This is a genomic window from Microbacterium sp. S308A+ (genome assembly GCF_049800815.1).
GTDB lineage: Bacteria > Actinomycetota > Actinomycetes > Actinomycetales > Microbacteriaceae > Microbacterium.
Genome location: NZ_JBNAFT010000003.1, coordinates 225,181 through 335,239, shown reverse-complemented (window position 1 = coordinate 335,239; position 110,059 = coordinate 225,181). Strand labels below are relative to the sequence as shown.

Sequence of the window (110,059 nt, the reverse complement as noted above, 5' to 3'; positions counted from 1 at the left end):
CTACCCCCGGCCGGCGCCGGCGGGGCGCGCCCCGCGCCCCCCCCCCCCCCCCCCCCCCCCGGCGCGGTGAGCAGAGTGCCGGGGAGGCCGCAGCCACTTTTAGGCACGCCGAAAAAAGGGTAGGTTTTCGGCATGCCTAAAAATCTCGGACGCGACCGGACACTGTTCCTCCTCGGCCCCGCGCTCGTCGCCGGTATCGCCTATCTCGACCCCGGCAACGTCGCCAGCAACATGACCGCGGGCGCGCAGTACGGCTACCTCCTCGTGTGGGTCGTGGTCGCCGGCAATGCGATGGCCTGGCTCGTCCAGTACCTCTCGGCGAAGCTGGGCGTGGTGACGGGACGCAGCCTTCCCGAGGTCCTCGGCGAGCGGATCCGGAGCCGGTGGGCGCGGCGCGGGTACTGGCTGCAAGCCGAGCTCGTGGCGATGGCGACCGACATCGCGGAGGTCATCGGCGGCGCGATCGCCCTGCAGCTCCTCTTCGGCGTTCCGCTCCTCCTCGGCGGGGCGATCACCGGCGTCGTCTCGATCGTCCTGCTCGTCGTGCAGTCGCGGCGCGGGGCGCGGCCGTTCGAGCTCGTGATCGTCGGGCTCATGGTCGTCATCGTGCTGGGGTTCACGGCCGGGCTGTTCGTCGCGCCGCCCGACCCGGCAGGCGTCGCCTCCGGCCTCCTCCCCCGCTTCGCCGACACCGGATCCGTGCTCCTCGCCGCCTCGATCCTGGGGGCGACGATCATGCCGCACGCGATCTACGCCCACTCGGCGCTCGCGCGCGACCGCCACGTCCCGCCGGGGACCGCCGTCGGCACCGGGACCGTGGGCTCGACCGCGCCGGAGACCGCCGCGGTGCGCATCGCGGGGGCGACGCCCCAGGCGGCAGGGCCGGAGCGCGGCGATCCGCTCCCCTCCGGCGCCGGCCATGTCGCGCTCGCGGCCGCTCCCACCGCGGGCACCGCTCCCGGCGCTGCGGGAGACGCCTCTCGCGTCCGCACGCTCCTCCGGGCGACGCGGTGGGACGTCTCGGTCGCGATGGTCGTCGCCGGCGCGGTGAACCTCGGCATCCTGCTGCTGGCGGCGGCGAACCTCGCCGGCGTCGAAGGCACGGACTCGCTGGAGGGCGCCCACGCCGCGCTCGCGCAGGGCCTCGGCCCGGTCGTCGCCACGCTCTTCGCGGTCGGCCTGCTCGCCTCGGGCCTGGCCTCGACCGCGGTCGGAGCCTACGCCGGCGCCGAGATCATGCACGGCCTGCTGCACGTCCGGGTGCCGATCCTCGCTCGCCGGCTCGTGACTCTCATCCCGGCGCTGGCACTGCTCGGCTTCGGCGTCGATCCGACCTTCGCGCTCGTCCTGAGCCAGGTGGTGCTGTCGTTCGGCATCCCGTTCGCCCTCATCCCCCTGGTGGCGTTCACCGCGCAACGACGGACGCTGGGACGCCACGCGAACCGCGCGGTGACCACCGCGCTCGGCATCCTCACCTCCGTGCTGCTGATCGCGCTCAACGCCGCCCTCCTGTGGCTCGTCTTCACCGGGGCCGCCTGATGCGCCGCCGGAGGCGAGACCCCACGGCGCATCGGCGAGCGCGGGTAGGCTCGTGTCATGGCCGATTCCTCCTCCCGCCGCGCGTCCGGCGGAGCCGCCGCCAGACGGGAGGCCGAGGAGTCGGCGCGACGCGCCGTGCGCATCTGCACCTGGGCAGCGCTGGCGACCGCCGCACTCGGCGTCCTGCTGATCGCTGTCCCGAAGCTCCTGCCCGTGGGCGGCCCGTGGGTGCAGCTGGCCCTCGGCGCGATCACCCTGATCCTCGCCTTCCGGGCTCGCGCGATCGGCATGCGCGGGATCGAGGGCTTCGACGGGCGCCTGTCGTTGCTCGCTGCGATCGCGGCGTTCGTGGTGCTCTTCTTCTCCGGCCAGGTCGCCTTCGGCGTGCTGACCTCCCTCGGCTCCTGAGCTGCACGCGGCTCCCGCTTCTTGCAGGACCTAGTGAACCCTGTCGGTCCCGACAGCTTCGGCGACCCGATATTCCTGCAACGTACCGACATCCGACCCTCACGCCTCCGGCCACCGTGCCCGGAGCACGGTGGCCGGAGGCCCGGAATCGCGCCGATAGGGTGGTGAGGTGGCATCCCCCGCAGCCGATGACTACCTGAAGACGGTGTACGCCCACACCGAGTGGCAGGACGCTCCGATCACGCCGTCTCAGCTCGCAGGAAAGCTCGGGATCGCGCCGTCGAGCGTCACCGAGATGGTCAAGAAGCTCGCGATGGCCGGGCTCGCCTCGCACGTCCCCTACGGCGCCGTCCGGCTCACGGCCGACGGCGAGCGTCGTGCTCTCGCGATGCTCCGGAGGCATCGGCTCATCGAGACGTGGCTCGTGCGGGAGTTCGGCTACGCCTGGGACGAAGTGCACGACGAGGCCGAGGTGCTCGAGCACACGATCAGCGACCGACTGCTGGAAGGCATCGACCAGCGCCTGGGACGACCGCGCTTCGACCCGCACGGCGATGCCATCCCCGACGCGGAAGGACGCGTCGTCCGAGAGCCGTTCGTGCTCCTCGCCGACGCCGCGCCAGGGCACTGCGGCCGTGTGCTGCGCGTCGACGACCGCGATCCTGAGCTGTTGCGGGTGCTCGACGGTCTGGGGCTGCGCATCGGGCTCGACGCCACCGTGACCCCGGGCGGACTGCGCATCGACGGCTTCGACATCCCGCTCCCCGCGGGGTCGGGGCAGGCCGTCTGGCTGGCGGCCTGACGAGGTTCGATCAGGCCGGGATCGGGATCGGAACCGTGCCGGTACGAGTGTCGATCGTCGCCCTCGCCCCCACGGGAGTGGCCGGGATCGGCTCCGACGACCGCCGGACGCGCGACGCGGCGAGAAGGGCGCGCAGGATCGCGGGCGCGGGTGATCCCGCGCCCACCGAAGGGACGCCGCCGGCACGGACCAGGGGAACCTCGGCCACACGCAGCCCTGCCCGCTCGGCGCCGTGGAGCAGTTCGACGACCGCGCTCTCGTCGGACGCGAGAGGGATCGCGTGCACGCGACGCAGCGCATCGGTGCGAGAAGCACGGACGCCGCTCAGCACATCGCGGACGTCGGTGCCGATGAGCCGGCGGAGCAGAGCGTTCGCGAGTCTCGTGGGCCCCCATCCTCTGCGGCATCGGCCGGAGCGCGCCGCCCCACGGTCGCCCACCACCAGGTCCGCATCCTCGAGCGCGTCGAGCAGATCGGGCAGAAGGTGCGCACAGGCCGCCCCCGCGTCCCAGCGGATCACCGCGTCGTGTCCGTGGCCGAGCGCCCAGACGACCCCTTCGCGCTCGGTCGCGGTCAGGATCACCTCGGCGTCCGGAAGCCAGATCCCGATCTCCTCCCGCAGGGAACGGGCATCCTCCCGGCACGAGTCGGCCGGGACGATGACGAGCGTGCGCATGCCGTGACCTCGTTTCGGATCGAGAGGCGGACGATCCGCCCCGCGGGGCACCACGATAGGCGGGTTTTCTAAGGGAGCTGTAAGCGCCGGCCACGTCGCAGGAGCGTCCGTGAGGGGCGGAGCCGAGCGCCCTCACCTCGTCGTGGCTGTTTCCTCCCGTCTTGCCGCCGAACGCCAAATGCCCCTGCCCGACCCGTGTCTCCCAGGGAGGACAAGTCTGCTTACCCGAGAGGATCCGACATGGATACGGAGTTCCCCGTACTTCCCCGGCGCACCGTCGTCAAGGGGGCCGCATGGTCGCTTCCGGTGATCGCCACGGCGATCGCCGTCCCCGCTGCGAGCGCCTCCGTCGCCTGCCAGCCGGGGAGCGCGGTCGTCACCGCGACCGGCACCGCGCCGGTGGAGCGGATCGTCGTCGTCCCCGCCGCGGCGAGGACCATCACCTTCCGTGTCCAGGGCGGCGCCGGCGGCGGTCCCCAGGCCGGAGGGGCCGGGGCCGTGGTCACGGGGCAGATCACCCCGACCGGAGCCGACATGCCACTGCTACTCGTTGCCGGAGGCCGCGGCCACAGCCGCACGGAGGCGCAGCAGATGTCGTTCGGCTTCGGCGGCGGTGGCATGGCGGGCAACGTCGCTGGCCGCAACGGCACCGGCGGCGGTGCCGGGTCCGCGATCCTGCGCGGCGGAATGCCCCTCGTCGTCGCCGGAGGCGGAGGCGGCGCCGGCGCGACCATCGACCAGGGGAAGAGCATGACCTTCTCCGGTGTCGGCGGCGCCGGCGGCGCCGCCCCGACCTCGGGCCAGGGGAACTCCTGGACCACGGCCGGACTGGCGGCGGTGGGCACCAGGCCCGGCACCGGCGGTGTCGGGAAGATCCCGCCCCTGGGTGCGTCGACCGGCGTCGCGGGCGGCGGGTACGGCAGCGGCCAGCCCGGCACCTCCGGCGGCGGGCGCAACGGCGGAGGTGTCGGCGGCAACGGCACGGCAGGCATGGGCGGTGGCGGCGGTGGCGGTCTCGCCGGTGGCGGCGGCGGCGCGTCCGCCGGCTGGGTCTACATGGACACCCGTCCCGCGCAGAACAACGCGAGCGGCGGCGGTGCCGGCTCCAGCCTCATCGCGATCCGCGCGGGCGTCGCCGGCACCGTCACCACGGGCCCCGTCCCGAGCTTCACGGAGCAGCCGGGCAGCGTCACCGTCAGCTGGACCTGCTGACCGGCGACTCCGACATCGCCGGCCAGCGGCCGGAGGAGGGGCCGGGTCGGGAATTCCGACCCGGCCCCTCCTCATCGGCGCATCAAAACGGTCGCGAAGAGCGTGCTTCAGGAGCGCCGCGCGGGAAACCTCACCTCGTCGTGGCCGTTTCCTCCCGTCTTGCCCTCGAACGTCAAATGACCTCCTTGGTCCGGTGTCTCAATGAAAGACACAAGCCTCCTTACCCGAAAGGACCCGACATGGACACGGAGTCTCCCGAGCTCCCCCGACGCACCGTCGTCAAGGGCGCCGCATGGTCGCTCCCGGTGATCGCCGCCGCGGTCGCCGTGCCCACCGCGAGCGCCTCCGTCACCTGCCAGCCGGGCAGCGTGACCGTGACCGCCACCAACTGGGGACAGGCGGAGCAGACCGTCATCGTCCCCGCCGCGGCGAAGACCATCACCTACCGCGTCCAGGGCGGCGCCGGCGGCGGCCCCCAGTCCGGAGGAGCCGGAGCTCTGATCACGGGGCAGATCACCCCGACCGGCGCCGACATGACCCTGTTCCTCGTCGCCGGAGGCCGCGGCCACAGCCGCACCGACCCGCAGCTGACGTCACACGGTTACGGCCGCGGCGGGAACGCGGGCAACATCTCCGGACGCAACGGCACCGGCGGCGGCGCCGGGTCCGCGATCATGCGCGGCGGGGTCCCCCTCGTCGTCGCCGGAGGCGGCGGCGGCGCGGGAGGGACCAACGACCAGGGAGCCAGCGTGAACTTCGCCGGCATCGGCGGATCCGCGGGCGCCACCGCGACGGCGGGACAGGGCAACTCCTGGGCCATGGGCGGCGGAGCGGCCTTCGGCGCCTCACCCGGCGCCGGAGGGGTCGGCACGATGCCGGCCCTGGGATCGGGCACCGGAGTCGCGGGCGGAGGGTACGGCAGCGGCATCACCGGCACCGCCAACGGCGGACGCAACGGCGGCGGCATCGGCGGCAACGGCACCGCGGGCCTCGGCGGCGGCGGGGGCGGCGGCTACGCCGGCGGCGGCGGGGGCGCGTCCTCCGGCTGGTCCTACATGGACACCCGTCCCCCGCAGCGCCAGACCGGGGGCGGCGGGGGCGGCTCCAGCTACATCGCGCCGGGAGTCGCCGGCACCATCACGACCGGCCCCGTCCCGAGCGTCACCGAGCAGCCGGGCAGCGTCACCGTCAGCTGGAGCTGCTGATCGTCTCACCCTGCATCGCCGGGAGAGGCCGACGGGAGGCTTGCTGTCCGTGGGGATTCCGACAGCGGGCCTCCCGCCTGCGTCACGGACGGCGAAGCACCGCCGGCAGGGTGCCGGGCGCGGCGAGCCACTGCCGCAGCGCGAGATTGAACACGGCGGGTCTCTGCACGGGCCAGGAGTGCCCCGCACCCGGCACGTGCGCCCAGGATCCCGCAGGGAGACGCCCTGCCAGATCACGGGCCGAGCGCCGAGCATGCCCCGACTCAAGAGCCCCGGCGAGAACGAGGACAGGGGACGCCACGGCACCGATGTCCGACACATCGGCGCCGCGCAGGATCTGACCGCTGATCCGCCGGTAGTCGTCCACACGCACCGGCGCGGTCGTCTCCAAATGCCGCCGCCGCGCGTTCGCGTCCAGTCGCATCGCGCGGGTGAGCGCTCTGTGCGCGAGAGGGGTGGCGAGCAGCGGCCAGGTGACCGTGTCGAGCACGAGCTCGGCCCGCGGCACCGCGAAGGTGCTCACACCGGTGAGCAGGGCGGTGTCCACGAGCTCCGGATGCCGGGCGAGCATCCGTATCCCGACGTCGCCCCCGAGCGAGAAGCCGACGAGGTGCACCGGACCGCCGACCCGGTCCGCGACCACCGCGGCCACCCTGTCGGCGACGTCGTCGAGCGTCGTCCATGGCGTGCTCCTGCTCGCCCCGTGCCCCGGCAGGTCCACGGCGATGCAGGGGCGCTCATGGCGGAACTCCGCGATCTGCCGATGCCAGGAGATCCCGGCCCACCCGGCTCCGTGGACGAAGAGGATGGGCCTGCGCCGGCGGCCGCTCCCCGACGACGGAGCGGCCTCGGTGTACGCCAGTCCGTCCATGTCCGCCTCCGATCCGCAGGACGCGAGCCTATCCGTCGTTCTGATGCGCAGGCTTCGTGCCGCCGCCGGGCCTGTGCCCTGAGGCGTCCGCTTATGCTGCGCATAGGCCGACCGCCTACCGTGCGCCTATGCGCCGTGCCTTCTTCTCGACCGTGCCGCTGGTGCTGCTCGTCTTCGCCGCCGTGCTCTACCTGGGCGTGCCCTATGAGGCCGTGGCCGGCTATCCCCTCGATCCGTCTCGGTCCTACCTGTCTGAGCTCGCCGCGGCGGATCAGCCGCTCGCCCCGCTGTTCCGCTTCCTCGACGGATCGGCGGGGGCGCTCGTCGCGATCGCCGCCACGCTGCTGCTCTTCGCCTCCCCCCGGTGGCCGTTGCGCGTGCCGATCGTCGGGCTCGGCGTCTTCGGCCTGGGCACGCTCGCCGACGTGGTCTTCCCCATGGCGTGCGCCTCTTCGTTGAGCGCGGCCTGCGCGCGGGCCGACGCGGCGGGAACGCTGGGGATCGCGCATCAGGTCCACACCGTCACCAGCGTGGTCGCGCTGCTCGGCGCTGTCGTCGCCGCCCTGTCCCTCGTCCTGCTCGCGCAGTGGACGGGCATCCGTCCGGTCCGTGCGCGGATCCTCGCCACGGTGGGCGCCACCCTGCTGATCGGCGTGACGATCGCGATCAGCGTGATCGCCCTCGCCAGCACCGCCGACGGAGCGCTGCCCCCGGGAGCCGGGTACGTGCAACGCGTGCAGACGGTCCTCCTCTCGGTGTTCCTGGCCTCCTTCGTGCCGCTCGTCCGCGCCGTGCTGAAGGCGTCCGACGCCCCGCGACGCCGATCCGCACGCAGGAACGGCACGCATCGTCCTCCGGCCGCCCGGTCCTCGCTCGAGTTCGCCGACGCCCCGAACGCCGACGCGTCGAACGCCCCCGTGCCCGCGGCCCGCATCGCGCGCATGTCCAGGCGGGACCGGGGCAGGGCATCGACATGACCCGGCTGCTCGGCCTCGACCTGTTCCGGGCGGTCGCCGTGTTCGGCATGCTCGTCGCGCACGTCGGCCCGAACGCCTGGGCGCCGGGGGACGGCGGCGGCACCGTCCTCTGGCAGTGGGAGGTCTTCCACTCCCGCATGCCCGCGATGTTCGCGTTCGCCGCGGGTCTCTCGCTGACCCTCGGCAGCCGCCCGAGCACCGCCGGCGCACGCGCCCCGATCGCGCCGATGCTGGTGCGAGCGGCGCTGCTGGCTCTCATCGGCGGGCTCCTCACCGCGCTCGGCACCCCGGCGGTCGTGATCCTCGCCTCCTTCGCGGTCTGGTTCGTGCTCGTCATCCCGTTCCTCCGGATGGGTCTGCGCGGTCTGCTGATCACGGCGGCCACCTGGGCCGTGGGAGGGCCCCTGCTCTCCTTCGTGCTGCGCCGCGCGTTCCCCGAGGCGGGAGGGCTCGTGTGGACGGGGCTCGTCGGCGGCGACTACCCGACGCTCACCTGGATGCCGTTCGTGCTCGCAGGCCTCGCGGTCGGCCGGCTCGACCTCTCGTCGCCCCGGGTGCGGATCCGGCTCGCGGCAGTGGGGGCAGGGATCGCCGCCCTCGCCTACGGCGGATCAGCCCTCTTCCTCGCCCTCGGCGGACGCGAGCTCCTGCTGCGGGCGGTCACCCCGAGCGGCGGCCGGGACGCGGTCCAGGAGGCCGCCCGGATCTTCTTCCGCGAGTCCGGCGTGACCGACACCGGATCCTGGCTCTGGCTCCTCGTCCCCGGGCCCCACTCGGGCAGCTGGACGGACGTGTTCGGCTGTCTCGGCGTCTCCGCCCTCCTGCTCGCCGTCCTGCTGCCGCTCGGGGACTGGGCCGCACGGCGCACGGGAAGAGCTCAAGAGCTCCTGCGCGTGCCGGTGCGCGCCGTCGCCACGATGGGCGCGATGGTGCTCTCGGTCTACGCGGCCCACATCGTGGGCATGGCGGCGATCACCGCGCTCACCGGGCACAGCTTCCGGCCGGGACAGAGCGAAGGGATGCTGTTCGGATTCACCGCCGCGCTGCTGCTGTTCTCCGTCGTCTGGCTCCGGTCGTTCCGGCGCGGCCCCCTTGAGGAGCTGCTGGCCAGGGCGAGCGCGCTCACCGCACGAACGGGAAGGCGAGCGTCTGGCGGATCGTCCCGCCGGTGAGGGACATCACGATCCGGTCCACGCCCAGACCGATCCCCCCAGTCGGCGGCATCCCGTACTCCAACGCGCGGAGGAAGTCCTCGTCCACCTCCATCGCCTCGGGATCGCCGAGCGCCGCCTGGAGGGACTGCGCGACGAGCCGGCGACGCTGCTCCACCGGGTCGTTCAGCTCGGAGTAGGCGGTGCCCAGCTCCATCCCGAAGGCGACCAGATCCCACCGTTCCGAGAGGCCGTCGACGGTACGGTGCGGACGGGCCAGCGGCGAGGAGTCGGAGGGGAAGTCGAGGTAGAAGGTGGGCAGGGTCGTCTCCGGCTCGACCAGCTCCTCGTACAGGGCCTCGATGATCTGCCCCGCGGTGTCGGCCGCCGCCACCGACACGCCGTAGGCCTTGGCGAGGGCGGCGAGGTCCTCGGCACCGAGGTCGATGGCGACTCGTGTGCCGATGCGCTCGGTGAGCGCGTCGCAGACGGTGACCGCACGCCAGGGCGCCGAGACGTCGACGCTGCTCCCGTCGGGAGTGATCATGCGCTCCCCTCCGGTGACGGCGACGGCCATCCGCTTGATCAGTCCTTCGGCGAGCACCCTCATGTCCTGATAGTCCGCGTATGCCCGGTATGCCTCCATCGCGGTGAACTCCGGGTTGTGCGAGGCGTCCACGCCCTCGTTGCGGAAGTTCCTCCCGATCTCGAAGACCTGGCCGAACCCCGCCACGATCAGTCTCTTGAGCGCCAGCTCCGGCGCGATGCGCAGGCTCAGGTCGCGGTCATAGGCGTTGATGTACGTGGCGAAGGGACGTGCGTTCGCTCCGCCGTGCACACGTTGGAGGATCGGGGTCTCGACCTCGAGGTAGCCGTCGGCGAGGAGTCCGTCACGGAGCGCGCGCACCGCGGCGGAGCGGGCACGCAAGAGACTCGCCGCCTCGGCGGACGTGGCAAGGTGCACATGCCGCAGCCGGACCTGCGCCTCCGGGTCCCGCAGCCCCACCCGCTTGCCCGGAGGCTGCTGCAGCGACTTGGCTGCCAGGACCCACGACGTCGCGAGGATGCTCGGCTCGCCCGCCCTGCTCCTTCCCGGCATCCCGGTGACCGACACGATGTCGCCGATCTGCAGATCGCGGAGAAGGCCGAAGCCCTGCGTCCCGTCCGCGGTCGCGACGGCCTGGATGCGGGCATGCTCCTCGTCGAGGTCGACGAAGACGATCCCGCCATGGTCGCGGCGGGCGACGACCCGGCCTGCCACCGACCGGGGCTCGGCCGGGAGACCATGGCCGGCCTCGATGTCGGCACGGGTCTGCGCGATCGTGTGGCTACGGGGCACCTGGGGCGGATAGAGCGCAAGCCCCTCCGCATCGAGCCGAGCCGCCTTCGTCGCACGCGCGCTCGGCCGAGACCCCTGCGCGACGCGCGCGGCACCCGCCGAGGCCTCGGCCTCCACCTCGGCGACCATCCCGGGATAGGACGCCGGGCGAGGGGACGCGATCGGCTGACGGGTGCGCGGCCAGCCGCCGACGAAGCGCTCCGCGCGGGCCGCCGCGAGCATCACCGTCGCCAGCGAGGTGCGGCGGTCGCGCATGAGGTACCGCTGGCGCCACGCCGGCGCATACTTCTCGTTCGCGCGACGGAGCGAGTCCAGCTGCCACTTCCGGGAGAGCAGGAGCAGCAGGGAGCGCCGGAAGCGGAGGAAGGGGCCCGCGCCCACCCGCGCCCCGCGGACGAACACGTCGCGGAACACGGCGAAGTTCAGCGAGACGCGTCGAACGCCGAACGCCCTCGCCTCGGAGACGAGAGTGGTCACCATGTGCTCGACGATGCCGTTGAGGGCGTCGTGGCTGCGCCGCATCACGTCCAGCGAGAGCCCGTCCGCGTTCCACGGCACGAAGACGAGCAGGGCGATGGCGACACCGTCGCGATCATGCGCGGTGACGACGAGCGACGAGGGATCGGCCGCGTCGCCGGTGCGCGAGAGCGCCATCGAGAAGCCGCGTTCCTCTCCGCCCATCCGCCACCGGTCGGCGAGGGTCTCGATCTCGCGCCGTTCGTCCTCGTGGAGGTCGCGCTGGCGGCGGATCCGGACGCTCACCCCTTCCCGGTGCGCCCGGCGCCGGATCGCCGCGACCTGCGGGCTCCGCACCAGCCGACGCGCGTCGGCCTCCTCCACCGCGAGGATCGCCTCGTCGCCCAGCTGCATGCCGCGCATCCCGTGTCGCACGTAATGCTCCGCGCCCTGCTCGGTCGCGGCCAGGACCGCGGGCCGCCAGCCATGCGTGCGGACGAGTTCGAACCACGCCCGCGTGGCCCCGCCCCACGCACCCTCCGGCCCGATCGGATCGCCGCTCGCGAGCGCCACGCCGCCGACGACACGATAGGAGACCGCCGCGTGGCCGTCGGGCGAGAACACCACGGACTTGTCGCGCCGCGTGGCGAAGTACGCGAGGGAGTCCTCGGTGCGGCTCCCCGCGAGGATCCGCCGCACGTGCAGCTCGTCCGCCGCGCTCAGCAGACGACGGGCGCGGGCGCTGCGGAGGATCATCCCCAGCGCGATGAGGAGCGAGACCGCCGCGATCGAGGTGACCAGGAGCGCGATCCCCGGACGCAGCACACCCTCCACCTCCTCGCCCGTCAGCAGTTCGTAGGGATACACCCCGATCGCGGCCGCCAGGGACAGGAGCCAGCTGTCGCCCGGGGCGCTCCCTCGCGCCGGGCGCAGGCCGCCCAGCACCCCGCCGACGACGACGGCCAGAGCGATCCCGCCCAGCAGCACGCTGCCCGCCCGGACGTACGAGCCGCCCTCCAGGCGGGCGGAGAACTCCTTCCGCGCGACGATCAGCAGCACGGCGGCCGCTGTCGCGATCGTGGCGGCGATCGCGTCGACGATCGCGACGTCGACATAGGTCTCTCCGTCGAAGATGAGAGCCGTGCCGGTGATCAGGCTCACCAGCGACTGCAGGATGGTCGGAACCTGGAAGAGGACAAGGAAGATCATCGCCCCGCGGATCCTCCGCTTCGCCGCGGACCCGGCGATGAACAACAGCACGGCGTTGAAGACGAACGGCTGCGGGGTGAGGCCGAACAGGGCGAAGTAGGACCGGGCCCAGTACACGCCGTCCGGCAGTGCCGCGTCCCAGATCACGCTGAGCACGAGCGAGATCGCGACCAGCTGCACGATCCGTCCCGTCCACAGCGGGACGCCGGACAGGAAGCGCCGCGCCCATCCTCCCTCCTCGGGGGCGCCATGGCCGCGGCGGAGGGCGGGCTCACGGTCGCCACGGCGCCGCGACGCGTCCGTGTGCCCGGCGGCGCGCTCCTGGCGGTCGGCCGGCGGCTGCGCGGTGGCTGTCATCCGGATGCTCCTCTCGACGCCCGCGGCATCGGCGCCTCGGCCCCTCCGAACGAGCGACGGCGTCGACGGCGGCGGGGACCCTTCGATGGTGCAGAGCATTCCTAAGCGCCAGTTATGACTCCGTCCGGAATCCCCGTCTCCGCTCGCACGCCCTCTTACGCTGGAGCACGGCCCGGCGATCGTGCTCCACGCGTCGGGTGCGCGGCCGGGGCAGAGGAAGGAACGGCATATGGACCCCGACGGCCCGATCGAGCTGCCGCCGCAGATCTCCCAGGATCCGGGCACCGATCTGCTCTCCACATACTGGCCGGCCGCGATCGTTCTCGTCCTCGCGCTCTTCGGCGTCCTGCTGATCGTCCGCGCCGCGCGGAGGACAGGACGCACGGGCCCGCGGAGCCGACGCCGTCGCGGCTGGACCGTGACCGCCTGGTCGATCCCCACCGCCCTGCTGGTCGTGGTCTCGCTCGCGCTCGGCGTCAACGCCTGGGTCGGCTACTTCCCGTCCACCGGCGCGCTCGTCCGCTGGGTGGACGACAAGGTGCGAAAGCCCGTCGCCACCAACGACAAGGTCGCGATCGACGGTGAGAAGGCGAGCAGGAACGGCGCCTCCGCCCCGCCGAAGGAGCGCGTGACCTCGGCGGACAGAGGCTACGCCTACCTCACCAGCGTCCCCTCCACCACACGGGGCGTCAGCACCCGCGGCGCCTGGGTCTATCTCCCGCCGGACTACGACAAGCCGGGCAACATCGAGCGCTATCCCGTGATCTACACGCTGCACGGGGCGCCGGGGAGCGCCGCGGACTGGTTCGCCGGCGGGCGTCTGGACTACTACCTCGACGTGCTCATCACGCAGAAGAAGATCCCTCCGGTGATCGTCGTCTCCCCCGACCTCAACCCCGGGTCGGAGCGTCTGGACAGCGAGCCGCTCGACCTCCCCGGCGGACCGCAGCTCGAGTCCTTCGTGACCGAGGACGTGGTCGGCTGGGCCGACGCCTCGCTGCGCACCCGCCCCGAGGCCAGGGACCGCATCACGGCAGGCATGTCGGCGGGCGGGCTCGGCGCGCTCGTCTACGCCCTGCACAGCCCGGACGTCTTCGGCGGGACGGTGGCGATCATGCCGTATGCGACGCCCTACACGAAGGAGGTCGTCGGCGATCCGGAGGCCCTCCGGCGCAACACGCCCCTCGACGCCATCGCCGCTCGCGGCGGTCCCTCCGGCCAGAAGTTCTTCCTCGGCCAGGGCGACCAGGAGACCACCGCCGAGTCGACGCCGATCCGCGACGCCCTGCGCGCGCAGGGTGACGTCACGACCCTCCGCGTCCTGCCCGGACTCGCCCACAACTGGACGACGGCCCGCACGGTCATGCCCTACGGGCTGGTGTGGATCTCACAGCAGCTCGGATGGGAGCTCCCCGCCGGCTGAGCCGGGCGCGGCTCCCTGCGGACAGCGGACGAGCCCGGAGGGAAGACCCTCCGGGCTCGTCGCGTCGTGTCGACAGGCGGCTTATGCCCGCCGCTCCGCGGTGACCTTCTTGAGGTCGTCGCTGTTGAGGAGACGGAACAGCAGAGCCGCGATGGCCGCGCCGACCAGCGGGGCCACGACATACAGCCACAGGCTGGACCAGCCGAACTGCCCGCTGATCGCCAGGCCGAGAGCCACCGCAGGGTTGAAGCCGCCGCCGGAGATCCCGCCGACTGCCACCGCGCCCACGAACACCGTGCTCCCGATCGCGAGACCGTAGAACGAGTTGTTCGGGTGGTCCTTCGACGTCGCCACGTTCAGCACCACCCACACCAGCACGAGGGTGACGACCGCCTCGACGATGAACGCCGGAAGGACCTTGATCTCCTTCGCCGCCGCCGCATGCGGCCAGATCACCGAACTCGCCAGCGCCGCCAGCGCGCCGCCCACGAACTGCGCGACCACGTAGGCGCCGAAGTCGGCCACACCCATCCGGCCCCGCAGCAGAACACCCAACGACACGGCAGGGTTCAGATGCCCGCCCGAGATGTGGCCCGACGCGTAGACGAGGACCATCAGCGCGAACCCGATGGCAAGAGCCGACAAGGCCACACCACTGTTGACGATCCCGATGATGAAGAACACGAAGAGGAACGTCGAGATCGCCTCCGTGAGCGCATTACGCGCAATGCCGGTCATTTCAAAGCCTTCCTATGGGCCGGAGGCAGACCCTCCGGCGTCGATCGTTCGACCACACCGTAGCGAATCGGCCCCGCCACCGCCATCATCGGCACACCGGCGTCTGCACGACGCCGCGTCCCCGCCGGGCTCGCATGTCCGTGACATGACGTTCCGAACACGATCCGCCGAACGCCGACGCCGCGTCTCAGGAAGCCGTCGGATGGGGGATCCGCAGGGTGAAGCACGATCCCTGGCTGCCGGTGTCGACCGTCACCTGGTACCCCGAGGCGTCGGCGAGCGCGCGGACGATCGCGAGCCCGAGCCCCACCGTGGTGCGCTCCCGTGTGCCGTGCTCGGTCGTGTCCTCCACCTGGGTGAAACGGTCGAAGAGCGTCGGCAGCGCGGCGTCCGGGATTCCGGGCCCGTCGTCGGTGACGGAGATCTCCACCGCATGGCGCGTCTGCGCGAGAGCCACAACCACCTCTGTCCCCGGCGGGGTGTGATGCCCTGCGTTGGCAATGAGGTTCAGCAGCATCTGCCGGATCGCGTCCTCGTCGCCGAGGAGATCGGCCGGCTCCTCCGGCAGGGTCAGGCGCCAGACGTGGTGCGGGTACGCGAAACGGGCATCCGCGATCACCTCGACCACGACCCGGGCGAGCTCGACCTCCTCGCGGCGCACCCGAGGGTCGGCGTCGAGCTTGGCCAGCAGCAGGAGATCATCGACGAGGGTGCTCATGCGCGTCGCCTCGGCCCCGATCCGGCCGAGCGCGCCGGCGGTCTCTCCCGCGTCCGCGCCCGGCTGGGCGTAGAAGTCGGCGTAGCCTCGGATCACCGCCAGCGGGTTGCGCAGCTCGTGGCTCGCCTCCGCGACGAACCGGCGCATCGACTCCTCGGTCCGGTGCCGGGTGTTGAGCGACGTCTCCACATGGTCGAGCAGCCGGTTGAGCGCCTCCGCGACACGATCGGCCTCGGATCCGATGTGGCGTCCGTCCCGCGGCACCCGCACCTGCCGGTCGACCTCGCCGGAGTCCAGCGGCGTCTGAGAGACGTGGTCTGCCACCGCCGCGACCCGTTCCAGGGGGCGCATCGCGGAGCGGACGACGCGGAGCCCGACGAGCGCGCCGATGGCGGCCACCCCCGCCCCGATCACGACGACCCAGAGCGCGTAGGCGCCCACGATGTCGTTCACCTCGTTCAGCCCGACGCCGATCACCAGCGTGCGCGGAGTGGAGCCGTCCTCGAGAGGACGGAGCGCGACGAGGAAGTCGCCGATCGCGTCGACGGAGACCTCCCCTCCGTACTCGGCCTCGCTGAACACGGCACGGAGCTGGACGATCTCGGCCGGGGTCAGCTCGCGGTAGTCGTAGTCGCGGCTGAGGTAGGCGGACGTCACCGTGCCCGCGCTGTCGAGGACGAGGTAGAACGTGTCCGCGGACAGCATCGGGCCGACCTCCTCGCCGAAGGCGGGCACCCGTCCCTGGATGTCTATCTCGTCCTGGATGTGGGTCTGGGCGTACAGGGCGAGCGTGTTCAGGGTGTTCTCGCTCTGCAGGACGAGGCTCTGCCGGAGGATCGCGAACGACACCCAGCCGAAGACCGCGAGTGCGACGAGCAGCAGTCCGGACACGACGAGGACGAGGCGTGTGCGCAGCGTGCGGGGCTGCACGCGATGGCGCAGCGTCGCCGCGCGCCGACGCCAGACGGTCATGGCGCTCCGGCACCGACCTCTGAGGCCGCGCGCATCACGTAGCCGACGCGACGGATCGTGTGGATCATCGGCTCGCGCCCATGGTCGATCTTCTTGCGGAGGTAGGAGATGTACAGCTCCACGATGTTGGACTCACGCCCGAAATCGTAGTTCCACACCCGGTCGAGGATCTGGTCCTTGCTCAGCACCCGATCGGCGTTGAGCATGAGGAACCGGAGCAGCGCGAACTCGGTCGCGGTGAGCGTGATGTCCTCGCCCCCGCGGGTGACGCGGTGGCTGTCCTCGTTGAGGACGAGGTCGCCGACCTCGAGGAGCGGCGTGGGCGCGGCGGCGGCGAGCATGGGGCTCCGCCGCAGGAGCCCTCGCAGCCGGACGACGACTTCCTCGATGCTGAAGGGCTTCGCGACGTAGTCGTCGCCGCCGGCCGAGATCCCGGTGATGCGCCCGGCGACCGTGCCGTTGGCGGTGAGGAACAGCACCATGGTGTCGGGCAGATCGGTGCGGATCGTCCGCAGCACCTGGATGCCGTCGATGTCAGGGAGCACGATGTCGAGCACGATGAGGTGCGGCCTCAGGCGCAGGGCCGCGTCGATCGCCGCCTGACCGGTCCCGGCCGTCTCGACTGCCCAACCCTGGCGGGTCAGCACCGCCGCCAGAAGGTGCCTCAGATTGGGCTCGTCATCGACGATCAGCACTCGGATGGGGCTCTCGCCGCGCACGGTCCCGTCGCTCATAGGTACACTCTGCTGACGTTTCCTGTGCGCAGGATAAGCAGAATGCACCGGGTCGGACCGCGCATCGGGCATCCCTCGCGCGCGGTCGCCCTCGATTTCACGCCGCCATTGTCAGGAAAACACGGCCTTCGACACTACCCTCCGTGGTTTACTGCCACCAGGTGGTACGACTAACCTGGTTTACTACCCTGGTTAGATTGAAGGGTCGATCGTGGGAGAGACGACAGCGGGGGCGGTCGACCCGCAGGACGCCCTCGAGAACGTGGAGTCAGTCATCGACGACTGCTTCCACGCCGAGTGGCAGCGCGGCGGCGGGTTCACGGAGTTCGATCGCGTCTGGAAGGCCGCGTGGCGACTGTCGAGCGGCGGCAGGATGCCACGTTCGCGTCTGCTCCTGGCCGCGCACGATGCATTCGCGGAGTCGCCCCCCTCGGACGAGGTCATCAGAGGCGCGGCGGCTCTCGAGCTGCTGCACCTGGGCTTCTTCCTCCACGACGATGTGATCGATCGCGCACTCGTCCGGCGGGGCGAGACGAACCTCATCGCCCGCATGCGAGACGAGGCGCGTGACCGCGGGATCGCCGAGGAAGAGGCCCTGCATTACGGACGCAGCTGCGCCGTCCTCGTCGGCGATCTCCTCATCGCCTCCGCACACCGCCTGGTCGGCGAGCTCGACGTCTCGTCCGAGCGCCGTCGCATGATGCTCGGAGTGCTGGGAGAGGCGGCGAGCGCTGCGGCCGCAGGGGAGCATTCCGGTGCTCTCACCCGTCTCCTCACGGACGCCGACGAGGACACGATCCTGCGCACCCTGGAACAACGGAGCACGCAGCACTCGTTCGGCGCCCCGCTGCGGATGGGCGCCGTGCTCGGCGGAGCCGATGCCGGCACAGCCGTGGCGCTCGACGTCATCGGCAAGACGATCGGCGTCGCCGTGCAGGCACGCGATGACGTCGCCGGCGTCTTCGGGGGTCAGGACCAGGCGGACGGCTCCGCCCTCTCCGACCTCCGGGACGGGAAGCTCACCCTGCTCATCGTCTACGCGCGGAGGGATCCCGCGTGGCCGCATGTCGCGCATCTGTTCGGTCGCCCAGACCTGCGTGAGAGGGACGCCGAGCGCCTCCGCGAGGTCATCATCGGGAGCGGCGCGCTCGACCGGGTCGAGTACGCGATCACCAGCCTCGCCGACGCCGCTCGCTCCTCGCTCCGGCGAGCGAGCCTGCCCCTCCCCCTCGTCGAGCGCCTGGAGGACACGATCGCGCAGACGACGGCCCGCTCCCGCTGAGCGTCGTCTGCCCTTTTCCTCCGCTCTGCGCTCGTCCGCCTAGGCTGAGGGCATGGTCGAACGCACCGAGATCGAATGCTGGCTCACCGACATGGACGGGGTGCTGGTCCACGAGAACGACGCTCTGCCCGGCGCCGCCGATCTGCTCGCCGGCTGGGAGCGCGAGGGCGTGCCCTATCTCGTGCTCACCAACAACTCCATCTTCACCGCGCGCGACCTGAGCGCCCGGCTCCGCGCCAGCGGCCTGATCGTGCCGGAGGAGCGGATCTGGACCTCCGCGCTCGCCACCGCGGACTTCCTCCGTCAGCAGGTGCCCGGCGGCTCGGCCTTCGTGATCGGTGAGGCGGGGATCCTCACGGCTCTCCACGAGGCGGGCTTCATCATGACCGAGACCGCACCGGACTTCGTGGTGGTGGGCGAGACCCGCAACTACTCCTTCGAGGCGATCACCAAGGCGATCCGCCTCATCGAGGGTGGCGCGCGCTTCATCGTCACCAACCCCGACGCCACCGGCCCCAGCGCCGACGGTCCGCTCCCGGCGACCGGGGCCATCGCCGCGCTCATCACCAAGGCGACGGGGCGTGAGCCCTACGTCGTCGGAAAGCCCAATCCGATGATGTTCCGCTCGGCGCTGAACAAGATCGGCGCGCACTCCGAGAAGACCGGGATGATCGGCGACCGGATGGACACCGACATCGTCGCCGGCATCGAGGCGGGTCTGCACACGGTCCTCGTGATGACGGGGATCAGCGACCGCGCCGAGATCGAGAAGTACCCGTTCCGCCCGGACGAGATCGTCGGCGGCGTGATCGATCTGCTCCCGCCGCAGGACGCCGCGGCTCGCTCGGAGGGATGACGTGGGAGTTCTCGACGACGGCGAGCGCATCGCTGCGGCGGATGCGGCGGCCTGGCGCGCCTGGCTCGAGGACAACCACGCCGCCACGTCCGGGGTCTGGCTGCTGAGCGTCCGCGGGAACGCGAGCACGGGCGTCGGCTACGAGGACGCGGTGCGCCAGGCGCTGTGCTTCGGCTGGATCGACGGCCCGGTACGCACCTTCGACGACCGGACGGTGGGACAGTGGTTCTCCCCTCGGCGCCCCGGGAGCGGCTGGGCCGCCACGAACAAGGCCCGCGTCGCGGAGCTGGAGGCGGCGGGACTGCTCGCCCCGGCGGGCGTCCGGGCGATCGAGGCCGCGAAGGCCAACGGCACCTGGACGGTCCTCGACGGCCCGGAGGCGGGGATCGAGCCGGCGGATCTGACCGAGGCCCTCGACGCGGATCCGGCCGCACGGGCCGCATGGGACACGTTTCCGCCCTCGGCGAGAAAGCTGGGCCTCACGAACATCGCGATGGCCCGACGCCCGGAGACCAGGGCGAAGCGGATCGCGACGATCGTCGCGAATGCGGCGGAAGGACGACGACCATGAGTCAAGGCACGGTGCTCCTGTGGGTGATGCTCGTGATCGGCCTGGCCACGCTGGCCGTGTGGATCGTGCAGTTCGTGCGCTCCCGCCGCGGCTCGGACTCGTCAGACGGTCGCGCGGGCTGGTGGGAGGGCCCGTGGGAGGAGGACGACTCGAAGCGCTGAGCCGTGGCGAGCCGACACGGTGCCCGAGGCGTGCGCCGGGAAGAGCGCGGCGCACGCCTCGGGCCGTCAGGCCTCGACGCGAAGGGTGAGCCCGTCGATGCGGGCGACCGGATCGGGAAGACGCAGGGGTCCGGCTCCGGGTGTGATGGTGCCGAGGACGCGAGCCTCCCCGGCACCGATCGCCTGGGGGACCACGGCAGGGACGCCGTGCAGCGTGCACCAGCCGAGCAGAGCGAAGAGGATCGCCTCCTTCGCGTCGGCGGGGGCGCCGAGCTCGTCGGCGAGGACGATCTCGGTCTCCGCGAGCGCCTCCCGCAGGCCCGCCATCAGGAGGGGATTGCGGCACCCTCCGCCCGAGACCGCGAGATAGCCGACGCCCGCGGCGCGGACGTCCTGGGCGACCGTGCGGACCGTCAGCTCCGTGAGGGTGCGCACGACGTCGGGAACCGCCACGTCCCGTCCCGCGAGATGCGCACGGACGTACTCGAGGTGGAAGTGCTCCTTGCCGGTGCTCTTCGGCGCGGGGCGGCCGTAGTACGGATCGGCGAGGAGGGCGTCGAGGAGCGCCGCGTCCACCCGGCCGGACGCGGCGATGCACGCGTCCTGGTCGTAGCCGAGGTCGTTCAGCCCCTCCGCGACGATCACGGCGTCGATCAGCGCGTTGGCAGGGCCGATGTCGTAGCCGATCACATTCGCGCCCGTCACGACCGAGACGTTGGCGATCCCGCCGAGGTTCAGGGCCGCCGAGGTCCCCGGCCGGCCGTGCAGGAGGAGCGCGTCGAGGAAAGGGACGAGCGGCGCTCCCTGTCCGCCGGCGGCGATGTCGCGGATCCGGACGTCGGAGACGACGGGCGCCCCCGTGCGCTCGGCGATCCATGCCGGCTGCCCGATCTGCAGCGTCCCCCGCGCGCGGCCGCCGTCGACCCAGTGGTACACCGTCTGTCCGTGTGAGCAGATGGCGTCGACGCCGCCCACGGCAGCGGCGGCGCGCGCGGCAGCGTCCGCGAAGGCCTGACCGATCAGGGTGTCGAGCTCGCAGACCTCTTCGAACGTGGTCCGCGCCGGCGGGAGCGCCGCGATCAGACGCGCGCGGAGGGCGGGGTCGTAGGGGGTCTCGTCTCTGTGCAGCACCCGTCCACGCAGCTGCGCGCCGTCGAGCGCGAACTCGACGACCGCCGTGTCGATCCCGTCATGAGACGTGCCGGACTGTACCCCGAGAACCCGCATGACCGTGTCCTTTCCGTTCGTATGGCCCCGATGACGTGACGTCGGCAGACGTGTGCTCAGCGCAGCACGAGCGCGGCGGCGCCGATCAGCGGGCCCTCGTCGCCGAGCCCCGAACGGACCACCCTGGTGTGCTGGGAGTACTCGTGCGCGGCCGCGTCGAGAAGAGCCCGCTGCACGAGATCGATGTAGTCGTCGGCGACGCGCGAGAAGCCGCCGCCGATCGCCACAACCTCGAGGTCGACGAGCGTCGAGGCATCGGCGAGCGCCGCTCCGACCGCGCGCGCGGAGCGCTCGATCGCCGCACGCGCCACACGGTCGCCGGAGGCGGCGTCACGAGCGAGGTCCTCTCCTCGCTCCCCCGCCCATCCCTGCGCCTGAGCCCAGGCGACGCTGGCAGGCCCCGACGCGACCTGCTCGAGCGTGAGCGCGCCCTCAGCGTGCACCTGGCCGAGGTGCCCGGCGTTCCCGCTCGCGCCGGGGAGATAGCGACCGTCGACCACGAACCCACCGCCGACCCCGGTGGAGACGACGATCGAGAGCGACGTCGACGCCCCCTGGGTCGCGCCGAGCCAGGACTCGGCGAGCGCGAGACAGCCGCCGTCGTGCGCGAGCGTGGTCGGAACGGGCGCGTCGACCGCCGCGGCCGCGCTCTCGGCGACCGCCGATCGCAGATCGAACCCTCGGGCGCCCGGCATGTTGACCGGATGGATGAGCCCGCGGTCGCGGTCGATCGGTCCGGCGCTCCCGATGCCGGCGCCGACGAGCTCGGCGCGCGGCCCCCGGGCGTCGACGGCGTACGCCACGGCCTCGTCCACGGCGGCCCGCAACGAGTCCGGAGTCGTGTCGGGGCCGGTCGGGCGCCGGATGCGCGAGGCGGCGAGGACCGTCCCGCCGGCCGAGACAAGCGCCGCCTCGAGCTTGGTCCCGCCCACGTCGACGGCGAGGGCGAGGGGAAGAGAGGGGCGATCCTCGATCGCGGCGGCGGTCACTGCGGCTCGAGCCCGAGATCGTCGAGGTCGACCGCGGCGCGCCATTCCAGCCCCGCCTGCTCGATCGCGGCCTGCGCCCCCGTCTTGCGGTCGACGATCACCGCGACCGCGACGACGTCCGCGCCTTCCCGGCGCAGGGCCTCGACCGCCTTGAGCGCCGACTGCCCCGTCGTGGACGTGTCCTCCAGGACGACGACGCGTCGCCCCGCGACGTCTGCGCCCTCGATCTGCCGCCCGCGCCCGTGGTCCTTCGGCTCCTTGCGGACGACGAAGGCGTCGAGCGGACGATCCGTGCCGGCCGAGGCGTGCATGACGGCGTTGGCGATCGGGTCGGCGCCGAGCGTGAGACCGCCGACCGCGACCGCGTCGAGGTCGCGGACCAGGTCGAGCATGATCCGGCCGATCGCGGGAGCCGCGCGGTGGTCGAGGGTGAGACGGCGCATGTCCACGTAGTAGGTGGCCTTCTTGCCGCTGGAGAGCGTGAAGTCGCCGTGGAACACCGCCTCGTCGGCGATCAGCGCGATGAGGGCCTGGCGGTCGGCTTCGAGTTCGGGGGTGCTGAGCGTCACACCGCCAGTCTAGGGACGCCGGCCTCTCGGCACGGCGCGGAGACACGGAGCGGGGACACGGACACGAGGCAGAGGGCGCAGACAAGGGGGTGTCCCGAGGCCCGCGGCGATGCGAGGATGGCGGCATCCCACTCGTTCCGACCGAGGAGGCCGTCATGCTCGACGTCGATCCCTATTCCGCGCTGTCCCGCCTGCGCACCTTTCCGGCGCTGGAGCTGAGGAGCGCCGACTTCACGGACGGAGGGGCGCTCCCCGTGTCGGCCTGGTCGTCGTCCCGCGGCGGGGCGGATCGCTCCCCGGAGCTGTCGTGGGGCGACCCGCCGGCCGAGACGAAGAGCTTCGCGGTGTCCTGCTACGACCCCGACGCACCGACCGGATCGGGGTATTGGCACTGGGCGGTCTCGGATCTCCCGGCCGGCATCCGCTCCCTCGCCGCGGGAGCCGGGGACGGTGAGCCGGGCTCCCTCCCCGCAGGCGCCCTCACGCTCCCGAACGAGGTCCGCCTGCCGCGATACCTCGGCGCCGCCCCGCCGGCGGGCACCGGCGTGCACCGGTACGTCTTCGTCGTCGACGCGCTGGACGTGGAGTCGCTCGGGCTGAACGGCGACGAGACGCCGGCGATCCTGGGCTTCCACCGGCACTTCCACACCCTGGCGCGCGGAATCCTCACCGGCACCGCGGATCCGTCCGATCGCTGACCGGACCGGCCACAGCCGATCCGAACGCTTCGGCCCTCCTTCCGGATGGCTGGCGATCCGGGCGCTCCGGTCCTCCGTCCGGATGGCTGGCGATCCGACAGATGCATGACCATCGTCCACCGAATCCTCCGCCATCCGGAGGATCGTCATGCGTCTGAGGGTGCGCGGCGGGCTGAGCGTTCGACGGGACGGGCCTCATGGCCGGCAACGGACCACGGCTCCTCGCCCGAGGACTGCGCGACCTCGGCGTAGACCGCGCGCCAGACGCGGTCGAACGCGTCCTCCCGGATGATGCCGGAAAGGAGGGCGGACCCGGCGCCCTGGATCGCGGCGGCCAGCACCTCGAGCCGCTCGGAGCAGGCCAGGTCCTCCGCGTCGGGACGCAGCGCGGAGCAGCAGGACGAGATCGCCACGGCCCTGCGCCGCACGGGCGCGGCCTTCACGGCGAGGAAGATCGCGACGGGCACGGCCACCAGCAGCACGGCGAGCGCGGCGAGCTCCGGCGTCGCCCCCAGGCCGCACAGGGCAGCCCACGCCAGCACGCCGCCGATGACCGCCAGAGGGGTGAACCGGTGCGAGAGGTCGGCGAAGAGACGCCGCCCCTCGGGCGCATCGGGAGGGTAGACGACGAGCCGCGACGACACGATGCCGTAGCGGCCCGCGGTCCGGGACACGTAGCCCCATCGCGGGGCCAGCCGTTCGTTTGCCATGGCAGCAGCCTGCGCCGCGGCGGCGCCCGAGACGCGGATCCCTACGGAACGCATGCGCCGGGGCCCGCATCCGCCGCGGATCCTCACGGATTCCTCGCGCCCGCCCGACCCACCCGATCGGCGTGCCGTGCCGCCCCCCCTCCCGTCGCACCGGGACGTCGGCGGGCGACCGTAGGCTGGGACCATGCGCTTGGCCACCTGGAACGTCAACTCCATCCGCACCCGCGTCGCCCGTACCGTCGAGTTCGCCGTCCGCGAGAACGTCGACGTCCTGGCCATGCAGGAGATCAAGTGCACGCCGGAGCAGTTCCCCTACGCCCCGTTCGAGGAGGCCGGCTACCACGTCGAGGTACACGGCCTGAACCAGTGGAACGGCGTGGCGATCGCCAGCCGCGAGCCGATGACCGACGTGTCCACGGCCTTCGCGGGCATGCCCGGCTTCGCGAAGGGGCACGAGGGTCCCGACGCCCCGCACGAGGCCCGCGCCCTCGGGGCGACCATCGGCGGCGTGCGGGTGTGGAGCCTGTACGTGCCGAACGGCCGGTCGCTCGACGACCCCCACCTCGCCTACAAGCTGCGCTGGCTCGACGCCCTGCGCACGTCGACGGCGGCCGAGCTCGCCGCGAACCCCTCGCTGCCCCTCGCCCTCGTCGGCGACTTCAACATCATCCCGTTCGACCACGACAACGGCGACCCCGACATCGTGCTGGGCCGCTCGACCCACGTCTCGCCCGAGGAGCGCGCCGCGTTCTTCGCGCTCGAGTCCGCGGGCGTCAGCGACGTCGTGCGCCCCCTCCTCCCCCAGGGGTACACCTACTGGGACTACCAGCGGCTGAAGTTCCCCCGCAACGAGGGGATCCGGATCGACTTCATCCTCGGCTCCCGCGCCTTCGCCGACGGGGTGACCGGCGCCTCGATCCACCGCGACGAACGCAAGGGCGAGCAGCCGAGCGATCACGTGCCGGTCGTCGTGGACCTCGACCTCGCCGGCGTCGCTGACGACGACGACCTGCCGATGATCTTCTCCTGACGGCCGGCCCCTGACCATGCGGCGCCCCCGGCTGATCGCGACCGACCTCGACCACACGCTCCTCGCCTCCGATGGCGGCGTCTCGCCGCGCACGCGAGCGGCGCTCGACGCGGCGCGAGCGTCCGGGGTCCACGTCGTCCCCGTGACCGCACGCCAGCCCATCGGCCTCCGCGAGGTGGCGGCCGGGGCGGCGTTCACGGAATGGGCGCTGTGCGGCAACGGCTCGTTCGGCATCCACCTCACCCGTGGCGACCTGCTGTTCACTCAGGAGATCCCCGCAGCCGTGCAACGAGAGCTTGTCGATGCGCTCACGGCAGCCCTCCCCGGCGTGCTCTTCGCGAGTGTGCGCGAGGCGGGCGAGCGCTTCGTCGCGCAGGACGGCTACGCCGCGCTGGCACGTCTCAGCGACCACAAGCGCGACCCCAGGACCATGGGCGGGGTGCCGCTGTCGGACGTGGTGGCCGAGCCCAGCCTGAAGATCGTCATCCGGCACCCGGAGGTCCCCCTCGCCGAGATCTTCGTCACGCTGCAGGGGCTCGGTCTGCGCGGCTTCGAGGCGACGATGTCCGGGGCGCCCTTCGTCGAGGTGATGGCGGAAGGTGTGACCAAGGCCAGCGGGCTCGCGCAGCTGTGCACGCACCTCGGCGTCGACCGCACGGAGGTCGTCGCGTTCGGCGACGGTCTCAACGACCTGGAGATGGTGCGGTGGGCAGGGCACGGCGTCGCGGTCGCGAACGCGATCGACCCGCTGCGCGACGCGGCCGACGAGATCTCCCCCTCGAACGACGACGACGGCGTGGCCATCACGATCGAGCGCCTCCTGGCCTGACGCACCACGCGACGCCGCGGACGAGACGGCAGCCGAGTCAGGCGACAGCAGCGATGCGGAAGGCCTGGGCGAACCGGTCGAGAGTCGCCTCCTCGCCATGGACCACCGCGACGAGATCCTGCGCGATCGCCTCCGCAGGGGTCACCTCGCCGGCGATCAGCCGGCGGATCCGCGGCCCGGCGACGATCACCGCCTCCGGCTCCCCCTCGGGCACCGCTCCGCCCACGGGCGGCGCCGGCGGAGCGATCCGGATGACCTCCAGCGCGCCGTCTCGGATCTGCACCCGCGACGCGATGTCACCGACGTGGAGCTCGACGTCGAGGTCGTCCGCTCGTGCCGGCTGGAAGGAGGCGCGCAACATCATCGTCAGCGAGTCGGGGGTCACGACGTCCCCCTCCGTCGGATCGCCCATGGCCTGGAGGCCCCAGCGTCCCAGCGCCAGCAGGATCGGCTCCAGCGCGCGACCGTACGGGGTGAGCTCATAGACGAGACCGCCGTTGCGCAGCGGAACCCGGCGGATCACGCCGCCCGCCTGAAGCTCCTTCAGGCGGGCGGCGTGGATGTTGGGGGGATACGCGGCAGTCCCTGCTTGAGGTCGGCGTCAAGGGAGCAACCCGAGCCGGCAGAAAGCCGGGTTCCGTCGCGCGGGGGATGCCTCGGTCCGCCAGGAGTCCTACGGTAGGAGGATGCCGCCCCTCGCGCCCTTCACGCGCACGCCGACCGAGAGCGACCTGCGCGGGGATCTGTGGCTGGCGATGATCCTGTTCGGCGGCGGCATCCTCAGCGCCGCCCTGACCTCGATCGCGCAGATCTACGGCGACGAGCAGGCGCCGCTGTGGACGGCGCTGGTCCTGGCCCTCTTCACGACCCTGCCGCTCGCCGTCCGGCGACGATGGCCGGGGTTCGCCGCCGTCGTGGTGTCGCTCGCCTACTTCGTGGGTGTGACGTTCAAGGTTCCCGAGCTCTACATCGGCAACATCGCCGTGTTCATCGGCCTCTACACGATCGGGGCCTGGATGTCCGACCGACGTCGGGCGCTCCTGGTGCGCGTCGCGATCATCGTCGGGATGGCGTTCTGGCTCGTCACCGTGATGTACCGGAGCGCGATCGAGCAGGCGGCGGAGGAGAAGATCGTCGCCGGGGCGCTCTCGCCCTACCTGGCCTACATGATGCTGCAGCTGCTGCTGAACGCGCTCTATTTCGGCGGGGCCTACTACTTCGGCGAGCGCTCCTGGAACGCCGCGGGGCAGCGCTCGGCCCTCGAACAGCGCACGGCGGAGCTCGAACGGGAACGCGAGGTGAACGCGGCGCAGGCGGTGGCGCTGGACCGGGTGCGGATCGCCAGGGAGCTGCACGACGTCGTCGCCCACCATGTCTCAGTCATGGGCGTGCAGGCCGGGGCGGCCCGGCTGACGGTGGACAGGGACCCCGCTGCCGCGAAGCGGATCCTCGTCGACGTCGAGGCGGCCTCTCGCGAGGCGATCCATGACTTCCGCCAGCTCCTGGAGACGCTGCGCACACCGGGGAACGAAGAGGACGAGCCCTCCTCCACCGTGACGATGGCGGACATCGGCACCCTTGCCGCCGCCTCGTCCTCGGCGGGGCTCCCCACCGAGTACACGGTCATCGGCCAGCCTACGTCGGTGCCCGCCCTGATCACCGTGAACCTCTATCGCATCGCGCAGGAATCCCTCACCAACGCACGCCGTCATGCCGGGCCGGACGCCGTCGCGGACGTCCGCGTGCGCTACACCGGCGGAACGGTCGAGCTCGAGGTCGTGAACACCGGCCGCGTGGTGACCGGCCTGCGCCCCGGCCTCGGACAGCTGGGGATGCGGGAGCGCGCCCTGGCCTCGGGCGGGACGATCGAGCTCACCCCGCGCCCCGCCGGCGGGTTCCGTGTGCGCGCCACCGTTCCCCTCGCCCCGCAGGATGACACGGCAGAGCGGGCGCGCCCGGATCCGCGCGACCGCTCCGCCACGGAAGGGACCCGATGACCGACCCGATCCGCGTTCTCCTCGTCGACGATCACGCGATGCTGCGCGCCGGGTTCCGCACGGTGCTCGATCTGCAGGACGGGATCGAGGTCGTCGGCGAGGCGGCCACCGGCGCCGAGGCCGTGGCGCTCGCCGCCTCGCTGGCGCCCGACGTGATCACCATGGACGTGCAGATGCCGGATATGGACGGCCTGGAGGCGACTCGCCTGCTCGTCGCCGATCCGTCGGTGGACGCCTCGATCGCGATCGTCACCACCTTCGACCGCGACGACTACCTCTTCGAGGCGCTGGACGCGGGGGCGAGCGGTTTCCTGCTCAAGAACACCGGGCCGGAGGAGCTGATCGCCGCCGTGCGCGCCCTCGGCGCAGGGGACGCGATGCTGTCCCCTGAGGTCACCAGGAGAGTCCTGCACCGCTTCGCCATGAAGCCGGACCCCGCGCCGTCGCCTCCTTACCCGGCGGCAGGCGTCGTCGGCCCCGGCATGGTGCTGGCCGAGCCGCTCACCGAGCGTGAGGCGGAGGTGCTGCGCCTCCTCGCCGAGGCGTGGAGCAACGCCGAGATCGCCGGGGAGCTGTACATCGGCGAGGCCACCGTGAAGACCCACGTCTCCCGCATCCTGCAGAAGCTCGGGGCCCGCGACCGTGTGCAGGCGGTGGTGCTCGCCCACCGCCACGGTCTCACCGCCCGCCGCTGACCGCAGGCCGGACGACGCCCGCGGCCGGCGACCCGCGGCCGGCGACCCGAGGAGAATCCGACAGCGCGAGCCGCCTATCCGCCTCACGGGGGATGTGGCGCCGCCGCCCGTCCTCCTAGCGTGAGGAGCATGACCACAGGCCTTCTCGACCTCTCCGGCATCGTCAAGAGCTATGGCTCGCGGCGTGTGCTCGACGACGTCTCCTTCCGCGTCTCCCCCGGCCGGCTCACCGGCTTCGTCGGGGGCAACGGCGCAGGCAAGACCACCACCATGCGGATCATCCTCGGCGTGCTCGCCGCCGACGACGGCACGGTCGTCCTGGACGGGCGGCCCGTGACCTCCGGCGACCGTCAGCGCTTCGGGTACATGCCCGAGGAGCGCGGTCTCTACCCCAAGATGAAGGTGCTCGAGCAGATCGTGTACCTCGCGCGGCTGCACGGCTTCGCCCGCGCGGACGCGACGGCACGGGCGACGTCGCTGCTCACCGAGCTCGGCCTCGGCGAACGCCTGGAGGACAAGATCGAATCACTCTCCCTCGGCAATCAGCAGCGCGCGCAGATCGCTGCCGCCCTCGTCCACGACCCGGAGGTGCTGATCCTCGACGAGCCGTTCTCGGGCCTCGATCCGATCGCCGTCGACGTCGTCGCGGGAGTCCTGCAGAGCAAGGCGGCCCAGGGAACGTCGATCCTCTTCTCCTCTCATCAGCTGGACGTCGTGGAACGCCTCTGCGACGACCTCGTGATCATCGCCGGCGGCACCGTCCGCGCGTCGGGCTCCCGTGAGGAGCTGCGCGCCCGGCACTCCACCCTCCGGTACGAGCTGAGCACGACGGGGGATGCGGGCTGGCTCCGCGCCGAGCCCGGCGTCACCGTCGTCGATTTCGAACGAGGGAGCGCGGTGTTCGACGTCGACGGCTCCGAGACGGCGCAGCGGATCCTCCGCAGCGCCGTCGAGCGCGGCGAGGTCACCTCCTTCGCGCCCCAGCATCCCACTCTCGCCCAGATCTTCAAGGAGGTCATCCAGTGACCGTCTCGACCAGCACGCGCACGCAGAGCACCGGCGGAACGAGCGCCGGCAGCGCCATCTGGCTCGTCGCCGAGCGGGAGATCTCCTCCAAGCTGCGCAGCAAGGCGTTCCTCATCTCGACGGGGATCCTTCTGCTGATCGCCCTCGCCGGCGTCCTCATCGGCGGGTTCACGAGCAAGGCGCCCTCGCAGACCGCCGTCGCGGTCACGAGTGAGACCGCGGCCGCCGTCCAGGCCGACAAGGGCGTCAAGGTCACCGAGGCGTCCGACGCCACGGAAGCCGAGAGGCTGGTCAGGGATGGCACCGTGGAGGCCGCGCTCGTCCCGAGCGACGATCCGACGTTCGGCTACAGGGTCATCGTGCTCGAGAAGACCCCGGAGTCGCTCGTGATGTCGCTCGCGAAGACGCCGGAGGTGCAGGTCCTCGAACCGGCGACGACGAACCCGCTCCTGCGCTACTTCATCGCCATCGGCTTCGGCGTCGTGTTCCTCATGGCGGCGTCCACGTTCGGCGGCACGATCGCGCAGAGCGTGGTGGAGGAGAAGCAGACTCGCGTGGTCGAGCTCCTCATCTCGGCGATCCCGACCAGGGCCCTGCTCGCCGGGAAGGTGATCGGCAACACGATCCTCGCGATGGCGCAGATCCTCGCCCTCGCCGCGATCGCGGTGATCGGCCTCATGGTCACCGGCCAGAACGCGGTGCTCAGCGGCATCGGCGCACCGATCCTGTGGTTCGCGATCTTCTTCCTGTTCGGCTTCATCCTGCTCGCCGCGCTCTTCGCGGCCGCGGCGGCGATGGTCTCGCGGCAGGAGGACATCGGCTCGACGACCATGCCCATCACGATGCTCGTGATGGCCCCATACATCCTCGTGATCCTCTTCAACGACAACCCGCTCGTGATGACGATCATGTCGTATGTGCCCTTCTCGGCACCGGTCGGGATGCCGCTGCGGCTGTTCCTGGGCGACGCCCAGTGGTGGGAGCCCCTGCTCTCGCTCGTGATCCTCATCGCCTCATGCGTCGCAGCGATCCTGGTCGCCGCGAAGATCTACGAGAACTCCCTGCTGCGGATGGGCGCGCGGGTGACGCTGGCGGAGGCGCTGCGCGGCTGAGCCGCCCAGGCCGATCGGCGCAGACAGCAAGGGTCCCGGTGCGACGCCGGGACCCTTCGTCGTTCCTGGACGGCGGTCGCGGACGGGGCTACCCTGCGGCGGCCGGCCCGCCGTCGTGCGACCGTGAGCGACGCCGGCGCAGCCCCCAGCGACCGAGCAGAAGGACCACGACGAGCCCGACGACGCACATCGCCACGGTCCCGTCGCTCACCTCCAGGAATCGGGTGAGGAACGGATGCGCGGCCTGCGTCGCCGCGTCGAACTCCCAGTACACGTCCGAGCCGCGCACCGCCGCCCCCGGGGCGCGCCGCATACCGCCGAGGGCGTGGCCGATGGCCGGACGGACCACGCCGTTCAGGAGGACGCCGACCGCCAGCGGTCCGACGAGACAGGCGAAGAAGCCGACCTCCGACCGGTCGACACGGAGGGCTCTCCCCCACCACGAGGCCACCTGGGAGACCGTCGGCGAGCCTGCAGCGCGCTCGGGCATCGTCCGCGCCTCCTCCGCCACACGCCGTCGGGCCGGATCGGCCTCGAAGGCCCATCGAACCACGCCGGCCCGGCGATCGCGCAATCCGCCGGGCAGAGATGCCTTCGGGAATATGCATGCGCATACATAGGTTAGAGGTGAGGACGCGGACAATGGGGTCCGGAAGACGAAACGATCCGAAAGGCCAGCACGCCCATGAGCACCCCCGTCCTCGATCGCACCGCCCCCACGGAGCACCCCCTCCTGGAGGTCCTCGCCGATCGATGGAGCCCCCGCGCCTTCGACCCGTCCGCCCCGATCGACGAGGCCAGGCTCGCCTCCGCGCTCGAGGCGGCCCGCTGGTCGCCCTCCGCCAACAACTCGCAGCCCTGGCGCTTCATCGTGGCCCGTCGCGGCACATCCCTGCACGAGGGCATCCAGTCGGCGCTCATGGGCTTCAACCAGACCTGGGCCGGGAACGCGGCCGTGCTGATCGTCGCGGTCGCCGAGACCGCGACCGCCGACGGCACGCCCTACACCCACGCCCTCTACGACCTCGGGCAGGCCGTCGCACACCTCTCGGTGCAGGCCCACCACGACGGCCTCGTCGTCCACCAGATGAGCGGCTTCGTCCCGGAGCGGATCCGCGAGCTCGTCGACCTCGACGAGCGGTTCGCCCCGACCACGGTCATCGCCGTCGGGGAGCTGGGCGACCCCGCCACCCTCCTCCCCGAGGCCCTGCAGGAGCGCGAGTCCGCGCCTCGCGTCCGCCGCGCCCTCGACGAGACGATCGTCGCCAGCGCCTGACGCCCTCTTCGAGCCCCGGCCCGCTCTCCCTCGCGGCCGGGGCTCGATGCCTGCGCGGACGTCGCCGAGCCCCCGGTCCCCTCCTCTCCATCCGCCCGGCACAGGTCGCGATCCCGCGAACACAGTGACCTCCTGCGGCCGTGTATGCCATCGGATCCCCGGCCACGCAGGGGGATTGCTGTCCCCGACGCACGACGTCCCCCTAGGATCAGGGCCCATGGGCATGCCTCGGAGGGTGAAGAGCGTCGAGCAGTCGATCGCCGAGACGCAGGACGAACGTCGGTCGCTCCGACGCGCGCTCGGCGTGGGCGACCTGGCCGTGATGGGCGTGGCGGTCGCGGTAGGGGCCGGGATCTTCTCGGTCGGCGCAGAGGCCTCCGCGCACCGTGCAGGACCCGCCGTGATCGTCTCCTTCCTCATCGCCGCGCTCGTCTGCGGGCTCGCGATCCTCTGCTACGCCGAGTTCGCCTCCTCGATCCCGGTCGCGGGCTCCGCCTACACGTTCACCTACTCGACGCTGGGCGAGTTCCTCGCCTGGATCATCGGCTGGGACCTCATCCTCGAGATGCTCATGGCCGCGGCCGTGATCGCGAAGTACTGGGGCGTGTACCTCGGCAACGCGGTCGCGCTCTTCGACCTGGACATCCCGATGACCATCCCGATCGGCCCCCTGTCCTTCGACTGGGGACCCGTGGTCATCGTGGCGATCTTCACGCTGCTGCTCGCGCTCGGCACGCGCCTGTCGAGCCGGGTGAACGCGGTGTTCACGATCATCAAGGTCGGGATCGTGCTGTTCGTGATCGTCGTCGGCTTCTTCTTCGTGAACCCGGCGAACTTCACCCCGTTCGTCCCGCCCGCCCAGCCCGGGCCAGCCGCCGACAGCGTATGGACCCAGTCGCTGTTCTCGTTCATGACAGGCGCGGATCCGTCCGTGTACGGCGTCTTCGGGATCCTCAGCGGCGCCGCGCTGGTGTTCTTCGCGTTCATCGGCTTCGACGTCGTGGCCACCAGCGCCGAGGAGGCCAAGGACCCCAAGCGCACCGTGCCCCGCGGGATCATGCTGGGGCTCCTGATCGTGACCGTCCTCTACGTCCTCGTCACCATCGTCATCACCGGGATGGTCTCCTACGCCGACCTCGCCAAGCTCGACGCGCCGTCGCTGTCGAGCGCGTTCGAGCTCGTCGGGGCCACCTGGGCCGCGAAGGTCATCTCGATCGGCAGCCTCGTCGGGCTCACGACGGTGGTCATGGTTCTGCTGCTCGGACTCGCCCGGGTCGTGTTCGCGATGAGCCGCGACGGCCTGCTCCCCCGCGGCCTCAGCGTGACCGACCCGAAGCGCGGGACGCCGGTGCGCATCCAGCTCGTGGTCGGCGCGATCATCGCGATCATCGCCGGCTTCACCGACGTGCAGGTGCTCGGCGACATGATCAACATCGGCACCCTCTCCGCCTTCGTGCTGGTGTGCATCGGCGTGCCGATCCTGCGTCGCACCCGCCCGGACCTGAAGCGCCCGTTCACCGTGCCGTTCTCGCCGTGGCTCCCCTGGATCGCCGCGATCGCCTGCCTCTGGCTCATGCTGAACCTCAGCACGGAGACCTGGATCCGGTTCGCGGTCTGGCTCGCGGCCGGCATGATCATCTACTTCGGCTACTCCCGACGGCATTCGGTGCTCGGTCAGGAGCTGGCCGCCGACCTCAAATCCGGTGCTCGTTCGATCGGCGGCGCCGGGCGGTAGAAGAGCGGCGGCAGAGCGGTCGCGCAGGAGAAACGACGCCGGCGACATCTCGCAGAAGGCCGAGGCCCCGGAGCCGGGCAGCGCCGCGTCACCCCGCGCCACATCTTTGCTAGTGTGATCACACTAGTGTGATAGCGAGGATGCATGAACGGACGAACGACGCGGCGGCGCCCCGGCCACCGAGCCCTCGTGGGGCTCACCCTGGCGGCGAGCACGGCGCTGGGAGCGATGACCACGGCCGGCCCGGCCCTGGCCGCAGATGAGACGACCGGAGGGGTACGCCCTTCACCCGACGCCACGACGACGTGCCCGTACGAGGCCGGCCGGCAGCACCAGACCGGAGACCAGTTCGCGGGAGAGCTTCCGAGGGTCTTCTATCGGGTCGACACCCGTCCGCCGGAGGTCGTCTTCCGGGACGGCTTCTCTGCCTGGGGCAGCAACATGGACCTCGTCCGGCACACGATCAACACGCGAGACCGCTCCTCGGGCTTCGTCGCGCTCACCGACGATCTGGGGGCGGCCAACCAGATCGCCAACGACTACCTGTCCGATCTCGACGAGGCGGGAAACCGACGATACGAGAGGGTGTGGGTCTACCGCGTCGCCCCCGGCGGCGACGTGCACAACGTGAACCGCAGCCTGGAGCGGATCGAGGAACTCGTCCAGCAGCGGGTCGAGCTGGGAGAGCAGCAGGTGCGGGGCATGTGCGGCGGCGAGGAGCGCTATCGGCTGCAGACCGAGATCATGGCCTGGGGGACGTACCTGGCCTTCACCCGGTTGTCCGCCGAGCGCCACGCGGCGCAGCGGGAATGGGTGAGCACCGGCGTCGTCCTCGGCGAGAGGGTCGAGGCGGGGGCTCCTCTCACCCGTCCGAACGAGATCTCCCAGCGGGGAGAGCGCCTGTGGGACGAGGCGGCGATCCGCCATGAGGACTTCGACGGAACCCTCATGAACGTCCCGCCCAGTCGCGAGCTCCTCACCGGGGTCCCCGCGGACCGCGCGGCGCTCGAGGACAGCGTGAAGAGGATCCGGAAGGCCTTCCGGGAGGCCGGTGTCGGCCCGAGCGGCAGCAGGCCCTGACCGGGGCGAGCGGGGAGGGGATCGGCCGCCCGGCGGCTCAGCCGGTCGCCGCGTCCACGTACGCCGACACGGCCGCGAGGACGTCCGGCTCCCCCAACGCTCCGCCGTGCCCGATCAGGTCGGCGACGATATGCTGGGCCTTCGACCCCAGCCGATCCGCCACCTGGTCCGCCCACTCCCGCGGGGTGGACGGATCGAGCCGGTTGCTCAGGAGCAGGATCGGGCGATCGGTCGTCGGAGCGAACGGCGCCCCGGCCCCGGGGCTGGGGGCGATGCCGGTGGCGCAGGTGGACAGGTAGCCCATCGACTCGGGAGCGACCTGCACGTCCGGTGCGACCGCGCCGGTCTGCGCCAGGAGAGCTCGCATGTCCTCGGCCGACGAGATGCGCAGGTCGAAGTCGGAGCAGACGATACGGTCGGGGAAGAACCACAGGGTGGGCGCATCGTCCTCGGTCGCTCCCTCGTCGAACCCGCCGGGCTCCTCGTCGGAGATGCTGGCGAGGAGCGCCACCCCCGCGACGTAGTCCCCGGAGCCGATCGCGCCCTCGACCACCTGGACCACGGCGGCGGGCTCCCACGGGCGACCGGACGAGCTCATCCCGGGGATCCGGCCCCCCTCAACGTTTCCGATCGCCCGCCGGAGCGCCCCGGCGGCGTCGTTGCCCAGCGGAGCGCACTCCTCCTCGGCGGAGCACCAGTCCGCGAAGGCGTCGAAGATCTCCTGGGTGCCCCGGGCGGCGACGGTCTCGAACTCGATCGCCGACTGCTGCGGGTTGAGCACGCCCTCCAGCACCGTCGCCGTCACCCGCGACCCGAAGAGCTCGGCGTACCGCGCCCCGAGCAGGGAGCCGTAGGAGAAGCCGTAGACCCCGACGCGGTCGATGCCGAGAGCGCTGCGGAAGGCATCGGCGTCGCGTGCGTTGCTGTAGGCGTCGAGGTGGGCCTGCAGGCTGGCGGGACGCGTCGAGCAGCTCGCCGCGAAGCGCGCGCTCGTCGCCGCGAATCCGGCGAACGGGCTCTCCTCCGCCGGGGGGACGAGCGGCAGCCGCAGCGTCTCCCGCAGATCGCACAGGAGGAGCCCGTCACCGGACACGCCACGCGGGTCGATGCCGATCAGGTCATAGCCCGGCGCGAACTCCGCGATCGCGTCGAAGCCGGTGTCGGCGGTCGAGCCTGGACCGCCGGGGAAGTTCAGGAACGTCCCCCGGGAAGGGCCGGCCGCCTTCTTCCGGTAGACGGTGGTCGTGAACCTCTCGCCATCGGGGTCCGCCCAGTCGACGGGCAGCGTCATGGACCCGCACTCCACCCCTGGATCGAGCCCCAGGGGGCCACGGGCGCATTGCCCCCATGCGATCGTGTACGGGGACCGGGGATCGCCCGCCGGAGCCCTCTCGGGCTGTCGCACCGGAGAGGCGGGGTCGCCGCACCCCGCCAGGAGGAGCACACCGGCCACGGCGGCCATCGCACCGAGAAGACGTCCTCCTCGCGCCACTGTCGCCACCTCCTCAGAACACCGATTTCAGGACACCGGAGACTCTAGGACATCGGGGCCGAACAGACGCTGTCCGCCCTCCGCCACCCCGGCAGCAGGAGAGCCGCGCGGAGCGGAGGACGACCCGGCCATGGCGACGAGCGCCACGGCCGGGTCGTCCTTCTGCGGGCGGGGTCAGTCGAGAAGCTCGGCCTCGACCACGTCCTCCGCCTCGGGAGCGGGCCCGGCGCTCGTGAGCACGAGACCCGTCCCGTCCGCGGAGACGTCCACCCGGACGACGTCTCCGTCGTGCACGTTGCCGGAGAGCAGCGCGGTGGCAAGCCGGTTCTGCACCTCGGTCTGGATGAGCCGGCGCAGCGGACGGGCGCCGAACACCGGGTCGTACCCGCGCTCGGCCAGCCATGCCCGGGCGTCCGGCGTGACCGCGAGGGTCAGGCGCCGATCCCGCAGCCGTGTCTGGAGCTGGTCGACCGCGAGCTCCACGATCTGCGCCAGGTCGTCCTCGCTCAGGGCCTGGAACATCACGATGTCGTCGAGACGGTTGAGGAACTCGGGACGGAACGCCTGCCGCACGAGGGTCATCACCGCCTCGCGCCTGCCCTCGAAAGTCATCGTCGGGTCGATGAGGATCGGCGACCCGATGTTGCTGGTGAGGATGAGGATGACGTTGGAGAAGTCGACGGTCCGCCCTTGCCCGTCGGTCAGCCGCCCGTCGTCGAGCACCTGGAGCAGCATGTCGAACACCTCGGGATGCGCCTTCTCCACCTCGTCCAGGAGGACGACGCCGTAGGGGCGACGCCGCACGGCCTCGGTGAGCTGGCCGCCCTGCTCATAGCCGACGTACCCCGGGGGCGCCCCGACGAGCCGGGAGACGGAGTGCTTCTCGCCGTACTCCGACATGTCGATACGCACCATGGCGTGCTCGTCGTCGAAGAGGAACGCGGCGAGCGCCTTCGCCAGCTCGGTCTTGCCCACCCCGGTGGGGCCGAGGAACAGGAAGGAGCCGGTGGGGCGGCCAGGGTCGCTGATCCCGGCCCTGGAGCGTCGCACCGCGTCGGACACGGCCTTCACGGCGTCCTTCTGCCCGATCAGGCGCTTGCCCAGCTCGCTCTCCAGGTGCAGCAGCTTCTCGGTCTCGCCCTGCATGAGGCGGCCGATGGGGATGCCGGTCCATGCCGAGATGACGCTCGCGATGTCCTCCTCCGTGACCTGGTCGCCGACCATGCGCTCGTCGGTGTCCTCCGCGCGCTCGGCATCGTGCAGCTCGCGTTCGAGGCCGGGGATCTCGGCGTACAGGAGCCGCGACGCCTTCTCCAGGTTGCCCTCCCGCTGGGCCCGCTCGGCCTCGCCGCGCGCCGCGTCCAGGCGCGTCTTCAGGTCTCCGACGCGGTTCAGGGTCGAGCGCTCACGCTCCCACCGGGCCTGCAGGTCGTCGAGCCTCGCCTGCTCGGCGGCGAGGTCGTCGCGGAGCTTGGCCAGGCGCTCTTTGGACGCCGGGTCCTTCTCCTTCTTCAGCGCCAGCTCTTCGAGCTTCAGGCGGTCCACGTGCCGGCGCAGCTCGTCGATCTCGAGCGGGGCGGAGTCGATCTCCATCCGCAGGCGCGAGGCGGCCTCGTCGATCAGGTCGATCGCCTTGTCGGGCAGCTGCCGGCTGGGGAGGTACCGGTTCGAGAGCGCCGCCGAGGCCACGAGCGCCCCGTCGGAGATGGCGACCTTGTGGTGCGCCTCGTAGCGCTCCTTGAGACCGCGGAGGATCGCGATCGTGTCCTCGACGGTCGGCTCGCCCACGTAGACCTGCTGGAACCGTCGTTCGAGCGCGGCGTCCTTCTCGATGAACTCGCGGTACTCGTTGAGAGTCGTCGCGCCGATGAGACGCAGCTCGCCGCGGGCGAGCATGGGCTTGAGCATGTTCGAGGCGGCGACCGACCCCTCGCCGCCACCTGCCCCCATAAGCACGTGCAGCTCGTCGATGAAGGTGATGATCTGACCCTCGGACTCGGTGATCTCCTTGAGCACGCTCTTGAGCCGCTCCTCGAACTGCCCGCGGTACATCGCGCCGGCCACGAGCGCCGAGATGTCGAGGGCGACGAGCTCCTTGCCCTTGAGTGACTCCGCCACGTCTCCCGCCACGATGCGCTGCGCAAGCCCCTCGACGACGGCCGTCTTGCCGACGCCCGGCTCGCCGATCAGCACAGGGTTGTTCTTCGTCCGTCGGGTGAGCACCTGGCTCACCCGACGGATCTCACTGTCCCGCCCGATGACCGGGTCGAGCTTTCCCTGCCGGGCACGGTCGGTCAGGTTGATGCCGAACTGTTCCAGGGCGCTCTGCTGCTCGCCGTTCGCGGTCGCACTGTTCGCGGGGGTGGCCATTCGTCCTCCTGGGGTCTCCTTCGCCTGTCTCTCGTCGCACGGACCATCGTTCGATCCAAACTTGAGTTAGTTTGACTCAAGTTTAGCAAGAGGGCGTGGAGAACGCCAGGAGCTCTCACTCACCGGCGGCATAGGCCGCCAGGAAGAGGTCGACAGCGCCTACGTCGTCGGCGTCGCCACCGGATCCGGCCAGCATCCGCGCGTTCAGGGGGGCGCCGATGACCAGCCAGGTGAACTGCTCGGCAGCGACATGAGGGTCCTCGATCCGCAGACGCCCCTCCGCCGCGACCGATCGCAGCGCCGCCGCCAGCGCACGGATGTTGGCGCCCCAGCTCTCCTCCAGGTAGGTCCGCGCGACCTCGGGCTGATCCGCCGCCTCCGCCGTGACCAGCCGACGCATCGCCAGCACCGGGGGGCTCAGGATTCCCGCGCGCATGGTCGCAGCGAGGGCGAGCAGTCCCGCACGCACGTCGGCAGAGTCCCGCAGGAGCTCGAGCGCCGGGCGCATGGCATCGCGCCCGGCGGAAGCCCAGTGCCGCACGACCGCGGCATACAGCGCTCCCTTGGAGGCGTGCTCGCGGTAGAGGGTCGCCTTCGAGACCCTGGCCCTCCTCGCGACCTCGTCCATCGACGCACCGCGGAACCCCCGCTCCAGGAACACGTCTCGCGCCACGGCGATGAGGTCGTCTCCGGTGAGCCCGGCGGGTCGGCCACGCGAGACCGGAACGGATGCCATGTCGACATTTTAGTACTTGACAGTTCCGAAAGGGGCTCGTACATTAAGTACTCATCAGTACTAAAGGAGTGGATCATGATGGTTCTCGGCATCGCACTCGCGACGATCGCCTCGTTCGTCGCCAGCGCTGCACTGTACGCCCTCCCCCCGGTGTCCGCCCTCGTCATGCGGACGAGCACGCCACGGCCAGGGCTCTCCCGCGCCGTCCAGATGGCGTCGGTCGCCACCCGGAGCCTTCTCGCCTCCTGCCTCCTCGCGGGCCTGATGCTGGCCGCCGGCTGGCATGGCGCGCTCGCCGGCGCCCTCCTCGGCACCGCGCTGTCGATCCTCCCTCTCGTCCTGCTCATGGGCGGCGTCGTCCACGAGAACACCGACCTGCGCGCGGCAGGGATCCATCTGATCGACTGGATCGTCAAGCTCGCCCTCATCGGCGCCATCACAGGACTCTTCGTCTGAAAGACCGGAAACGGAAGAAGGAACCATGGACCACACGCCCCTTGACATCGTCTTCACCGCCACGCTCGGCAAGGTCCGCGCCGGTGACACCTGGACCTGCGTCCAACTCCCCGACTCCGCGACGATCTTCGGGACGCGCGGACTCGTGAAGGTCGAGGGGACCGTCGACGGCGAGCCGTTCCGGGGCGCCTTCATGGCGCTCGGCGACGGAACGCACAAGCTCCCCGTCGCCGCCGCGATACGGAAGCGGATCGGGAAGACGGACGGCGACGACGTCACCGTCCACCTCACCGCGCGCCTGAACTGATCCGGAGCCGGCGGGACAGCGGTCCGGCCGATCGCAGTCAGGCCCGGATGCACGGCTGAAGAGCGGATGCACGGCTGAAGAGCGGTCTCGCCGTTCCGACATCGGTACGCGACGTCGGGGCATCGCAACCCTGACGGCCCGGGATCTCATTCAGGCCGACAGAGCCGCGAAGCTCCGACAAACGACGCGTCACACGGTTCGACGGCGAAGAGCGACGACGGCGTCCCACAGAGCCCCCGCCACCGTGCGCTTGGACCCCGCGGCCGTGGCCACCACCGCGCCGCCGGCGCCGATGAGCTCGATCGCGTTGTCGTCGCGCTCGAACCCGTGCTCGGCGTCGGCGAGATTCACCGCGAGGAGATCCACCCCCTTGCGCTCACGCTTGCGACGGGCGCGTCCCCGACGAGCCTCGGGATCGGCCAGGGTCTCCGCGGCGAACCCCACGAGCACCTGCCCGCCCGGCGCGGCCCCCCGCGCGCGGGCGGCGGCGAGGCCGGCGAGCACGTCCTCGTTCTCGACCAGCTCGATCCGCTCCAGGCGGCCGTTCTCCTTGGTCAGCTTCTGTTCCGACGCCTGCGCGGGCCGGTAGTCGGCGACCGCGGCGGCCATCACCGCGACATCCGCGCCCCGCGCCACGGTGGCCATCGCCGCCCCGAGCTCGGAGGCCGTGGCCACCGGCTCCACACGGATCCGCGCGTGCGAGGCCTCGGCGAGCACGTCGACGCCGACGTTGGCTGCCAAGAGCACGACCTCGGCGCCTCGCTCCGCAGCGGCACGGGCGATCGCGACGCCCTGCCGGCCGCTCGATCGGTTGCCCAGGTAGCGGACCGGATCGATCGGCTCACGCGTGCCGCCCGCCGACACCGCCACCATGAGACCGGCGAGATCCTGCGGCGCGACCGCGTCGAGCGCGACCGCGACGATCTCCTCCGGCTCGCTCATCCGGCCGGGGCCGCTGTCCCCGCCGGCGAGCTCTCCGTCGGCCGGCCCCACGATCCGCACCCCGCGCGCGCGGAGCGTGCGGATGTTGGTCTGCGTGGCAGGATGGCGCCACATCTCGGCATGCATGGCGGGGGCGATCACCACGGGCGCCTCGGTGGCCAGCAGCGTCGTACCGAGGAGGTTGTCGGCGATCCCCGCCGCCATCCGCGCGATGGTGTTGGCCGTCGCAGGGGCGACGATCACCAGGTCCGCGGCCTGACCGAGCGCCACGTGGCGGACTCTGGCCACGTCGTCGTGCACGCTCGTGGTGACCGGGTTCCGGCTCAGCGCCTCCCAGGTCGGCGCGCCGACGAAACGCAGGGCGTCCTCGGTCGGGACGACGGTGACGTCGTGCCCCGCCTTGGTCAGCAGCCGGACGACCTGCACCGTCTTGTATGCGGCGATGCCGCCCGAGACGCCTACGACGATGTCCACCCCTCGATTCTGCCCGACGCCGGCCGCAGCCGGGCCGCCGACTCAGGGAAGGACACGCCTCGGCACGCGACTGCGGCGGCTCAGCGGTCCCAGCGGCCGGGATGCGGGAGCTTCTCGTCGCGCAGCACCACTCCGTCAGGCGATACGAGGGCGACGCAGTAGAGCAGCGACTGGGTCGGATATCCGTGCGGCCGGTTGTCGCGGATGATCGCGCGGTCGTCCTCGGGGTCCAGCCTCGCAGTCTCTGCGAGGAGGTCGACCCATCCCTCGGGCCAGTCCAGTCCTTGGGAGGCCCGGTCCCGGAAGACGGGGAGCCAGCGGGCGATCCGGGCGGTCGCCGGGTCGTCCAGGTCGTCGTGCGCGATCATGTGCACGCCCGGCGGCACCGGCGTCTCCCGAAGAAGCACCCCGTCCCAGGAGAGCACCCGCGCGCCCGAGGGCGAGACCTCCAGCAGGTTGAACCCGTGGTGCGGCAGCGAACCGTCGGCCGCAGAGGGCGCCCTGCCCGCGACCGCGTCGAGCACGAGGGCGCCCCGGGACACCGTTCGGTCCTCGGGGAGGCCGCGCACGTCCGCGCGGTTGAGCAGGACGGCCAGACGCCGGCGCCCGGGATCGGCGGCGAGCCACGCCCCGCCGGCCCGCCGGTCGCGGATCCCGATGACACCGGGATGACCGTCCTGCCACCAGGGGCCGAGCGCATCCCACTCCCGCTGCGGGTCCTCGTCACGCACCGCGAGCACCCGCGCCACGCCCTCTGCGGCGATCTCGATCACGACCGTGCACACGCCGCCAGTCTAGGAGCCGGCGGACGATGTGGACTCCGCCCGACCGGGCCGGGCGGAGTCGGGCTTGGCACGCCGTGCGCTACGACGCTACAGTGAGCCTGTGGCAGAGATATATCTCTGCATAGAGTCGCTATAGAGAGGTTCCACCATGCCCGCACTCGACATCCCCGAGCCGGTCTCATCCTTCATCGCCGCCGTGAACCGCCACGACGAGCAGGCCTTCCTCGACGCCTTCACCGAGGACGGCGCCGTGGACGACTGGGGACGCACGTTCCCCGGCCGTCAGGAGATCAAGCGCTGGAGCGACAAGGAGTTCATCGGCTCGGCCGGAATCCTCACGCCCGAAGAGGTGCACGTCGACGGCACGGCGGTGACCGTCGTCGGCGACTGGCGCAGCAACTACGCCAACGGGCGGTCGCGATTCGTGTTCGACGTGCGCGGAGACCTGCTGGCGAAGATGACCATCCGCGAAGGCTGACCCGCGACGAGCAGGGCCGCCCGCACACAGAGCGCTGCGACGGTGGACGGCCCTCGCCGCTGCCCGGACGCGCCCGACACCGGCGGGAGCGATGAGAGCACAGGAAAGCCATGCCACTCCGAGAAGACACCGCCTTCGCGCACCTGTTCCGCCACGCGATCGAGACGCAGGGCGTCTCCCTCTCTCAGCTGCGCCGACGCCTGGCCGCGCAGGCGATCCCGATCTCGCTGGCGACCCTGAGCTACTGGCGCTCAGGGGCGCGTCGACCGGAGGGCGAGCAGTCCCGCGCCGTCGTCCACGCCCTGGAAGAGATCCTCGGGCTCGATCCCGGCGCACTCGTCGACGCCCTAGGCCCCTCCCGCAGGCCTGGCCAGTCTCCTGCTCCCGGCACGGTGTTCGCCGACGAGCACGAGCGCTGGACCACGGAGACCCTCGCAGCGATCGACGCAGACCCGTCGGAGCGCATCCGCGAGATCTCCTCGACCACCGTGGCCACCGTCGGCCCCGATGGCGCTCTGAAGAGCCTCCGAACCCGCTCGCTCCACCAGGCGACCACGGGCAAGGGAGTGCGGTCTCTTGCGATGGTCATCCCCGTCGATCCCGATACTCCTTCACGCCCTCGGATCCTCACGGTCCGGGGCGCTGACGTGGCCTTCGAGTTCACCCACCCGAGCAACGCGATGATCGGTGCGCGGATCGTGCTCGAAACGGAGCTGCGGGCGCCCGAGACCGCCATCGTTGAGTACGGCTTCGATCTGCCCCCCGATTATCCGCCACAGTACGCCGCGGCCCACGGTACCCTCCGCCGAACGCGCGAGCTCGCCATCTGGGTGCAGTTCGACCCCGCAGCGGTGCCCGCGTGGGTCCAGGAGACAGAGGAGAACGGCGAGGGCGAGCGGGTGCATCCGCGCCACCCGGTCCAAGGCACCACGGCGCATGCGATCCGGCGCAGCTTCGGCCCCGGCTGGCTCAGCATTGAGTGGGGCTGAGCCAGCCGCTTTCACACCCCCCCGGTGGCACGTCAAGGCGCCCGTCAAGAATCGTCTTCGCGACGGCACTCGGCTCCGTGGCGAACCATCGCCACGCCGACGAACGAGGAAGAGCAGATGACCGGCTCAGGTCTTACCCGAGGCGACGAAACCCAGATGAGGGAACGAAGATCCAAGACGCATCGGCCGCTGATGTCGACGCTGACGCTACTCACCCACGCGGCCGGGACGCTGCCCTCCCCCCGGGTCGCGAACGTGCTCGCCGAGTTCGCTCACGGCGATGCGGCGGCGCTGCGAGAGCTGACAGCGCATCTCCGGCCTCGGCAACTGCAAGGCGAGGAATCGCTTCCCTCCACGCTCCCCTTCGTGCCGGCGATGACCGAGGAGGTCACCCTCGCGGGTTACACGCCCGCCGAGCGCCGCGTCCTGCTCCGCGCGGCTCTGGACCTGACCGGGGACGCGTCGGTGATCCTGGACGCCGCGGCGGTCGATGCGGGCGTTCTTCTGCTGGGACCTGTGCAGGCGTGCCTGTCGATCGAGAACGGCCGCACGGTGTTCCAGGACGGCCGACTGCGTTCGCTCCTCGTGAGCGACGCGACCGTGCCGGAGCGACTGGAGGCCCACGCGGACCTCGCCCGAGCGACGCGTCGCATGGGACTGGAGGCCGCCGCGCTCCTGCATCAGCAGCGCGGCGGGCTGGGCGAGGCCAGGACGGTCGCGCAGGGCCTGGTCCGCGCGGCCGGGGAGCAGCTGCGCCGGGGGTTCACCGAGAACGCGGCCACCCTCGCACGAGGGGCGATCGAGCTCACCGAGCCGACGACCCTCGCCTCGGCCCGCTCGATTCTCGGCCGCGCCGCGTTCTGGAACGGTGCCTTGGAGGAGGCGAAGGAACACCTCGATCCCGTCCGTGACGCCGCTCTGCACGATCTGATCGACGCGATCCGCATCGGACCCTCCGAAGACCTGCCCCCGACCAGACGCGCCCAGGCGGTGACCCGGATGCTGGAACAGGTCGCCGAGACGGACGCCGATCAGCGCACCCTCGCTCTCATCGGGCGCATCGGGGACCACTGGCACGCCGGCGAGGCAGAGGACGCGGACTCGCTGTGCGCCCGCTTGTTCCTCTCCGCCCACGCCGGACAGGACGCCACCGGGTGGAGGCCGGGCAGCGAACGGCTCACCCCGCTGACCCTCGCCCAGGTGCGCAGCATGGAGGTCGGGCTTCAGATCCATGCCGGAGACCTCACCGGCGCCGCACACACCCTCGCCTACGCCATCAGGACCTGCCCTATGGAGCATGCCGCGGCCGGAGTCGTCCCCCGCTACATCGCCCTGTTCGCGGCGAAGGACATCCCCTTCGAGACCGACCTCTCCCTCCACTACGACCGACTCCTGCGGCAGCGCGACTCCACCCCTTACGAGGCGGACGGCGCCGTGACCGGCGAACGATCCCTCGCGGCCATCCGCACCCATCGCACCCATGCCCCCGCCACGCATATATGGCACACCACGGATTTCTCGCCCCGGCAGCGCGACGTCGCCCGTCTTCTTCTCCAAGGGCTCACCAATCGCGAGATCGGGGCAACCCTCGGAATATCCGAGCGCACCGTCGAAGTGCATCTTCATCTTGTCTATCGAAAGGCCGGCGTCCGCACCCGCGCCGAATACCTCAGCCAAGCGATGCGCACGGGCCCACGCTAAGCAGAAGAGAGGATGCGCACACGAAAGAGTTGGCTCCCGAGAAGTGGGACAACACCTCTCGGGAGCCAACTCCGGATATCACACGCGATTCAGTCCGCCGCGCGCCAGAGATACCAGTTGTTCCCCTCCCTGGCGATCTCCACGACGCCGTCGCATTGCTGCCTGTCCGTCTGGGGGAGTTTCTGCGGCCATCCGTCGTCACTGATCGCCGGCTCCAGCTGCGCGACGTCAGCGCCGACCGCCGAGCACCCTTCAAGAACAGGGATGCGGGTGGGCGAGACGAAGCGAACCATATACCCCGGGCCGTCGGTCCTGTTCGTGATCCGGATGTCCGTCGCATCCTCTGGGACCCACCGGGGACGATCGACGGGGGCGTCGTTGTCCCGGTGCATGTCCTCCGCGCTCTTGTATTCCACGGTCTGTCGGTGGGTGATGAGATCGACCGGGATGGAGCATCCGGACAGCGAGATCGTTCCGACGGTGACGATCATTGCGGCTGAGAAGACCAGGCACGATTTTGTGATGTGTCGCATGCAATAAGCCTAGAAAAGCGGCCGGCTGCACTCGTCATCCCAGAGGATGACTTCCTGTTCCATGGGAGGGACATGACATGAGCGGTCACCGGAACACATGCCAGCATCGCTCCTTGATGAGCCGCCGCCTCCCATTCAGCGAGCCTCAGTACCTCGTCACACGACGACGGCGCAGGTGTCCCAGTACGTCGCCGCGATCGACGAAGCCAGACCACCAGCAGAACCTAGATGGGCACCGTTCCCGCCGATCGCCGCTTGAGGCTCTGATCACTGCTGCACATCCTGCAGCAGTGCCGCCGAGCTCTGACGTCGACCGGGCACGGCTACGCCCCGATGACGGCGATGACGAACATCGTCAGCGCCAGAGTGCGCGACGATCGGCCGACGCTACTCCGCCCCGACGCTCGATGTGTCTTCCTTGCGAGCGACCTCCTCATCTCCGCCCCGTACCCGCGCCGGATCTTCACTGCCGTAGGAACCACGCCTCACGAGGCGATCAAGGTCGAGGTCGAGGCACCATGATCATCCATAATGGTCACGGAATCGCGATGAACGCCGACGCCTTCGACTCCGCCGACGGGCCTTCCACGAAGGAATGATGCATGTCATCCATGCGAATGACATGCATCCCTCTATATGCGACGCGAGAAGGATTCGGCGTCCCGACATGGCGCATACCGTGGTCCCGATGAGCAATGACTCGAAAGCCGTCAGACGGCAGAACACCCGCGGCCACCTCACTCCCGATGCTGTGCCCCGGCAACGCTGGGCCTTCCTCGACACGCTCCGAGGGTTCGCTCTGGCCGGCATCCTGCTGGTGAACTCCCTGGACATCTCCCGGCTCGGCTACGAGAACACCACCCTCGAGCCCGACCCGACCCGGGAGATCCTCTACCTCACGGTGCAGACGCGCTTCGTACCGATCTTCGTCGTTCTCTTTGGCATGAGCCTCTTCCTGATTCTCCGGGGCGCTCGAGAACGAGCACCCCGGCCGTGGCTGCCGCTCGTGCGCCGGCTGGTCACGCTCGCTGCGATCGGCGGACTGCTGATGCTCGTCTATCCCGGAAACATCCTCGTCGAGTACGGCACGGTCGGCCTCGCCATCCTCCCCGCCGTCCTCTTCGCCCCTCGGTGGCTCGTCCTAGCCTTGGGCATGGTCGGCACGTCTCTCGCGTACGCGCTCCTCGGTGGCGGCTTCGCCGCAACCCCGGGGCTCATGCTGCTCGGAGCCGCAGCAGCCGCCTACGGAGTACCTGCGATCCTCGAAGCCGGTGGAAGAGGAGTTGCCATCGTCGCTTTGGCCACGGCCGCCCTCGCCATCCCCGCCATCATCTGGCAGCTCACTGAGCCAGGCGACCCCCGCTTCACTCTCGCCGGAGGCGTGGCCGGGCTCGTCCTCGCCGTCGCATACACCATGCTCCTCTCCGCACTGTGGCGAACTCCGGCCCGCCGCACCCTCTCCGCCGTCTTCGACTCGCTCGGGCGCATGGCGCTGACGAACTACGTCACCGGCGCGTTGCTCGTCGCCGCCACAGCGGCGGTCGTCGACTTCACCCGCATGCCCTCCGCCTGGCCTGCCGTCGCCATGAGCCTCGTCATCATCGCCGTGCAGTCGCTCGCGAGCCGCGCCTGGCTCAGCCGGTTCTCCTACGGCCCCGTCGAATGGCTCCTGCGGATAGCCACCTGGGGCCGACCGGTCTCTCTTCGACGAGACCGCTCGTCGATAAGGGGAACCGCGTAGCCTAGTCGGGTCGCAGGAACGACACTCGGTATCGTCGGCGTCAAGAGCCTGCCACCTGGAGGATCCATGACGTTGACCACACGCCCGAATACCCCGGCATCGGTGAAGGTGGCCTTCTGGGTGCTCCTCGTCTCCATCGTCCTCGACCTCCTCACCGTGGTCCTCACGCTGCTGAGCGTCACGGTGCTCGCCGTCGCAGACCGGTCGCTTGAGGTCGACGGAGAGACCCTGTCCGGCCCTCTCCTGTTCATGACTCCCACGCTTCGCCTGATGATCGCGATCGTGCAGTTGACGCTTCTCGGAAAGCTCAGGCGCGGGGACAGCCGCGTCCGGATCTTCTTCACCGCCCTTGAGGGCATCAGCCTTCTCGGCCTGACCACACACCACGACACCTTTGACATCGCCGCCGCCACCGTCGGAGTCGTCGCGATCGCGCTGCTCTGGCTGCCGGCTTCGAACGCGTTCTTCCGTCGGCGCTGACCTCGCTCACGACCGCACCGGGCTCATACCCCGCACACTGGTGAATTCTGCCGGAGCACGGCAGCAGCTGGTCCCGAACCCGCTCTCCTCCGCGATCCGCTCGACCCCGAGATCCATCCGCTCCAGCAGACGCCGGGCATGGAGCACGCGCTGCCGCGTGAGCCAGACCGCCGGGGTCATGCCGTGCTCCGCCTTACCCCCCCCGCCCCGATCGCACGGGTCAGCTCCCGAGCACTCGCTCGTAGACCGCGATCATGGCCGCGGTCCGAGAGGACTGGCGGAACTGCGTGGCGACCTCCGGATCCGGTGTCGGCGCCGCGCCCGCCGCGATGTCCGCGACCGCGACGCGCAGCGTACGGGCCAGGGCGGCGACCCTTGTCCGCTCATCCGCTCCGCCCTCCGGCACCGTCCACTGCCCGCCACGCAGCTCGCCCGCGATGTCGGGATCGCTGACGATCGTCGGGGTGCCGAGGGTCGCCGCCTCGAACGGGGTCATCCCCTGGGTCTCGAAGCCGATCGAGGTCTGCACGACCGCGTCGGCCGCGGCCATGCGCGCGAGCACCTCGGGATAGGACAGGCGGCCGAGGAAGCGGATCCTCGGCCGCCCGGCGCGCGCCGCGATCCGCTCCGCCGCCTTCCGCTGCGCCCCGCCGCCGACGATCTCGACCTCGGCCTCGACGTCGGAGGCCACGACGGCCTCGAGAAACGGCAGCAGCCGCTTCTCCGGGCTCATCCGCCCGAGCCAGACGAGCCGCGGCGGTCCCGGCTCCCGCGCGGCGGGCACAGCGGCCAGTACCTCGGACAGCACCTCGTCGTCGATCCCGTTCCAGACCACGTCCACGGACGGGAAGACGCCGTGCTCCTCCAGCCGGCGCGCGAAGTGCCCCGAGGGCGCGGTCACCGCGCGCGACTCGGCGGCGACGCCGCGCAGGTACGACCACCCGTCCCTCCCCGAGGGCTGGTCGCCGATCCCGCGCAAGGCGCTCCGGCGCCAGGCGTTGAGGGCCGTCAGTACCGGACGATGCATCGGCGTGACCGCCTGGATGCCGACATCGACGCGGTTGTGCATCGTGTGCACGGCCGGGACACCGTGCCGGTGCGCGAAACGGTGCCCGATGAAGGCGCCCCAGAAGTCGGCCTGCACGTGCACGAGATCCACCGGCGGACGGGAGGCGAGCGCGCGGTCGAGGATCCGGTCGGTGCGCCGTCCCGGCCAGGTCATGGCGTACTCCCGGTCGGCCGTGATCGGGAACGAGGGCAGGTCGAGGTACGAGGGATCGACGGCGCCCGACCGGCGGCGCTCCGCGGCCCTGTGCCCGTGCAGCTCCGGCGCGACGACCGAGACGGTGTGCCCCGCACGCTCCAGGTACTTCCGCTGAAGCCGCATCGACACCTGTGCGCCGCCGAGCGACTCGAGGTGCTGATCGCCGAAGAGGACGACGTGCACGGCTACTCCGGCAGGGGTTCGCCGCGGTACAACGCCTCGAACGTGTCGAGGGTGCGCGTGATGTCATGCACGATCACGCCGTCGAGGGAGGCGCGCTGCATCCGCTCGTACTCGGCGGGATCCGCGGTCAGCACACGGGTGAGACGGTCGGCGAGGGCGCCGACGTCACCGGGCGGGAACAGGTAGCCGTTCTCGCCGTCGTGCACGAGATGCGGAAGCGCGACGGCATCGGCGGCGACCACCGGCAGCGCCGAGGCCATCGCCTCCATCGTGGCGATGGACTGCAGCTCGGCGATCGACGCGATCGCGAACACCGAGGCACGCGAGTACAGGGCGCGCAGCTGCACGTCCGAGATCCGCCCGTGGAAGACGACCCGGTCGCCGAGGCCGAGCTCACGGGTCAGGTTCTCCAGGCTCTTGCGCTGGTCGCCGCCGCCGACGATGTCGAACGACACGTCCAGCCCCGGGTCGAGCGTGGTGATCGCACGGAGGATCACGTCGATCTGCTTCTCGGCCGTGAGCCGGCCGACGAAGATGATCCGGTTCTTCTCGCGCGGCGCGATCATCGGCTCGTACTGCGAACGGTCGATGCCGCAGCTGACCGGGATCACCTCGCCGACGTCGATCGTGCGTTCGAGGAAGTCGGCGGCCTTGCGCGTCGGCGTCGTGATCGCCCTGGTGAGGCGGAGGGTGCGCTGCGCGTCGCCCCAGGCGAGCCGGACGAAGAGGCGGTTGAGGAACTCCGGCAGCGTGGTGTGGTCGAGGATGTTCTCGGCCATCACGTGGTTCGTGGCGATCACCGGGATGCCACGCCGATGCGCGATGCGCGACAGACCACGCCCGATCACGATGTGCGATTGGATGTGCACGACGTCGGGCCTGACCTCGTCGAGCACCTTGCGTGCGTAGTGCTTGGAGCGCCAGGGCCAGACGAACCGCAGCCAGTCGTGCGGAGGCCAGCGCACCGACGGCAGGCGATGCAGCGTCATCGCCTCGCCCTCGATCACCTCGGTGCGGGCACGGGCGGTGCGGTAGGCCTGATTCGGCGCGACGACGTGCACGTCGTGGCCGCGCTGGACGAGGCCGGCGGCGAGCCGTTCTGCGAAGCGCGCGGCGCCGTTGATGTCGGGGGCGAACGTGTCGCAGCCGAGGAGGATGGTCAGCGGCGCTGCGGCGGAGACGGCCTGGGGCTCGGGATCGGCCGAGGTCGAGCGGTCGTCGGGAGGAGTCACGTGTGCTGCCTTTTCTGGGCCTCGGTCAGGGAAACGTTGCCGGGGTCGGGCGGAGGCCACTCTACCTGAGGCGCCCTCGGCCGCCCCGGCACCGCTCCGGAGCACGTCGGATCCCGGCCGCGTCCTGTCGCTTCGCACGACAGCGATCGTCGGCGCATTCCCATGATCCGCCGCTACCGTGAGGGCATGCGCCTGACCGCCGACGCCGACCCCGACCTCTGGCTCCCTGTGACCGGCTCCCTGGGCTTCCGCGGCCGCCGGCACCGCAAGGCCGCGATCCGGATGCTCCTGGGGCAGGCCAACACGGCGGCGGGCGCGGCCGCTCGTCCTGGCTCGGGCTTCGCCGCCTGGGCCGTGAGCCAGGCGACGCCGTTCCTGATGCGCAAGGCCGATGGGCGTGTCCTGGTGTGGACGTGGCGGGCGGAACCCGAGCTCATCGTCGCGATGGCATCCGCGCAGGAGCTGACCCCGCAGGTGCGCGCCGCCCGCGCGATGATGCCGATGGAGTACGACGACACCGAGGACTTCCGCACCCCGTATCTCGGGGCAGGAGAGAAGCTCGTCGTCCCGATCCCGCCCTCCCCGCAGTCGCCCCCGTTCGCCACCTACACCTGGGACACCGGGACGCATCTCGTCACGCTCCAGGCGGTGTGCGGAGACCGCGAGCGGTTCGGCACGGTGATCGGCGCCGTGGACGACCTCGCCCGGACGCTGCGCACGGCCGGCGACATGACGATCGGCGAGTCCGGTCCCGTCCTTCGCCTGCCTCCGGCCTGACCCCTCGGGAGTCCCTCTCCCGGTCTCTCCGTTCTGCGTCACCGTCTCCTGCACCGCCTCGCGGCGTCACAGGCTGTCCACAGATCCCACCGGGAGGGCCCCCACGACGGTCGTCCCGGCCATGCTCGAAGGAGTCGAGACCGGAGGACGACATGGACGAACGCCAGAGCTGGACCCTCATCGGCGTGTTCGCCGCGGCCGTGCTCGGCGGGATGGCTCTCGTCACCGCACAGTTCAACCGCGTGATCCGTGCCGAGCTGAGCGGGACCCGCGGCGAGATGCACGGCATGCTCGGCGAGGTCCACACCCGGATCGATGCCGTGGACATGCGTCTCGCGCGCATGGAGGACAAGGCCGACGACCTCGACAGGGAGATGACGAACCTGGCGGTCCGTATCTGGCGTTCGCCCTGAGCCCGCGACCTCAGGCCAGCGCCCGGACAGGTCCCCGCAGCACGACACGGTCGATCGCGAACGCCCCCGCGCCGGTGAACACGAGGGCGAGGGAGGCGCCACCGAGGAGCGCCACGAACTCGTATCCGCCGTTGCTCACCCAGAGCCCGGCGGGAAGGTGGACCAGGACGATCGCCCCGACCATGTCCACGGCAAGCAACAGCGCGACGGGCCGCGTGAGGAGCCCGACGACGAGCAGCAGCCCGCCGATCAGCTCCAGGAAGGCGATGAAGGGGCCGACGACCTCGGGCAGCGGTGCCCCCATCCCCGCGAACGCCTGGACGGTGCCGGGGATGGTGAACTCGAAGACCTTCTGAGCACCGTGAGCGACGAAGATCGCGCCGACGACGACGCGCAGGATCAACAGTCCGAACGACGCAGACGGACGGCCGGTGGTGGTGGTCGACATGAGGAAAGGGCTCCTTCGTTGCAGGACACCGCGTCGGGCGCGGGCGCGGGAGCGAGAGCCCCCGGGGCGTCCACCGTACGGAAAAGAACTTATGTCCTGTCTGAACAGCGTCCAAATATGACGCGGGCGGCGCACCCGTCGTCAGACCATGCCGCGCGGACATTCCTTTCCGAAACCGCTCGCGCATAACCGAGCACTGTCGCGATCATTTTGCGAACAATCCCTGGATCAGGCCGACTCCCGTACCGCGAACCCTGATAATTTCCTGATCATGCCGGCCTCGAAAGCGTCGCATGCGCTGAGTCGAAGAAGATTTCTCGCGGTCGCCGGACTGACCGGGGGCATGATCACGGTCGGCTGTCTCGAGGCCGAGCCGGCCAACGCCTTCGGTGCACGGACCGTCACCGCGTCGGTGGCTCCCCCCGCGACGCTTCCGCCGTCGGCCATCGTGAAGTCGGCTGTTCCCGCGCTCGACGGCAAGCGGGTCATACAGTCGATCTCCTTCTACACGCCCATCTGGTCGGACGCCGACGCGGTCTACGTCGCCGATTCCCTGCCCGTCACCGATCTCGACGCGATGAGCGTGGTCATCCGCTATCCGAAGAGCGGCACTCCTGCCGACGGAACGGTGACCCAGCTGGGCGTGTTCCCCCACGCCCACGACAACCAAGGCCATGCGAGCGGGAGCGTGACGGTGACGGATCGGGGCACGGTTCTCGCGACGGCGGCGACCCACCCGCTTCCCAGCATCTCGACCGGCATCAAGCTGTTCGCCTCGGACGCGAAGCACGACGTCTCCTCCTTCACCCTCCTCCCCTCGCTGACGGGACAGGGGGACTCGAGCTCGTATCGTCGTTTCTTCCGCGACCCGCATTCGGGCGCGACGTACCTTCTCGCCCGCGGCAGTCAGTGGCAGGCGATCCTGTACCGCTGGGATGAGGATCGGCAGATCTTCCGACGGGTCGACCGCCCCGGCACGCTCCCCCTCGGAGACGGCCTCGGCGACGGTCTCAACGACCGCTCCACGGGCGGCTACGGCCATGAGATCGCGTTCTCCGCGCCGGCGGGCGCCGACCAGCCCCCGACCATGTGGTGCGCTCCGGAGTTCGTCATCAGCGGGACCCAGCAGGGCGTTCCGAACATCCGCACCGGGTCGCCCCGTCGCGACATCTCATTGATGCGTTCCGACGACGGAGGGCACACCTGGCGTAACCCCGTGACGAACGCCGTCGTCGAGGAGCTGTTCCGGCCGACGGGCCCCGCGGGGCCAGGAAACGTCAACGTGGTCTTCCCCGCGCCGCCCTATGACCAGACCAAAGACGACTATTACTACAACTACAACGCGACGCTCTCCCGGGTCGGGGTCGCGGCCAACGGGCACCCGGTGGTCGTCGCCGCGTGGGCGAATCCCGACGAGTTCCCCGGCCTCAACGAGAACGTCAGGATGCACCGCTCCCTGTGGGCCGCGACGCTCGACCCTCAGACCGGCGTGCTGACGAGGACCAAGCTGCTCCAGAACACCGAGATGCCGAACGACGCCGTCTCCCGATGGAACAACGTCGGCGATCCGACGCTCGCCTATACCAAGTCCGGAACGATCGTCGTCGTCGCCTGCGCCACACACGGCGGCGGCAACACGCCGGCGGGATTCAGCAAGACATATCTCTTCACCAGCGAGGACGGATATGCCTGGCGATCCTACGTCATCGAGAGCTCCCCCGCGTTCCCTCGCCCCGGCATCACCGGCGCCTACATCGACCCCGAAGGGCTCGAGCGCGACGGCGTCGTCCGCCTCTACCCCACCTACTCGGCCGGCACGCAGGATGCGGAGGTCTGGGAGGTCACGATCCCGGAGGTCTCCTCTCTCGCTCGACGCCCGAAGGCTCCCGAGGCGCCGCTGCTGTCCGCCCGTGGGTTCGACGGGCGCATCGATCTCAGCTGGATCACTCGTTCCGACGGCGGCTCGCCGATCACCGGCTTCTCCCTCTATCGCTCCGCCACTCACTCCGACCCTGCGCGCGGCGGGACGGGCATGGGACAACGCTCCTACATCCGGGGCGGCATCGACCTCCTGCGCCCCAACGGGACCGACTACTGGTACTGGATCTACGCCAAGACCGCCCATGGCGCATCGATCGCATCGAACGTGGTGAAGGTCAGCGCCACGGCGGCGACGCGCGCACTTCCCACCCCGACCTCCACCACACCGACGCAGTGGTTCCGAACGGATGACTTCGCAGGGCGCACAGCGCTCGACTCCATCGGCACGTGGACCTCGTCGATCGCCGATCCGACCGGCGTCAGACAGGCCGCGATCGCGTTCCAGGCGCCGACGAGCAACGGCTGGTTCAACGGCACCGACTCCCGCCCCCGGCTCATCGCCGACGGACCCAACGGATCACCGGCGCTTCGCTTCAGCAGAGCGGACGTGTCCCGACTCGTGGTTCCCTCGGCCGCCGGGACCTCGGCGAAGGGACTCACCGTGCTGACCGTGGCCCGGATGACCGATCACAGCGCATCCGCGTTCATCGCGAACGCCGACGCCTCCGGCGCCATGGTCGGATACGGGCCGTACTCGCGCGTGAGCCATCAGGGTCTGGACATCCGCTTCGCGGATCCCGCCGGCGACGCCGGCCGTGACTCCGCGCTCCGCGGCCGCACCGTCCACACGACGATCGGCGTCGGCCCGTGGAAGGTCTTCGTCACACAATGGCGCACTCCGTTCAATCGGCGCTTCGCCTCCGGGCAGATCAATCGTTGCCTCGGCGGCGATCCGGTCGAGACCCCCTACAACGAGCTCCTCTACGACCCCGCTTCGGAGGCGCCTCTGGTCACCGCGAGCGCGCCGCTCGAGTCCGCCCCGTGGATGACCATCGGTGCCGTTCAGGACACGACGGGCGAGACGCTGACCTCTGCCGTCGACATCGCCGAGGTCCTTCGCTTCGACACGGTGCTCACGAGACCGCAGATCCGTCAGTGGGTCGAATACCTCCTGGCCGTGCACGGCCTCCCCATGACCAACGCCATCCCCCTCGACACCGGCGAGCCCTGGGACCCGATGACCGATCCTCGTCCGTGTCTGCCTGAGCCGAACAGGTCGCTCGATCCGCACTCCCGCTGCACGAGCATCCCGCTGGCGTGACGGCGCCCGGGGTCGCATCGGCACGCAGAGACGGCCTACTCCCCCAGCCCGTCTGCCGATGCGGCTGCGGTCTCGCCCGTCCGCCCACTCCAGAGCGCCGGCGACGGTCAGCGGTCGGTGTCGTCGGGATCGCCGGCGGGGGCGATCCGCGGATGCCACAGCACCACCTCGGTGGATCGGCGGATCCGGCGCCCGGACGGGACCGTGACCACCTGGCCGGTCGTCCCCGCGGCGAAGATGCGCACCCCGGGACGGCTCGCGCGCTCGACGCGCAGCGCCTCTTCGAGCTCCGCCACCCGGCGACGCAGGCGACGGGTCTCGTCCTCGAGATCGAGCAGCCGCGCGATCGCGGGCAGGCTCATGCCCTCGCTCGAGAGCTGGGCGACCTCACGCAGCTGCTCGATGTTGCGAGTCGAGTACCGGCGCGAGCCGCCCCGCGTACGACCGGGCACGACGAGGCCGATGCGGTCGTACTGGCGCAGAGTCTGCGGATGCATGCCGGCGAGCTCCGCCGCGACGGCGATGGCAAACACCGGGGTGTCGGCGTCCATCCGCCCCTCGTTCACGTCGTCACCTCCGATGTCATCGCAGAGCCTGCCCGGACGGACGCATCGCGATCAGCCCCGCGCCTGGGAAAGGAGGTCGGCCCGCGGGTTCTCCGCGGGCTCGAGCTCGTGGAAACGCGCGAGCGCCTCCTTCGCCGCCTCGTCGAGATGCGTCGGGACGGCGACCTCGAGCTGGGCGAGCAGATCCCCGGTCCCCTTGGCACTCGTCACGCCGCGCCCCTTCACACGCAGCACCCGACCGGACGGCGTTCCTGGCGCGACCCTGAGCTTGACGGTCTCGCCGCCCAGTGTCGGCACCTCGATCGTCGCGCCGAGCACGGCCTCGGTGAAGGTCACCGGGACCGTCATGCGCAGGTTGAGCCCGTCACGGGTGAACACGGGGTGCGCACGCACGGTCACCGAGATGACGATGTCGCCGCTCTCGCCGCCGTCCGGCGACGGACGACCACGACCGCGCAGCCGGATCTTCTGCCCGTCGGCCACTCCCGCAGGGATCTTCACCTTGAACGGCTTGCCGTCCTCGCCCTGGAGCGTGATCGTGTCGCCCTTCACGGCGGTGCGGAAGTCCAGCGTGGTGCGCGCAGTGACATCGGCGCCGCGCTGCGGTCCGCCGAAGCCTCGGAACCCGCCCGAGGGCTGCCCGAACCGACCGGAGCCGAAGGAGCCGCCCCCGCCGCCCTGGTTGAACATCGCGAAGATGTCCTCGAAGTCGGCGTTCTGACCGCGGCCCCGGTTGAAGCCGCTGAACACGTCCTCGAAACCGCCGTTGCCTCCGCCGCTCGCCGTGAAGCGGGCGCCGCCGGCACCCATCGCCCGGATCTGGTCGTACTCCGCGCGCTGCTCCTTGTCGCTCAGCACGGCATAGGCCTCGCTGATCTCCTTGAACCTCGCCTCTGCGGCGCTGTCGCCGGGGTTCGAATCGGGGTGGTACTTTCGCGCGAGCTTGCGGTAGGTCTTCTTCAGATCGCCGTCGGAGACGTCCTTGGAGACACCGAGGACCTTGTAGAAGTCCTTGTCGAGCCAGTCCTGGCTAGCCATCGATCACCTCGCTCCTCTGCACCCTCATCCGGTCCTGCGCCGTCACTCGGCGGGGACGGCGACGACGACCTTGGCCGGTCGCAGCTCGACCTCGCCCAGGCGATAGCCGACCTCGACGACCTCGAGGATCGTCGTCTTCTCGACGCCGGGGGTGGGCTGCTGGAAGATGGCCTCGTGCTGCTGCGGGTCGAACTCGTCACCCGCCGCACCGTAGGCGACCACGCCGAGCCGCTCGACCACGCCGCGGACCTTCTCGGCGATCACGGCGAACGGGGTCCCCTCCGTGAGGTCGCCGTGCTGCTCGGCGCGCGCCAGGTCGTCGAGCACGGGGAGAAGGCCCTTCGCGGCCTCACCCCTCGCCCGCTCGACCTCGACGACGCGCTGTTCCTCGGTGCGCCGGCGATAGTTGGCGTACTCCGCCTGCAGGCGCTTGAGGTCGCCGAGGAGCGCGTTCTCGGCGTCGACGATCGCGTCGTCGCCCGCTGCGGCATCCGCGCTCTGGGCGGCGTTCAGGATGTCGTCCACCGTGAGCTCCTCGCCCTCGGTCACGTCGTTCACCGTGGCGTCCTCCGCGCCGGGCCCCTGCGGCGCGGGGCCGGAGGCCTGAGCCTCCGACCCCTCGCCCTGGCCCTCAGCGGGAACGCTGTCGTTCTCGTCGAAGTCCTTGGCCGTCATTACTTCTTCTTCTCGTCCTCGTCCTCGACGACCTCGGCGTCGACCACGTCCTCCTCGGGGGCGGACGAGCCGCCCTCGGGAGCGCCGTCGCCAGCCGGGGTGCCCTGTGCGGCGTCGGCCTGGGACTGGGCGTAGATCGCCTCGCCGAGCTTGGTCTGCGACTGGTTGAGCTTGTCGAACGCGGCCTTGACAGCCTCGTCGTCCTCGCCCGCCAGCGCGGTCTTGAGCGCGTCGACATCGGCCTTGACCTCGGTCTTCACGTCCTCGGGGAGCTTGTCCTCGTTCTCCGAGATGAGCTTCTCGATCGAGTACGACAGGGTCTCGGCCTGGTTGCGGACCTCGGCCGACTCACGGCGCTTCTTGTCCTCGGCCGCGTGCTCCTCGGCCTCACGCACCATCCGGTCGATGTCGTCCTTGCTGAGCGACGAGCCGCCGGTGATGGTCATCGACTGCTCCTTGCCCGTGCCCTTGTCCTTCGCGGACACGTGCACGATGCCGTTCGCGTCGATGTCGAAGGTGACCTCGATCTGCGGGATGCCACGAGGAGCAGGGGCGATGCCGGTGAGCTCGAAGGTGCCCAGCGGCTTGTTGTCGCGCGTGAACTCGCGCTCGCCCTGGAAGACCTGGATCGCGACCGACGGCTGGTTGTCGTCGGCGGTGGTGAAGGTCTCGCTGCGCTTGGTCGGGATGGCCGTGTTGCGCTCGATGAGCTTGGTCATCATGCCGCCCTTGGTCTCGATGCCGAGACTCAGCGGGGTGACGTCGATGAGGAGGACGTCCTTGCGCTCGCCCTTCAGGACGCCGGCCTGGAGGGCCGCGCCGACCGCGACGACCTCGTCCGGGTTCACACCCTTGTTGGCCTCCTTGCCGGTCTCGCGCTTGACGAGATCGGCGACGGCGGGCATACGGGTCGATCCGCCGACGAGCACGATGTGCGCGATGTCGCCGACCTTGATGCCGGCCTCGCGGATCACATCCTCGAACGGCTTCTTGGTGCGGTCGAGGAGGTCCTTGGTGAGGTCCTCGAACTTCGCGCGGGTGATCGTCTCGGACAGCGACACCGGGCCGTTCTCGGTGAGCGAGAGGTAGGGCAGGTTGACGCTGGTCGAGGTCGAGGAGGACAGCTCCTTCTTGGCCTGCTCCGCGGCCTCCTTCAGACGCTGCAGGGCGATCTTGTCACCGGAGACGTCGACGCCGGTCGAGTCCTTGAACTGCTTGATGAGGTAGTCGACGAGACGCTGGTCCCAGTCGTCGCCGCCGAGACGGTTGTCTCCGGCCGTGGCGCGCACCTGGATCGTGGAGAAGTCGTCGTCCTTGCCCACCTCGAGGAGGGAGACGTCGAAGGTCCCGCCGCCGAGGTCGAAGACGAGGATCAGCTCGTCCTCCTTGCCCTTGTCGAGACCGTAGGCGAGAGCCGCAGCGGTGGGCTCGTTGATGATGCGCAGGACGTTGAGGCCCGCGATCTCGCCGGCCTCCTTGGTGGCCTGGCGCTCGGCGTCGTTGAAGTAGGCGGGGACGGTGATGACCGCGTCGGTCACCGTGTCTCCCAGGTAGGCCTCGGCGTCGCGCTTGAGCTTCATGAGGATGCGCGCGGAGATCTCCTGCGGCGTCCACTTCTTGCCGTCGACGTCGAAGGACCAGTCGGTTCCCATGTGGCGCTTGACCGAGGCGATCGTGCGGTCGACGTTGGTGACGGCCTGGCGCTTGGCGGTCTCGCCGACGAGCACCTCCCCGTCCTTGGTGAAGGCGACCACCGAGGGGGTGGTGCGGAAGCCCTCGGCATTGGCGATGACCTTGGGCTCGCCGCCCTCGAGGACGCTGACGACCGAGTTGGTCGTACCGAGGTCGATACCGACAGCACGTGCCATGTGTTTCTCCTTCGTGAGGCTGTTCGTGGGTTCTGGAAAGTCTGCGGACGACCCGGGGTCCCTGCCCCTCCGGAAACCTGAGTCGCGATGACTCAAGGATAGGGCAGCCTGGCGGAGCTGTCAAGAAAGTTGAGGCGCCTGGACTCAACTTCGGAGGGGCGTGAGCGTCAACGACCCCCGGGCGGGCCGATGAGGAGCAGCACTACGAAGAGCAGGACGACCGCGAGGAGGATCAGCAGCGCCAGCACCCACGGCCGCCTCAGGAACCACCGCATCGTGCGGTCGTACCACGTGCGGTCGCGCGGATCGTCGGTCTCGGCGAGCCGCCATGCCCCGTCGAGGCGGCCGGTGCGGTGCAGCCAGACCTCCACCGGGATCGTGGCGTAGGGGACGATCGCACTCGCCACCGCGAGCACCGCGACCCCGGGATGCCACCTCTGGTGGAACGCGAGCAGCACGGCCATCGCACCGTAGGAGAGGAAGACGAAGCCGTGGATCCCGCCCGCGATCGTGACGAGGACCGGGACGCCTCCGGCCGCACGGGCGATCAGCGCGCCGATCAGCAGGGTCCAGGTGATCGCCTCCGCGATCGCGAGGACGCGGAACAGGCGGGCGGGCGTCGTGAACACAGGCTCTCCTCGGATCGACACAGTCAGCGTATGGTTCCCGCCTATGACTCTGCCCTCTCTCGCGCCCCGGCGCGAGCCGAGCGGCCGCGGCACGGCGAGGACGCGGTCCCGCCGACCGGTCGACAGCCCGCCGGATGGCGCATAGAATCGGCGGACACCGGGAAGCGCCCCGGGATCCGAGGAAGGAGCGAACGATGAACACCGTCTTTGTCGCGCCCTTCGCCGATCCCCTTCTCTGACGAGGCCGCTCCGCACGCACGAGCGGCCTCCGCACTCCCGGAGCCCTTCTCGTGACATCCTCCTTCGCGTCGTCCGACGCCTTCTCCCCTCTCCCGTCCTCTCCGTCGTCTTCCGCGTCCGAGCCACACCCGGACGCGGAGGGCCTGGCCTTCGCCGACGTCGAGCTCGCCGACGGCCAGCGCTGGTCCACTTGGCCCGCCTCGACCCCGACCGAACGCGGCCCCGAGCCACGGCCGCCCTGGGTCGTGACCTCGGCCGGCGCCGTCGACACCGAGCTCGGCATCCTCAAGACCGGCAAGGAGGCGGACGTCTTCCTCCTCGAACGCGCAGTTCCCGGGGAACCGGCGCAGCGCTCGCTCCTGGCAGCCAAGCGGTACCGCGGCACGGAGCACCGCGACTTCCACCGTTCGGCGGTCTACTCCGAAGGACGACGCACCCGGAACTCCCGCGACGCTCGCGCGCTGGCACGGAAGTCCACGCATGGACGAGACGTCGCGGCCGCGCAGTGGTCCTTCGCGGAGTTCGAGGCGCTTCGCCGGATGTGGGAGCTCGGCGCGCCCGTCCCCTACCCCGTCCAGGTCAGCGGAACCGAGGTTCTCATGGAGTTCATCGGCGCGGACGGGATCGCCGCACCACGACTCGCCCAGGCCCGGCACGACCGGACAGATCTCGCCGATTCCTTCGCGCAGGTCGTCGAGATCATGCGCGTCTTCGCTCGGGCCGGGCTCGCGCACGGCGACCTCTCGCCGTACAACCTGCTCGTGCATCACGGGCGCGTGATCGTGATCGACCTGCCGCAGATCATCGACACCGTCGCCAATCCGCAGGGTCTCGATCTGCTGCACCGCGACTGCGTGAACGTGTGCGCCTGGTTCAGCCGGCAGCGGATCGCGTGCGACCCGGAGGACCTCTTCGCGGAGCTCGTGGCGGAGTCCTTCGGCTGAGGCCTGCGCGGGAGCGGGGCCGCGGCGGGTCAGCGGTCGAGGGCGTCGAGCAGGCGCGCGAGCGGCGGAGGGATCCGGGCGGGCGGGAGCGCGGCGATCACGTCGGCCGCGAAGCGGGCCTTGCGCCCGGCCGCGGTCCCGGCGAAACGGTGCAGCTGCGCCTCCACCGGACGCCCGCGCTGCGCGGGCTGCCCCTGGAAGACGCGGAAGAGGTCGAGCTCCGCCCTGGCCTCCAGCGTCGCCAGCACGGTCTCGGCGCCGGCGGCGCGGATCGCCTCGTCCTCCAGATCGCGGTCGCACCCGAAGCAGCCGAGGGCCTCCAGCACGGCGTCGTCCGCGGCCCCGGGCGCGCCGCCCGCGGAACCGCCTCCGCCCGCGGGACCGCCGCCGAAACGGGGACCGCCGCCGGAGCCGGGACCGCCGGCCGAGCCGTCGTGGCCCGGCACGGTCGCCGGGGCCGCGGCCGAGACCGCGGCAGGGGCGGGCGGCAGGGACAGAGCCGGAGGCGGGGACAGAGCCGGAGGCGGGGACAGAGCCGGAGGCGGGGACAGAGCCGGAGCCGAGGCCGGGACCGGCGGCAGCGTCCCGGCCTCGGCGAGCGCCCCTGCGACGTAACGGCGCTCGGCGACGTCGTAGAGCACGAAGACCCGTCGTTCCGCGAGCTCCGGCGAGACGAGCGCGGCACGGAGGTTGGTGATGCCGCCGAGCACGATGCGCTCCGCGGCAACGGTCGCTCCGCGCACGCGCGCAGCCGCCTCGAAGGCGAGGCGATCACTCTCGCCCTCGAACAGCACGGCCTCGGGCATGCCCGACGCTACCGGATCGCCGGCCGTCCTCCGGCGCGCCGCCACCTGTCGTTCACCCGGCACGGCCAGACTTCGGGCATGAGCACGCCAGAGCGTCCGGGCTCCCCTGCCGGCGATCCGCACCCGTCAGCGACGGCCACGAGCGGCGCGGTCGCCGTCGTCGGGCTCGACCTGCGCGGCGAGGAGCCGGCGACCAGGAAGCAGATCTACTCCTGGGCGCTCTGGGACTGGGCCACGCAGCCGTTCAACACCGTCATCCTCACCTTCGTCTTCACCGCCCTCTACCTCACGACCGATGCCTTCCTCCCCGCCTCGGTCGCCGCCCTCGATGACGGGGACCCCGCGAAGGTCGCCGCGATCGCGGACCTCACCAGCGGGCTCGGGCTCGGCTCGACCATCGCCGGGATCGCGATCCTGCTCATCGCCCCCGTGCTCGGTCAGCGTGCGGACGCGGCGGGGCGGCAGCGCCTCTGGCTGGGGATCGGCACCGGCGCACTGATCCTCTGCATGCTCGGGCTGTGGTTCGTGGAGCCGTCGCCCCCGCTGTTCTGGCTGGGCGTCGCCCTCATCTCGGCGGGGGCGGTCTTCGGCGAGATCGCGGCGGTGAACTCCAACGCCATGCTCATCGGCATCGCGACGCCACGGACCGTGGGCAAGATCTCCGGCCTCGGCTGGGGCTTCGGCTACATCGGCGGGATCGTCGCGCTCGTCCTCGTGATCGTCTTCTATACGTCGGGGTGGTTCGGGCTGTCCGCCGAAGGCGGGCTGCCGTTCCGGCTCATCGCGCTCGGCTGCGCGCTGTGGGCGATCGTCTTCTCGATCCCGATCTTCCTGAACGTCCCCGAGCCCTCGCTCGGCCGGCCCGAGCGCAAGGTCGGCTTCTTCGCGTCCTACGTCGTCCTGGTCCGGGACGTCGTGGGCCTCGCCCGCGAGCCGCGCACGCGGCCGACGTTCTGGTTCCTCCTCGCCAGCGCGGTGTTCCGCGACGGGCTCGCCGGCGTGTTCGCATTCGGCGCCGTCATCGCCAAGACCGTGTTCCACTTCGAGTTCCTGGAGCTCATGATCTTCGGCGTCGCGGCCAACCTCATCGCGGGGGTCTCGACGATCATCGCGGGCCATTTCGACGACCGCTTCGGCCCCAAGCGCGTCATCCTCACCTCGCTCGCCGCGATGGTGCTGTCGGGCGTCGCGGTGTTCCTGCTGGTGGACGCGGGCAAGACGGTCTTCTGGATCGGCGGGCTGATCCTCTGCGCGTTCGTGGGGCCCGCCCAGGCCGCGTCACGTTCCTTCCTCGCCCGCGTCACCCCCGCCGGCCGGGAAGGGGAGATCTTCGGGCTCTACGCGACGACCGGACGCGCCGCGAGCTGGATGGCATCGAGCGCATGGACCGTCCTCATCGTCGCCACGAGCGCGACGGCCTTCGGGATCCTCGGGATCGTCCTGGTGCTGCTCCTCGGCTTCCTGCTGCTGCTCCCGGTGCGCGAGCGGATCTCCTGATCGCTCGGCCAGCCCCCCCGGTCGAGACCTCTGCCGAGGCAATCTCGTGCCGTCGGGCCGATTCACGTCTGTCGGCTCGGAGGCCCGAATCGGCCCGACGAACTTAATCCGACCGACAAAAGCGAGGCAGAGGGAGTGAGCCGAGCGGGAGAGCTCAGGCAGGCCAGTTGTCGGCGAGCTTGGTGAGGAGCCGGGCGAGCTCGGTCCGCTCCTGCGCCGAGAACACCTCGAGCGCCTGCCCCAGAAGCTCTCTCCGCTGACCGCGGACGCCGCGGACCAGCTTCCCCCCCTCGTCCGTCAGGGCGATCCGGGTGCGACGGGCATCGTCCGGATCCGCTTCCCTGCGCACCCATCCGTGCTCGACCCCCTGCTGCACGAGGCGGGACGCACGCGGCTGATCGACGCCGATCGCCTCGCCCAGGGCGCTGACGCTGAGGTCCTCCTTCGCGAGCGCCTCGAGCATACGGAACACCGCCGGTGCGCCGTGCCGCCCGGCGGGATCTCCCCCCCACGGACTCCGCCAGCCACCCCGCCCCACCCGTGGCCCATCACCGCGGTCGCGACCAGGCACCTCATGCAGACCGCCGTGAGCACCCGCGTGCGAACCGTGCGAGCCCCCCCGTCGGCCGCCGTGTCTTCCCGGCGCCTCGTGCGGGAGATCGTGGCCATGCGGTCCGGGACCGTGGGGACCGCGGCCGCGGCCGCGCAAACGGCCCAGGGCCGCCGCGATCGCCTCCACCGGATCGGGTTCCCCGCCCGCCAGGGCGTCATGGTTCGCAGAGGTCATGAGGCGATTTTACATGTTGCTTGACATGAGAACTATTTACATGTCAGACTGCATTCACATGCAATATGACAAGCAAAGGATCACCTCATGACCACCGAGAACACCGCCTCTGAGAACACCCCCGACGGCGTCGCTCCCGAGAACGCCCCTTCCCACGGCGCCGAGCGGCCGTTCGGCTTCTGGATCACCGCCGTCGACCGCCTCCTGCGCGCCGAGTTCGCCACCGCGTTCGAGCGCGAAGGGATCACCCGCCGCGACTGGCGGCTCCTGAACCTCGTCGACGGCACCGTGCCGGCCGGCCGGCCGCTCCGGGCGGAGAAGCTCCGCCGCCTCGTGGAGCTCGGCTGGGTCTCCCCCGACGACCACGGCTGGACCCCGACCGACGAGGGCCGTGCGGCGAAGGATCGGCTGGGCTCGATCGTCGACGACATCCGCGCCCGCGTCGCCGCCGCCGTCGAGCCCGAGGAGTTCGCCGTCATGACCTCCTCGCTCGAGAAGGTCGCCCGTGAGCTCGGCTGGCACGAGGGCATGCGCCTTCCTCGCACCGGCCGCGATCGCCGCGACTTCGGAGGGTTCGCCCGCCACGAGCACCACCATGGCGGACACCGGCTCGGCGCCGACAGCACCCGTCAGCACGGCCACGCGCACGACCACGGCGATGCCCGTCACACCGGCAGCGGCGAACGCTGCGGCCACCGCGCGCATCACGGCCGCCACGGCATGCCCGGTCACGGCCTCGGACCGCACGACGGCCGGGCCCGGCACCTCCACATCCACCTTCACGACTGATCACGGGACGCGTGTGCCCCGCCCGAACCGGGCCTCGACGGAATAGCCGACGCGAGGCCCGGTTCGTCCTCTCATGAGCTCGACCGCCGCCCTCGCGCCCTCCCCGCCTCCGCGCGGGAGCGGACAGCAGAAGCGGTCGAGCGGCTCCTCGCGTCCGTCGACGTCCATATCCGTCACCAGATCCGGCTCACCGCCCAGGGCGACGAGATCGTCCCCGAGTTCGTCGGATCGATGCACTTCTGTCGGGCCGATCTCACCGCTAGAGCCGACCGCATTGAGCCGACCCGAGAAAATTGAGCCGACCCGGCCTTTCCTCCCGCCCCGACCGAACGACGGTCGAGCCGCGGCGACGGGAGCGGCAACAGGGACGGGGGCGGTCGTGGTCATGTCTCCACCCTCGCCCCGGCGGCGATCCCGCACCCGGACCAGCGTCCGCCGGATCGTCCGCGGTTCGGATGAAGGACCGGTGACCGCGGCGACCGGCGTCCGACGCTCGTCGGCGACTACCCCCGGCGGCCGGATCGCTTCCTGGCGAGGAGGACGAGGAAGGTCCCACCCCCGGCGACGACGAGGGCGCCGAGGATCGCCGGCCAGGGCACGCCCCCGCCCGTGACGGCAAGGTCGGGCCTCGTCGCCGCGCGCGTCCCGGAGGCGCTGCGGGAGGCCGACGGCGTCGGTGCGATCGTCGGGTTCAGCGTCGGCTCCGGAGCAGGCGTCGGGTCCGGAGCGGGCGTCGGGTCCGGCGCAGGCGTCGGGGCGGGAACCGCGCCGGTGAGCGCGCATCCCGTTCGGCCCAGCTCGAGCCGCGATCCCGTGACGAAGCACTGACCGATCCCGAACGTCTGCGTGCCGTAGCCCCGCCCGGCGATGGCCGTCACGCTCCCGTCGGGACGGACCTCGCACGGGTTGTCCTCCGCGCAGAGCGCGCCATCCCGGTTGCTGGTGCTGTTGATGCCGACGACGGTCAGCCCGTCTCCGGCGACGAGCGCCGAGCCCGACGTGCCGGGATAGGTCTCACAGGCCGTGCTTCTGGCATAGCGAAGAGCGTCCTTCACCTCGTACCCGGCCTCACGCAGCGTCGGGACGATGGCCTCGACCGTGCAGGCCATCGGCGCGCCTCCGGTGTTCATGAGCATCACCGCGGCGCCTGCCAGAGCGGGGGTCGCGACAAGACGGAGGACCTTCGCCCCTTCGGCCGTCAGCTGCGCATAGGACTTGCCCAACCGGAAGACGGCGATGTCCGTGCCGGTCATGGTCGCGTACATCAGCCGGTCGACCGGTGCACTCGTCATCCGGTACCCCTTCTCGTCCGTGATCGCCACGGAGGTGCCGGGGAGGGCGCGATCCACGATCGCCGCACCCGGTGCCGGGCGCCCGATGCTCCTGTCCACCGCCGCCACGCAGTGCCCGTTGGTGAGGAGGAGAGCGGGGTCGTCGTCCTCCGAGGACTCGGTGCGCACGATCGATGAGGAGCAGTCACGCAGGGCGGGATAGCCTCTCATCCCGTTGTCGATCGGATCATCCGGGATGCTCTCGAAATCACGCATGGTGTCCGAGACCCAGGCTCGATATCGCGTGACATCGGTGTAGAGGCCGGCGATCCCCTCAGCCCCTTCCTCGGGACCGGAAAGGACGCCGGCGAGGCGCCATTCGCCGCCCTCTCGAACGACGAGAGGGCCTCCGGAGTCCGCGTTCCCCGCCTTTCCCCTCGGGCCGCCGTCAGCCGTGCCGACGCACAGCTCGCCCTCGCCGCCGCTCGGGCAATCGGACAACGGCCTCAGGACCGTGTCCGCCTCCTGCAGCCGGGTGGGATAGGCGGGGCCACACGACCTGTCGCCCTCCGCGCAGGTGTCGCCCCAGCCGAGGATACGGCCCGGCGTCCCCGCGGCCGGCGACGTCGACGCAAGCGGGATGGGCTTCGCCTGCACGGGAGTGCGCAACCGGAGCATCATCATGTCCCTGCCGAAGAAGCCCTCCTTGTTGCTCGCCAGACGGAAGAATCTCTCGACCTCGACGGTCTCCCCGCCCGAGGTCACGTCGGACGAGCCGACCTGCACCGTCCATCCCACCGGGCTCCCGGCCTTGGCATCGTTGTTCTTCATGCAGTGCGAGGCCGTCAGCGCCCACTGCGGTGCCAGCAGCGAGACCCCGCACCCGTTGCCGCCCGGCCCCGGCGGCACAGGCTGGTCCGGCTTGTACGCCCCCATGAACGAGTACGGTTCTGTCGAGTCCCTGCCCCCCGAGATCGCCTGCGCCGGAACGGCGCTGAGAAGGACCAACACCACAGCCAGGAACCCGGCCGTCCACAACCCTCGTCGTCTCATACGGCCACGGTAGGACCGACGACATATCGTCAGCGTATGGCGGCTCGACCGCAGAGCTCCTGGCGACGAGGAGCCCCGGGCCGAGAGAGCGCGGCCACGGAAGACAGCTAGCCGCCGATCGCGCCGCTGTCGGTCACGCCGACGTCGGTGCGGTGGAAGCCCTGGAACGAGCGCGAGGCGGTCGGTCCGCGCTGACCCTGATACCGATTGCCGTAGGGACCGGATCCGTACGGGTTCTCCGCCGGAGAGGTGAGGCGGAAGAAGCACAGCTGGCCGATCTTCATCCCCGGCCAGAGCTTGATCGGCAGGGTCGCGACGTTGGCGAGCTCGAGGGTGACGTGGCCGGTGAAACCGGGATCGATGAACCCTGCGGTCGAATGCGTGATCAGGCCCAGACGCCCGAGCGAGGACTTCCCCTCCAGACGCGCGGCGATGTCGTCGGAAAGGGTGACCCGCTCGAACGTCGCGCCGAGGGCGAACTCCCCCGGATGCAGGATGAACGGCTCGTCCGGCGCGACCTCGATGAGGCGGGTCAGCTCGGGCTGGTCCTCAGACGGATCGATGAAGGGGTACTTGTGGTTGTCGAACAGCCGGAAGTAGCGGTCCAGGCGCACATCGATGCTCGAAGGCTGGATCATCGAGGGTTCGAACGGGTCGAGCCCGATCCTTCCCTCATCGAGCCCGGCACGGATATCCCGATCGGAGAGCAGCACGGACACCAGCCTAACCGCGGGCACGGCGGATGCCGAGGCCTCTCCTCCACGCCTCTCTCCGGTTCTCCTCAGAGAAGGCCTGGTAGAACGTGATCAGTCCCCCAAATCGCGCATTGCGACCGCCGCTGCGCGAGAGGGGGCCGAGGTGGATCACGAGGACAGCGAGCTTCTCGGGCATTTCGAGGAGACATCCGACAAGCCTGCGGCATTCGTCCTTCGCTGCAGGGGCATCGTCATCCGGCGAATGGTCTGGACGGAACCCGCCCGCTGGGCGTGGCCGGGCGCGGCCGGGACGCTGTCGGCGGCGTACGGGCTGGCCGAACCGGTCGCCGTCGTGTTCCCGGAGAACGCCGGCGTACTCCTCGGCAGGGAGGAGGCCGCCGCCTCACCCGCTCCGTTCTTCCTGCAGCGAGGGAGACCCGAGCGCGTCACCTGGGACGACGCGGGGTCGTGCCTCGTGCTCTGGGCCGAACGGAGCGCCCTCCAGGCGGCCGCAGAGAACAGCGCCGCCCTTCCGCGACGGGTCTCAGAGACGGTCCTCACCCGCTCGCTGCGCGGGCTGCTCACCGCGACCGCGGACGGCCTCCGGACCGGCCCGCCTCCGACGGCCGCCGCCCAGTACGTCCTCGAACACCTCCTGATCGAGGGAGCGAGAGGGATGATCGTCGAGGCGTCAGGCACCGACGAACGGAAGCGGGGCGAAGGGGTCTATGAGCGCGCACAGGCGCTGATCCGGGTCAAGGCTTCCGACCAGGAGTACAGCGTCGCGGCCCTCGCCGCCGATCTGGGCCTTTCCGAGCGGCATCTTCAACGGGCGTTCGCGGAGCACGACCGCTCACCCCGCGGCACCCTCCGTCGCACCCGGGTGGATCTCGCGCTGGAGATGCTGAACGATCCCGACGCCGACGGGCTCACCCTGGACGAGATCGCCCTGCGCTCCGGCTTCGCCGACTCCACCGCCATGCGTGCCTGCTTCGCCCGGGAGTCCCTGGACACCCCGCGCCGCCTTCGCCGCAATCGGGATCGTAGGCGCCTCGAGAGCCATGACCGGGTCGGGGAGGACCCGCGCTGAGTCTCGGCCGATCTCTGCCGGTCTCCGCCGACGCCAGCCTCCGCCGTCGCGACGCCCGCCGCCGCGTTCGCGTCACCCGCCCGCGGACACGGGTGCGGAGGGAAGGGCCGAGGCAGCGGCAGGCGTGAACACCGACGTGGCTGCCGACGGGTCGATCCGGCTGCGGCCGATCGGGTTCTCCAGGCTGCCGGCGTAGATGAGCGAGGCCGACTGGTTCGCGATGTCCACCATCCGGAGCGTGTTGCGCAGCTGCAGCCGGTTCAGGCACGAGTGGGCGAAGGCGTCGGCCCGCAGGTCGACGAGGGAGTCGAGATCGGGGTGCTCCGCCGCGTGCCGGTCGATCGTCTCGGCCACGAGCCGCCAGAACTCCGTCTCCGGCAGCGTCCCGTCCAGATGCAGGATCCCCGCAAGGTGCCGCAGCACGCCGTCGAAGACGTCGGTGAAGATCGCGAGCGCCTTCTCCTCGTCGTCCACGGGCGAGATGATCCGGCGGATCTCCTCGGGCACGGCGCGGTCGGCGAGCAGCATGACCTCCTCGCCGATGTCCTTCATGAACACCCCCGTCGGCACATGCTCGTCGAGGATCAGGATGAGGTTCTCCCCGTGCGGCATGAATGCGAGGTCGTGGGCGAGCAGGCAGTGCACGATCGGACGCAGATACGCGTGCAGACAGGCGCCCACCCATTCGGCGGCCGGCAGCCCCGACGCGCGGACGAGCGCCGTCGCCACGGACGCCCCCGCGGCGTCACGGTGCAGGAGCGAGGCCATGGTCGCCAGCCGCTGCGATCCGGACACGAGAGGAACCGGGCTCTCCCGCCAGAGGGCGGCGAGCATCTTGCGATGAGCCGACGGCTCGGGCGTGCGGTGGTAGACGTCGCCGACGTATCCGATCGAGGCCCGTTCGCGCAGCAGGCGGAAGCCGGCGTCCCGCAGCGTGGAGTCGCCCGCGACGAGATCGGCGGCCCAGTCGTTGATCGCCGGCGTCACCCGCATGTACGCAGGAGAGAGCCCACGGAGGAACCCCATGTTCTGCACCGCGAGCGCGGTCTTCACGTAATGCCGTTCCGGGTGGGAGGCGTTGAACATCGTGCGCACCGACTGCTGCGCCCGGTACTCGTCCTCGCTCTCACCGATCAGGACGAGGTCGCGTCGGGCGAGGTCGGGGGCGAAGGTGATCGTCACCCGGTTCTCCCACTGCCAGGGATGCACCGGCAGCAGGTGGAAGTCCGCAGGATCCTCGCCCAGGTCCCGGAGGCGAGAGGCGAAGCGGGCCCGCTCGGCGCTGTCCAGCTCACCACGGAGGAGCGTCTCCGCGTCCAGCCCGGCGCCGAGAGCCAGGTGGGAGACCGATCGTCGGGCGGCGAGCCAGACCATGCGGAACGGGCGGCCGGACTCCGGGGCGAACGCGGCGTGGTCGGACACCCCGAAGCCGATGCGGCCGTTGTTGGCGACGAACACGGGGTGTCCCTCGGTCATCGCCGTCTCAACGGTCTGGAAGTCGGCGTCCGCGAGGGCCTGCGCCGTCGGGCCTCCCCTGGCGATCTTGAACATCGCCCCGGCGAGCGTGGAGGCGAGCTCCTCCAGATAGATCGGCAGGAGCTCGTCCGAGAGCCCGAGCAGCGGCTGGAGCTCCAGGATCAGTTCCTGGACGTCCGGCGCCGCGTCGTGCCCGTCGACGATCCGGCGGATGCTGTCCTCATCGACGACCCAGTGTTCGAGCGTCAGGCGTGCCGCCGCGAAGCGGTACTCGACGTCTCCGGCCGGCACCAGGAGCCGCCAGCCGTCGTCGCACGGCTCAGGGGTGATGAGGCGCTCATGGCTGAACTCGGCGACGGCCTTCGCCACGAGATGGCGCTGCGCCCGATCGAGCGCGCCGGGGGTCAGATGCGCAGCAGTCTCCGGAGGCGTGGCGGTGCGCGGCGACGGGGCGGTCATGCTCGTCCTCCTTCGCGGCGGATCAGGCAGCTGAGCTCGGACGCCGCGAACGACGCCCGCGTGCACACCGACAGCATGGCCGTCTTGGCGTGCCCGCCGTCGGCGACCGTCACCTCACGGAGCTCGGCGAAACCGGCTCGCGCGTTCTTGCGGCGGATGCGTCCGTTGCGGACGTCCGGCTCGACCACCACGCGCTCGGCCTCGAGGGCGGAGAAGCACCATGCCATCACGGTGGCGAAGACGGCGTCGGTGAGGCCGTGCCGCGGCTCGCCCGCGGGGGGCGAGATCAGCACGTGCATGCCGAGGTCGCCCTGCGCGAGGTCGCGGACGCCTGCGAGCAGCACCCGCAGCGGGTCGTAGGTCTCGGCGTAGAACGTCGGAGCGCCGTCGACCAGGCCGAGCCACGCCTGCTGCGCGGGGTGGGCCAGGACACCGTCGAGATAGTCCACGATCGCGGCCCGGTCGAGCCCCCCCATGCCCCAGAAGGCCGCGTGCGGATCGGACAGCCAGGCGTGCAGCACCGCGGCGTCGCGCCGAGGGTAGGCCGCGACGAGGGCGATGTCGAGGTCGGCGACGCTCATCGGGCCGTCTCCGTGGCGTGCCGGGACGAGCGGCGAGAGGACTGCGGGATGCCGAACTCCTGAAAGGCGATGCGCCGCTCGATCGGATAGACCTCGCGCCCGGTGATCGAGGCGAGGATCGAGGAGTTCCGCCAGGCGCCGAAGCCGAGGTCGGGGGCGGTGAGGCCGTGCGTGTGCTCCTCGCCGTTCTGCACGAAGACGCGGCCCCGGCCCCCGTCGACGCTGTAGTCGCGGGCGACGTCGAGCCGGCCGAGCAGGTCCCGGTCCAGCCGGTCGGCGATCCCGGAGAGGAACGGCGGCGTCTCGGCCGCGTAGCCCGTGGCAAGGACCAGAGACGCGGTCCGGTGCTCGTGACGCTGGTCGAGCTGACCGTGCCGGAGGCTCAGCCGGAAGCCGCCGCCATCCCAGTCGGCCGCGGTCACCTCGGTGTCGGTGAGCAGCGTCGTCGGCACGGGGCCGTCGGCGCTCAGCCGGTAGAGGGTGTCGTAGATGTCGTCGATGAGATCGGCGGAGATGCCCTTGTACAGGCTCCGCTGCTCCCGCCCGAGGCGCTGACGCAGGCTGAGCGGCAGGCGGTGGAAGTGGTCGGTGTACTCCGGCGACGTCATCTCCAGGGTGAGCTTGGTGTATTCCATCGGGAAGAACCGGGGCGATCGGGTGATCCAGTCCAGCCGGTAGCCGTCGGCACGGGCGCCGTCGAGCAGATCGCGATAGATCTCGGCCGCCGACTGCCCGCTGCCCACGATCGTGATCGAGCCGGAGGCCCGCAACGCGTCCCGGTTCTCCAGGTACTCCGCGCTGTGCACCGCGCGTCCGGCGACGTCGCGCAGCCCCACCGGGACGTGGGGCTGCGTGCCGACACCGACCACGACGTGCCTGGCCCGGATCGTGCGCTCCTCGCCGGTGTCGGTGCGCATGGCGTGGACCATGTACAGATCGCCGGCGGGCTCGTAGGCGATCCCGACCACCTCGTGGTCCCACAGGAGGTTCGGCAGCCGGCTCGCGGCCCACCGGCAGTAGGCGTCGTACTCGGTGCGGAGGGCGTAGAAGCTCTCGCGGATGTAGAAGGGGTAGAGCCGCCCGGTGTGCTTCAGCCAGTTCAGGAACGAGAACTCCGAGGCGGGGTCCGCCATCGTCACCAGATCGGCGAGAAAGGGGACCTGGATCGTCGCGCCCTCGATCATCATGCCGTGATGCCAGCGGAAGCCGTCCGCGCGATCGAGGAACACCGCGTCCAGCCCGGTCGGCTGCGCGAGGCACGCGAGCCCGAGGTTGAAGGGACCGATGCCGACGCCGACGAGGTCGTGCACCCGCTCGCTCACGCGTCCGCCCCGATCAGGTCGACGCGACCGCCGATGCCGGCGAGCGCCGTGGCCGTCTCCTTCACCAGACCCAGGATCGCCCGCACGTCGTCGAGCGCGGTCTCGGGATTGAGCAGCGTGAGCTTGAGGCACGGGCGACCGTCGATCACGGTCTTCGCGACGATGGCGAGCCCCGACTCGAACAGCACCCGGCGCACGGGGGCGACGAGCGCGTCCTGAGCCGGCGGCTCCGCGCCCTCCGGCCGGACGTGGAACAGCACGGTGCTGAGCTGGGTGCGTCCCACGAGCTCCAGCTCCGGATCGGCCTCGACGATCCCCCCGACCTCGTCGGCGAGATCGATCACCGCGTCGAACATCTCGCCGATGCGATCGGCGCCGATCGCACGCAGCGTCACCCACAGCTTCAGGGCGTCGAAGCGACGAGTGGTCTGCAACGACTTGTCGACCTGGTTCGGCTCCTCGTTCTCCAGCGGGTTGAGGTAGTCGGCGTGCCAGGCGCCCGCGGCGAGATCGCGGGGATCGCGCACGATGATCGCGCTGGAGGAGACCGGCTGGAAGAAGCTCTTGTGGAAGTCGACCGTCACCGAGCGGGCGCGCTCGATGCCGGTGAGCAGGTGACGCCGACGGCGGGACACGAGGAGCCCGCAGCCATACGCGGCGTCGACGTGGAGCCAGACGTCGCGCCGGTCGCACACCTCGGCGACCGGCAGGAGCGGGTCGATCACGCCGCGGTCGGTAGTTCCGGCGGTCGCGACGACGGCCATCGGCAGCCGCCCGGCGCTCGTCGCCACGGCGATCGCGGCGTCCAGGGCCTCCGGCCGCATGCGCCCCTCGCCGTCCGCGGCCACCTCGATCACCGCGTCCTCGGCGAGGCCGAGCAGCAGCGCGGACTTCCCCACGCTGAAGTGGCTGGAGGCGGTGGCGAAGACGACCAGCCGAGGAAGGACGGGGGTGCGCGGGCCCCTGGCCTTCGCGATCGCCGCCTCCCGGGCGAGGAACAGACCGTGCAGGTTCGACTGCGTGCCGCCGGACGCGAAGACGCCGTCACCCGCGTCGAACCCGATCCAGCCGGCGACCACGTCGATCAGCCGGCGCTCCATGAGGGTGCCGACCCTGGACTGGTCGTACGTGTCGACGGAGGGGTTCACCGCGGCGAGCACGCTCTCCGCGGCCACGGCGGGGAGAGCGACGGGACAGTTCAGGTGCGCGGCGTAGGCCGGATGGTGGAACCAGACCGCGTGGGCGAGGAAGAGCTCGTCGATCTCTCGGATCGCCGAGGGACCGCCCACTCCGGAGCCTGCGAGGTCGACGGCGTCGACGAGCCGCTGCAGCTCGTCGCGCGAGGCGCACGAGCTGGGCTGCGCCGTGTCGGCGAACCGAGCAGCGACGCGAGAGGCGGTCTGCGCGACGAGGGAGCGGTAGAGACCTGCCGTGGACGAGGTGAGCAGCTCATGCACCAGTTCGACTCCTTAGGGTTTGCCCGTTTCCGGACTGCTGATCGGCATCTCGGTCAGGAATCGCCGTCGTTCCCCAACTGATAGTACTAGACATTCTAGGTATCTCAATCTTCCCTCGCCCACGCCGGACCACCGGCAGCCAAGGAGAGGCTGTCCTTACTTAGACTCCGTACAAGAATCCGAATCTACTCCGCTCGGAGCGTTCGCGCGTCCTCCGTTCGGGGGACAAATCGAGACCGGGACAGCGCGACGACCACCGGCGTTTGGCGATCCCCCGCCGAGCGGGTAGGCTGGCCGCACCCTGTTCTGCCGCGTGTTTTCGCGGCCGAACCGGTCTGGGGCTGTAGTTCAATGGCAGAACTTCTGCTTCCCAAGCAGACAGCGCGGGTTCGATTCCCGTCAGCCCCTCCACTCAGGAACCTCCTGCGCGAGGCCCCGCGGCCCGTCCGGACGAACGGCGCCTCGCGCGGTCACCATACGTCCGGACCCATGAGTGCGGCGCCCCCGCGCGTCCACCGTCTCAGCAGAAGCTCCCCGCCCCTCTCCATTCGGATGAGGCGGGGAGCTCACGGCGTCCGGCGAGGGAGAGCGTTCAGTCCGCGTCGCTGGGCTCTTCCTGCTCGACGGCCGTTGCCGGCGGCTCTCGTTTGTCCCTGGCCCGTTGGACGGTATCGGTGAGGACGAAGGTCGCCACCGCGACCAGCAGGAACCCAGGAACCATCCACGAGAAGCGTGTCGAGAACGCGATCGCCAGGCAGGCGAACGCCGACAGAGTGAGCAGATTCGCGACGACGTGCACCCATCGTGTTCCTCAGGCGACGTTGATCCCCACCCCGATCGCAAAGAGCAGGGTGAGCGTGTAGGCGCCGAAGTCGGTTGATACGAACTCAGCCATTTCCTGGCTCCGGGACCCCTCGGCGTGCCTTCATCTAGACCTTCCTCCGTTCGTCACCGACGGGGCCATATGCTCCCGCCGAGCTTTGGAGGTTACCCAGCGGGCGGAACGATGTCTGTCGGCCAGTTGGAGGACGAACGACCCCCGCCCACTTCGTCGAGAGGGTGCGGGGTCGTTCGCGTCCGTCAGACCGTCCGGACGCGATGGGCGGGCGATTCCTCCAGCGGCCAAGGCGTGACGGACGACGGGTGTCGACTCACGCCGCGCCGCCGTTGACGTAGAGCACCTGACCGTTGACCCAGCGGCCAGAGCCCGCGAGGAACGACACCATCTCCGCGATGTCGTCCGGGGTGCCGAGGCGCCCCATGGGGTTCGCGGCGGCGATGCCGCCGACCTGCTCGGGGGTCTTCCCCTCGAAGAACAGCGGCGTCGCCGTGGGGCCGGGCGAGACGGTGTTGACGGTGATGTCGCGTCCGCGCAGCTCGCGCGCCAGGATCAGGCCGATCGCCTCGACCGCGCCTTTCGAGGCCGCATAGGCGCCGTATCCCGGGGTCTGCAGGCGGGTGACGGAGGTGGAGAAGTTCACGATCGCGCCGCCCTCGCGCATCCGCTGGGCCGCGAGCTGGTTGACCACGAAGGTGCCACGCACGTTCGTCCGCAGCACGCGGTCGAACGCGTCGAGGTCGAGCTGTGCGATCGGCGCCAGCGGCATGATCCCCGCGGTGTGCACGAGCACGTCGACGCCGCCGAACTCCTGCTCCGCGGCCTCGAACAGCGTCGCCATGGCGCTCTCGTCGGCCACGTCCCCGCCCACGGCGATCGCACGCCCGCCCCGCGAGACGATCTCCGAGACCGCCTCCGACGCCCGCGCCTCGTTGCCCGCGTAGTGCACCACGACGGCCATGCCGTCCGCCGCGAGGCGCTCGGCGCTCGCACGCCCGATGCCGCCGGAGCCGCCTGTGACGATGGCGACGCGATCCGTCTTCGTGGTCATGATCTCTCCTCGAGGTAGGATGTGGACGATAAGTTCATAAATGACGATAGCATCGTAATGAACGAAGCGTCCACAAAGGAACGGTCCGCAAAGGAACGAAGATGTCTGGCTCCCCTCCCCCGCGGCGAGGCCGCGGTCGCCGCCCCGCCGCCGAGGTCCGCGCCGAGGTCCTGGCCGCCGCCGGCCGCCTCCTCATCGAGGAAGGGATCCAGGCGATCACCTTCGAACGGATCGCCAAGGAGTCCGGGGCAAGCAAGACCACGCTCTACAAGTGGTGGACGTCTCCGGGAGCGCTGGCCGCCGAGGCGTACTTCCTCAAGAGCGAGCCCGAACTGGAGTTCCCCGACACCGGTGACCTCCACGCCGACCTCGTCACGCAGATCACGTCGTTCATCGGGCTCCTCACGCGCGCCGGGAAGCCGATCTCGGAGCTCATCGGCGCGGCCCAGATCGAGCCCGGCCTCGGCGAGGCCTGGTCCTCCGCGTACGCCCTCCCGCGACGGGAGCTGGCGCGCGAACGACTGCGCGCCGCGCAACGCCACGGCGAGCTCTCCCCGGACGCCGACCTCGACATCATCGTCGACCAGCTCTGGGGAGCCTGCTACCACCGGCTGCTCATCCTCAAGGTCTCCCTCGCCGACCTCGACGTCGAGCGCCTCGTCGCCTCGGCGCTCCGGGGAGCGGGCTGAACGGGCACGAGCCGGCGCCGTGAAGCGGCTCGGATCGGACGACCGCACGCCTCAGCTGTAGGTGATGACGATCCAGCCCGGGCCCGCCGGCGTGCGCGCGGCCCCCTTTCCGTTGTTGTCCGCGTGGTCGGTCGTGGTCATGGTCGCGTAGGCGGGGTTGACGTAGGAGCCGCCACCGCCACCCCCTCCACCGATGAACATACGGAGGAGCTGGCCCGACGAGTCGTTCTGCGCGTATATGCTGATGCCGCCGCTGCCGCCGCCTCCGTATCCGGACCCGCCACCGCCGGACATCGCCGAGAACTCGTTCAGGGCGGCCAACACTCCGCTGCCGCCGGACTCAGGGCCGCCCTCCCACCCGTTCTGCGTCGTTCCCGCACCTCCCGCGCCGCCGACCCTGCCCGCGCCAGGTTGCCCTCCCTGCGCGGAGACGTCGGCGACGCTGTTCCGCACTATCGAGGTGCCTCCGGGCTGCCCGGCATCGCCGCCCGGTCCCGCAAGCGCCACCGGGTTCTGATCGGGGTATCGATAAGCGATCGACGTGCCTGCGCCGCCTCCGGCACCTGCTACGACGAGAGGGACGGAGCCGATGCCGATGCCAGAGGCCCCGCCGCCCGCCGCGGCGGCGAGGTTGACGGGACGGCCAGGCAAGCCGCCGCTGTGGCCGCCCCGTCCAGGGCCGTACCCCGAACCTCCGAGCGCCTGTTTTGTGGTGGAAGAGGATTCGCCCGGGTTGCCGGGGATGAGGTGCAGGGTCTGTCCGGCCACGCCCGTCAGCGTTCCGGTCAGCAACGCGCCTCGGCCTCCGTCCGCCTCCCGGTCCGGCCCCGGTGCGTTACCGGTATAGCCACCGCCGGCGCCGGCGATCTCGTAGGTGACGATCGTCGCGCAGGGAGGGATCTCCAGGTCTCTGGCCTGGCCGTACCCGGTGACCCGGACCGTTCCGGAGCAGCCGCCGGTCGAGGCCGCCGCCTGCGGGACGGCGGTGGCCGTGGCGATGATCGGGATGGACCATGCGGCGCCTTTGACGATCGTGCGTCGTCCGATCACTCGTTCTTCGGACAGGGAGGATTCGCTGTTCTCCACGATGAGAAGACCTTCCATGGGGGATGGATAGCGGACGCGATCGGGGCGCACGCCGCCATCGACCTTCCTATCCGAGCGCCACGACGACCACACGACGTTCGCACGATCAAAGGGAGAATCCCACCCGGATCGCGAGAGGTTCGAGCCTCCGTCGGCTCTTCGGCGCCGCGGTCACCGTCCGCCTGCACGGCGCGGGCGTCCCCGGTCGAGACGACGTGGACATCCACGGTCTCGACCGGAGACACGATGCGGGGCCCACCGACTCTGGAGCTCCGCAGCCCTCGCCCCGCCGCGCGTCAGGCCCGCCGGGCGCGGAACAGGATCAGCGTGAGCACCGCGCCGAGCAGGGCGATCGCGCCCGCGACGACGAAGGCCGCGGAATAGCCGCCGGTCAGCGCCACTGGGTCGCCCAGCGCGCCCGCGCCGAAGCCTGCAGCGACCGCCGAGACGACCGCGAGACCGATCGCGGAGCCGACCTGGTAGCTCGTGTTGACGATGCCGGAGGCCAGGCCGCCCTCCTCCGGCGGTGCCGCCGAGATCGCGGTCTGCAGCGAGGGGATGAAGGCCAGCGCCTGCCCGAACGCGACGACGAGCGACGGCCCGAACGCATCGGTCCAGTAGCCGCCATCGGGCCGGATGAACGCCATCCATCCCAGGCCGGCGGCGAGGATGAGCAGGCCGGCGACGATCGGGACCTTGGGTCCGAAAGCGGCGATGATCCGCGGGGCGAGCACGATCATCCCGATCATGATCAGGACCGTCATCGGCAGGAGCGCCGCCCCGGCCGGGAAGGCCGTGAACCCGAGGACCTGCTGCAGGTAGAGGTTGAGGAAGAACCACATCGGCACCCAGGCCGCCCCGAGGAGCACCTGGGCGAGGTTGGCGGCGCCGAGGTTCGGGGAGCGGAAGATCGACAGCCGCATCAACGGCGTGCGCGTGACGCGCTGCACGATCACGAAGACCGCCAGCAGCACGACACCGGCCGAGATCGCGATCCACGTCTCGGCCGCCGCCCATCCGACGGCCTCGGTGCGGACGATGCCGTAGACGAGCGCGGCGATGCCCGCCGTCACGGTGAGCGCGCCGATCACGTCGACGGAGCCGCGCGCCCCGACGTCGCCCGCGGGGAGCGCCCGCCACATGAGCAGCAGCACCAGCACGGCGATCGGCACGTTGATGAGGAAGACCCACGGCCACGAGGCGAACTCGGTGATGACACCGCCGAGGAACACCCCCGCGGTGCCGCCGGCGGGTGCTGCCGCCCCGTAGAACGCCATCGCCTTGGTGAGCTCCCTCGGCTGGGCGCCGAAGAGCATCATGAGGAGCGTCAACGCAGCGGGGGCGATGAGAGCGGATCCCGCGCCCTGCAGCACCCGGCCGACGAGCTCGACGACGACACCGTCGGCGAGACCGGCGACGAGGGATCCGGCTGCGAGGATCACCCACCCCGTCGCGAACATCCTGCGCGGCCCGAACAGGTCGGACAGGCGGCCGCCGAGGAGCAGCAGCCCACCGAGCGCGATGACGTAGGCGTTGAACACCCAGGAGAGCGTGTTCGGAGTGAAACCCAGATCAGCCTGCATGCGAGGCAGGGCGACGCCGATGATCGACGCGTCCATGATGACCATGAACTGTGCCAGCGCGATGAGGACCAGACCCCACCATCGTGTGCGGGACGCAGGGGCCGACGAGGGCACGGAGAGTGACGAGGACACGGGACGACTCCATTCGGGAGGGGGGAATCACCGGCGGCACCGGATGATTATACCCTAGGGGGGTACTGTATTCAGAGCAAACCCACCACCATGCACCGGCATTCCCGCGGACGGCGGCACAGAGAAAGGAGACGTCCCGCTCTCGATCAGACGAGAACGGGACGTCTCCGCACGCGGTCACACGGATCGCGGGCCCCTCACCCCGGGATTTCCGTCGACGCGACGCCTCAGCGGGCTGCACCGCCCGCGGGAACAGGCTCCGAGCGCTCGAGCTCGTGCGCGAGAGAGTCGAGCTCGGCACCGCCTGCCATCATGCTCGTGAGCTCCGCGAGCGTGATCTCGCTCTTCGGGAAGTCGCCGAGGCTCGTCCCACGGTTGAGGAGCAGGAACCGGTCGCCGACCGGATAGGCGTGGTGCGGGTTGTGCGTGATGAACACCACGCCGAGACCGCGGTCGCGGGCACGGGCGATGTACTTCAGCACCACGCCCGACTGCTTCACTCCGAGGGCGGCGGTGGGCTCGTCGAGGATGAGCACCCTCGCGCCGAAGTACACGGCGCGAGCGATCGCGACGCACTGGCGCTCCCCGCCCGAGAGCGTCCCGATCGGCTGGTCCACGTCGCGCAGGTCGATACCCATGTTGAGGAGCTCGGTGATCGTGATCTCGCGCATCGCCTTCACGTCGAGGCGACGGAAGGGCCCCTTCCCCCGGGTCAGCTCGCTGCCGAGGAAGAAGTTGCGCCACACGGGCATGAGCGGCACGACGGCGAGGTCCTGGTACACCGTCGCGATCCCCGCGTCGAGGGCGGCGCGCGGTGACTCGAACGCGACCGGCTTCCCGTCGATCAGCAGCTCGCCCTCGGTCGGCTTGTGCACGCCGGCCAGCGTCTTGATGAAGGTGGACTTCCCCGCGCCGTTGTCGCCGAGCACGCAGGTCACCGTCCCCGCGGAGACCTGCGTGGAGATGCCGTACAACGCGTTGACCGGTCCGTAGCTCTTGCCGACGCCCTTGACCTCGATGATCGGAGCGCTCATGATCGACCTCCGCCCTTGAGGCGCACGTAGTGGTTGAGCAGCACAGCGAACAGGAGCATCACGCCGAGCACGGTGCGCAGCCAGTTCGTGTCCCACTGGGCGAACGTGATGCCCTGGAACACCATGCCGTAGATGAGGGCACCCAGCGCCGCGCCGATCGCCGAGCCGAAGCCCCCGGTCATGAGGCAGCCGCCGACGACGGCGCAGATGATGTAGATGAACTCCTGACCCACTCCGGTGTTCGCCTGCACCGTCGAGGTGCGGAACAGCGAGATCATGCCCACGAGCCAGGCGGCGCCGGCGGTGGTCATGAAAAGGCCGATCTTGGTCCGCATGACCGGCACCCCCACCTGGCGCGCCGAGGTGACCTGCCCGCCGACCGCGAAGATCCAGTTGCCCGGCCGTGTGCGCAGCAGCACCCAGGTGGCGAGCACCGTGACGAGGAGCCACCAGAGCACGGAGATGTAGAACGTGCCGCCGCCGATCGTGACCGAGGAGCCGAACAGCGGCTGGATCGTGTCGTACATCGGCACGTTCGTCATTCCCTGGATCGCGACCTGTCCCGTGACGAGCTTGGTCACGGCGAGGTCGATCCCCGCGAGGATGAAGAACGTGCCGAGGGTGACGATGAAGCTGGGCAGGCCCGTCTTCATCACCATGTAGCCGTTGAGCGCCCCGATCGCCAGCGCGAGCGCGAGCGACAGGAGGGCGGCGACCCAGATGTTCAGGCCCCACTGCGTGGTGACGATGCCGACCACGAGCGCCGTGAACCCGGTCATGACGCCCGCCGAGAGGTCGAACTCCCCGCCGATCATGAGCATCGCGACGGCCACGGCCATGATCCCGAAGGTCGATGCCGACTCGAGCCAGACGCCCGCGCCCGCGAGCGTCATGAAGTTGCCGGTGTAGAAGGTGAAGAAGAGCATCACGGCCAGCGCGGCGACGAGCGCGCCGATCTCCGGGCGGGACAGCAGCGAGCGCACGACGTTGCGCTCCATCCGCGGTCTGCTGGCGACCGTGACGATGTCGGTGGTCGTCATCAGCGGGTGCCGTTCTTCGCGAACTCCGCCACCTGCGCCGCGTTGTCCTCGGTCACGAACGCCGGCCCCGAGTACACCGGCTGCCCGCCGCCGATCGTGTTGCCGTTGATCGTGTTGAGATAGAGCGCGGAGACGCCGAGGAAGCCCTGCACATAGGGCTGCTGGTCGACGGCGAAGACGATCTTCCCCGCCTCGATCTGCGTGATGACGTCGCTGGAGAGGTCGAACGTGGCGACCTTCGCCGCGCTCCCGGACTCCGTGGCGGCCCCGACCGCGTCGATCGCGTACTGTCCGCCGAGCGTGAGCACGCCGTCGACCGACGGGTCGGACTGGAGCTTGGCGCGGAGGGTGTTCTTCACCTCGGCGTCGTTCGTGCCGTCCACCTGGATGTTCTCCATCGTGCCGCCGAACGCCCCCTTCGCGGAGGAGCACCGGTCCTCGAGGCCGACGTTGCCCGCCTCGTGGATCACGCACAGCACGTTCTTGAGTCCATCGTCGCCCAGCCGCTTGCCGACGGCGGCGCCCGCGACGGTCTCGCTCTGGCCGATGTGGGTGATCGCGCCGAACTCCTGGGACCTCTCCATGCCGGAGTTGATCGTGACCACGGGGATCCCGGCCTTCACCGCGCGCTCGACGCTGTCCTTGAGGCCGTCCGGATTGGCCATCGAGACGACGATGCCGTCCACCTTCTGCGCCACCGCGTTGTCGATCAGCTGCGACTGCTTGGCGGGGTCGGGATCGCCGTTGTAGAGGATGCTGGCGCGGTAGTCCGCACCGGCCTGCTCCGCGCCCGACTTGACGCGGTCCCAGAACGCGTCGCCGGGGGCGGAGTGGGTGACGACCGCGTAGCTGTGCTCGGTCGTTCCCGCCGCGCCGCCCCCGCCGGCAGCGCCGGTCTGGGCGGGCTGGCCGGTGCCCGAGCATCCGGCGAGGACGAGGGCGGCGGCAGCGAGGCCGATCCCTGCGAGGAGTGACTTCTTCATCGAGGTTCCCTTCGGGTGCGGTCCGCTCGACGACGAACGGGCCAGAACGGCGGGTGTCGGTCGATTCTGTGCCGCACCCGTAGACTTTGTCAAGACATATTATCTAACTGTCGCCCAGGAGCGGGCGTTGCGCCACGACCCGCCGCTCGTACTCCGCGCGGGCACGTCGCGTCGTCTCCCGCGCCGAGACCTCCGCCACCGGCACATCCCACCAGCCTTCGCCGTCCGGGGCATAGACGAGCGGATCGGCGTCGACGTGGATGAACGTCGCCCGCGGCGAGGCCTTCGCCTGCCGCACCGCGGCGGAGAGATCGCGCACGGCGTCGGGTCCCGGCGCGACCTCGATCACGTCGATCCCGTAGCTGCGGGCGTTCATCGCGAGGTCCACCGGCAGCAGCTGCTCGCCCTGGAAGTTCCGGGACTGCGGGTCGTACGCACGGTACTTCGTCCCGAACCGCTCGGAGCCGACCGTCTCGGACAGATGCCCGATCGAGGCGTACCCATGGTTCTGCACGAGCACGACGATGATCTTGATCCCCTCCGCGACCGCCGTCGCCAACTCGCTGGAGAGCATGAGGTAGGAGCCGTCACCGACCATGACGATCACGTCCCTGTCGTCACCGAGGTCGACGAGGCCGCGCTTCGCGCCCATGCCGCCGGCGATCTCGTACCCCATGCACGAGAAGGCGTACTCGACGTGGTACCCCAGCGGATCCCGCACCCGCCAGAGCTTGTGCAGATCGCCGGGGAGAGAGCCCGCGGCCTGCACGATGACGTCCTCGGGTGCGCTGGCGGCGTGCACCGCGCCGATGATCTCCGGCTGGCCGGGAAGGGCGGCCCCGGTCGGCGCCAGCGCCGTGTCGACGATCGCGTCCCAGCTGCGCTTCTCGCGGGCGATCCGCTCGGCGAGCGCCGGCGCGACCGCGTGGCCGGCGAGCGCGTCCGTCATCCGCACAAGCGTCTCGGCGGCGTCGGCGACGACCGGCACCGTGGTCCCGTGCTTGTACGCGTCGAAGGCGGCGATGTTGACGTTCACGAACGCGACGCCGGGGTGTCGGAACGCCGTGCGCGACGCGGTGGTGAAGTCGCTGTACCGCGTCCCGATCCCGATCACGAGGTCGGCCTCCGCAGCCAGGCGGTTCGCGGCCGTGGTGCCGGTCGCGCCGACGCCGCCGAGGTACTGCGGGTGGTCCCAGGGCAGCGCGCCCCCTCCCGCCTGCGTGGTCGCGACCGGGATCCCCGTGGCCTCGACCAGAGCCCGCAGCGCCTCCTCGGCGCCCGAGTAGATCACACCGCCCCCGGCCACGATGAGCGGTCGCTCGGCCGCGCGGATCAGCTCGACCGCCCGCGCGAGCGCCCAGTGCTCCGGGAGCGGACGGCGAATCACCCACTCGCGCTCCCGGAGGAACTCGTCGGGGACGTCGAGCGCTTCGGCCTGCACGTCCTCGGGGAGCGCGATCGTGACCGCGCCGGTCTCGGCGGGGTCGGTGAGGACGCGCATCGCGGCGAGCGCGATCGAGAAGAGCTGCTCGGGGCGCTGGACGCGATCGAAGAAGCGGGAGAGCGGCCGGAACGCGTCGTTCACCGTGAGGCCGATGTCGTGCGGCTGCTCCAGCTGCTGCAGGACCGGATCGGCGACCCTCGTCGCGAAGGTGTCGCTGGGCAGCAGCAGCACGGGGAGCCGGTTGGTCGTGGCCAGCGCCGCCCCGGTGAGCATGTTCGTCGCGCCGGGGCCGACCGACGCGGCGGCGGCGTAGGTGGCGCGACGACGGTGCATGCGGGCGTAGCCCACCGCCTGGTGCACCATCGCCTGCTCGTTGCGCGCCTGGTGGTACGGCATCAGGGCCGGCTCCTGCGCGTTGAGCTGCTGCAGGGCCTGGCCGAGCCCCGCGACGTTCCCATGCCCGAAGATCCCGAACACTCCGGGGATGGTCCGCTCCCTGATGTCGCCGTCGACCGTGTACTGGTTCGCCAGGAACGCGATGAGAGCCTGGCCCACCGTCATCCGCGTCGTCGCCATCTCAGTCCTCCTCGCCGCCGAAAGGCAGGCGCTCGTCGATCCGCTGCCCCGCCCAGGTCTCCCGCACCCAGGCATGGGCGGGGTCGTCGCTGATGAGCCAGGCCCGCTCCGGGCCCGGTCCTGCCATCACGTTCAGGTAGTAAAGGTCATAGCCGGGTGCGGCGGCGGCAGGCCCGTGATAGCCGTGGGGCACGAGCACCACGTCACCGGTGCGCACCATCGCGTTGACGTCGAGCGATCCGGCCGGGGAGGAGTAGGCCGAGAACGTGCCGAACGCCGCCTCGGCGGTCCCCCGCCCTCGCTCCGCGGGCGCCGCCTCGAAGTAGTAGATCTCCTCCAGCCGGGACTCGGCCCCCGGCACGTCCTCGTCGTGCTTGTGCGGCGGGTACGACGACCAGTTCTCGGCCGGGGTGATGACCTCGCACACGATCAGCCGGTCGGCGTCGAGCGCCGGCGGGGTGCCGAAGTTGTGCACCTGGCGGCTCGACGCCCCCGCGCCGCGCAGCTCGACGGGGGTGTCCGCCGCCGGGATCCGCACGGTCGGACGCACCCGTGCGGTCGGCGACGTCACCACGGCGACACGACCGTCCCCAGTGACCGTGGCGGTCGCGGCGGTGGACAGGTAGAGCACGTCGGTGGGGCCGGCGAAGACGCCGGGGCGCCCGTCGAGATCGATCGTCCGCGTCCCCTCGCCCTCGTCGACCGTGACGCGGAAGGACCCGGAGAGGGGCACGACGATCTTCTCCGTCCCCGGAAGAAGGGGAGGTGCTGCGGTGCCGGCGAGCTCGGCGACGAGGAGGCCCGTGTGCTCCCATCCGTTCAGGGCGCCGTCCACCGCCGTCTCCCAGCCGTCCCTGGTCAGCGACCCTCGGGGATGCACCCACCGCTGTCCGCTCATCGCCGCTCTCCCTTCATCGCCCGCGCTCCCCTCATCGCCACTCCCGTCCTCGCCACTCCCGTCCTCGCCCGCTCTCCCCTCCGCGAGATTGCTTCTCCGTCACGAGACCTAGTAACAAATCCTCGGTCTCGTGACGGAGATGCAGTCTCGCGGTCCATGGTGGCCCGTTCAGTCGTTCTGCGGGAATCCGAGGTTGATGCCGCCGTGCTTCGCCGGGTCCAGCCAGCGGCTGGTGATCGCCTTCTCTCTGGTGAAGAAGCCGAAGCCGTGCGTGCCGTAGGCCTTGGCGTCGCCGAAGAGCGAGGCCTTCCAGCCACCGAACGAGTGGTAGGCGACGGGGACCGGGATCGGCACGTTGATCCCGATCATGCCGACCTGCACCTCGTGCTGGAACCGACGCGCCGCGCCACCGTCGTTCGTGAAGATCGCGGTGCCGTTGCCGAACCGGCCCGAGTTGATGAGATCGACGCCCTCCTGGAAGGTGCGCACGCGCACGACCGAGAGCACGGGCCCGAAGATCTCCTCCGTATAGGCCCGTGACGTGGTCGGCACCCCGTCGAGCAGCGTGGGACCGAAGAAGAAGCCCTCCTCGTGCCCCTCGACCACCACATCGCGACCGTCCACCACGACCACCGCGCCGTCCGACTCCGCGATGTCGACGTACCCCGCCACCTTGTCACGGTGCTCGCGGGAGATGAGCGGGCCCATATCGGGCTCACGGCCCTCGGACCCCGCACCGTCACCGATGCGCAGCGCGGCGATCCGCTCGCCGATCTTCGCGATCAGCTCGTCCGCCACCGGCTCCACGGCCAGGACGACCGAGATCGCCATGCACCGCTCCCCCGCCGCGCCATACCCGGCGTTCACCGCCTGGTCGGCGACGAGGTCGAGGTCCGCGTCGGGGAGCACGAGCATATGGTTCTTCGCTCCGCCCAGGGCCTGGACGCGCTTTCCGTTGCGCGAGGCGCCCTCGTAGATGTACTGCGCGATCGGCGTGGACCCCACGAACGAGATCGCCTGCACGATCGGGCTCTCGATGAGCCCGTCCACGGCCAGCTTGTCACCCTGGAGGACGGTGAAGACGCCATCCGGGAGCCCCGCCTCCTTCCACAGCGCGGCCATCCAGAGCGCGGCCGAGGGGTCCTTCTCGCTGGGCTTGAGGACCACGGCGTTGCCGGCGGCGATCGCGATCGGGAAGAACCACATCGGCACCATCGCCGGGAAGTTGAAGGGGCTGACGATGCCGACCACGCCGAGCGGCTGCGTGAGCGAGTAGACGTCGATGCCGGTCGAGGCATTCTCGCTGTATCCGCCCTTGAGCAGGTGCGGGAAGCCGCAGGCGAGCTCGACGACCTCCTGTCCGCGCAGGATCTCGCCCATCGCGTCGCTGAGCACCTTGCCGTGCTCCGCCGTGATGATCGCCGCCAACTCGTCCCGACGCGCGTTCAGGAGCTCCCGGAAGGCGAACATCACCGTCTGGCGCTTGGCGATCGAATAGCCCGCCCAGACCTCCGCCCCACGCTCGGCCGACGCGATCGCCGCATCGATCTCGGTCTGATCAGCCAGCGCCACGGCCGCGGTCTGCGCGCCGGTCGCCGGATTGTGGACGGGAGCGGTGCGCCCACTGCGCGAGACGCGCGGGGCGCCGTCGATCCAGTGGCCGATCACGGGGAGGTCGGTGCTCATCGGTCTTCCTTCGGTCTCGGTTTTCTCATTCGGCGGTCGCGCTCGCGCCGCTCAGGACTGGGGGGCCGGCGTCGGGGCATGCACGAGGCGGGCCGCGGTCGCGACGGCGCCCTCCACGTCGCCGTCCGGCGGGTACAGAAGGGTGCGGCCGACGGTGAGCCCCCGGACGCCCGGCAGCGCCAGCGCCCCCTCCCACGCCGCGAAGGTCTCCTCCGGATCCGCGCCGGAGTCACCGCCGAGCAGGAGCGTCGGCAAGGTCGTCGCCGCCATGACCCGTTCCATCTCGGGCACGACGGGAAGCTTCATCCAGGTCTGCGCGCTCGAGGCTCCGAGCCCCTGCGCGATGGCGATCGAGAGGATCACCGCGTCGGGACTGAGGTCGTTCACGATCCGGCCATCACGCCGCGTGGACAGGAAGGGCTCCAGCATGATGGGGAGCCCGGCGTCGGCCGCCTGCGTCACGGCCCGCGCGGTGGACTCCAGGGTCGCCGCGGTGCCGGAGTCGGCGTGGTCGATCCGGATCAGGGCCTTGGCCACGTCGATCCCCCGTGCGGCCATGGTCGGCACGTCGTAGCCGGTATAGCGGTCGTCCATCTCGAAGGCGGCTCCCCTGAGCCCGCCGCGGTTCATCGACCCGACGACGATCTTGTCGTCGAGCAGCCCGAGCGCCGCCAGGTCGTCGATGACGTCCGGGGTCCCGAGAACGCCGTCCACCCCGGGGTGCGCGAGCGCGACGGCGAGCCGGTCCAGCAGGGAGTAGCGGTCGGCCATGGCGATCGGATCCGCGCCGACCGCCAGCGCACCGCGGGCGGGATGGTCGGCGGCGACGATGAACAGCCTTCCGTCGCCGCGGAGCAGATCGCGCCGGCGACGCGACGCGAGCGCGCGGTCGATCGCCGCGGGGTCCGTGGCGCGCAGGTCACGCAGCCGGGCGAAGTCGCTCTCCGAGACCATCTCAGGCCGCCTTCCGGTCGAGGATCTGCTCCACCTCGTCGCTGGTCGGCATTGCGGTCGAGCACTCCAGGCGGCCGGCGACGATCGCGCCGGCGACGTTCGCGAAGCGGAGGGTCCGCTCCAGACCCCACCCGGCGAGGAGCCCGTGGCAGAGCGCACCGCCGAACGCGTCACCCGCGCCGAGGCCGTTGACGACCTCGACCGGGTGTGGCGGGACCTCGACGCGCTCGTCGCGGGACTTGGCCAGCACCCCCCTGGGCCCCTGCTTCACGATCGCGAGCTCCACGCCCCGGTCCAGCAGCGCGTCGGCAGCCCGGTCGGGCTCGGTCTCGCCCACCGCCACCTCGCATTCCTCGCGGTTGCCCACCGCGACCGTCACGTGCTCGAGAACGGCCGACACCTGGGCGGTGGCCGTGGCCGGCGACTCCCAGAACATCGGCCGGTAGTCGAGATCGAGGACCGTGTGCCGACGGCGCGCACGCCGGCGCAACGCCTCGGCGTGCGCGGCACGGCTGGGCTCGACGGAGAGCCCGGTCGCCGTGATCCAGAACACCCCTGCCTCCTCGATCGCCGTCAGGGGGAGCTCCCCTGGCTCGACGTTCAGGTCGGGAGCCTTGGGCTCCCGGTAGAAGTAGAGCGGAAAGTCGTCCGGCGGGAAGATCTCGCAGAACGTGATCGGCGTCTTCAGCCTCGGGTCCGTCCGCACGGCGGCCGCGTCGACGCCGAGCCGGCCGAGCTCGGCCCGCAGATAGCGCCCGAACGGATCGTCGCCGACGCGGGAGATCAGCCCGGCCCTGCGCCCGTGACGAGCGGCGGCCACCGCGACGTTCGCCGCGCTCCCGCCGAGGAACTTGCCGAAGGTCTCGACCTCGTCGAGACCCACGCCGCTCTGCAACGGGTAGAGGTCGACGCCGAGCCGGCCGAACGTGAGCACCTCGGGACTGCTGGCCATCTGCTCCTGCTCCCTGTCGCCATCCGCCGTGTCGCGGTCCGGGGCCGGACCCGCAAACTTTGTCCTTACATATGATCATTGTCCGGGATATGCTGTCAAGCGCGACGACGAGCGTCGGGGCGCGAAGACGCGAGAGGAGCGCGGATGGGCGAGCACGAGATGCTGGGCGTGGGACTGGTCTCGGTCGGCTGGATGGGGCGCCTGCACTCCCGCGCCTATCTCGCGGCCCCGCAGCACTATCCCGATCTTCCCGCTCGCGCGAGGCTGATCGCCGCCGCGGACCCGGACGAGGGAGGACGCGCCCACGCGACCGGCGCGCTGGGCTATCGCGAGGCCGTCGACGACTACCGCAAGGTGCTCGCCCACCCCGACGTCGACGTCGTCTCGATCTGCTCGCCGAACTTCCTCCACCACGAGATCGCGCTCGCCGCGATCGCCGCGGGCAAGCCGTTCTGGATCGAGAAGCCGATGGGACGCTCTGCCACGGAGTCCGAGGCCATCGCCCGCGGCGCCGCCGACGCCGGCCTCGTCACCTCCGTCGGGTTCAACTACCGCCACGCGCCGGCCGTCGCCCGGGCGCGCGAGCTCGTCCGCGACGGAGCGCTGGGGGAGGTCACCCACGTGCGCGTGTCACTCCTGGCCGACTACTCCGCCGACCCCGCCGGCGCGCTCACCTGGCGCTTCCTGCGAGCCAGGTCCGGCTCGGGCGTGCTCGGCGACCTTCTCTCACACGGCGCCGACCTCGCGCAGTACGTCGTCGGCCGGATCACGTCGCTCACGGGCCAGACGCGTACCTTCCTCACCGAGCGGCCCCTGCCCACGGCAGGGGCCGCGAGCCACTTCAGCCGCGGCGCCGAGGGCGGTCCGACCGGAGAGGTCGAGAACGAGGACTACGCATCGGCGCTGGTCCGGTTCGACTCGGGCGCCGTCGGGACGCTCGAGTCCAGTCGCATCGCGATCGGCCCGCGCGCCGAGTACGCACTCGAGGTGTACGGCACCCGCGGCTCGCTGCGCTGGGACTTCCAGCGGCTGAACGAGCTCCAGCTCGCCGACTCTCCCGCCGGCTATCGCACCGTGATGGCGGGGCCGGACTTCCCGGGGTTCTCCGCGTTCCAGCCCGGGGCGGGCACCGGCATGGGGTTCGACGACCTGAAGACGATCGAGGCCGCGCTCTTCCTCCGCTCGGTCGCCACGGGACGACAGCTCGCCCCGTCGGCGGCGGACGCCTGGTCCGCGGCCGAGATCGTCGACGCGATCGAGCGCTCCGCCGCGTCCGGCTCCTGGGCCGAGGTGCCCGCCGTCCAGGGAGAGACCACCGTCGACCGCTGAGGCCATCGAGCAAGCCCCTGACCCGCGGGCTCACCTTCCGCCGCCACGAAAGACGGCAGCCTTGCACCGGCTTGCCCACTCGACCAGGCGTGTCCGGAGTTCTCGTGCCCAGAGCCGCACGATCCGCGTGACCGAGCGCGCCGCGGAGATCTAGCCCGGGTCCTGCGACGCGACGGCGTCGTTGACCGCGGAGGCATATGCGACCAACGCGTCTCGGCCGCCCGCGGCGATGTCCGAGGGGTCCTCGACGGTGTTGAGTGCGGTGGCGTACAGGCCGGTCACAGCCCATGCGAGAGCGATCTGCTCGGTGGCGCCGGCCTGCGGGAAAGAAAGGCTCGGACCTGCCTTCGCCGCCGCGTCCACGAGGCTCCGCAGATCCGTGATCGTCCTCTCGGTCGTGTTCTGCAGCGCCGCGGCCATATCGGTGAGCGCTGCAGCAGCCTTGTCGATGGCGTCGCTCGCTGCACGGTTCGCTGCGGCGGTCTTGCCCGTCGGGGTGGTCGCGGCCTCCTTCGGAGTGGTGGCCGTGAGGAGCTTCTTCAGTTCGTCGCCGTCCGCCACGAGGGCGGTGAGCGCACCCGCCGAGTCGATCATCGCCGGGGTCACGACCGCGAGTACCTCGTCGACCGCGACGTGAACGTCGACGGCCACCTTCCGGTGCGCACGGTAGTCCTCGGCCGCCGCGGCGAGGGTCTCCTTCGTGTCCTCAAACTGCTCGCGGGAGTGAGCCAGCTCGGCGGCCTGCGTGCTCTGCACCACGGCCGGGACGGCGATCGCGGTGCCGGCGACGACGATGGCGGCGACGGCGACAGCCGGGACCCGCCTCGAGCGTGCACGCGACGTCGCTGTCGCCTCCGCGCCGGAGGTGGTCTCGCTCATGTGTACCTCCCGGCGGCCATGCAATCATCGTAGGCGACTCGGCGGAGAGGAGACGGAAGGGCTGCGGCCGCGAGCGCTCTGGCCTGACCGGCTGCAGCGCGCACTCGCCGTCCTCGATGAGGAGGAGCGCTCCTCAGGCGAGCGTGACCGAGACGACCGTGCGCTCCGCGGCCGAGCGCGTCGCCGCGTCAGCGAGGAGGAGGGCGCTGCGGCCGTCCTCGTAGGTCGCCGCGGCCGACGCGCCGCCGCGGACCAGCGCGACGAAGTCCGCCAGCTCGTCCGCGTAGGCGCGCGCGTAGCGATCGAGGAAGAAGTCCTGATACGGCGGCTTCGCCTCCACCGCGTCGGCCGTGGAGAGGCTGACCAGGCTCGTCGGGGCGTTCGCGACCTGGAGCACTCCCTGCGCGCCGAACGCCTCCAGCCGCTGGTCGTAACCGGTCGCGCTGTGTCGGGAGTTGACGATCGTGACGACCGCACCGGAGGACGCGCGCAGCGTCACCACGGCGGTGTCGTAGTCGCCGACGGCCCGCGCGCCGTCGTCGAAGAGCGCCGAGCCGGTCGCGTGCACCTCGACGATGTCGGGAAGGAAGAAGCGGGCCATGTCGAGGTCGTGGATCGTCATGTCGCGGAAGATCCCGCCCGAGACGGCGACGTAGGAGGCCGGCGCCGGCGCCGGGTCGCGGCTGACGATGACGAGCTGCTCCAGAGCGCCGATCTCGCCTGCGACGACTCGCGCGCGCACCTCCCGGAACGCCGGGTCGAACCGCCGATTGAACCCGAGCGCCACCGGCACGCCGCTCGCGGCCACCGTCTCGCGCAGCGCGTCCACCCGGGAGATGTCGAGGTCGATCGGCTTCTCGCACAGCACCGGCAGCCCCAGAGCCACCGCCCGCGCGATGAGGTCGACGTGGGTCGCCGTCGGCGACGCGACGAGCACCGCGTCCAGATCGCCCGCGTGCAGCAGCTCCTCGGCGGAGTCGGTGGCGACGCCGCCGTATGCCGTGACGGTCTCGCGCGCACCGTCCACGAACGGGTCGGCGACCCGGGCGAGCACGGTGTCGGCGCTCGCGGCGATGTTGGCGGCGTGGAGGCGGCCGATGCGGCCGGTGCCGATGAGGCCGAAGCGGAGGGGCGCGGTCATGTCTCTCGATCCTTTGTCGTGTCGTGTCGTGCCGTGACGCGTTCAGACCCAGCGGGCCAGCGCCTCGCGGTTGGTGCGCTGATCGGCGGCGCGCTGGGAGCGGAAGGCGTCGAGAGCGAGGCCCGGCCCGTTGAGCACGTCCTGCTCCACCACGACCCAGCCGTCGAAGCCGCGCGCGTCGATCGCGCCCATCACTCCGTCGAGGTCCACGTCGCCCGCTCCGAATGAGACGAAGGCCCCGCCGGACCAGACCTCGGGCATGCCGCCGCCTCCGGCGAGCACGCGGCGGAGGGCGGCGAGGTCGACGTCCTTGACGTGCAGATGGTTGATCCGGCCACCCCAGCGACGGACCGCGTCCACCGGATCGCCCCCGGCGATGAAGAGGTGTCCCGTGTCGAGGGTGAGGTCGAGATCCACCTCCCGGAGGAAGCGGTCGATCTCATCCGGATCCTCCACGAAGGTCCCAGCATGGTGGTGGAAGGTCGGCTCGAAGCCCGCCTCCCGCACGATCGCGGCGGCCGTGCCGGCGTTGCGCACGAGACGCCCCCAGGCCGCGTCGTCCAGCGGATCGACCTCCGCACCGCGGCCCGGCGCCGCGCGGCGGAGGGCCGAGCCGTCGTCGGCGAGGGTGGGTTTGGGCAGCCGCGCGGGTCCCGACTCGGCCGCCGCCTGGAACGCGGCGAGCGCCCGGCGAAGGCCCGGGAGCGACCCGGCGAACGCCTCGTCGTCACTGAACGGCAGCTGGATCCACCCGCCGGCCAGCTCGAGCCCGAAGCGCTCCAGCCGGCGGCGCAGCTCCCGTCCCTCGCCCAGGAACCCCTCCGGCCCGAGGTCGACGCCCCCGTAGCCCGCGTCGGCCAGGGTCTCGAGCATCGCGTCGGGCCCGATCGTCTCCTGCCCCTCGGGGGTCAGCTCGAACACCCCGAAGCTCACCGGAGCGCCGGCGATGGTCCCGTTCATCCGCTTCTCCTCGTCGCCATCGACATATGTCCGGACAATAGTACATGATCGGCTTGTCCTGTCCCCGTCGCCGCCCGTCCGAAAGTAATATCGTCGTGACCTGGCTCGACGGTTCACAAGGAGGAGCCCGTGGCACGCGATGAGACGCACTGGCCCGATGAGCTCTTCGCCGATCTCGATCGCACCGGACCCGTCCCCCTGTACTACCAGGTCTCGAGCCGGCTGGAGAAGGCGATCCGCGACGGGGTGATCCCGACCGGGGCGCGCCTGGAGAACGAGATCTCCATCAGCGAGCGCCTCGGGCTCTCCCGGCCCACCATCCGCCGCGCGATCCAGGAGCTGGTCGACCAGGGCCTCCTGGTGCGCCGGCGGGGCATCGGCACGCAGGTCGTCCAGGGGCAGGTCACCCGGCAGGTCGAGCTGACGAGCCTGTACGAGGACCTGGTCAGCACGCACCATCAGCCCGGCACGCGCGTCCTCGCGCACGAGACCGTGCCGGCGACCGCGCTCGTCGCCGAGCAGCTCGGCCTGGCGGAGGGCACGGACGTGGTCTTCCTCCGGCGCCAGCGCAGCACCGACGGCACGCCCGTCGCCGTGCTCGAGAACTACCTCCCCCCGGACTTCGCCGACATCACCACCGCGCAGCTCGAGAAGCAGGGCCTCTACCAGGTGCTGCGGGGACGCGGAGTGGCGATCCGCATCGCGACGCAGCGCATCGGGGCCCGGCGCGCGCACGGCGACGAGGCCGAGCTCCTCGACATCGAGAGGACGGGCCCCGTGCTCACGATGGTCCGCACCGCGTTCGACAGCGGCGGACGGGCGGTCGAGTTCGGCAACCACTGCTACCGGCCCGACATGTACAGCTTCGAGACCACCCTCGTCGCCAAGTAGCGCCTGGCCGCCGAGCCTCCGGACCGGTATCGTCGCCGGCATGGCCCCCGACGCGCGACTGGCAGCCCTCCTCGGCGAATGGAGCGGCACCGAAGAGGTGAGGGCGACGGCGTGGACGGCCGCAGGGGAGGCGAGGGGCGCGCTCACGATCGAGCCGGGCCCCGGCGGGATCGTCTTCGACTACGTCGAGACCAGGGACGACGGCCATCTGGTCGCACACGGCGTCGTGGCCGGAGACGGCTTCTGGTGGTTCGGCTCCTCAGGGTTCGTCCCGGAGTCCCCCGGCTCCGCGCGATGGGAGGGAGGGAGCCTCGTGCTCGACCGCCGCTCCGAGCGTGGCCGCACGATCCTCCGCTTGCGCACGGAGGGTGCGCGGCTCGCCGTGGAGCTCGACACCGCCGTCCCCGCGGACGCCGCGCTCGTCCCTCTGATCCGCGGCGACTACGCGCGGCAGGGCTGACCTCCGCCTCGCACGCTGCCCGACGGCATCGGTCGCCCGGCGCGATACGGCCGGACCGACACGGTTCAGTCGGTCGAGGAGGATGCTCCCCCGACGCGGGCAGGGGATTCCGGGGCCGCCGTTCCCCCTTCCCGGGCCTCGCCCTCGCGCATGTAGAGCCGGCGCAGGAGGAACGGCGCGGCGAAGCCGTGCAGGACGACGCTGCCCACCACCGCGATCAGCGTGACCACGAGCACCGCGTTGGCGTCACCCTCGTCCAATCGGTTGTACGCGAGCAGGCCGAACACGATCGACGCCGTCCCCCGGGGGCCGATCGCCCCGATGGCGAGGCGATCGCGGCCGGAGATGCGGCTCCCCAGGAGCGAGAGCCAGACGGGCGCGATCCGCAGCACCGTGAGGGCCAGGAGGGCGAAGAGCACGATCTGCCAGGTGAGGATCCCGCCCACGATCGCCGCCGTCGCGACCCCGCCCAGGATGAACCAGACGAACATGGCCGTGAACGAGCTGACCTCCTCGGCCAGCAGGAGCTCCTCGTGCGGGATCGCACGCGCCTCACCGGACGCTCCGCGTCCGAGCCGGGCGAGCCGGTAGGCGACGCCGGCGACGAACGCGGCCACGAACCCGTTCGCCTCGATCACGGGGAGGGTCGCGATCGCGTAAGCGATGAGCGGCACCGCGAGCATCACGATCCGGATGCCGTCCGTGCCAGCGAGGTCGCGGTCGCGCGCGATCCGGGCGAGCCAGCCGGTCAGGGCGCCGAGCGCGGCGCCGACGAGGATCGCGTAGACGGTCGCGGGCACGGCATGCCCGACGGCGTGCCCCGCCTTCTCGAAGGCGTCGCCGAAGTCGTCGAGGAGGGACTCGTCGTCGCCGGACGAGCTCGACGTCGGAAGCAGGGCGAGCGCCGCGCCGATCGCGACGGCGATCGTGAACAGCGGCGAGACGAGGCCGTCGTTGTACCCGCTCTCCACGTTGAGGATCTGCCGGACCCGGGCCGGCAGGCGCCGGGAGCGCAGGAGCTGGGCGGCCGGGGCGAAGTCGGTGGGCATCACCACGCAGGCGATGGCGATCAGCACGAAGACGTTCGTGACGTCGATCAGGAAGGCGCCGGCCACCACGGCGAGGACGAGAGAGAGCGGGAGGGCGATGAGGATCAGCCGCAGGATCACTCGACCCACACCGCCGAAGATGCTGCCACGCACCTCGGTGGCGTCGACGAAGAGGAGGAGGGCGAGGATGACCTCCACGATCGGCTCGGTCGTCGGCGCGTCCAGCGTGGCGAGGAAGGTGTCGGTCGCCGGGAGGACGGCGATCGCGCCGAGCAGCAGGAGCCCCACCGGGCCGGCAACGCCCCAGCGCGCGAACCGGCGGGAGACGAGGGCCCAGAGCAGCACCGCGACAAGACCGATCAGCACGATGTGCGGCACTGTCGGCTCCTTCCCCGGGGATCGCGAACGAGGCCGCCCGCGGCCCCCTCGCTAGGGTAGCGCCGTGCCGGGGCGTCCCGCCGCCCCCGAGACGCACATCGGGAGCGTCCTAGCCGGAACGCGCGAGCGCGGAGGCGAGCAGCGACGAGATCGCGGAGGACTGCCTCGCCGCCCACGCCGGGCTGACGTGGCTGAGATCGGCGAACACGGGGACCCCGTCGGCGAGGATCGCGCAGTCCTCGATGCCGCAGAGCTGCTCGACCGGACGGAACGCCCGCACCCCCGAGGCGGCCTGCACCTCACGTTCGACCTCCATCAGGGTCCTCACCTCGGAGAGCGCCTGTTCACGCCCGGGGGTGCACGCCTCCACCGAGCCGGCCGGGCGCGTGACGCAGACTGCGGGGTCGGAGCCAGGACGATGGGTGTCCTCGATCGCGACGACCGTCGCCCCGGCCGCCTGGGCCGCGTCGACCAGTCTCGCGTACCCGAGGCGCCACGCCTCCGCCTCCGTGCCGGCAGGAGCGATGACCTGGGGAAGATAGCTGTTCGAGTTCGCGATCAGGACGACGTCGGGCCTCAGCTCCGAGAGCAGCGCCTCGGTGCCTCGGTGGAACTCGTCGCACGCCGTCATCGGAGTGGTGCCGCGGGACACCACCGGCACCACGGCGGCCGGACAGGCGTTGAGGGAGCGGACCAGGACGCGGAAGCCTTCCGCCCTCCCGAGGGTCGACACGGTGGGCACCCACTGGGCGGCGTGCGAGTCGCCGACGACCATCACCGTCCGTGTCGCGTCGACGGCGCCGCCGACGCAGTACTCGACGCCGGACACGGCGTGCAGGCTCTCGCAGGAGATCGGAGCGCCCTGCTGATAGACCGCCGCCCAGGGCGCGACGCGCTCGGACCGGGCGACGACGGAGGCGCCTCCGAGCACGGCGACCGCGACCAGCGCCCCGGCCGCGGCGACCGCGCCCATCCAGCGGTAGGTCGCCCCGGTGCTGCGCACGAGAGGGGGGAGGAACCGCACAGGGTCCTCCACGAACCGGGAGGTCACGGCGGCGAGCCCGAGACTCACGAGACCGGCGGCGAGGCCGATCCACACGCTCGCCCCGAAGAGGATCGTCGCGTACACGATCACCGGCCAATGCCAGAGATACCAGGAGTAGGACCTGCTGCCGACCCACTGCAGCGGCGCCGAGGCGAGGAGGCGGGACGGCATGCCGCCCGCGGTCCCGCCGAGGATGACGAGCGCGGTCCCGACCACCGGCACGAGGGCGATCAGTCCGGGGAAGGGCATGTCGCCGGTGATGAGGAACATGCCGCCGATGACGAGAGCAAGGCCGGCCCAGACGCTCCCCGCCGCGACCGGCCGCGGGACGGCGAGCCGTGTCGCGGCGACGGCGACGAGCCCTCCGGCGGAGAACTCCCACACCCGGGTGGGGAGTGTGTAGAACGACCAGTAGGGCGACGGCGACGACAGCACCGCGGAGACCGCGAGGGAGACCGCGAACGCGAGGAGCAGCGTGACGGTCAGCACGGAGCGGAGACTCCACCGGCGTGCGGCGATCGCCGCGACCACGATGACCACCAGCGGCATGACGATGTAGAACTGCTCCTCGACGCCGAGGGACCAGGTGTGCAGCAGCGGGCTCTGCTGCACGTCGTGGCCGAAGTAGTCGGTCGCGTCGCGGGCGAAGAGCACGTTCGAGAAGCTGAACAGGGTGGCCGCGGACTGCGCCGCCAGGCCGGGGAGCTCGAGCGGCGACAGGATGAGCACACCGGCGACGAGCGTCACGACCGTCACGAGCGCCAGCATCGGGAACAGCCGGCGCAGTCGACGCGCCCAGAACCGGAAGACACGGATCCTGCCGCTCGTGGCCTCACGGAAGAGGTGGCCGATGATGAGGAAACCCGAGATCACGAAGAACACGTCCACGCCGACGAATCCGCCAGGGAGCCATGTCGCACCGGCATGGATGAGGACCACCGGGACGATCGCGAGTGAGCGGAGGCCGTTGATGTCGGGACGGAAGCCGGGCCTCCGCGCGGGGTGCGTCGAGTCTCGTCGAGGTTCTTCTCCGGCGGCCACAGCGTCACCCTAGGGGAGTGAGGAGGACCGATGCGCGGCTCCGAGGGCCGCCTCCGGAAGCCGGGGAGGTTTCCGTGTCTCCTCGGTTGTCTTCCCGTCCTGCACCGCTCGCCTGCCCGGATCCATGCGCCGGCGAGGAGGGGCGGGCCGGCGAGGATCCTCACCGGCCCGCCCGCTCACCGTAGCTACCGCTGCGGCCCGGCCGTGCGGCGGCGGAGAGCCAGGACGGTGCCGCCGATCGCCATCAGGAGCAACGCCAGCCCTGCCGCGGGACCGCCGAGGTCACTGCCGGTGGCCGCCAGCGCCGGCGCCTTCGGACCCTCAGGAGCCTTCGGCCCGGCCGGAGGCGGGACCGGCGCCCCGATCAGGTTGCGGGTGCACAGCTGGTCGGTCGCAACGCACGCGCTCGCCGGAGCGGTCCCGGTCGCGGCGAGATGGTTCTCGAGCGCATGGTCGCCCTGCTCTGCGTACGGCTTGACCTTGATCTCGTAGGTCACGGCGACCCTCTGCCCTGCGGCCAGGGTGCCGGTGACGGCGAACGCCCCGTCCGCGATCTCGGAGACGGTCAACGCCTCGTCCGAGGAGGCGGGGGCCGAGGCGACCGTCGCGTCGTCGAGGACCTTGGCCAGGTGATCGGTGTGGTCGACCGCGACGGGGCCGCCGCCGACGTTCTCGAACGAGAGGGTGTACCGCAGGGTGTCACCGGAGGACACGATGGTGCCGGTGTCGGGGTCGACGCTCTTCGACACCTCCAGGTCGCCGATACGGCTCACGGTGCAGTCGGGCTGACGAGGGTCGGCCGGGGCGCACGCAGGGCTCGTCGGCGCGGCGTCCGTCGGGTCCTGCAGGAAGTTCGCCGCGACCCCGTCGCCGAGCTGGCCGCTGGGCTTCACCGTGAGCGTGTAGGTCGCCGTCACGGTCGCGCCGACCGGCACGGTGCCGGTGATGCGGGACCGATGGTCGGCTCCGAACCCCGTGACCTGCAGGTCGCGACTGGACGCCGTCGGCGGGGTGGTGACGGTCGCGTCGTCGATCGCCTGGGTGAGGTCGTCGACCTTGTCCACCGGCGCCGGCGCGGTGCCGGTGTTCGCGAAGTGCAGCGTGTAGGTCAGGGTCGATCCCGGACGCAGCGGCCGGTCTGAGGCGACGACGGTCTTCCACGCCGACAGCCGGGGGACCGGGATCGCCGTGTTCGTGATCGTGCAGGAGATGTCGTCGCCGATCATGGGGGTGACGCTCTTGGTCGTGCCCGTGCCCGTGGGGAGCGGGGTCGTGGAGCCGGTCGTGGTGTTGGTGCACGACCACGCCTGGCTGTATCCGCTGAGCGGCGAGGAGGACCCCTCCGCCGCCTCGCTCAGCGTGAACACCCCGCTTCCGCCGACGCGTGGCAGGACACTGATCGAGCCGGTCGTGGCGGTGTTCGCCGTGCCGGTGCTCGCCGTGGCGACGGTCGTGTCGTCCGGCGAGTCGATCGCCAGGGCGAAGGAGTCGCCGGCGGCCACCCGGTCGGTGACGGTCTTGTTCAGCGTGAGGCGGGCGGTCTGGATGCCGATGGCGATACCGGACTGGGCCGCGGTCTGCCACTGCGTGGAGAACGTCGAGGGGGTGTTGGCGGCGATGAGGAGGGCGGTGGACTTGCCGCCTTCGGTCGTCGTCGAGCCTGCGCCGGTGCCGGCGCAGGCGACGGTGGTCGTGCCGAGGCCGGTCGGGCTCTTGCAGCCCCAGCCTCCGTTCGGCGCGAGCCGCTCGATCTCGGTGATCGGCTTGTCCGAGCTCCACCAGAACAGTTCGTTCGCGACGTTGTCCTCGGCGTCCACGGCGACGAACGAGTAGCCGGTCATGGGCGTTCCGGCAGAGTCGACCACCTTGATGTCGGAGAAGGACAGCTTCCCGCCCTTGGTCCCGGCCGGGGCCGCCTGGCTGTAGAGCACGGGGGAGCCGGGGATCCCGCGGTACGCGTCGGTGCCGAAGGCGAACCGGGTCTCCACCGGCGTATCCCGGGGAAGGATGCTCATCCGGCTGGTGCCCGCCACGTCGGTGACCCTGACCGTGAAGGTGGCGGTGTACCCGCCCGAGAGGGTGACGCTCATCGGCTGACCGGCCGCGCTCCGTGCCGTCGCCTCGTTGAAGGACCCGAAGTCGAACCAGCAGATGGCGCCGGCGTACCGGCCGTTGTTCGCGGAGCTGTCGGCGTATCCGCAGCCCTGCGTGCTGGCGGCTGTCGCGGCCGGAGCGGTGGTCAGGGCAACGCCGCCCAGCGCGCTCGTCAGCAGCGCGGCGGCCAGCACCGCGGCGAGCGGTCCACGACGGCGCTTCGCCCCGAGGACGAGCCGCCTCCCGTCGGCCTTCGGCCGGGACGCGGCGACGCGTCCGATGAACCGTTCGAGCATGGACGTTCTCCTTCGACAATCGTGCGCGACGACCGCGCAGCGCGCGATACGGTCAGAATGCTGCCGGAAGGGCACGGCGAAACAGGGGCGAGGAGCGAAACACACCCTGGATGCACCCCGATTGCAACCTTCCCGCCGCGAACAGCGGGAGAGGTCGAGGAGATCAGCCGTTCTCGGCCGCGGGCTCCGCCGGCGGAAGGGGGCAGATCGCGAGCCCCGCCCCCTCGGTGCGGTATCGCTCCGCGGTGAAGGGAAGCGCGAACTCCGGAGCCGTCTGCCCCTCGGCCGGCGGCGCCTTGGAGGCGATCGCCGCGAGCTCCCACGCGAGGAAGCCCGCGGAGGTCGAGGTCGCCGACGAGCCGTTGAGCACGACGGCGACGGTGAACCCGCTGGCGGGGTCCGAGTAGGCGGCGGTGAGGTAGCCCGGCGCCCATCCCTGCTGGCCGATCATCGACCCCACTAGGTAGGCGCCGCCGGTGGCCTGGTACCAGGACGGGCCGTCCTTGACCGCGGGGAGCGGGGAGCCGAACCGGTTCGGCTCCTTCTTCAGACGCAGCGCCTGCCGGGCGTCCGCCTGCGCGTATCGCCCCAGGTCCTCGATGGTGGAGACCACGCCGGCGTCGGTGAAGCCGATGCTCGACGAGCTCACCGTGATGTCGACGGGCGCCGCGCAGTCGTAGCCGGCAGGCCCCTTGGGCACGTAGGACCCCTTCAGCACGGGCCCGCCGGTGTCGGGGGCGGACGGGGCCACCTCCGGCAGGCGGGTTCGGGACAGTCCGAGCGGGTCCGTGACGTACGTGGCGATGAGGTCCGCCGCCGGGGTGCCCGACGCCCGCTCCAAGGCCACGCCGAGGAGGAGGTAGGCCGCGTCGGAGTCCCGATACGACAGGCCGGGGGCGGTCCTGCCCCGCTCGATCCCGTAGCTGGCGAGGGCCTTGGGCGACCACTCTCGCGTGGGGTTGCCGAGGTAGGCGCCGAGCGTCGTCTCCTTGGACGACCCGAGGCCCGAGGTGCCGTTGCAGAGGTTCAGGAGCGTCACGTCGGACATGTTGGGGATCCCGGCCACGTAGTCGGTCACCGGATCGTCGAGCTTCACGACGCCGCGGTCGACCAGGGCGTAGAGCACGTCGCAGGTCATCATGCGCGTGACGTCGCCGATCCGGAACGACATGTCCGTGGTGACCGGCTTCTCCTCACCGTGCGCGACCGTGCCGAGCCCCTCGACCCAGGAGCCGCTCCACGGCGCCCAGACCCCGACGATCGCGCCGGACGACCCGGTGGCCGCCATGGCCCGCGTCACCGCGTCCGTGAGCTCTCCCTGCATGTCCTTCGGCAGGGAGCCCTCCGCCTGGGTCGGCGGAGTGTAGGAGGTCGCCCCGCTCGGGCCGGAGCAGCCGCTGAGAAGGAGGGCGGCGGTGAGCGCTCCCACTGCCGCGATGCGCGTACGGCGCGATGCAAATACGGGCAACCTCAAACCCCCCTGGACTCACCCCTGAGTCTAGGGGGCGCAGCCCGCCGATCCGTCATCCGAGGGGATGATTCCGGCACCGCCCGTCAACGGATCCTCCGCCGGCGGGCGCGAAGGCCGCCTCCGGCCGCGTTCGTCTCCGGCGGGAGGCGTCCGCGTAGAGTGAGTCGCATGCCCAGTCCCTTCGCCGACGACGTCGTCGTCGCCGTGCTCCGTCACATGAACGGCGACCACGTCGACGACAACCTGCTCATCGCTCGCGCCTTCGGCGCTCCCGACGCCATGGCCGCGGTCATGACCGGGTTCGACGGCGACGGGGGCCGGTGGCAGGTCACGGACACCGCGGGCCGGACCACGGAGATCCGCGTGGCCTGGCCGGGCGGTCCGATCACGGAACGACCGGCGGTCCGGCGCGAGGTCGTGGCGCTCTACGACGCCGCCTGCGCCACGCTCGGCGTGACGCCTCGCCCCCACGACTGAGCCGCAGTCCACCGGCGCCGGGGTCCCGGCCGCTTCGAATCCGCCGAATCGACTCGCGCGAGAAGTTAGGCAACCCTTACACTGGGCGCATGGCTGACGTCCTCTCCTTCTCCGCGGCGCTCCGGGAGCGCTCTTCCGGCTCGCACTCCCGCAGCGAGCACGCGGGCTTCATGGCGGATCTGCTCAAGGGCGAGGGCTCGCGTGAGGACTACATCTCGCTCGTCGCCCAGCACTACTTCATCTACGAGGCCCTGGAGACCGCGGGCGAGAGGATGCGCAACGACCCCGTCGCCGCGGTCTTCCTCAGCGACAAGCTCACCCGGCTCCCCGCCCTCGAGGCGGATCTGGAGTTCCTCGTCGGCGAGGACTGGCGCGAGCGTATCGCCCCTCTCACCACGACACGGCGCTACGTCGACCGCATCCGACAGGTCGGCGCGACCTGGGCCGGCGGGTTCGTCGCCCATCACTACACGCGTTACCTCGGTGACCTCTCCGGCGGCCTGTTCATCGGCCGGGTCATGCAGCGGCGCTTCGGGTTCGAGACCAACGGCGTGGGCTTCTACCTCTTCGACGACATCGCCGACCCCAAGGCGTTCAAGGACGTCTACCGCGAACAGCTGGACGCCGCCCCCTGGGACGAGGCCGAGCGCGAGCGGGTGATCGACGAGGTCCTCCTCGCCTATCGCTTCAATACGGAGCTCTTCGAGGAGCTCGATCAGGTGCGCCGGGTCGCCTGAGCCGATCCGGAAGGCATGGCGCCGGTCGTCCGGCAGTCAGACGCCCCGAGGGAGCACGGGCGTCGATGCCTGGCGCGCCTCCCAGGCGGCGCGCATGAAGCGGGTCACGTCGGGGTCCACCCTGATGTCGCTCGGACGCAGCGCCCGGGAGAGATAGAGCCCGTCGAGCGAGGTCAGCCGGGAGAGCGCGACATAGGTCTGGCCCGGCGCGAAGGCCCCTGAACCGAGGTCGACGATCGCGCGGTCGTAGGTCTTCCCCTGCGACTTGTGGATCGTCACCGCCCAGGCGAGCCGCAACGGGAACTGGGTGAACTCGGCAACGACCTCGCGGCTGAGCGTCTTCGTCCCCGGGTTGTACGCGTAGCGGAACCTCTCCCATACCGCAGGCTCGACCTCGACATCCTCGCCGTCGATCTCCACCCGCACGGTGCCGCCCATGATGCGGGTCACGGTCCCGATCGTGCCGTTCACCCAGCGGGGCGGCTCGCCCTGCGCGGACACGTCGTTGCGGAGGAACATCACCTGCGCCCCGACCTTGAGCTTGAGCTCCGTGTCGGCCGGGTAGTTCGCCTCGCCTCGGCCGAAGTCGCCGTTCACCTCCGCCTTCGCCGTCTGCTCCCGCCCCGGGAGGGCGGCGAGGTGGCGGCGGTTGATCCCGTTGACGATGTCGTTGCGCGTCGCGAGGGTGATGATCGGCGTCTCTCCCGGCTCCGGCTCCGGCGGCGTCCGAGCCCCCGCCGCGTTGAGCACGCCGGCGATCTCCGCCGTCACCCGCCCGTACCGCACCGCGTTGAGCATGGCCTTGAACCCGTCGTCCGCCTGCCGGTGGATCTGCACGAGCTCGCGCACATGGAGGTCCGCACCGTGCCGTCCGATGTCGATGAGGCCGTCGTCGGCACCGGACTCGCCAGCCCAGACCTTGGCGTCGAAGAACCAGAAGGAGCGGTAGTGGTCCCGCACATAGCGCAGCTCGTCGCCCCGCGGCGGCACAGGAGCGAGCTGGTAGGGATCGCCGAACATGACGACCTGGACTCCGCCGAACGGCTCCCCCCGGCGACCGCGGGCCTGCCGGAGCGCCCGGTCGATCCCGTCCATGAGGTCCGCGTTGACCATCGAGACCTCGTCGATGACGAGCGTGTCGATCGCGTTGAGGATGCGGCGGGTGGCGTCCGACTGATCGAGCTCCGCGTCGGCGATGAGACCGATCGGCAGGCGGAACAGCGAGTGGATCGTCTGGCCCTCGACGTTCAGCGCCGCGACGCCGGTGGGCGCGCACACGGCGATCTGCTTCGACGTGTTCCAGGCGAAGTGCTGGAGGAGGGTGGACTTGCCCGTCCCCGCACGTCCGGTGATGAAGACGTGCTCGCGCGTGTCCTCGATCAGGCGGAACAGCTCCTGCTGCTCGGCGGACAGGGCGGGAAGGCTCATCGCCACCATCGTACGACCGGCACGCCCCGGCCGCCCCGATCGCATCCGCGAGTGCTCCACGGCCAGCCCCACGACTCGCGCTCGGCCCCGTTCGGCATCGACACAGGCCCGATCCCTAGACTGGCGCGCATGGAGCAGCCGCGTCGGGTCCGCCTGAGGCTCCGACGTGCCCGGCTCTGGCCGGACCTGGCTCTGCTCGCGGTCATCGCCCTGGTGCTCGCCGCGATCCTCGGCGCAGGCGGGGCCGCGCTGTACCGGCAGTTCTACAGCCCGGCCGCGTTCGTGCAGAGCTATCTCGACCTGCTCGCCGCCGGGCGCGCAGCGGACGCACTGCGGGTTCCCGGTGTCGCCCTCGACCGCACCGCCCTCGGCACGACCGACATCCCCGCCGATGCGACCGACGCCCTGCTCCGGCAGGCGGCGCTCGCACCGTTGACAGACGTGACCGTGGAGGACGCGGGAACGGAGGGCGGGGAGGCCCTCGTCACCGCTCGCTACACGGCGGGCGGTCATCGAGGGAGCACAACCTTCCGGGTGCGACAGGAGGGCTGGATCGGCGTCGCTCCGAGCTGGCGCTTCGCGCAGAGCCCGCTCGCCGTCGTCAGCCTCACCCTGCGCGGATCCGAGCAATTCTCCGTGAACGCGTTCGAGCTGGACCGCCGGCAGATCGCCGCCGGCGGCGCCCAGTCCCCCGCGCTCACGCCCGTGCCGATGCTCGTGTTCTCCCCCGGCCTCTACACGCTGGGGATCGACACCGCGATCGCCGAGACGAAGGGGGTCAGCGTCCTCGCCGACGCCCCCGCGGCCGTGGTCCCCGTGGAGGTTCAGGCTCAGCCGACGGCCGCGTTCGTGAAGGTCGTGCAGCAGAAGGTCGACGACTTCCTGGGCCAGTGCGCGACGCAGAAGGTCCTCCAGCCCACCGCCTGCCCCTTCGGCCTGTCTGTGCACAACCGGATCGTCGACGAGCCCGTCTGGACGATCGTGACGATGCCCACGGTCACCGTCGAGCCGGACGGCGCGGACTGGCGCATCCCGCCCACTCCCGCGACCGCGCACATCTCCGTGAGCATCCAGTCCCTCTATGACGGCTCTGTGCGCGAGGTCGACCAGGACGTCCCCTTCCGCATCGACGGCACGATCGTCGTGCAGCCCGACGGCTCGGCGTCGATCAGCGTGGGCACGCCGGACCCGCCGGGCACGACGTCCTGACCTGCGCCGCGGGCCGACCCGTGGCGCAGGTCGGCCCGCGGCGCAGGAGGCCCGTGCGTCAGCGCCCGCGGGCCGCGTCCTGGCGGTCCCGCTCGGCGAGGGCCGCCAGCCGGGCGTTGTACTCGACGAGCTCCGCAGGAGGCCCGTGCGTCAGCGCCCGCGGGCCGCGTCCTGGCGGTCCCGCTCAGCGAGGGCCGCCAGCCGGGCGTTGTACTCGACGAGCTCGGCGTCTCCCGTGCGATCGGCGTGGCGGTCCCGGCGGCGTTCGGCGCGCGCGTCGCTGCGGCTCCACTGGATCGCGACGGTGATGGCCAGGATCAGCGTGGGGATCTCGCCGATGGACCAGGCGATCCCTCCCCCGATGTACTGGTCCTGCAGCGGCGTCGGCCCCCACGTCCGTCCCATGGACCCGTACCACTCGGCGACCATCAGACCCGACTGCATCATGATGGCCATGCCGAAGAACGCGTGCATGGCCATCACGGCGATGAGCGTGATGAGACGGCCGGGGTACGGCAGGCGCCTCGGCACAGGGTCGGCCCCGATGAGGCTGAGCACGAACAGGTATCCGGTGATGAGGAAGTGGATGGTCATCCACTCGTGACCGATGTGGTCCTTCATCGCCCAGCGCACGAGGTCGGTGAAGTAGAACGCCCAGAGCGAGAGCACGAAGAGCGCCGCCGCGACGAACGGGTTGGTCACGACCCTCGAGAACGGCGAGTGCACGCCCCACAGGATCCACTCCCGCGCCCCACGCGTGCCATCATCGCGCCTGTCGAGCGCGCGAAGGGCGAGCGTCACCGGGGCGCCGGCGACGAGCAGGAGCGGGACCGCCATCGACAGCATCATGTGCCCGAGCATGTGCGCGCTGAAGAGGAACTCCTGGTAGGCGTTGATCGGTCCGCCGGTGACCCAGATGAGCATGAGCATGCCGAGCACCCAGAAGACCGTGCGATGGATCGGCCAGGCGTCGCCCCGGCGTCGCAGCCGGCCGACGCCGGCGAGATAGAAGAACGTCCCGAAGAGGGCGACGAGAAGCCAGATGAGATCGATGTTCCACTGCGTGAACCACCGGTCCAGGGTGAACTCCGGCGGCAGCGACGACTTGGTGAGGATCTCGGCCGGCGTGCGCACCGCCGGAGGCTCGGTCCCCGTCGGCGGCGGCGTGCGCGCGAGCGCTGCCGCCGCGCCCGAGGCGAGGCCCATCAGCGCGAGCTCGGCGAGCACGAGGGCCCAGAACAGACGGGAGGCGCGGGCGCGGGCGCCAGACTGCTCGGCGCGGTCGATCCGGGGGATCAGGCGCAGGCGGTACCAGGCCCCGAAGATGCCGAGCGCGAGGAGCAGGACGGCCTTGACGACGACGATCGTGCCGTACGGCGTCCAGAGCGCGTCCCAGCCGCCGAGGGCGACGATCGACCGGGCGACACCGGACACCGCGACGACGATGTAGGCGACCAGCGCGATCGTGGAGTAACGGCGCAGCAGGTCGGGGAACGAGACAGGCCGCGCGTCGTCCTCCTGCACCCTGGAGGATGCCGCACGCTCGCGCTTCGTCCTCTTCTCCTCGGCGGGGCGTGCCGGGGAGCCCTCCGCGCCGACGAGCTCCGTGCGCGTGCCGCGGAGCACGATGAGGAGCACGAGCCCGCCCAGCCAGACGGCCGCGCCGAGGACGTGGAGAAGGATCGAGTTCACCGCCGCGGTGTGACCGGACAGGTCGCCCGAGTGCCCCTGCGTGGCCAACGGGATGAAGGACGCGCCCGCGAGGATGCCGAGAAGGAGCGTGGGCGTCCACGTCCGGAAGGCGAACGCGGCGATCGTGATGACGGCGCCGGCGAGGACGGTGAGGAGCCAGGCGCGCCCCAGATCGAGCTCGATGAGGAATCGACCGAACTGGGCGCCGAACTCCGGCCCCGCGTTCACCTGGACCGGGAAGGAGCGGACGAAGGTGAGGAACGCCGCCGCGGCCGAGGAGAGCGTGAAGACGGCGGCGCCGATCGAGGTGGTGTCCAGGGCCGCGTCGAAGGATCGGGTGCCGCTGCGCAGTCCGAACAGCGCGAGGACGAGCGCGCCGAGCATGACCGCGCCGCCGAGGTTGCTGATCAGCTTGACCACCGGCAGGCCCCAACGCACGAAGGGGCCGGGGTCGCCGATCGCCTGCGGTGCGGCCGCTCCGCCGAACGCGATCGCGAGGAAGAGGGCGATCAGAGCGGCGAGGAGAAGGATCGCCGGACCCGCGACGCGAGCGACGGCGGCGCTGGTCGTCACGGGCGGAAACGCGGTTCGGGTCACGGTTCCAGCCTAGGCGGGCCGATCGGGTTCTCCTGAGCGCCCGCCGCCTCCTGCCTGCGCGCCGAACGCCGAAGGCCGCCCCTCCGTGAGGAGAGACGGCCTTCGCGGCGGGACGTCTTACTTGACGGCGGCCTTCAGCTTGGAACCGGCGGTCACCTTGACACGCTTGCCGGCCGGGATCTTGATCTCGGCGCCGGTCTGCGGGTTGCGGCCCGTGCGGGCGGCGGTCGCGACCTGCTCGAACGAGATCCAGCCCGGGATCGAGACCTTGCTGCCCTTGGCAACAGCGTCCGAGACCGTGGCGAACAGAGCGTCGAGCACGCCGGAGACGGCAGCCTGGCTCTGGCCGGTGGCGCTGGCGATGCTCGCGACGAGCTCGGTCTTGGTGATGGACTTGTCAGCCATGTCATCCTCCAGCGACGAACGTCTCGTCGCTTGTTCGTGAAGTACCGGAGGGCTCATGCCCCCCGTTGGTCGAACGACCGCCTCGAATGTACCAAGCAGTGGCCGGATTTCCGCGTCATATCGCGGGTTTTCCCGTTTTGGGGTGGCGTGTCGCGTCACATCCGTCACTTTTGTCACAGATCGGGCGCCGCGGGGGCCTCCGGGGCTCTCTCCCGGTCCCGCGCGCTCCCGCCGGATATGGCCACGACACCCGCCGATCCGTCACAGGACACGGAAAGGGGCGGAGGATCCGAAGATCCCCGCCCCTTTCCGTGTCAGCTGCTGCTTACCAGCTCGACTTGGTCACGCCCGGCAGCTCGCCCCGGTGAGCCATGTCACGGAAGCGGACACGCGAGATGCCGAACTTCGTGAGCACGCCACGGGGACGGCCGTCGATGACGTCGCGCGAGCGGAGACGCACCGGCGACGCGTTGCGCGGCAGCTTCTGCAGGCCCACACGGGCGGCCTCGCGCTGCTCGTCGGTCGAGGCGGGGTCGACCAGGGCCTTCTTCAGCTCGGCGCGACGTTCCGCGTAGCGGTCGACGACAGCCTGACGCTGCTGGTTGCGGGCGATCTTGCTCTTCTTCGCCATGATTAACGCTCCTCGCGGAATTCGACGTGCTTGCGGACCACCGGGTCGTACTTCTTCAGCACGAGGCGGTCGGGGGTGTTGCGGCGG

General features: G+C 71.0%; 101 protein-coding genes, 1 tRNA gene and 1 pseudogene (1 of these 103 cut by a window edge). 44 read left to right on the top strand and 59 right to left on the bottom strand.

Annotation, left to right across the window (positions count from 1 at the left end; all coding sequences use genetic code 11):
* Positions 1 to 132 precede the first annotated feature (132 nt).
* From ACP15J_RS11120 to ACP15J_RS11110, 3 genes are all read left to right on the top strand, one after another.
* Positions 133 to 1,539, top strand: a complete 1,407-nt coding sequence (locus tag ACP15J_RS11120) for an Nramp family divalent metal transporter (RefSeq protein WP_424937054.1) — start codon at positions 133 to 135, stop codon at positions 1,537 to 1,539.
* A gap of 57 nt (positions 1,540 to 1,596) precedes the next feature.
* Positions 1,597 to 1,947 (top strand): hypothetical protein, encoded by a 351-nt coding sequence (locus ACP15J_RS11115; RefSeq protein WP_424937053.1) that lies wholly within the window; start codon positions 1,597 to 1,599, stop codon positions 1,945 to 1,947.
* Between the two features lie 169 nt (positions 1,948 to 2,116).
* A complete protein-coding gene (locus ACP15J_RS11110) occupies positions 2,117 to 2,749 on the top strand; it encodes a metal-dependent transcriptional regulator (RefSeq protein WP_424937052.1) in 633 nt (210 codons plus the stop codon).
* A 10-nt stretch (positions 2,750 to 2,759) separates the two neighbouring features.
* Here the strand turns inward: ACP15J_RS11110 and ACP15J_RS11105 are convergent, their stop codons facing one another.
* A complete protein-coding gene (locus tag ACP15J_RS11105) occupies positions 2,760 to 3,425 on the bottom strand; it encodes a hypothetical protein (protein ID WP_424937051.1) in 666 nt (221 codons plus the stop codon).
* A gap of 240 nt (positions 3,426 to 3,665) precedes the next feature.
* Between ACP15J_RS11105 and ACP15J_RS11100 the strand changes: the two genes are divergently transcribed.
* Together ACP15J_RS11100 and ACP15J_RS11095 are read left to right on the top strand one after the other, a co-directional pair.
* On the top strand, positions 3,666 to 4,637 hold the full coding sequence (locus ACP15J_RS11100; protein ID WP_424937050.1) for a hypothetical protein: 972 nt from the start codon (positions 3,666 to 3,668) through the stop codon (positions 4,635 to 4,637).
* Between the two features lie 239 nt (positions 4,638 to 4,876).
* Positions 4,877 to 5,842 (top strand): hypothetical protein, encoded by a 966-nt coding sequence (locus ACP15J_RS11095; protein WP_424937049.1) that lies wholly within the window; start codon positions 4,877 to 4,879, stop codon positions 5,840 to 5,842.
* An 82-nt stretch (positions 5,843 to 5,924) separates the two neighbouring features.
* Here the strand turns inward: ACP15J_RS11095 and ACP15J_RS11090 are convergent, their stop codons facing one another.
* Positions 5,925 to 6,713 (bottom strand): alpha/beta fold hydrolase, encoded by a 789-nt coding sequence (locus ACP15J_RS11090; protein ID WP_424937048.1) that lies wholly within the window; start codon positions 6,711 to 6,713, stop codon positions 5,925 to 5,927.
* A 128-nt stretch (positions 6,714 to 6,841) separates the two neighbouring features.
* Here ACP15J_RS11090 and ACP15J_RS11085 point away from each other — a divergent pair, with 128 nt between their 5' ends.
* Both ACP15J_RS11085 and ACP15J_RS11080 read left to right on the top strand, forming a co-directional pair.
* Positions 6,842 to 7,690: a DUF998 domain-containing protein gene (locus ACP15J_RS11085; protein WP_424937047.1), complete on the top strand. Its 849-nt coding sequence runs from the start codon at positions 6,842 to 6,844 to the stop codon at positions 7,688 to 7,690.
* Positions 7,687 to 8,862, top strand: a complete 1,176-nt coding sequence (locus ACP15J_RS11080) for a heparan-alpha-glucosaminide N-acetyltransferase domain-containing protein (protein WP_424937046.1) — start codon at positions 7,687 to 7,689, stop codon at positions 8,860 to 8,862. The genes ACP15J_RS11085 and ACP15J_RS11080 overlap by 4 nt, the downstream gene beginning before the upstream one ends.
* Here the strand turns inward: ACP15J_RS11080 and lysX are convergent.
* A complete protein-coding gene (gene lysX, locus ACP15J_RS11075) occupies positions 8,813 to 12,202 on the bottom strand; it encodes a bifunctional lysylphosphatidylglycerol synthetase/lysine--tRNA ligase LysX (RefSeq protein ID WP_424937045.1) in 3,390 nt (1,129 codons plus the stop codon). The genes ACP15J_RS11080 and lysX overlap by 50 nt on opposite strands.
* 229 nt (positions 12,203 to 12,431) lie before the next feature.
* Between lysX and ACP15J_RS11070 the strand changes: the two genes are divergently transcribed.
* Entirely contained in the window at positions 12,432 to 13,625 is a 1,194-nt protein-coding gene (locus tag ACP15J_RS11070) for an alpha/beta hydrolase (protein ID WP_424937044.1), read from the top strand.
* 81 nt (positions 13,626 to 13,706) lie between these two features.
* Here the strand turns inward: ACP15J_RS11070 and ACP15J_RS11065 are convergent, their stop codons facing one another.
* The 3 genes from ACP15J_RS11065 to ACP15J_RS11055 form a co-directional block, all read right to left on the bottom strand.
* Positions 13,707 to 14,363, bottom strand: coding sequence for an MIP/aquaporin family protein (locus ACP15J_RS11065; protein WP_424937043.1), 657 nt, complete (start codon positions 14,361 to 14,363; stop codon positions 13,707 to 13,709).
* A 187-nt stretch (positions 14,364 to 14,550) separates the two neighbouring features.
* Entirely contained in the window at positions 14,551 to 16,053 is a 1,503-nt protein-coding gene (locus tag ACP15J_RS11060; RefSeq protein ID WP_424937042.1) for a sensor histidine kinase, read from the bottom strand.
* A complete protein-coding gene (locus ACP15J_RS11055; protein WP_424937041.1) occupies positions 16,050 to 16,787 on the bottom strand; it encodes a response regulator transcription factor in 738 nt (245 codons plus the stop codon). The genes ACP15J_RS11060 and ACP15J_RS11055 overlap by 4 nt, the downstream gene beginning before the upstream one ends.
* A 211-nt stretch (positions 16,788 to 16,998) precedes the next feature.
* Between ACP15J_RS11055 and ACP15J_RS11050 the strand changes: the two genes are divergently transcribed.
* From ACP15J_RS11050 to ACP15J_RS11035, 4 genes are read left to right on the top strand one after another with little or no spacing between them, the layout of a single operon-like run.
* Positions 16,999 to 18,069, top strand: a complete 1,071-nt coding sequence (locus ACP15J_RS11050; RefSeq protein ID WP_424937040.1) for a polyprenyl synthetase family protein — start codon at positions 16,999 to 17,001, stop codon at positions 18,067 to 18,069.
* Positions 18,070 to 18,121: 52 nt separating this feature from the next.
* Positions 18,122 to 18,925 (top strand): HAD-IIA family hydrolase, encoded by an 804-nt coding sequence (locus tag ACP15J_RS11045; protein ID WP_424937039.1) that lies wholly within the window; start codon positions 18,122 to 18,124, stop codon positions 18,923 to 18,925.
* Between the two features lies 1 nt (position 18,926).
* A complete protein-coding gene (locus ACP15J_RS11040) occupies positions 18,927 to 19,496 on the top strand; it encodes a YdeI/OmpD-associated family protein (RefSeq protein ID WP_424937038.1) in 570 nt (189 codons plus the stop codon).
* Positions 19,493 to 19,657 (top strand): hypothetical protein, encoded by a 165-nt coding sequence (locus ACP15J_RS11035; RefSeq protein ID WP_424937037.1) that lies wholly within the window; start codon positions 19,493 to 19,495, stop codon positions 19,655 to 19,657. Before ACP15J_RS11040 ends, ACP15J_RS11035 begins: the two co-directional genes overlap by 4 nt.
* 66 nt (positions 19,658 to 19,723) lie before the next feature.
* Here the strand turns inward: ACP15J_RS11035 and ACP15J_RS11030 are convergent, their stop codons facing one another.
* The 3 genes from ACP15J_RS11030 to pyrE are packed head-to-tail and all read right to left on the bottom strand — an operon-like array spanning position 19,724 to position 22,442.
* Complete coding sequence (locus ACP15J_RS11030) at positions 19,724 to 20,884, bottom strand: anhydro-N-acetylmuramic acid kinase (protein ID WP_424937036.1); 1,161 nt, start codon at positions 20,882 to 20,884, stop codon at positions 19,724 to 19,726.
* Positions 20,885 to 20,940: 56 nt separating this feature from the next.
* Positions 20,941 to 21,873, bottom strand: a complete 933-nt coding sequence (locus ACP15J_RS11025) for an ROK family protein (protein WP_424937035.1) — start codon at positions 21,871 to 21,873, stop codon at positions 20,941 to 20,943.
* On the bottom strand, positions 21,870 to 22,442 hold the full coding sequence (gene pyrE, locus ACP15J_RS11020) for an orotate phosphoribosyltransferase (protein ID WP_424937034.1): 573 nt from the start codon (positions 22,440 to 22,442) through the stop codon (positions 21,870 to 21,872). Before pyrE ends, ACP15J_RS11025 begins: the two co-directional genes overlap by 4 nt.
* Positions 22,443 to 22,597: 155 nt before the next feature.
* On the opposite strand from pyrE, the gene ACP15J_RS11015 reads away from it, so the two are divergent.
* Positions 22,598 to 23,140, top strand: a complete 543-nt coding sequence (locus ACP15J_RS11015) for a YbhB/YbcL family Raf kinase inhibitor-like protein (protein ID WP_424937033.1) — start codon at positions 22,598 to 22,600, stop codon at positions 23,138 to 23,140.
* A 146-nt stretch (positions 23,141 to 23,286) separates the two neighbouring features.
* Here ACP15J_RS11015 and ACP15J_RS11010 read toward each other — a convergent pair whose 3' ends face one another.
* Positions 23,287 to 23,850: a DUF6611 family protein gene (locus ACP15J_RS11010; RefSeq protein ID WP_424937032.1), complete on the bottom strand. Its 564-nt coding sequence runs from the start codon at positions 23,848 to 23,850 to the stop codon at positions 23,287 to 23,289.
* A gap of 184 nt (positions 23,851 to 24,034) precedes the next feature.
* Here ACP15J_RS11010 and ACP15J_RS11005 point away from each other — a divergent pair, with 184 nt between their 5' ends.
* Entirely contained in the window at positions 24,035 to 24,880 is an 846-nt protein-coding gene (locus ACP15J_RS11005; protein ID WP_424937031.1) for an exodeoxyribonuclease III, read from the top strand.
* A 16-nt stretch (positions 24,881 to 24,896) separates the two neighbouring features.
* Complete coding sequence (locus ACP15J_RS11000) at positions 24,897 to 25,709, top strand: HAD family hydrolase (RefSeq protein ID WP_424937030.1); 813 nt, start codon at positions 24,897 to 24,899, stop codon at positions 25,707 to 25,709.
* A gap of 37 nt (positions 25,710 to 25,746) precedes the next feature.
* Here ACP15J_RS11000 and ACP15J_RS10995 read toward each other — a convergent pair whose 3' ends face one another.
* Positions 25,747 to 26,232 (bottom strand): hypothetical protein, encoded by a 486-nt coding sequence (locus tag ACP15J_RS10995; RefSeq protein WP_424980938.1) that lies wholly within the window; start codon positions 26,230 to 26,232, stop codon positions 25,747 to 25,749.
* A 163-nt stretch (positions 26,233 to 26,395) separates the two neighbouring features.
* On the opposite strand from ACP15J_RS10995, the gene ACP15J_RS10990 reads away from it, so the two are divergent.
* The 4 genes from ACP15J_RS10990 to ACP15J_RS10975 all read left to right on the top strand — a co-directional run bounded on the left by ACP15J_RS10990 (position 26,396) and on the right by ACP15J_RS10975 (position 30,539).
* Positions 26,396 to 27,706: a sensor histidine kinase gene (locus ACP15J_RS10990; protein ID WP_424937029.1), complete on the top strand. Its 1,311-nt coding sequence runs from the start codon at positions 26,396 to 26,398 to the stop codon at positions 27,704 to 27,706.
* On the top strand, positions 27,703 to 28,401 hold the full coding sequence (locus ACP15J_RS10985) for a response regulator (RefSeq protein WP_424937028.1): 699 nt from the start codon (positions 27,703 to 27,705) through the stop codon (positions 28,399 to 28,401). Before ACP15J_RS10990 ends, ACP15J_RS10985 begins: the two co-directional genes overlap by 4 nt.
* 129 nt (positions 28,402 to 28,530) lie before the next feature.
* Entirely contained in the window at positions 28,531 to 29,427 is an 897-nt protein-coding gene (locus ACP15J_RS10980) for an ABC transporter ATP-binding protein (RefSeq protein WP_424937027.1), read from the top strand.
* Positions 29,424 to 30,539 carry an ABC transporter permease gene (locus tag ACP15J_RS10975; RefSeq protein WP_424937026.1) on the top strand — a complete coding sequence of 372 codons (1,116 nt, stop codon included), beginning with the start codon at positions 29,424 to 29,426 and terminating at the stop codon, positions 30,537 to 30,539. Before ACP15J_RS10980 ends, ACP15J_RS10975 begins: the two co-directional genes overlap by 4 nt.
* A gap of 88 nt (positions 30,540 to 30,627) precedes the next feature.
* Here ACP15J_RS10975 and ACP15J_RS10970 read toward each other — a convergent pair whose 3' ends face one another.
* Entirely contained in the window at positions 30,628 to 31,029 is a 402-nt protein-coding gene (locus tag ACP15J_RS10970) for a hypothetical protein (protein ID WP_424937025.1), read from the bottom strand.
* A gap of 195 nt (positions 31,030 to 31,224) precedes the next feature.
* Between ACP15J_RS10970 and ACP15J_RS10965 the strand changes: the two genes are divergently transcribed.
* The 3 genes from ACP15J_RS10965 to ACP15J_RS10955 all read left to right on the top strand — a co-directional run bounded on the left by ACP15J_RS10965 (position 31,225) and on the right by ACP15J_RS10955 (position 34,630).
* The gene (locus ACP15J_RS10965) at positions 31,225 to 31,815 is read left to right on the top strand and encodes a nitroreductase family protein (protein ID WP_424937024.1); all 591 of its coding nucleotides are present in this window, start codon (positions 31,225 to 31,227) and stop codon (positions 31,813 to 31,815) included.
* Between the two features lie 217 nt (positions 31,816 to 32,032).
* Entirely contained in the window at positions 32,033 to 33,550 is a 1,518-nt protein-coding gene (locus tag ACP15J_RS10960; protein ID WP_424937023.1) for an APC family permease, read from the top strand.
* A gap of 144 nt (positions 33,551 to 33,694) precedes the next feature.
* Complete coding sequence (locus ACP15J_RS10955) at positions 33,695 to 34,630, top strand: hypothetical protein (RefSeq protein ID WP_424937022.1); 936 nt, start codon at positions 33,695 to 33,697, stop codon at positions 34,628 to 34,630.
* Positions 34,631 to 34,667: 37 nt separating this feature from the next.
* On the opposite strand, the gene ACP15J_RS10950 is transcribed toward ACP15J_RS10955, so the two are convergent.
* The 3 genes from ACP15J_RS10950 to ACP15J_RS10940 all read right to left on the bottom strand — a co-directional run bounded on the left by ACP15J_RS10950 (position 34,668) and on the right by ACP15J_RS10940 (position 39,228).
* Positions 34,668 to 36,122, bottom strand: coding sequence for an alpha/beta fold hydrolase (locus ACP15J_RS10950; protein WP_424980937.1), 1,455 nt, complete (start codon positions 36,120 to 36,122; stop codon positions 34,668 to 34,670).
* 174 nt (positions 36,123 to 36,296) lie between these two features.
* Positions 36,297 to 38,492, bottom strand: coding sequence for an ATP-dependent Clp protease ATP-binding subunit (locus ACP15J_RS10945; protein ID WP_424980936.1), 2,196 nt, complete (start codon positions 38,490 to 38,492; stop codon positions 36,297 to 36,299).
* Between the two features lie 115 nt (positions 38,493 to 38,607).
* Positions 38,608 to 39,228: a TetR/AcrR family transcriptional regulator gene (locus tag ACP15J_RS10940; protein ID WP_424937020.1), complete on the bottom strand. Its 621-nt coding sequence runs from the start codon at positions 39,226 to 39,228 to the stop codon at positions 38,608 to 38,610.
* Positions 39,229 to 39,303: 75 nt separating this feature from the next.
* Here ACP15J_RS10940 and ACP15J_RS10935 point away from each other — a divergent pair, with 75 nt between their 5' ends.
* Both ACP15J_RS10935 and ACP15J_RS10930 read left to right on the top strand, forming a co-directional pair.
* Positions 39,304 to 39,684: a DUF1761 domain-containing protein gene (locus tag ACP15J_RS10935; protein ID WP_424937019.1), complete on the top strand. Its 381-nt coding sequence runs from the start codon at positions 39,304 to 39,306 to the stop codon at positions 39,682 to 39,684.
* 25 nt (positions 39,685 to 39,709) lie between these two features.
* Positions 39,710 to 39,991, top strand: a complete 282-nt coding sequence (locus ACP15J_RS10930) for a DUF1905 domain-containing protein (protein WP_424937018.1) — start codon at positions 39,710 to 39,712, stop codon at positions 39,989 to 39,991.
* Between the two features lie 189 nt (positions 39,992 to 40,180).
* Here the strand turns inward: ACP15J_RS10930 and coaBC are convergent, their stop codons facing one another.
* Together coaBC and ACP15J_RS10920 are read right to left on the bottom strand one after the other, a co-directional pair.
* Positions 40,181 to 41,407 carry a bifunctional phosphopantothenoylcysteine decarboxylase/phosphopantothenate--cysteine ligase CoaBC gene (coaBC, locus tag ACP15J_RS10925; RefSeq protein ID WP_424937017.1) on the bottom strand — a complete coding sequence of 409 codons (1,227 nt, stop codon included), beginning with the start codon at positions 41,405 to 41,407 and terminating at the stop codon, positions 40,181 to 40,183.
* Positions 41,408 to 41,487: 80 nt separating this feature from the next.
* On the bottom strand, positions 41,488 to 42,192 hold the full coding sequence (locus ACP15J_RS10920; protein ID WP_424937016.1) for an NRDE family protein: 705 nt from the start codon (positions 42,190 to 42,192) through the stop codon (positions 41,488 to 41,490).
* A 148-nt stretch (positions 42,193 to 42,340) separates the two neighbouring features.
* On the opposite strand from ACP15J_RS10920, the gene ACP15J_RS10915 reads away from it, so the two are divergent.
* The 3 genes from ACP15J_RS10915 to ACP15J_RS10905 all read left to right on the top strand — a co-directional run bounded on the left by ACP15J_RS10915 (position 42,341) and on the right by ACP15J_RS10905 (position 45,360).
* Positions 42,341 to 42,670 carry a nuclear transport factor 2 family protein gene (locus ACP15J_RS10915; RefSeq protein WP_424937015.1) on the top strand — a complete coding sequence of 110 codons (330 nt, stop codon included), beginning with the start codon at positions 42,341 to 42,343 and terminating at the stop codon, positions 42,668 to 42,670.
* A gap of 110 nt (positions 42,671 to 42,780) precedes the next feature.
* On the top strand, positions 42,781 to 43,659 hold the full coding sequence (locus ACP15J_RS10910) for a hypothetical protein (RefSeq protein WP_424937014.1): 879 nt from the start codon (positions 42,781 to 42,783) through the stop codon (positions 43,657 to 43,659).
* Positions 43,660 to 43,815: 156 nt separating this feature from the next.
* Entirely contained in the window at positions 43,816 to 45,360 is a 1,545-nt protein-coding gene (locus tag ACP15J_RS10905; protein ID WP_424937013.1) for a helix-turn-helix transcriptional regulator, read from the top strand.
* An 89-nt stretch (positions 45,361 to 45,449) separates the two neighbouring features.
* Here the strand turns inward: ACP15J_RS10905 and ACP15J_RS10900 are convergent, their stop codons facing one another.
* Positions 45,450 to 45,893, bottom strand: coding sequence for a hypothetical protein (locus tag ACP15J_RS10900; protein ID WP_424937012.1), 444 nt, complete (start codon positions 45,891 to 45,893; stop codon positions 45,450 to 45,452).
* 688 nt (positions 45,894 to 46,581) lie between these two features.
* On the opposite strand from ACP15J_RS10900, the gene ACP15J_RS10895 reads away from it, so the two are divergent.
* Together ACP15J_RS10895 and ACP15J_RS10890 are read left to right on the top strand one after the other, a co-directional pair.
* Positions 46,582 to 47,634, top strand: coding sequence for a DUF418 domain-containing protein (locus ACP15J_RS10895; RefSeq protein ID WP_424937011.1), 1,053 nt, complete (start codon positions 46,582 to 46,584; stop codon positions 47,632 to 47,634).
* Between the two features lie 72 nt (positions 47,635 to 47,706).
* Positions 47,707 to 48,114, top strand: a complete 408-nt coding sequence (locus ACP15J_RS10890; RefSeq protein ID WP_424937010.1) for a hypothetical protein — start codon at positions 47,707 to 47,709, stop codon at positions 48,112 to 48,114.
* 6 nt (positions 48,115 to 48,120) lie between these two features.
* Here ACP15J_RS10890 and ACP15J_RS10885 read toward each other — a convergent pair.
* From ACP15J_RS10885 to ACP15J_RS10875, 3 genes and pseudogenes are all read right to left on the bottom strand, one after another.
* Positions 48,121 to 48,297, bottom strand: a pseudogene (locus tag ACP15J_RS10885) (helix-turn-helix domain-containing protein); the annotation flags it as partial.
* Positions 48,298 to 48,334: 37 nt separating this feature from the next.
* Positions 48,335 to 49,561 (bottom strand): glycosyltransferase family 4 protein, encoded by a 1,227-nt coding sequence (locus tag ACP15J_RS10880; protein ID WP_424937009.1) that lies wholly within the window; start codon positions 49,559 to 49,561, stop codon positions 48,335 to 48,337.
* A gap of 2 nt (positions 49,562 to 49,563) precedes the next feature.
* Positions 49,564 to 50,793 carry a glycosyltransferase gene (locus tag ACP15J_RS10875; protein ID WP_424937008.1) on the bottom strand — a complete coding sequence of 410 codons (1,230 nt, stop codon included), beginning with the start codon at positions 50,791 to 50,793 and terminating at the stop codon, positions 49,564 to 49,566.
* A 186-nt stretch (positions 50,794 to 50,979) separates the two neighbouring features.
* On the opposite strand from ACP15J_RS10875, the gene ACP15J_RS10870 reads away from it, so the two are divergent.
* Entirely contained in the window at positions 50,980 to 51,570 is a 591-nt protein-coding gene (locus tag ACP15J_RS10870; protein WP_424937007.1) for a hypothetical protein, read from the top strand.
* 152 nt (positions 51,571 to 51,722) lie between these two features.
* Positions 51,723 to 51,983 carry a hypothetical protein gene (locus ACP15J_RS10865; RefSeq protein ID WP_424937006.1) on the top strand — a complete coding sequence of 87 codons (261 nt, stop codon included), beginning with the start codon at positions 51,723 to 51,725 and terminating at the stop codon, positions 51,981 to 51,983.
* 10 nt (positions 51,984 to 51,993) lie between these two features.
* Here the strand turns inward: ACP15J_RS10865 and ACP15J_RS10860 are convergent, their stop codons facing one another.
* A complete protein-coding gene (locus ACP15J_RS10860) occupies positions 51,994 to 52,431 on the bottom strand; it encodes a DoxX family protein (RefSeq protein ID WP_424937005.1) in 438 nt (145 codons plus the stop codon).
* A gap of 271 nt (positions 52,432 to 52,702) precedes the next feature.
* Between ACP15J_RS10860 and ACP15J_RS10855 the strand changes: the two genes are divergently transcribed.
* Positions 52,703 to 55,573: a fibronectin type III domain-containing protein gene (locus tag ACP15J_RS10855; protein WP_424937004.1), complete on the top strand. Its 2,871-nt coding sequence runs from the start codon at positions 52,703 to 52,705 to the stop codon at positions 55,571 to 55,573.
* 107 nt (positions 55,574 to 55,680) lie between these two features.
* Here ACP15J_RS10855 and ACP15J_RS10850 read toward each other — a convergent pair whose 3' ends face one another.
* The 5 genes from ACP15J_RS10850 to ACP15J_RS10830 form a co-directional block, all read right to left on the bottom strand.
* On the bottom strand, positions 55,681 to 56,124 hold the full coding sequence (locus tag ACP15J_RS10850) for a heat shock protein transcriptional repressor HspR (protein WP_424937003.1): 444 nt from the start codon (positions 56,122 to 56,124) through the stop codon (positions 55,681 to 55,683).
* 66 nt (positions 56,125 to 56,190) lie between these two features.
* Complete coding sequence (locus ACP15J_RS10845) at positions 56,191 to 57,177, bottom strand: DnaJ C-terminal domain-containing protein (protein ID WP_424937002.1); 987 nt, start codon at positions 57,175 to 57,177, stop codon at positions 56,191 to 56,193.
* Positions 57,178 to 57,219: 42 nt separating this feature from the next.
* On the bottom strand, positions 57,220 to 57,852 hold the full coding sequence (locus tag ACP15J_RS10840; RefSeq protein WP_424937001.1) for a nucleotide exchange factor GrpE: 633 nt from the start codon (positions 57,850 to 57,852) through the stop codon (positions 57,220 to 57,222).
* Entirely contained in the window at positions 57,852 to 59,720 is a 1,869-nt protein-coding gene (gene dnaK / locus ACP15J_RS10835) for a molecular chaperone DnaK (RefSeq protein WP_424937000.1), read from the bottom strand. Before dnaK ends, ACP15J_RS10840 begins: the two co-directional genes overlap by 1 nt.
* 167 nt (positions 59,721 to 59,887) lie before the next feature.
* A complete protein-coding gene (locus tag ACP15J_RS10830; RefSeq protein ID WP_424936999.1) occupies positions 59,888 to 60,349 on the bottom strand; it encodes a DUF3817 domain-containing protein in 462 nt (153 codons plus the stop codon).
* Between the two features lie 290 nt (positions 60,350 to 60,639).
* Here ACP15J_RS10830 and ACP15J_RS10825 point away from each other — a divergent pair, with 290 nt between their 5' ends.
* Positions 60,640 to 61,533 (top strand): serine protein kinase RIO, encoded by an 894-nt coding sequence (locus ACP15J_RS10825; RefSeq protein WP_424936998.1) that lies wholly within the window; start codon positions 60,640 to 60,642, stop codon positions 61,531 to 61,533.
* A 29-nt stretch (positions 61,534 to 61,562) separates the two neighbouring features.
* On the opposite strand, the gene ACP15J_RS10820 is transcribed toward ACP15J_RS10825, so the two are convergent.
* Positions 61,563 to 62,339 carry a hypothetical protein gene (locus ACP15J_RS10820; RefSeq protein ID WP_424936997.1) on the bottom strand — a complete coding sequence of 259 codons (777 nt, stop codon included), beginning with the start codon at positions 62,337 to 62,339 and terminating at the stop codon, positions 61,563 to 61,565.
* A gap of 78 nt (positions 62,340 to 62,417) precedes the next feature.
* Here ACP15J_RS10820 and ACP15J_RS10815 point away from each other — a divergent pair, with 78 nt between their 5' ends.
* Positions 62,418 to 63,836, top strand: coding sequence for an MFS transporter (locus ACP15J_RS10815; RefSeq protein ID WP_424936996.1), 1,419 nt, complete (start codon positions 62,418 to 62,420; stop codon positions 63,834 to 63,836).
* A gap of 154 nt (positions 63,837 to 63,990) precedes the next feature.
* Here the strand turns inward: ACP15J_RS10815 and ACP15J_RS10810 are convergent, their stop codons facing one another.
* Positions 63,991 to 64,308 carry a MarR family winged helix-turn-helix transcriptional regulator gene (locus ACP15J_RS10810; RefSeq protein ID WP_424936995.1) on the bottom strand — a complete coding sequence of 106 codons (318 nt, stop codon included), beginning with the start codon at positions 64,306 to 64,308 and terminating at the stop codon, positions 63,991 to 63,993.
* A 402-nt stretch (positions 64,309 to 64,710) separates the two neighbouring features.
* Here ACP15J_RS10810 and ACP15J_RS10805 point away from each other — a divergent pair, with 402 nt between their 5' ends.
* Entirely contained in the window at positions 64,711 to 65,412 is a 702-nt protein-coding gene (locus ACP15J_RS10805) for a hypothetical protein (RefSeq protein WP_424936994.1), read from the top strand.
* Positions 65,413 to 65,915: 503 nt separating this feature from the next.
* Here the strand turns inward: ACP15J_RS10805 and ACP15J_RS10800 are convergent.
* The gene (locus tag ACP15J_RS10800) at positions 65,916 to 67,736 is read right to left on the bottom strand and encodes a trypsin-like serine protease (protein ID WP_424936993.1); all 1,821 of its coding nucleotides are present in this window, start codon (positions 67,734 to 67,736) and stop codon (positions 65,916 to 65,918) included.
* Between the two features lie 107 nt (positions 67,737 to 67,843).
* Positions 67,844 to 68,449 carry a dCTP deaminase gene (dcd, locus tag ACP15J_RS10795; RefSeq protein ID WP_424936992.1) on the bottom strand — a complete coding sequence of 202 codons (606 nt, stop codon included), beginning with the start codon at positions 68,447 to 68,449 and terminating at the stop codon, positions 67,844 to 67,846.
* A gap of 244 nt (positions 68,450 to 68,693) precedes the next feature.
* On the opposite strand from dcd, the gene ACP15J_RS10790 reads away from it, so the two are divergent.
* Positions 68,694 to 69,521: a helix-turn-helix domain-containing protein gene (locus ACP15J_RS10790; protein ID WP_424980934.1), complete on the top strand. Its 828-nt coding sequence runs from the start codon at positions 68,694 to 68,696 to the stop codon at positions 69,519 to 69,521.
* 72 nt (positions 69,522 to 69,593) lie between these two features.
* Here the strand turns inward: ACP15J_RS10790 and ACP15J_RS10785 are convergent, their stop codons facing one another.
* From ACP15J_RS10785 to ACP15J_RS10770, 4 genes are read right to left on the bottom strand one after another with little or no spacing between them, the layout of a single operon-like run.
* A complete protein-coding gene (locus tag ACP15J_RS10785) occupies positions 69,594 to 71,456 on the bottom strand; it encodes an IucA/IucC family protein (protein WP_424936990.1) in 1,863 nt (620 codons plus the stop codon).
* Complete coding sequence (locus ACP15J_RS10780) at positions 71,453 to 72,037, bottom strand: GNAT family N-acetyltransferase (protein ID WP_424936989.1); 585 nt, start codon at positions 72,035 to 72,037, stop codon at positions 71,453 to 71,455. The genes ACP15J_RS10785 and ACP15J_RS10780 overlap by 4 nt, the downstream gene beginning before the upstream one ends.
* The gene (locus tag ACP15J_RS10775; protein ID WP_424936988.1) at positions 72,034 to 73,359 is read right to left on the bottom strand and encodes a lysine N(6)-hydroxylase/L-ornithine N(5)-oxygenase family protein; all 1,326 of its coding nucleotides are present in this window, start codon (positions 73,357 to 73,359) and stop codon (positions 72,034 to 72,036) included. Before ACP15J_RS10775 ends, ACP15J_RS10780 begins: the two co-directional genes overlap by 4 nt.
* Positions 73,356 to 74,816, bottom strand: coding sequence for a pyridoxal phosphate-dependent decarboxylase family protein (locus ACP15J_RS10770; RefSeq protein WP_424936987.1), 1,461 nt, complete (start codon positions 74,814 to 74,816; stop codon positions 73,356 to 73,358). The genes ACP15J_RS10775 and ACP15J_RS10770 overlap by 4 nt, the downstream gene beginning before the upstream one ends.
* Positions 74,817 to 75,153: 337 nt before the next feature.
* Between ACP15J_RS10770 and ACP15J_RS10765 the strand changes: the two genes are divergently transcribed.
* A tRNA-Gly gene (locus ACP15J_RS10765) sits at positions 75,154 to 75,227 on the top strand.
* Between the two features lie 181 nt (positions 75,228 to 75,408).
* Here the strand turns inward: ACP15J_RS10765 and ACP15J_RS10760 are convergent.
* Both ACP15J_RS10760 and ACP15J_RS10755 read right to left on the bottom strand, forming a co-directional pair.
* The gene (locus ACP15J_RS10760; protein WP_197220623.1) at positions 75,409 to 75,615 is read right to left on the bottom strand and encodes a hypothetical protein; all 207 of its coding nucleotides are present in this window, start codon (positions 75,613 to 75,615) and stop codon (positions 75,409 to 75,411) included.
* Between the two features lie 352 nt (positions 75,616 to 75,967).
* Positions 75,968 to 76,705, bottom strand: a complete 738-nt coding sequence (locus ACP15J_RS10755) for an SDR family oxidoreductase (RefSeq protein WP_424936986.1) — start codon at positions 76,703 to 76,705, stop codon at positions 75,968 to 75,970.
* A 101-nt stretch (positions 76,706 to 76,806) separates the two neighbouring features.
* Here ACP15J_RS10755 and ACP15J_RS10750 point away from each other — a divergent pair, with 101 nt between their 5' ends.
* A complete protein-coding gene (locus ACP15J_RS10750; protein WP_424936985.1) occupies positions 76,807 to 77,394 on the top strand; it encodes a TetR/AcrR family transcriptional regulator in 588 nt (195 codons plus the stop codon).
* Positions 77,395 to 77,445: 51 nt separating this feature from the next.
* Here ACP15J_RS10750 and ACP15J_RS10745 read toward each other — a convergent pair whose 3' ends face one another.
* The 10 genes from ACP15J_RS10745 to iolC form a co-directional block, all read right to left on the bottom strand.
* Complete coding sequence (locus ACP15J_RS10745) at positions 77,446 to 78,498, bottom strand: hypothetical protein (RefSeq protein WP_424936984.1); 1,053 nt, start codon at positions 78,496 to 78,498, stop codon at positions 77,446 to 77,448.
* A gap of 278 nt (positions 78,499 to 78,776) precedes the next feature.
* Positions 78,777 to 80,195, bottom strand: coding sequence for an MFS transporter (locus tag ACP15J_RS10740; RefSeq protein ID WP_424936983.1), 1,419 nt, complete (start codon positions 80,193 to 80,195; stop codon positions 78,777 to 78,779).
* A 227-nt stretch (positions 80,196 to 80,422) separates the two neighbouring features.
* On the bottom strand, positions 80,423 to 81,229 hold the full coding sequence (locus tag ACP15J_RS10735) for an ATP-binding cassette domain-containing protein (RefSeq protein WP_424936982.1): 807 nt from the start codon (positions 81,227 to 81,229) through the stop codon (positions 80,423 to 80,425).
* On the bottom strand, positions 81,226 to 82,269 hold the full coding sequence (locus ACP15J_RS10730) for an ABC transporter permease (protein WP_424936981.1): 1,044 nt from the start codon (positions 82,267 to 82,269) through the stop codon (positions 81,226 to 81,228). Before ACP15J_RS10730 ends, ACP15J_RS10735 begins: the two co-directional genes overlap by 4 nt.
* On the bottom strand, positions 82,269 to 83,252 hold the full coding sequence (locus ACP15J_RS10725; protein WP_424936980.1) for a sugar ABC transporter substrate-binding protein: 984 nt from the start codon (positions 83,250 to 83,252) through the stop codon (positions 82,269 to 82,271). The genes ACP15J_RS10730 and ACP15J_RS10725 overlap by 1 nt, the downstream gene beginning before the upstream one ends.
* Before the next feature lie 103 nt (positions 83,253 to 83,355).
* On the bottom strand, positions 83,356 to 85,272 hold the full coding sequence (gene iolD / locus ACP15J_RS10720; RefSeq protein ID WP_424936979.1) for a 3D-(3,5/4)-trihydroxycyclohexane-1,2-dione acylhydrolase (decyclizing): 1,917 nt from the start codon (positions 85,270 to 85,272) through the stop codon (positions 83,356 to 83,358).
* A 1-nt stretch (position 85,273) separates the two neighbouring features.
* Entirely contained in the window at positions 85,274 to 86,170 is an 897-nt protein-coding gene (gene iolB, locus ACP15J_RS10715; protein ID WP_424936978.1) for a 5-deoxy-glucuronate isomerase, read from the bottom strand.
* A 168-nt stretch (positions 86,171 to 86,338) separates the two neighbouring features.
* Complete coding sequence (locus ACP15J_RS10710; RefSeq protein WP_424936977.1) at positions 86,339 to 87,856, bottom strand: CoA-acylating methylmalonate-semialdehyde dehydrogenase; 1,518 nt, start codon at positions 87,854 to 87,856, stop codon at positions 86,339 to 86,341.
* A 51-nt stretch (positions 87,857 to 87,907) separates the two neighbouring features.
* Entirely contained in the window at positions 87,908 to 88,810 is a 903-nt protein-coding gene (locus tag ACP15J_RS10705) for a class I fructose-bisphosphate aldolase (protein WP_424936976.1), read from the bottom strand.
* Between the two features lies 1 nt (position 88,811).
* Positions 88,812 to 89,762 carry a 5-dehydro-2-deoxygluconokinase gene (gene iolC, locus ACP15J_RS10700; protein WP_424936975.1) on the bottom strand — a complete coding sequence of 317 codons (951 nt, stop codon included), beginning with the start codon at positions 89,760 to 89,762 and terminating at the stop codon, positions 88,812 to 88,814.
* Between the two features lie 144 nt (positions 89,763 to 89,906).
* Here iolC and ACP15J_RS10695 point away from each other — a divergent pair, with 144 nt between their 5' ends.
* Positions 89,907 to 91,091 carry a Gfo/Idh/MocA family protein gene (locus tag ACP15J_RS10695; protein WP_424936974.1) on the top strand — a complete coding sequence of 395 codons (1,185 nt, stop codon included), beginning with the start codon at positions 89,907 to 89,909 and terminating at the stop codon, positions 91,089 to 91,091.
* Between the two features lie 150 nt (positions 91,092 to 91,241).
* Here the strand turns inward: ACP15J_RS10695 and ACP15J_RS10690 are convergent, their stop codons facing one another.
* From ACP15J_RS10690 to ACP15J_RS10680, 3 genes are all read right to left on the bottom strand, one after another.
* Positions 91,242 to 91,970: a hypothetical protein gene (locus ACP15J_RS10690; RefSeq protein WP_424936973.1), complete on the bottom strand. Its 729-nt coding sequence runs from the start codon at positions 91,968 to 91,970 to the stop codon at positions 91,242 to 91,244.
* 133 nt (positions 91,971 to 92,103) lie between these two features.
* Positions 92,104 to 93,111 carry an inositol 2-dehydrogenase gene (iolG, locus tag ACP15J_RS10685; RefSeq protein ID WP_424936972.1) on the bottom strand — a complete coding sequence of 336 codons (1,008 nt, stop codon included), beginning with the start codon at positions 93,109 to 93,111 and terminating at the stop codon, positions 92,104 to 92,106.
* A 42-nt stretch (positions 93,112 to 93,153) separates the two neighbouring features.
* Positions 93,154 to 94,071: a sugar phosphate isomerase/epimerase family protein gene (locus tag ACP15J_RS10680; protein ID WP_424936971.1), complete on the bottom strand. Its 918-nt coding sequence runs from the start codon at positions 94,069 to 94,071 to the stop codon at positions 93,154 to 93,156.
* Between the two features lie 129 nt (positions 94,072 to 94,200).
* Between ACP15J_RS10680 and ACP15J_RS10675 the strand changes: the two genes are divergently transcribed.
* Both ACP15J_RS10675 and ACP15J_RS10670 read left to right on the top strand, forming a co-directional pair.
* Entirely contained in the window at positions 94,201 to 94,962 is a 762-nt protein-coding gene (locus ACP15J_RS10675; RefSeq protein WP_424936970.1) for a GntR family transcriptional regulator, read from the top strand.
* A gap of 40 nt (positions 94,963 to 95,002) precedes the next feature.
* Positions 95,003 to 95,422, top strand: a complete 420-nt coding sequence (locus tag ACP15J_RS10670; RefSeq protein ID WP_424936969.1) for a hypothetical protein — start codon at positions 95,003 to 95,005, stop codon at positions 95,420 to 95,422.
* 65 nt (positions 95,423 to 95,487) lie between these two features.
* On the opposite strand, the gene ACP15J_RS10665 is transcribed toward ACP15J_RS10670, so the two are convergent.
* The 4 genes from ACP15J_RS10665 to ACP15J_RS10650 form a co-directional block, all read right to left on the bottom strand.
* Positions 95,488 to 96,849, bottom strand: a complete 1,362-nt coding sequence (locus ACP15J_RS10665; protein WP_424936968.1) for a cation:proton antiporter — start codon at positions 96,847 to 96,849, stop codon at positions 95,488 to 95,490.
* Between the two features lie 109 nt (positions 96,850 to 96,958).
* Positions 96,959 to 98,935 (bottom strand): acyltransferase family protein, encoded by a 1,977-nt coding sequence (locus tag ACP15J_RS10660; protein ID WP_424936967.1) that lies wholly within the window; start codon positions 98,933 to 98,935, stop codon positions 96,959 to 96,961.
* A 185-nt stretch (positions 98,936 to 99,120) separates the two neighbouring features.
* The gene (locus tag ACP15J_RS10655) at positions 99,121 to 101,325 is read right to left on the bottom strand and encodes a hypothetical protein (RefSeq protein WP_424936966.1); all 2,205 of its coding nucleotides are present in this window, start codon (positions 101,323 to 101,325) and stop codon (positions 99,121 to 99,123) included.
* A gap of 163 nt (positions 101,326 to 101,488) precedes the next feature.
* Complete coding sequence (locus ACP15J_RS10650; protein WP_424936965.1) at positions 101,489 to 102,754, bottom strand: serine hydrolase domain-containing protein; 1,266 nt, start codon at positions 102,752 to 102,754, stop codon at positions 101,489 to 101,491.
* Between the two features lie 210 nt (positions 102,755 to 102,964).
* Here ACP15J_RS10650 and ACP15J_RS10645 point away from each other — a divergent pair, with 210 nt between their 5' ends.
* The gene (locus ACP15J_RS10645; RefSeq protein ID WP_424936964.1) at positions 102,965 to 103,273 is read left to right on the top strand and encodes a DUF2470 domain-containing protein; all 309 of its coding nucleotides are present in this window, start codon (positions 102,965 to 102,967) and stop codon (positions 103,271 to 103,273) included.
* 89 nt (positions 103,274 to 103,362) lie between these two features.
* Positions 103,363 to 104,010 (top strand): heme oxygenase (biliverdin-producing), encoded by a 648-nt coding sequence (locus ACP15J_RS10640; protein WP_424936963.1) that lies wholly within the window; start codon positions 103,363 to 103,365, stop codon positions 104,008 to 104,010.
* A gap of 36 nt (positions 104,011 to 104,046) precedes the next feature.
* On the opposite strand, the gene ACP15J_RS10635 is transcribed toward ACP15J_RS10640, so the two are convergent.
* Positions 104,047 to 105,438, bottom strand: a complete 1,392-nt coding sequence (locus ACP15J_RS10635; protein ID WP_424936962.1) for an ATP-dependent DNA helicase — start codon at positions 105,436 to 105,438, stop codon at positions 104,047 to 104,049.
* Between the two features lie 129 nt (positions 105,439 to 105,567).
* On the opposite strand from ACP15J_RS10635, the gene ACP15J_RS10630 reads away from it, so the two are divergent.
* Complete coding sequence (locus tag ACP15J_RS10630) at positions 105,568 to 106,647, top strand: hypothetical protein (protein WP_424936961.1); 1,080 nt, start codon at positions 105,568 to 105,570, stop codon at positions 106,645 to 106,647.
* 150 nt (positions 106,648 to 106,797) lie between these two features.
* On the opposite strand, the gene ACP15J_RS10625 is transcribed toward ACP15J_RS10630, so the two are convergent.
* From ACP15J_RS10625 to rpmG, 4 genes are all read right to left on the bottom strand, one after another.
* Positions 106,798 to 108,936: a cytochrome c oxidase assembly protein gene (locus tag ACP15J_RS10625; protein WP_424936960.1), complete on the bottom strand. Its 2,139-nt coding sequence runs from the start codon at positions 108,934 to 108,936 to the stop codon at positions 106,798 to 106,800.
* A gap of 117 nt (positions 108,937 to 109,053) precedes the next feature.
* On the bottom strand, positions 109,054 to 109,341 hold the full coding sequence (locus tag ACP15J_RS10620; RefSeq protein WP_045250850.1) for an HU family DNA-binding protein: 288 nt from the start codon (positions 109,339 to 109,341) through the stop codon (positions 109,054 to 109,056).
* Positions 109,342 to 109,666: 325 nt separating this feature from the next.
* Complete coding sequence (rpsN, locus tag ACP15J_RS10615; protein ID WP_424936959.1) at positions 109,667 to 109,972, bottom strand: 30S ribosomal protein S14; 306 nt, start codon at positions 109,970 to 109,972, stop codon at positions 109,667 to 109,669.
* Positions 109,973 to 109,974: 2 nt separating this feature from the next.
* Positions 109,975 to 110,059: the final stretch of a 50S ribosomal protein L33 gene (gene rpmG / locus ACP15J_RS10610; protein ID WP_046014935.1), read on the bottom strand. The gene runs 86 nt beyond the window's last position; 85 of the gene's 171 nt are visible here — the last part of the coding sequence; the start codon falls outside the window, past its right edge; it ends in the stop codon at positions 109,975 to 109,977.

Bases quoted from the DNA above. Each gene is read 5' to 3' on its own strand.
- ACP15J_RS11120 (WP_424937054.1), top strand. From the start codon at position 133: ATGCCTAAAAATCTCGGACGCGACCGGACACTGTTCCTCCTCGGCCCC.
- ACP15J_RS11115 (WP_424937053.1), top strand. From the start codon at position 1,597: ATGGCCGATTCCTCCTCCCGCCGCGCGTCCGGCGGAGCCGCCGCCAGA.
- ACP15J_RS11105 (WP_424937051.1), bottom strand. From the start codon at position 3,425: ATGCGCACGCTCGTCATCGTCCCGGCCGACTCGTGCCGGGAGGATGCC.
- ACP15J_RS11100 (WP_424937050.1), top strand. From the start codon at position 3,666: ATGGATACGGAGTTCCCCGTACTTCCCCGGCGCACCGTCGTCAAGGGG.
- ACP15J_RS11095 (WP_424937049.1), top strand. From the start codon at position 4,877: ATGGACACGGAGTCTCCCGAGCTCCCCCGACGCACCGTCGTCAAGGGC.
- ACP15J_RS11090 (WP_424937048.1), bottom strand. From the start codon at position 6,713: ATGGACGGACTGGCGTACACCGAGGCCGCTCCGTCGTCGGGGAGCGGC.
- ACP15J_RS11085 (WP_424937047.1), top strand. From the start codon at position 6,842: ATGCGCCGTGCCTTCTTCTCGACCGTGCCGCTGGTGCTGCTCGTCTTC.
- ACP15J_RS11080 (WP_424937046.1), top strand. From the start codon at position 7,687: ATGACCCGGCTGCTCGGCCTCGACCTGTTCCGGGCGGTCGCCGTGTTC.
- lysX (WP_424937045.1), bottom strand. From the start codon at position 12,202: ATGACAGCCACCGCGCAGCCGCCGGCCGACCGCCAGGAGCGCGCCGCC.
- ACP15J_RS11070 (WP_424937044.1), top strand. From the start codon at position 12,432: ATGGACCCCGACGGCCCGATCGAGCTGCCGCCGCAGATCTCCCAGGAT.
- ACP15J_RS11065 (WP_424937043.1), bottom strand. From the start codon at position 14,363: ATGACCGGCATTGCGCGTAATGCGCTCACGGAGGCGATCTCGACGTTC.
- ACP15J_RS11060 (WP_424937042.1), bottom strand. From the start codon at position 16,053: ATGACCGTCTGGCGTCGGCGCGCGGCGACGCTGCGCCATCGCGTGCAG.
- ACP15J_RS11055 (WP_424937041.1), bottom strand. From the start codon at position 16,787: ATGAGCGACGGGACCGTGCGCGGCGAGAGCCCCATCCGAGTGCTGATC.
- ACP15J_RS11045 (WP_424937039.1), top strand. From the start codon at position 18,122: ATGGTCGAACGCACCGAGATCGAATGCTGGCTCACCGACATGGACGGG.
- ACP15J_RS11035 (WP_424937037.1), top strand. From the start codon at position 19,493: ATGAGTCAAGGCACGGTGCTCCTGTGGGTGATGCTCGTGATCGGCCTG.
- ACP15J_RS11030 (WP_424937036.1), bottom strand. From the start codon at position 20,884: ATGCGGGTTCTCGGGGTACAGTCCGGCACGTCTCATGACGGGATCGAC.
- ACP15J_RS11015 (WP_424937033.1), top strand. From the start codon at position 22,598: ATGCTCGACGTCGATCCCTATTCCGCGCTGTCCCGCCTGCGCACCTTT.
- ACP15J_RS11010 (WP_424937032.1), bottom strand. From the start codon at position 23,850: ATGGCAAACGAACGGCTGGCCCCGCGATGGGGCTACGTGTCCCGGACC.
- ACP15J_RS11005 (WP_424937031.1), top strand. From the start codon at position 24,035: ATGCGCTTGGCCACCTGGAACGTCAACTCCATCCGCACCCGCGTCGCC.
- ACP15J_RS11000 (WP_424937030.1), top strand. From the start codon at position 24,897: ATGCGGCGCCCCCGGCTGATCGCGACCGACCTCGACCACACGCTCCTC.
- ACP15J_RS10990 (WP_424937029.1), top strand. From the start codon at position 26,396: ATGCCGCCCCTCGCGCCCTTCACGCGCACGCCGACCGAGAGCGACCTG.
- ACP15J_RS10985 (WP_424937028.1), top strand. From the start codon at position 27,703: ATGACCGACCCGATCCGCGTTCTCCTCGTCGACGATCACGCGATGCTG.
- ACP15J_RS10980 (WP_424937027.1), top strand. From the start codon at position 28,531: ATGACCACAGGCCTTCTCGACCTCTCCGGCATCGTCAAGAGCTATGGC.
- ACP15J_RS10970 (WP_424937025.1), bottom strand. From the start codon at position 31,029: ATGCCCGAGCGCGCTGCAGGCTCGCCGACGGTCTCCCAGGTGGCCTCG.
- ACP15J_RS10965 (WP_424937024.1), top strand. From the start codon at position 31,225: ATGAGCACCCCCGTCCTCGATCGCACCGCCCCCACGGAGCACCCCCTC.
- ACP15J_RS10960 (WP_424937023.1), top strand. From the start codon at position 32,033: ATGGGCATGCCTCGGAGGGTGAAGAGCGTCGAGCAGTCGATCGCCGAG.
- ACP15J_RS10955 (WP_424937022.1), top strand. From the start codon at position 33,695: ATGAACGGACGAACGACGCGGCGGCGCCCCGGCCACCGAGCCCTCGTG.
- ACP15J_RS10945 (WP_424980936.1), bottom strand. From the start codon at position 38,492: ATGGCCACCCCCGCGAACAGTGCGACCGCGAACGGCGAGCAGCAGAGC.
- ACP15J_RS10940 (WP_424937020.1), bottom strand. From the start codon at position 39,228: ATGGCATCCGTTCCGGTCTCGCGTGGCCGACCCGCCGGGCTCACCGGA.
- ACP15J_RS10935 (WP_424937019.1), top strand. From the start codon at position 39,304: ATGATGGTTCTCGGCATCGCACTCGCGACGATCGCCTCGTTCGTCGCC.
- ACP15J_RS10930 (WP_424937018.1), top strand. From the start codon at position 39,710: ATGGACCACACGCCCCTTGACATCGTCTTCACCGCCACGCTCGGCAAG.
- ACP15J_RS10915 (WP_424937015.1), top strand. From the start codon at position 42,341: ATGCCCGCACTCGACATCCCCGAGCCGGTCTCATCCTTCATCGCCGCC.
- ACP15J_RS10910 (WP_424937014.1), top strand. From the start codon at position 42,781: ATGCCACTCCGAGAAGACACCGCCTTCGCGCACCTGTTCCGCCACGCG.
- ACP15J_RS10905 (WP_424937013.1), top strand. From the start codon at position 43,816: ATGAGGGAACGAAGATCCAAGACGCATCGGCCGCTGATGTCGACGCTG.
- ACP15J_RS10900 (WP_424937012.1), bottom strand. From the start codon at position 45,893: ATGCGACACATCACAAAATCGTGCCTGGTCTTCTCAGCCGCAATGATC.
- ACP15J_RS10895 (WP_424937011.1), top strand. From the start codon at position 46,582: ATGAGCAATGACTCGAAAGCCGTCAGACGGCAGAACACCCGCGGCCAC.
- ACP15J_RS10870 (WP_424937007.1), top strand. From the start codon at position 50,980: ATGCGCCTGACCGCCGACGCCGACCCCGACCTCTGGCTCCCTGTGACC.
- ACP15J_RS10865 (WP_424937006.1), top strand. From the start codon at position 51,723: ATGGACGAACGCCAGAGCTGGACCCTCATCGGCGTGTTCGCCGCGGCC.
- ACP15J_RS10860 (WP_424937005.1), bottom strand. From the start codon at position 52,431: ATGTCGACCACCACCACCGGCCGTCCGTCTGCGTCGTTCGGACTGTTG.
- ACP15J_RS10855 (WP_424937004.1), top strand. From the start codon at position 52,703: ATGCCGGCCTCGAAAGCGTCGCATGCGCTGAGTCGAAGAAGATTTCTC.
- ACP15J_RS10850 (WP_424937003.1), bottom strand. From the start codon at position 56,124: ATGGACGCCGACACCCCGGTGTTTGCCATCGCCGTCGCGGCGGAGCTC.
- ACP15J_RS10845 (WP_424937002.1), bottom strand. From the start codon at position 57,177: ATGGCTAGCCAGGACTGGCTCGACAAGGACTTCTACAAGGTCCTCGGT.
- ACP15J_RS10840 (WP_424937001.1), bottom strand. From the start codon at position 57,852: ATGACGGCCAAGGACTTCGACGAGAACGACAGCGTTCCCGCTGAGGGC.
- dnaK (WP_424937000.1), bottom strand. From the start codon at position 59,720: ATGGCACGTGCTGTCGGTATCGACCTCGGTACGACCAACTCGGTCGTC.
- ACP15J_RS10820 (WP_424936997.1), bottom strand. From the start codon at position 62,339: ATGCCCGAGGCCGTGCTGTTCGAGGGCGAGAGTGATCGCCTCGCCTTC.
- ACP15J_RS10815 (WP_424936996.1), top strand. From the start codon at position 62,418: ATGAGCACGCCAGAGCGTCCGGGCTCCCCTGCCGGCGATCCGCACCCG.
- ACP15J_RS10805 (WP_424936994.1), top strand. From the start codon at position 64,711: ATGACCACCGAGAACACCGCCTCTGAGAACACCCCCGACGGCGTCGCT.
- ACP15J_RS10800 (WP_424936993.1), bottom strand. From the start codon at position 67,736: ATGAGACGACGAGGGTTGTGGACGGCCGGGTTCCTGGCTGTGGTGTTG.
- ACP15J_RS10790 (WP_424980934.1), top strand. From the start codon at position 68,694: ATGGTCTGGACGGAACCCGCCCGCTGGGCGTGGCCGGGCGCGGCCGGG.
- ACP15J_RS10785 (WP_424936990.1), bottom strand. From the start codon at position 71,456: ATGACCGCCCCGTCGCCGCGCACCGCCACGCCTCCGGAGACTGCTGCG.
- ACP15J_RS10780 (WP_424936989.1), bottom strand. From the start codon at position 72,037: ATGAGCGTCGCCGACCTCGACATCGCCCTCGTCGCGGCCTACCCTCGG.
- ACP15J_RS10755 (WP_424936986.1), bottom strand. From the start codon at position 76,705: ATGACCACGAAGACGGATCGCGTCGCCATCGTCACAGGCGGCTCCGGC.
- ACP15J_RS10750 (WP_424936985.1), top strand. From the start codon at position 76,807: ATGTCTGGCTCCCCTCCCCCGCGGCGAGGCCGCGGTCGCCGCCCCGCC.
- ACP15J_RS10745 (WP_424936984.1), bottom strand. From the start codon at position 78,498: ATGGAAGGTCTTCTCATCGTGGAGAACAGCGAATCCTCCCTGTCCGAA.
- ACP15J_RS10735 (WP_424936982.1), bottom strand. From the start codon at position 81,229: ATGAGCGCTCCGATCATCGAGGTCAAGGGCGTCGGCAAGAGCTACGGA.
- ACP15J_RS10730 (WP_424936981.1), bottom strand. From the start codon at position 82,269: ATGACGACCACCGACATCGTCACGGTCGCCAGCAGACCGCGGATGGAG.
- ACP15J_RS10725 (WP_424936980.1), bottom strand. From the start codon at position 83,252: ATGAAGAAGTCACTCCTCGCAGGGATCGGCCTCGCTGCCGCCGCCCTC.
- iolD (WP_424936979.1), bottom strand. From the start codon at position 85,272: ATGGCGACGACGCGGATGACGGTGGGCCAGGCTCTCATCGCGTTCCTG.
- iolB (WP_424936978.1), bottom strand. From the start codon at position 86,170: ATGAGCGGACAGCGGTGGGTGCATCCCCGAGGGTCGCTGACCAGGGAC.
- ACP15J_RS10710 (WP_424936977.1), bottom strand. From the start codon at position 87,856: ATGAGCACCGACCTCCCCGTGATCGGCCACTGGATCGACGGCGCCCCG.
- ACP15J_RS10705 (WP_424936976.1), bottom strand. From the start codon at position 88,810: ATGGTCTCGGAGAGCGACTTCGCCCGGCTGCGTGACCTGCGCGCCACG.
- iolC (WP_424936975.1), bottom strand. From the start codon at position 89,762: ATGGCCAGCAGTCCCGAGGTGCTCACGTTCGGCCGGCTCGGCGTCGAC.
- ACP15J_RS10695 (WP_424936974.1), top strand. From the start codon at position 89,907: ATGGGCGAGCACGAGATGCTGGGCGTGGGACTGGTCTCGGTCGGCTGG.
- ACP15J_RS10690 (WP_424936973.1), bottom strand. From the start codon at position 91,970: ATGAGCGAGACCACCTCCGGCGCGGAGGCGACAGCGACGTCGCGTGCA.
- iolG (WP_424936972.1), bottom strand. From the start codon at position 93,111: ATGACCGCGCCCCTCCGCTTCGGCCTCATCGGCACCGGCCGCATCGGC.
- ACP15J_RS10680 (WP_424936971.1), bottom strand. From the start codon at position 94,071: ATGAACGGGACCATCGCCGGCGCTCCGGTGAGCTTCGGGGTGTTCGAG.
- ACP15J_RS10670 (WP_424936969.1), top strand. From the start codon at position 95,003: ATGGCCCCCGACGCGCGACTGGCAGCCCTCCTCGGCGAATGGAGCGGC.
- ACP15J_RS10655 (WP_424936966.1), bottom strand. From the start codon at position 101,325: ATGCTCGAACGGTTCATCGGACGCGTCGCCGCGTCCCGGCCGAAGGCC.
- ACP15J_RS10645 (WP_424936964.1), top strand. From the start codon at position 102,965: ATGCCCAGTCCCTTCGCCGACGACGTCGTCGTCGCCGTGCTCCGTCAC.
- ACP15J_RS10640 (WP_424936963.1), top strand. From the start codon at position 103,363: ATGGCTGACGTCCTCTCCTTCTCCGCGGCGCTCCGGGAGCGCTCTTCC.
- ACP15J_RS10635 (WP_424936962.1), bottom strand. From the start codon at position 105,438: ATGAGCCTTCCCGCCCTGTCCGCCGAGCAGCAGGAGCTGTTCCGCCTG.
- ACP15J_RS10630 (WP_424936961.1), top strand. From the start codon at position 105,568: ATGGAGCAGCCGCGTCGGGTCCGCCTGAGGCTCCGACGTGCCCGGCTC.
- ACP15J_RS10620 (WP_045250850.1), bottom strand. From the start codon at position 109,341: ATGGCTGACAAGTCCATCACCAAGACCGAGCTCGTCGCGAGCATCGCC.
- rpsN (WP_424936959.1), bottom strand. From the start codon at position 109,972: ATGGCGAAGAAGAGCAAGATCGCCCGCAACCAGCAGCGTCAGGCTGTC.